The sequence below is a fragment of the Flexivirga sp. genome, from assembly GCF_035551235.1.
Taxonomy (GTDB): Bacteria; Actinomycetota; Actinomycetes; order Actinomycetales; family Dermatophilaceae; genus Flexivirga.
Genome location: NZ_DASZNO010000019.1, coordinates 285,860 through 390,784 on the forward strand (window position 1 = coordinate 285,860; position 104,925 = coordinate 390,784).

Sequence of the window (104,925 nt, forward strand, 5' to 3'; positions counted from 1 at the left end):
GGCCAGGAAGGACGAGTGGCCGGACGTGATCTCGTAGACGTCATCGGCACGTCGGCTGAGCCCGCGCTGCACGCTCACCGCTGTCGCGCGGTCGTCGGTCGTCATCACGTAGGTCGACGGTTTCCCTTGCCATCCAACGGATTTCGGCGATTGTGCAAGCACTGCGGGGTTCATGCCACGTAGGTGTTCCACCGCCGCCTCGGGGTCCGGGCAGTCGTGGAACAGCACCTCGGCAGCCCGGTCCGGCTTCATCACCATGGTCTGCTCGTCGACCATCTCGAGGTCGGTCTGCGGGTGGATGTTCGGCTCGTCCGCGGGTGGCTCGAAACCGCCGAGACTCTCGCCCACGTCGGCCATGTATGCCGACAGGTAGACGATCCGCCGCACGGCCGGATGATCGGCCGCCGCGTCGGTCGCGGGGATCCCGCCATACGAATGCGCGACCAGCACCGCGTCGTCATATCGATCGAGCGCGGAACGTATGGCGGCCGAGTCGTCATACAGGTCACCGCGTTCGGGCCGGCAGCTGGGCAGGTCGACCGTTTCGACGATCAGCCGCCGCGCCGTCAGTCGCGCCGCGACCTCGTGCCAGTGCCACGGTGCGTGCCAGGCGCCGTGGACCAGCACCACGGCAGATGCAGCAGTTTGCGTTGTCATGCGAATCACTCCCCCGCAGCAGGATTCCGACACAGAGGTTGTTGCGTCAAGGGATGCGGGCAGACTGGCCGTTATGGACGACCTGCAGATACCGCCGGGACCGGGTGCCCCGCGCGGTATGACGGTGCCGGCCGGCGAGCTCGTCGAGCAGTTCTCGCACGCCTCCGGACCGGGCGGCCAGGGCGTCAACACCGCGGACTCACGCGTGCAACTGAGCCTCGACATCGGGACCACGACGGCACTGACCGAGGCCCAACGCGCACTGGTGCTCGAGCGCCTCGCCACGCGACTGGCAGGCACGGTCCTCACGATCAGCGCCGCCGAACACCGCTCCCAACGACGCAATCGAACCGCGGCGCGGGAGCGGCTCGCCATACTGCTGCGGGAGGCTGTGGTCCCCGCGCCGACCCGACGCCCGACCCGTCCCACCCGCGGCTCGCAGCGTCGCCGGCTCGACGCGAAGCGGGAGCGCTCCGAGGTCAAGCAGAATCGCAAGCCGCCGCGCGCGGACTGACCGGCCGCGCGTCCACCAGTCGAACCGGCACTCCACCGCATTCAGGCGCAGACCAACGTCTCGAGTTCTGCTTGGAGGAGCGTAATCTGCTGTCCGGCGGCTGACAGGAGGAGCAGCATGACCACACGACACGCGTTGATCATCGGAGCGTCCCGAGGGATCGGCTTCGGCCTCGTCGAGCGGCTGCTCGAACGAAAGTGGCAGGTCACCGCCACGAGCCGACGCGTTGACGACAGCGGCCTGGCCGAATTGTCCGGGCGGTTCGAAGGACGCTTGCACCAGGAGCGGGTCGACATCGACCTCGAGGATCAGGTCGCGGCCCTGCACCAGAGGCTGACAGGGTCGGCCTTCGACCTGATTCTGGTCAACGCCGGCGTGACACACGACCGGTGGGAGACGTTGGCCGAGGTCAGCACCGAGACCTTCCAGCGGCTGATGCTCACCAACGCGCTCAGCCCGATGCGATTCATCGAACGCTTCCAGGACCGCGCAACCTCGACGGGCACCCTGGCCGTGACGTCCTCCGGACAGGGAAGCATCACCAACAACACCCGAGTGACCGGCTGGGAGGTCTACCGGGCCAGCAAGTCGGCACTGAACCAACTGATGCGCAGCTACGCCGCCCGCCACCCCCAGGACCCGCACACTCTGCTGCTGCTGGCCCCTGGCTGGGTGCGGACCGAACTCGGAGGGCCCGAGGCCAGTCTGAGTGTCGAGCAAAGCACTGCCGGTCTCGCCGACGTCATCGAGGCGCAGGCCGGACGGGGCGGCCTGCAGTTCCTCGACCACTCGGGCCAGACGGTTCCGTGGTAGATCGGATGGCGACGGGGGTCGTCAGACGTTGAAGCGGAACTCCACCACGTCGCCGTCGGCCATCACGTAGTCCTTGCCCTCCATGCGCGCCTTGCCGTGTGCACGGGCCTCGGCGACCGAACCGAGCTCGAGCAGGTCCTCGAACGAGATGACCTCGGCCTTGATGAAGCCCTTCTGGAAGTCGGTGTGTATGACGCCGGCCGCCTGCGGCGCGGTCCAGCCCCGCCGGATGGTCCACGCCCGTGACTCCTTGGGGCCGGCCGTCAGGTAGGTCTGCAGGCCGAGCGTGTTGAAGCCCTTGTGCGCCAGCTGCGCCAGACCGGACTCGGTGGCGCCGAAGCCCTGCAGCATCTCCAGAGCTTCCTCGTCGGACATCTCGGTGAGGTCCATCTCGAGCTTGGCGTTGAGGAAGATCGCCTCGGCCGGCTCGACGAGCTTCTGCAGCGAGTCCTGCAGCTCGGAATCGGTCAGCTGGTCCTCGTCCACATTGAAGACGTAGAGGAACGGTTTGCCGGTGAGCAGCCCGAGCTCCTTGATCGGAGTGACGTCAAAACCCTTGGAGAACAACGTGTCTCCGGCTTCGAGGATCGCCTGAGCCTCCTTGGCGCCATCCAGCACGGACTTGTCGGTCTTCTTGCCCTTCACCTCTTTGTCGAGGCGCGGCAGCGCCTTCTCCAGCGTCTGCATGTCGGCGAGGATCAGCTCGGTGTTGATCGTCTCCATGTCCGACTCGGGCGAGACCTTGCCGTCGACGTGCACGACGTCGTCGTCGTTGAAGACGCGGATGACCTGGCAGATCGCGTCCGCCTCGCGGATGTTGGCCAGGAACTTGTTGCCCAGGCCCTCACCCTCGGAGGCACCGCGCACGATGCCGGCGATGTCGACGAAGGACACCGTGGCCGGGACGATCTTCTCGGACTTGAAGACGCCGGCGAGCTGGTCGAGCCGCTCGTCCGGCAGCGGCACCACCCCGATGTTGGGCTCGATCGTCGCGAACGGGTAGTTCGCTGCGAGCACGTTGTTCTTGGTCAGGGCGTTGAACATGGTCGACTTGCCGACGTTGGGAAGACCGACGATTCCGATAGTGAGTGCCACGGGATCAGGAGTCTAGTGGTCGGGTGGAGTGGTTCGGTCCACGCGCGGCTCCGGGCGGGCCGAAGCGCGGCCGGCGTACGCGAATTTGTCGGCCGACCACGCCCGTGGCACCGTGGGATCGGGCCCGGATCGTGCGGCCCCCGGACGAGGGCGCCGTACCCGGACAGCGACAAGACGGCCACTCGAAGGGGTGTTTCCCATGGCATGGGCCGTTCTCGTCATCTCCGGAATGCTGGAAGCAGTCTGGGCCACGGCGCTCGACAAGTCGCAGGGGCTCTCCCGCGTCATACCGGCGACCGTCTTCCTCGCCGCGCTGGCCGCCAGCATGACCGGCCTCGCGATCGCGATGCGCAGCCTGCCCGTCGGCACCGCGTATGCCGTCTGGGTCGGCATCGGCGCCGTGCTCACCGTCGTCTACGCCATGGCCACCGGCGGGGAGTCGGTGTCAGCGCTCAAGATCGTCTTCCTGCTCGGCATCGTCGGTTGCGTGATCGGGTTGAAACTGAGCCACTGACCATGAGCACACCATGAGCCCGCCGTCCCGCTGCCCATAGAGTGCGACCCATGCTGGTGCACCTACGGCTCACCGTCCCCGAGGACCTGACCGATGACGTCGTCCGGCTGCTGGAGGCACGGTCGCGGGTGACCAACCTCGTCATACAACCGGGTGTATGCCGGGACCCGCGCGGCGATCTCGTCGAGTGCGACACCGCGCGGGAGTCGGCCGGCGAACTCGTCGACGCGCTCCGCGATCTCGGACTCGCCGACCGCGGCGGCATCGTGATCAGCCGACCGACCGGCACGCCGTTCCGTCGCGCCGGGGAGCTGGAGGACGCGGCACCGGGCGAACCCGACGACGCGGTGATCTGGGACGAAGTGCTCGCCTCCGCCGAGTCCGCGAGCACACCGACGATCTCGTACCACGTCTTCCTCGTGCTGGCGACGGTGCTCGCGGCGATCGCGGTGATCACCGACTCCTCGGTCCTCGTCGTCGGCGCGATGGTCGTCAGCCCGGACTTCGCGCCGGTCGCGGCGCTGTGCACCGGGGTCGTCTTCGGCCGTCTCGGTGTCGTATGGCGCAGCGCCATCCTGCTGGTGGCATCGTTCGTCTTCGCCATCGCCGTGGTGGCAGTGCTCGGTGTGATCGCGGACGGCACGCACTTGATCAACGCCGCCGACGTCACCCGCCCCCGCCCGCAGACCGCGTTCATCTGGCACCCGGACCATTGGTCCTTCATCGTGGCGCTCATCGCCGGTGCCGTCGGTGTCCTCGCGATGTCCACCGACAAGACCGCCGCCATGGTCGGTGTCTTCATCTCGGTGACGACAGTGCCTGCCGCCGGGAACCTCGCCCTCGGACTGGCCACCTGGCAACAATCCGAGATCACCGGATCCGCAAGCCAGCTCGGCATCAATCTGGCCGGCCTGGTGCTGGCCGGGATCGTCACGCTGGCGATTCAGCGCCTGCTCTGGCAGCACGTGACGCACGCAGCACAACTGCTCTTCGGGCGACTGCCCTAGTGGTGGAGGCCGCGGCCGGGGAAGTCAGGTCGGCATAGCGGCCAACCGTCGCGTCGAGGGCCGCGAGCGCCAGAGCCAGGTTCTCGGCGGGCGTGATGGCCTGACCCACGAGAGCCGCGAGGGTGGTTTCGCGCACCAACGCGATCCATCCGTCGAACGCCACTTCGGCGATCGGACGTGCGGCACCCGTGCAGCCCGCGGCGTCCAGCAGGACTTGGCCCATCATCCGAAAGTGATTCGAAACCGGTTCTCGGACGGCCGGATCGGCGGCGACCGAGCTCCGGTTGGCGATGAGCACGAGGTGCGGATGCACCGTGTAGAAGTCGAGGTACTCCGCCAGTTGCTCCTCGACCCACTCCCGCACGGTGCCCGCCGTGGACGGGTCCGGGGCGGCGCCGAGGTGCTCATGCGCACGCTCCCAGATCGCCGCGAAGTAGTCGGCCTTGGAGGTGTAGTAGTGGTAGAGCAGGGCCCTGGTCACGCCGGCGCGTCCGGCGATCTCGTCCATCGACAACTCTTCGAACCGGCAGTCCTCGAAGATCGCCTCACCGACGTCGAGCAATTGCGCGCGGCGCTGCTCGGGAGTCATCCGTCGGTGGGTGGGCACGGGACTCAATCGTAGTTCGGGACGTTGCGCGTGTGTGGTCATCGGCATTATTTGTGCTGCCCCTTTCCACAGCACCGCAAGGGTGTCCCTGCGGGCGGCTGTCACAGGCGACTGGTTTGCTGAACTCATGACCGGATTCGTGATCGGCGTTCTCGTCGGCATCGTGCTCGCCGCCGGGCTCACCTGGGGCCTGCTGCGTCAGTCGTATGCCGCCCGGCGCGCTTCGCTGGCCACCGAGCGCGATCTACTGCGCGAGCGGGTGATCGACCTGGAGTCGACGGTCGCCGACGACCAGCAGACGGCGGCGGTGCTCGGTCCGCTGAGCGCGACCCTGGGCCGGGTGGAGCAGCAGGTCGCAACCTTGGAGCGCGACCGCGTCGAGCAGTTCGGCGAGCTCGGCGAGCGACTGGCCGAGGTCGGTCGGGTCACCGGCGCATTGCACCAGGAGACAACGCAATTGGCGGGCGCGTTGCGGGCGACGTCGACCGGAGGCACCTGGGGCGAGGTGCAGTTGCGGCGGGTGTTGGAGCACTCCGGCATGCTCGCGCACTGCGACTTCGAGGAGCAGGTGACCGCGGTCAGCCGCCACGACGCACGCATCCGCCCGGATGTCGTGGTGCGGCTGCCCGGCGACCGGGTGCTGGTCATCGACAGCAAGGCGCCGACGCGCTCGTTCCTCGATGCGCAGGCCGAAGGCGTCACGCCGCAGGATCGCGATCGGCTGCTGGCTCAGCACGCCAAGGCCCTCGTGCGGCACGTGGATTCCCTTGCTGCCAAGGCCTATTGGAGTGCATTCGAGCAGTCGCCGCAGCTCGTCGTGTGTTTCGTGCCGGCCGACGCGATGCTTGCCGCCGCCCTCCGTCAGGACCCCTCACTCCTCGACCGCGCCATGGCGCGCAACGTCGTCCCGGCCTCCCCGAGCACCCTGCTCGCGCTGCTGCGGACCAGTGCCGCCGCCTGGCAACAGGACAGCCTGGCGCGTGGTGCCCGCGAGTTGCTGGTGCTCGGCCAGACGCTCTATGACCGGTTGGGCACGATGAGCCGGCACACGTCCCGCGTCGGCCAGTCCCTGACGAAGTCGGTCGAGGCCTACAACGCGATGGTCGGCACCCTGGAGTCGCGGGTGCTCGTCACCGCCCGGCAGATGCACGCACTCGGCCTGGCCCAGGACGCACCGCCCGCCGAGCTCAGCGTGATCGAGACTGCCGCCCGTCCGCTGACCGCCCACGAGCTCATCGACGCGCTCGACGAGGACGTGGCACGGCCGACTCTGGATCTCGAGTCGCCTTTCGCGGCCGCGTCACCTCGTGACGCGGAGTCGGGGACTCGCGACGCCGGCTGAGGTCAGTGCAGCGAGCCGGCGTCGTGCCGGACCTGCGCCGAGTCCTCCTGGCCGCGTGCCTTCAGGTCGCGGCGCAGCTCCGTCGGCAGTGCGAAGAGCAGGCTCTCCTCCGCGGCGGTGATCGTCTCGACGTCGGCATACCCGCGCTCGGCGAGGTAGGCGAGCACGTCGCGCACGAGAATCTCGGGCACCGAGGCCCCGGAGGTCACCCCGACGGTGGCCACACCGTCGAGCCAGCTGTCCTCGATCTCGTCGGCGTAGTCGACCAGGTGGCCGTCACGGGAGCCGTGCTCGAGTGCCACCTCGACCAGCCGGACCGAGTTGGACGAGTTGCGGCTGCCGACGACGAGCATCAGATCGGCACGGGCCGCCATCTGCTTGACGGCGTGCTGGCGGTTCTGGGTCGCGTAACAGATGTCGTCGGACGGCGGGTCCTCCAGATTCGGGAAGCGCTGCTTCAACCGACGCACCGTCTCCATCGTCTCGTCGACCGACAGCGTGGTCTGCGACAACCAGACCAACTTGTCCGGATGGCGCACCTCGACGGTGTCCGCATGCTCCGGGGACTGCACCAGCACGATGTTGTCGGGCGCCTCACCCGCGGTGCCGACGACCTCTTCGTGGCCCTCGTGCCCGATCAGCAGGATGTCGTATTCGTCGGACGCGAACCGGGTCGCCTCGCGGTGGACCTTGGTGACCAGCGGGCATGTGGCGTCGATGGTCTTCAGGGACAGCGCCTTGGCCTGCTCCCGCACCTCCGGCGCGATGCCGTGCGCCGAGAACACCACGGTGGCACCCTCGGGCACCTCGTCGGTCTCGTCGACGAAGATCGCTCCGCGCTTCTCCAGCGTGGCGACCACGTGCTTGTTGTGCACGATCTGCTTGCGTACGTAGACCGGCGGGCCGTAGAGGTCGAGCGACTTCTCCACCGTCACCACCGCGCGGTCGACGCCCGCGCAATAGCCCCGCGGCGCCGCGAGCAGCACGCGCTTGGTCTGCTCGCCGGCGGCCTGGTCCATGTCGGTCGCTGCTGGCGAAGTCATGTCCCCATGCTAGGTGCGCGCCCACCAGTGGACGAAACCGACCGGTAGCGGTCGGCGTCCCGGCTGAATCCTCGCGTCAGACCTTCCCGGCAAGCATGTCCATCAGCCGCTCGACCACCGAGCCGGTGCGCAGCCCGTCGTGTTCGTACTCATTGGTGACCCACGGCCGCACGTTGCCGACGCGTCGTGCGGTGTCCAGCGAGAGGTCGGCGTCGACATACATGTCGTCGAAGTAGACCGCCGCCACGACCGGGACGGTGTTGCCCGCGAGGCGTTCCTCGTCATACAGCGCCGGCCAGTCGTCGATGGCCGCGAGGATGTCGGCGGCCTCGGCGAAGGGCTGCAGCAGCGGGATCTGGTCGAACATCCAGCGGAACATCGTCTCACCGGTGAAGAGCAGCGGGTCCGCGTCGGCCGCGAACTCCGGGCGCCGTGCGAGTTCCGCGTCGGCCGCCCAGCCGGTCGGCCTGCCCGGCAGGCCGTAGCAGTACTCCTGCAGCGCGTAGATCGGCCCGTTCGCGTAGGACGTCTCGGCCATCACCGACTGCAGGAACCGGTCGGCCAGGCGGTCGCCGTCCCAGGCGGTGTCGAGCAGCCAGTGCACGTGCTCGTAGCCGTAGCTCATCCCGAAGATGCTGCCGATCAGCCGGAAGCGCTCCGGTGTGAACCGCGAACCGTCCGGTAGGAGGACCTCATGCGCGGCGAGGTGATCGGCGATGGCGCGCACCGTGACCACATCGTCCGGGTAGCGCTCGTAGTAGGCGGCGTTCTTGCGGGCGATCCGCGGGAACGTGCGTGCGTAGACCTCCGTGGCGTCCGCCTGCAGACCGGACAGCCCGCCGGTGACCATGCACCCGGCAAGTCCCTCGGGCGCCTGTGACAGGTAGGTGAGGGTGATGAACCCGCCATAGCTCTGCCCGAGCGAGGTCCAGGGCTTGCCGCCGGCGACCTGCTTCCGGAAGAGCTCGGCGTCGGCCACGATGCTGTCGGCCCGGAAGTGCCGCAGGTATGACGCGATCTCCGCCGCGGACATCCCCTCGGTCGAGCGGGCGGTCAACGGGGTGGAGCGACCGCAACCACGCTGGTCCAGCAGCAGCACCCGGTGTGTTTTGGTGACGTGACCGAGCCAGCCGTCGGCGCGCAGCGGGCGCGGGCTCTCACCGCCCGGGCCGCCCTGCAGGAAGACCAGCCAGGGCAGGTCCTGCTCGGCCTTGTCGACGGCCACCGCCTCGCGCGCGAACACCTCGATGGACGCACCGCTCGGATCGGAGTGGTCGAGCGGCACCTGGAGCGTGTGGTCGGTCAGCGCGAGACCGGGGATGCGGATCGTCATACCCCTGAGGCTAGTTCGCGCACTGCCGTTGTGGGCGGCCACGTCTAGAGTGGCCGGGGTGAGCACACCCCTGCCGGAGAAGGCCGCCGACACCACGGCCGAGCAACCATGGCCGGTGCGCAAGCTCTCGGTGAAGATCAGCGACTACGTCGACAAGATGTCGGCGCTGTGGGTCGAGGGGCAGATCGTCCAGCTCAACCGACGTCCGGGAGCGCCCACGGCATACGTGACATTGCGCGACCCCGAGGTCGACATGTCCCTATCGGTCACCGTCCACGTCAACACGCTCGACGCCATGGGCCCGGGCCTGCAGCAGGGCGCGCGTGTCGTCGTGCAGGCCAAGCCGCAGTTCTGGACCAAGCGCGGCTCGCTGCACCTGAATGCCCGGCAGATGCGCCCCGTGGGTGTCGGCGAGCTGCTCGCCCGGCTGGAGCACCTGAAGCAATTGCTGCGCAGCGAGGGCATCTTCGACGCCTCCCGCAAGAAGCCGCTGCCGTTCCTTCCGCACACCGTCGGTCTCATCTGCGGGCGTGCGAGCGCTGCCGAGAAGGACGTCGTCGAGAACGCCCGACGCCGTTGGCCGGCAACACAATTCGAGATCCGCCAGGTCGCCGTGCAGGGTCCCAACACGGTCCCTGAAGTGACCGCCGCGCTCGCCGAGCTGGACGCCGCGCCGCACGTGCAGGTCATCGTGGTCTCCCGCGGTGGCGGCGGATTCGAGGACCTGCTGCCCTTCAGCAACGAGGCCCTCGTGCGCGCCGTCTCCGCGACACGTACCCCTGTCATCAGTGCGATCGGCCATGACGAGGACACGCCCCTGCTGGATTTCGTCGCCGATGTCCGCGCCTCCACCCCCACCGACGCGGCCAAACGGGTGGTACCCGACCTGCAGGACGAGCTGCGCGGCCTGGCCCAACTGCGGGGCGCCGGCGCCCGGGCGTTGCAGCACCGGCTCGCCGCCGAACGACGCCACCTCGACCAGTTGCGCAGCCGGCCCGTCCTGGTCGCTCCGGAGACGATGGTCGCCACCCGCCGCGCCACCGTCGAGGCGCTGCGCGACCGAGCACGCGCCCGGATGACGCACCGGCTCGATCGTGCCCACGACCAGGTCGGCCACCTGCGTGGTCAGCTGCGGGCGCTCTCGCCTTTGCAGACCCTGGAGCGTGGGTATGCCGTCGTGCGGCACGCCGGCGGCGAGGTCGTCACCGACGTCGCGACGGTCGAGAGTGACGAACTGTTGCGGGTGACCGTGGCATCGGGCGATTTCGCGGTGCGCCCAGTCTCCTGAATTAGGGGAATTCAGTGCAGGCGCGGCAGGCGCTGTTCGCCATACAGCACACCGCGGAAGAGGTCTCCGTGCTCGGCGAGGCGGTCCCCGATCGTCCGGATCGTGAAGCGGTCCGGCCGCAGCTCCGGATCGTCGAGCTCGTCCCAGCTGATCGGTGCCGACACCGGCGCTCCCGCCGCCGGGCGCGGGCTGTATGGCGCAACCAGCGTCTTGTTGATCGCGTTCTGCGTGTAGTCCAGGCGAGCCCGCCCACGACGCTCGTTCTTGACCCACTTCCAGCTCACCAGCTCCGGCATGACCGCACCCACGGTCCGGGACACCTGCTCGACCCACGCGCGGGTCTGCTCGAAGCTCGGCCCACGCGCGATCGGCACCCAGATGTGGATGCCGCGGCGGCCGGTCAGCTTGGGGAACGCCGTCACGTCCAAGTGCTCGAACGCCGTCCGGTGCAGTCTCGCCAACTGGAGGACCTCCTCCCAGGACGTCTTCTCCCCCGGGTCGAGATCGAACAGCGCATAGGTCGGCCGCTCCGGCTCGTCGGTGCGCGAAGTCCACGGATGCCATTCCAGCGCACCGTAATTCGCGGCCCAGACCAGCGCGGCCGGCTCGTTCACGACGAGGTAGGTGTGCGCCTCGTCGTCCTCCGCGGCCTCGTTGTCCCACCGCGGCAACCACTTCGGCGCACGGTCCGGCACCGACTTGTGCCAGAAACCCTTGTGGTCCGCGCCGTCCGGGTAGCGGTGCATGTTGAGCGCGCGACCGGCCAGGTAGGGCAACACCGTCGGGGCGATGGTGGCGGCATACCGCAGCAGCTCGCGCTTGGTGACCGGGTCGGCCTCCTCCGTGCCGGGGAACAGGACCTTGTCCAGGTTCGTGACCTTCAGCGATCGCCCGAACACCTCCCAGGTGCCGTGGTCGCCCATCTCGTCCAGCGCCTCGAGCGCCTCCTGGTCGGGCCCGGCCACGGCATCGCTGTCCAGCTCGACCGACGCGGCGGCGGCCGGCAGATCCGAGCGCCACAGCCGATCGGGATCGGCCTTGACCTCCTCGTTGGTGCGGCCGCTGAGCACCGACAGCGGATGGTCCTCCGGGTCCCAGCCGCGCACCGCGTCGTCGTCGTGCTTGTGCAGGAGCAACCACTGCTCGCGATCGGACTGCTCGCCCCGGCGCACCAGGACGAAGCGGCCGCGCAGCTTCTCGCCATACAGGTCCGCGTGGAAGTCGCCGTCGGCGACCGCCTGGGCCGGGTCGTCGGTGGCGTGCGGCTCCCACGTGCCGCGATCCCACACGATGACGTCTCCCCCGCCATACTCACCGCGCGGTATGACGCCCTCGAAGTCCTGGTACTCCAGCGGGTGGTCCTCGACATGCACCGCCATCCGGCGCACGTCGGGGTCGAGCGTCGGGCCCTTGGGCACGGCCCAGCTCACCAGCACACCGTCGATCTCGAAGCGCAGGTCGTAGTGCAGTCGCCGGGCGCGGTGGCGCTGCACGACGAAACGGCGCTCGCCGGCCGGCCGATCGGCGGACGTCTGCTCCCCCGACGGTTCCGGGGTGCGGTCGAACTTCCGCTTCTCGCGGTATGTCGTCAACGGCTCGTCACGACGGGACCTGGTGCCCACGGTTCCACCTCCTGTGCCGCCCTACCCCGGATGCTGTGTCCTCACGCTCGCAGAACTGCAGGGGTGAGGGAGCGGTCCGGAGCGAGGAGGCCGAACCACCACGATTGACTACGCTGCCCCGTATGCCGAAGAACGCCGGACCTGACGAGACGACCGCCGACGACACGGCGGGCGCCAATGCGGACGTCGCCGAGCTCGGTTACGAGCAGGCGCGCGACGAACTCGCGTCGATCGTGAGCCGGTTGGAGGGCGGCACCGAGACGCTCGAGGAGTCGATGCGGTTGTGGGAGCGCGGTGAGGCGCTTGCCGCGCACTGCGAGCGCTGGTTGGACGGCGCGCAGCGCACCATCACGGCGATGACGGACACCGAGCGCAGCGCCGACGAGGCCGACACCGGCGAGTGAGCCGGGGTCAGGGCGTGGCGACCGTCGTCGGTCCGGCCTTGGCGAGCTGGCTCGTGCTCAGCGGTTTCAGCGACGTCGCGAACGCCTGCAGCTGATCCCAGCCCCCGGTGCCGGTCACGATGGTGGTCAGCCCGGCCAGGTCCTTGGAGCGGACCAGGCTGCGCTCTCCGCCATCGGAACGTTGCAGCTTCGACCAGCGCACACCGTGCACCGTGACCGAGCCGGCCGGCGTGCTCTCGCCGGTCTGCTCCTGCACCCACGTTGCTGCGCCGTTCTCGGTCTGCACGACTCGCGCGTAGCTGCCACCGGGTGCGTCATACCCCGCCTGCCAGGTGTCGGGCTGCTTGTCGACCGACACGAGCCGCACGTTGACCGCCTGCCAACCCTTCGGCAGCCCCACGGCCACGGCCGGGTCCCAGTGCTTGCTCAACCCGACCTCTCGCGCGATCCCGGCGACGTCAGCCGTTGGCTGCGTCGTGTTGCTGGCCCGCGGCACCCAGGCCCACCAGACGAGCACCGCCAGCATGACCAGGACCATCGAGATGATCATGCTGCGCGCCGACCCGAGGCCGCGGCGGCGCGGCACGGGCTGATCGACGGTTGCCCGACCGTCCGCCGGCGGCTGCGGCGACGTACGAGCGCCGCCGGCCGGGGTATCACTTTCACTCACGCCTCTCATCGTCCCAAACGCAAGCTGGTACGTCGCGCCCCGGCCCACACCTCGCGCCCGATAGAGTCGTGGCCGAACCCGCCCGAGTTCTCCGAGGAGATTTCATGCCGTCAGACGTTGTCCCCCCGGAAGTCCACCCGGAGGTCCCGGACCGCAACCTCGCACTCGAACTCGTGCGTGTCACCGAAGCGGCGGCGATGGCCGGTGGCCGGTGGGTCGGCCGCGGTGACAAGAACGCCGCCGACGGCGCCGCGGTCGCGGCGATGCGGCACCTGATCTCATCCGTCTCGATGAGCGGCGTCGTCGTCATCGGCGAGGGCGAGAAGGACCACGCTCCGATGCTTTTCAACGGCGAGCACGTCGGCGACGGCACCGGACCGCACGTCGATGTCGCCGTCGACCCGATCGACGGCACCACCCTGACGGCCAAGGGCATGACCAACGCGGTCTCCGTCATGGCGGTCAGTGAGCGCGGCTCCATGTACGACCCCAGTGCCGTCTTCTACATGGACAAGCTCGCGACCGGCCCGGAAGCCGCCGACGTCGTCGACATCCGCCTGCCCGTCGCCGAGAACATCCGCCGCGTCGCCAAGGCGAAGCACGGCTCGGTCTCGGACGTGACCGTCGTCCTGCTGGATCGTCCGCGCCACCAGAAGCTCGCCGAGGAGATCCGCACTGCCGGGGCACGCATCCGCTACATCTCCGACGGTGACGTCGCCGGCTCGATCATGGCGGCCCGACCCGACACCGGCATCGACCTGCTGCTCGGCATCGGCGGCACCCCGGAGGGCATCATCAGCGCGTGCGCGATGAAGTGCACCGGTGGCGTGCTGCAGGGGCGGCTGTGGCCCAAGGACGACGACGAGCGACAGCGCGCGATCGATGCCGGACACGACCTGGACGCCGTGCTGACCACCGACGAGTTGGTGACGAGCGACAACTGTTTCTTCGTCGCGACCGGCATCACCGACGGCGAGTTGCTGCGCGGCATCCGCTACCGCGGTGGCGGTTGCACCACGCACTCCCTCGTCATGCGCTCCAAGAGCGGCACGATCCGCTCCATCGAAGCCGTCCACCCCATGGCCAAGCTGGAGCAGCTCAGCGGCGGCCTCCTGAACGGCTGAGGGGCCTCGCATGGTTGACACCCTGGTCATCGGTGAAGCCCTCATCGACATCGTGCGCCCGGTCGACGGGCCGGCGCAGGAGTATGTCGGGGGCAGTCCGCTCAACGTCGCCATCGGCCTGGCGCGCCTGCAACACCCCGCGCGGTTGGCGGCATACCTCGCGGACGATGCGTACGGTCGGCAGATCCGCGACCACCTCGCGGCCGACGACGTCAGCCTCGTCGAGGGCAGCCTGAGCGCCGACCGGACGCCCACCGCCATCGCGACCCTGGACGAAACCGGTTCTGCGACATACGAGTTCGACCTCGCCTGGGACCTCCCCCATCCCTTACCGACCGACATCGGGCACCTGCACACCGGCTCGATCGCGGCCGCGCTGCAACCCGGCGCGGAGAAGGTCGCCGGGGCCATGCTCGCCGCACGTGACTACGCGACGGTGTCCTTCGACCCCAACCCGCGCCCGACACTCATCGGCGAGCCGCACGACGTGCGTGCGCAACTGGAGCAGCTGATCGGCTACTCCGACGTGGTCAAGGCCAGTGACGAGGACATCGCCTGGCTGTATGGCGAGGGCGCCGACCCCAGCGAAGTGCTCGCATTGTGGGGGAAGCTTGGCCCGTCCCTGGTGGTCATGACCCGCGGTGGGGATGGAGCGCTCTTCCATGTGACTACCACCGGTGAGACCCAATCCGTAGCCGGCAGAAGCGTTTCCGTCGCTGACACGGTCGGCGCCGGGGACTCGTTCCAGTCCGGTCTCCTGTCCGGCCTGCTCGACGCGGGCTTGCTCGGCTCGGCGGATGCCCGCGACCGGCTCCGCCGCGCCACCGCAGCCGACCTGCGACCTGCCGTCGACCGAGCGATCGCTACTTCTGCCATCACCGTCTCCCGCGCCGGCGCCAACCCGCCGACGCGCGACGAGTTGCGCTGAGGCCGTCGGCTCAGCGGGGCCGGATCGACAGGTCCTCGACCGAAGCCTCCGGCGGCGCGGTCAGTGCGAAACGCACTGCGGACGCGACGGATTCGGGGCGCAGGTAGTCGCTCTCGTCATACTCCCCGCCCTCGAAGTCGCGCAGTTCGCGCTGCATGTCAGTGGCGACCCGGCCGGGGTAGACGGTCGACACCCGCACGCCGTTGTCACGCTCCTCCTCGCGCAGCCCGTCGGCGAACGCGCGGACCGCGAACTTCGACGCCGAGTAGAGGCTGCCCTGCGCGTTGGAGCGCAGTCCGGCCCCGGAGTTTACGACCACGACGGTGCCCCGGCCGGCGCGCAGCTTCGGCAGCAACGATCGGGTCAAGTCGGCGACCGCCACCACGTTCACCTCGAGCGTATGGCGCCAGGCGTCGCGGCCGAGATCGGCGACCGCACCACTGCCCAGCACTCCCGCTGAATGGACGACGCCGGCCAGTTGCATGGTTTCATCGAGCGAATCAATCGCAGCAGCAACCGAATCAGGATCAGTGAGGTCCGCGACGAACGGCGTCGCATGCGGCAGCACACCACACACGGACCGGACCGCGGCTTCGTCACGGCCACCGATCAGGAGGTCGTGGTCATCGGCCAACGCGTCGACCACCGCACGACCGATGCCACGCGTGGCACCGGTGATCAGCACGACAGGGCGAGTCTCAACAGTCATGGACCCACCGTATGGGCTCGAGTCGCGGTCTCGATACGGTCCCTCGTTCCTCGGTCGCTACTCGACCCGCGAATGCCGAGAGGACAGCAAATGACCGAGAGGACAGGGAAATCGGGTCATTTGGACCGCGATTCCCCTGTCCTCTCGGTCAAGGGGTGTCCTCTCGGCGAGGAGGGGGCGGTGCCGCCCCCTGGCCGTCTACGCCGATTTCTCCGCCTGCTCTGCGTCGCGCTTGCGGGCACGCTCGAGCGCGGCCCTGCGCATCTTCTCCGAATCAGCCGCGATCTCGGCCGCCCTCGCGTCGTCACGCGTGAGGTTGTCGCCGCTCTGCGGATCGAAGACGTGCATCGACGCCGGGTTGAAGGCCAGCTGCGCCTCGTCTCCCTCGAGCACCCGCGAGCGCGGATCCAGGTTGACGATCATCTGCGTCCGCAGACCTTCGCCATCCAGGTCGCGGTCGAGCTCCTCGAGCTGGTCACGAACGGCGCCGTCGGCTTCGTAGGGAATGTAGGCGTACTGCTCGTTGCCCAGCCACTCGGTCTGGTCGACGACCGCGGTGAACTTCACCGAGTGCTCCGGTCCCGGCTCGACGGTCGTGTCCTTGAGGTGCTCGGGACGCAGGCCGACGATGACGATGTCCTTGCCCTTGACCTTCTCGGCGAGCGGGCCGTCGAGCGGCACGTCGACGAACGGCAGCTTCAGCGAGTTGCCCTCGACCTTCGCCGGCAGGAAGTTCATCGGCGGCGAGCCGATGAAGCCGGCGACGAAGAGATTCATCGGCTGTTCGTACAGCTCACGAGGAGACGCGACCTGCTGCAGGATGCCCCGCTTGAGCACGCAGACCCGGTCACCCAGCGTCATCGCCTCGGTCTGGTCGTGCGTGACGTAGACCGTGGTGATGCCGAGCCGGCGCTGCATGCGCGCGATCTCGGTGCGCATCTGGCCGCGCAGCTTGGCGTCGAGGTTCGACAGCGGCTCGTCGAAGAGGAAGGCGTCCGCCTCGCGGACGATCGCGCGCCCCATCGCGACGCGCTGCCGCTGGCCACCGGACAGGTTGCCCGGCTTGCGCTCCAGGTGCTCGTCCAGCTCCAGCATCGCGGAGGCGTCGCGGACCTTCTTCTCGATCTCCTCGTTGCTGTGCTTGCCCTTCTGCAACCGCAGCGGGAACGCGATGTTCTCGAAGACGGTCAGGTGCGGATAGAGCGCGTAGTTCTGGAAGACCATCGCCAGGTTGCGATCGCGCGGCGCCAGGTCGTTGACCCGCTTGCCGTCGATCTCCATCTCTCCGGAGGTGATGTCCTCCAGGCCGACGATCATCCGCAGCAGCGTGGACTTACCGCAGCCCGACGGCCCCACCAGGATGACGAACTCGCCGTCCTTGATGTCCAGGTTGACGTCATTGACGGCCGGGAAGCCGTCGCCGTACTTCTTGACAATGTGCTTGAGTTCGATGCTCGACATTGCTCTCTCCTTGGAAGGGTCTTTCAACCCTTGACTGCGCCGGACGTGAGTCCGGCAACGATCCGCTTCTGGAAGACCAGCACGAGGATCACGACGGGAATGGTGACAACGACCGCAGCGGCGCAGATGGCGCCGGTCGGTTGAACGAACTGGCTGGCTCCGGTGAAGAAGCTCAGCGCTGCAGGCACCGTCTGCGCATGTTGCGCAGTCAGGTTGGAACTGAAGACGAAGTCGTTCCAGGCGGTGAAGAAGGCGATGATCGCCGTCGTGAAGACGCCGGGTGCCGCGAGCGGCGCGACCACCTTCACGAAGGCCTGCCAGCTCGTCGCACCGTCGACCTGGGCGGCCTGTTCCATCTCCCACGGGATCTGCTGGAAGAAGGCGGACAGGATCCAGATCGACAACGGCAGCGTGAGCGCCAGGTAGGGGATGATCAGCCCGGGCAGTGTGTCGAAGAGCCCGATCTGCCGCCAGAGGTTGAACAGCGGCGTGACCATCGCGATCACCGGGAAGAACGACACGGCAAGGGCAGTCGTCAGGATCAGCTTCTTGCCCGGGAAGTCCAGCCGGGAGATCGCGTAGGCACAGAACGTCGCGAGCACGACGCTGATCACGGTCGACACCACACAGACGATGATCGAGTGCCACAACGCCGGCACGAACAGGTCGGAGGCTCCGCCGGAGAAGATCAGCTTGTAGTTGTCCCAGCTGATGTCCTTCGGCCAGAAGTTGCCGAGGATGTTCTGACTCGAATCACCCAGTGCCGCATCGGATTTCAACGATGTCGCAAGGATCCACAGCAGTGGTATGACGGTCCAGATCATGATGACGATCGAGACGACACCAAGGCCGTTCTTGGCCTTGTTACTGATATTGGTCTCCACGGCTCAACTCCTCCCGCTCGTGGTGAGATCGACCTTGAAGAGCTTGACGAAGATGAAGGCGATGATCAGCACGATCAGGAAGAGGATCACGGCGAGCGCCGAGCCCATCCCGATCTCCACCCGGCTCACCGTCTCGGTGCCGACCAGCATCGACAACGTGTTCGTCTTGTTGGCGCCACCGGTCATGACATACGGATTGTCATAGATACGAACGGCGTCCAGCGTGCGGAAGAGCAACGCCACCATCAGCGCAGCCTTCATGTTGGGCAGGATCACCTTGGTGAAGCGCTGCATCCAGGTGGCACCGTCGACCTTGGCGGCTTCCTCCTGCGCCGAGTCGACCTGTGCCAGGCCGGCCAGCAGCAGCAACGACATGAACGGCGTGGTCTTCCAGATCTCCGACAGGCAGATGATCGCCAGCGAGGACCAGCGCCCACCGAACCAGTTGTAGCTCTCACTGAACCCACCGAAGGTGATGAAGTGCAGCCAGTGGTTGAAGAAGCCGGTGTCGATCTGCGCGGCATACAGCCACGAGAAACCCGACACGACGGTGACGATCGCATACGGAATCAGCACCACGGTTCGCAGCGTGCGCCGCGGCCAGACGACCCGGTGCATGACCATTGCGATCGCCATACCGAGGATCAGCTCGAAGACGAGCGTCACGACCACGATCACCAGCGTGGTGACGAACGCCTGCCAGAAGAGCGAGTCCGACAACGCGGTGATGTAGTTCTGCAGCCACACCAGCTTCTTGCCGGCCGGGTCGGTCAACCGGTAGTTGAAGAGGGACAGGTAGACCGCGTAGGCGATCGGATACAGGGTGACCAGCAGCATGACGACGAACGCCGGCCCGGCGAGCCGCCAGCCGAGGTTGCGCTCGCCCTTGGCCCGATCGGACAGGTGCGCCTGTTCCTCGGAGGTGAGTTCGCCCTTGGAGGTTTCCGCGACGGTACTCATGACGCCACCCTCGTCCCTCGGGCGCTGTCATGCGCCCCGGTCGCAATGGTTCGCTCGCTTCGCTCGCTCATAGCAGGGCCTTCCCGTTCAAGACCTTGATGATGAAGGACTGTGTCTTGCCGGGCGTCTGCTGATTGACGGAGCTCGGCGGGCTGAACTTCTGCTGCAGCGCCGTCGAGATGTCACCCCAGTAGGGCGTCAGCGGTCGCGCCGCCGCGACATCCAGCGACTTGCGGATCTCGGCCGCGATGCCGTTCGGGAACGCTTTCTTGACCTCGGCGGTCTCGTAGGCGCCCTTGCGGCTGGCCGGGTTGCCCGATTTCGCCATGTAGTCCGCCTGGTGCTTCTGGTTGGTGATGCAGGCGGCCGCCTGATAGGCGAGCGCCGTGTGCTGGCTGTTCTTGCCGACCGCCAGCTGGATACCGCCGTATGGCGGCGCGGCCTTCTTGCCCTGCACCGTCTCCGGGTACATGGTCGCGGCCACGTCGGACTTGTCCTTGCCGGCATACGCGCCGTAGGTGTAGGGCCAGTTGACCAGGAACCCACCCTTCTTGCTGCTGAAGAGGTTGAGCGACTCGGTCTCGGTCGAGTTGCCCATCGCCGGCCCGCCGGCTCCGGTCGAGGAGACCTCGTGGATGATCCGGGCGGCGTCCTTGCCGGCCTGGGAGTCCAGGCCGAACTTGATGTTCTCGTAGGTGGCGTTGGGGTTCTTGACGATCTCCCCGCCGGCGCCCGCGACCAGTGCGTTGATCCAGACCGAGTAGCCCTCGTAGAGCTTCGCCTGGACGCCGATCTGCATCTTGGTCTTCTGGGACGCCTTGATCAGCTGGTCCCAGGTGACCGGCTTGGTCATGTCGATGCCGGCCTGCTTGGCGACCGACTTCTTGTACCAGAGCAGCTGGGTGTTGGACCAGAACGGCACCGACATCAGCTTGCCGGCGTAGGTCGACGCATCGATCGACGACTGCACCCGGTCGGCCTTGAAGTCGTCGATCATGTTCTTGGGCATGGGCGCGAAATAGCCCGCGGCGGCGAACTCGCTGACGAAGGCCGGGTCGACACTCATCAGGTCCATCGTCTTGTCACCACCGGCCAGTCGTCGCAGCAACTGGATCCGCTGGTCGCTCGCGGAGTTCGGCAGCAACTGGACCTTGATCCGGTATTTGCCGCCGGAGGCGTCCGAGCACTCCTTCGCCAGCGTGGCCTGCCCGCCCTTGCTCGCGTCGGCGTTGCCTACGTCGGGGTTGATGTACCAGGTGAGGTGGGCCGGTCCGGAACCGCTGCCGCTGCTTCCGCCGCAGGCAGCGAGGCCGGTCGTTGCCATCAGCGCCGCTGCGCCTATCGCGATGCCACGTCGAGGTGGCCTGAGCCGTTTCATATGCATCCGCTCCATCCAGGGGGTGTGAGCTACAACACGTTCCCCACGGTCTACACCTTTCCATCGCCGCTGTCTCGTGGACAGCCCATTGAGTTCGCAAACCGTTGCCAAGTCAGCACGGCGCAGCACTCCCGCGCGGTCGTGGATGGGTACCCCATTACTCTGGACGGACCGCTCATCCAGCAAGGAGATCACCAAGAGTCATGGCCGATTTCGCCTACGAAGACCTGCTGCCGCTCGGAGACGACGCGACGACATACCGCAAGTTGTCCGACACCGGCATACGCACCGTCGAAGGCCCGGGCGGGCGGACGTTCCTCGAGGTGGATCCCGAGGCGCTGCGGCTGCTGACCGAGACCGCGATGCACGACATCGCCCATTACCTGCGTCCGGCGCACCTGGCGTTCCTGCGCAGGATCCTGGACGACGACCAGGCGAGCAACAACGACAAGTTCGTCGCCATGGACCTGCTGAAGAACGCCGGCATCGCCGCGGCCGGTGTCCTGCCCATGTGCCAGGACACCGGCACCGCGATCGTCATGGGCAAGAAGGGCTCCCAGGTCCTCGTCGGCGGCGACGGCCCGGACGAGCAGTCCATCGCGCGTGGTGTGTATGACGCCTACACGCGGCTCAACCTGCGCTACTCGCAGATGGCACCGGTCACCATGTGGGAGGAGAAGAACACCGGCTCCAACCTGCCCGCCCAGATCGAGCTGTATGCCGACACGGCCGCCGGCCACGAGAACTCCTACAAGTTCCTGTTCATGGCCAAGGGCGGCGGCTCGGCCAACAAGTCCTTCCTCTACCAGGAGACGAAGGCGATCCTGAACCCCGACTCGATGATGAAGTTCCTCGACGAGAAGCTCCGGTCGCTGGGCACATCGGCCTGCCCGCCATACCACCTTGCGATCGTGATCGGCGGCACGAGCGCCGAATTCGCTCTGAAGACAGCGAAGTACGCCAGTGCGAAGTATCTCGACGAGCTGCCGACGTCCGGCGACGCGGCGACCGCGCACGGGTTCCGCGACGTTGAGCTGGAGGAGCAGGTGCTGGAGCTGACTCGCAACTTCGGCATCGGCGCGCAGTTCGGCGGCAAGTACTTCTGCCACGACGTCCGCGTGGTGCGCCTCCCCCGGCACGGCGCGTCGCTGCCGGTGGCGATCGCGGTCAGCTGCTCGGCCGACCGGCAGTGCCTGGGCAAGATCACCCCCGAGGGCGTCTTCATCGAGCAGTTGGAGACCGACCCTGCACGCTTCCTGCCGGACACCACCGACCAGGATCTCGACGCGACCGATGTCGTGCAGATCGACCTCAACCGGCCGATGGACGAGATCCGCGCCGAACTCACGAAACACCCTGTCAAGACTCGCCTTTCGCTGACCGGCCCGCTCGTCGTCGCGCGCGACATCGCGCACGCCAAGATCAAGGAGCGCCTCGACGCCGGCGAGGAGATGCCGCAGTACCTCAAGGACCACGCCGTCTACTACGCCGGCCCGGCCAAGACGCCCGACGGTTACGCGTCCGGATCGTTCGGGCCGACCACCGCCGGACGGATGGACTCGTATGTCGAGCAGTTCCAGGCTGCCGGCGGGTCGATGGTGATGCTGGCCAAGGGCAACCGCAGCAAGCAGGTGACCGACGCATGCAACGCGCACGGTGGGTTCTACCTCGGCTCCATCGGCGGTCCCGCGGCCCGGCTGGCGAAGGACTGCATCAAGCAGGTCGACGTGCTCGAGTATCCGGAGTTGGGAATGGAAGCAGTGTGGAAGATCGAGGTCGAGGACTTCCCGGCCTTCATCGTCGTCGACGACAAGGGTGAGGACTTCTTCGCGGCCACCGCCAAGCCGACCGCCTTCACCATCACCACGAGGCCCGGGCTGTGACCGCGCGACTGACCCCGCAGCAGGCGTGGGATCAACTGGTCGAGGGCAACGCACGGTTCGTCTCGGGGGCGACGCAGCACCCCAACCAGGACCTGGAACGACGGCACGTGCTCGAGTCGGGCCAGCGTCCGACGGCGGTGCTGTTCGGCTGCGGCGACAGCCGGGTCGCGTCCGAGATCATCTTCGACCAGGGTCTGGGTGACTTGTTCGTGGTGCGTACGGCCGGTCACATCATCGACGACGCCGTGCTCGGGTCGATCGAGTTCGGGGTCGAACTGCTCGACGTCCCGCTCATCGTCATCCTCGGTCACCAGTCCTGCGGTGCGGTGGCCGCTGCGATCGACGCCGCCGAGACCGGTCAGATGCCTCCCGGCTACGTCCGGGACATCGCCGTGCAGGTCATGCCCAGCGTTGCGCGGGCACAATCCACCGGCTCCGCGACGCCCGCGGAGGTCGGCGCGCTGCACGTGCGCGCCACGGCCGACCTGCTGGTGGACCGCTCACGCATCGTCCGTGACGCGGTCGACCGGGGCGACCTCGGCATCGTGGGCGCGACCTACGCCCTCAATGACGGCACGGCGTCCGTCCTGACGACGACGCCGGCGATCCGCTCCGCGAACGACTGACCATGCAGGTCGTCTCGCTGCGCATTCATCCGGTGAAAAGCACTGCAATCACGCAGGTTTCGAACGCGTATGTCGGCTTCGCCGGCCTGCGCGGCGACCGCGAATGGATGATCGTCGACGAGTCGCGGGCGATGGTCAGCGCGCGGGAGTTGCCGTCGCTTTTCGGCATACGGGCCGAGCCGGTCGGGTCGCCGGAGGGCGGCGACTCCCCCGCGGTCAGGTTGTCCGCCGGGGGTTCGTCATACATCGTGCGAGCGGGTGGTCGTGCGGTCGAGGCGACGATGTTCACGCGTCCGCCGATGCGGGTCGAGGCTGCGGCCGAGTCGGCCTCGGAGTGGCTCGAGCAGGTGACGGGGCGGGCCGGGCTGGATGTCGTGTGGTGCGCGAATCCGGCGGAACGCACGCTGAATCCGGAGTTCTCGCGGCCCGACGACCGGGCGGCGTTCCAGGACGGTTATCCGGTCACCATCGCGTCGCTGGCGTCGCTGCGGCAGTTGAACGAGTGGATCGAGGAAGCCGGCGGCGACGCGGTCACGATCGACCGCTTCCGGCCGAATGTCGTCATCGACGGCGAGATCCCGTTCGCCGAGGACGACTGGACGTCGGTGCAGATCGGCGGGGTGCGGTTCCGGGCGGCCAAGCCGGTGGACCGATGCGTGATGACGCTGGTCGAGCCGACCACTCTGGCCAAGGGCAAGGAGCCGATCCGCACCCTCAGCCGGCATCGCAAGTGGGACGGCAAGACGTGGTTCTGTCATCACCTGATCCCCGACACCGAAGGGGCGATCAGCATCGGCGACCAGGTGATCGCGACCAGCGACTGACGCCGCCCCTCTTCACCGAGAGGCCCCGCAAATACCGAGAGGACACCCGAATCCGGCCGAAAACGGCCGAATCGGGTGTCCTCTCGATGCGTTAGGTGTCCTCTCGGCGAGGGGTCAGGCGGGTTCGCCGACGACGGTGACCTCGATGTTGCCGCGGGTCGCCTTGGAGTAGGGGCAGAAGCCGTGTGCCTTGTCGGCCAGCTCCTGCGCCTTGGCGGCGTCGACGCCGGGGATCTTGGCGGTCAGCGCGACGGCGATGCCGAAGCCGGTGTCGGTCTTGCCGAACGTCACGTCAGCGGTGACCGTCGACTCGCTGGCGTCCACGCCATCCTGCTGCGCCATCGCATTGAGCGCTCCGGAGAAGCACGCGGAATAGCCTGCGGCGAAAAGGGTTTCGGGGTTCGCCTTCGGGTTGGCCTGGCTGCCGGGCTTGCCCAACGGCAGGTCGACCACGCCGTCGGCACTCTTGACGTTGCCTTCGCGGCCGCCCTTGGCCGTTGCCGCCGTCGTGTAGAGAACCTCAGTGACTTTCTCGGACATTGGTGTGTGCCTTTCTCGATTCGATGATCGCAAGGTGCTGGTGCGGCGCGCGTCGTGCTGATCAGCTCACACGCCCCGCGGTCCTTCACAGTACGACGCGCGCTGAGACGATCCCAAGGGGCGTCCACCCGTCGGCATCCCTCCGGGTCAGCCCGTCGCGAGGAAGGTCTCACCGCGCGGTATGACGCCCTGCTCGTCACCCCGGAGCGCGTCGTCGGTGAGCGGTCCCGCACCCCACACCGACGGGTCCGGCAGGTCCTGGCGCAGGCTCGGCACGACCTCGTCGGCGAAGACCTCCAGACTGCGCCGGTGGTCGGACTCCGACACCCCCTGGGCATCGGCTCCGACATGCAGCACCGTGTGCCCGAACCGGTCGTGATAGCGCTGGACCTTGTCGAGCACCTGCGCCGGGCTGCCGATCAGTGCCGAGCTGCGCTCGATGTATTCATCGAGCGTCGCGAATGCCGGCTCCACGCCGAGTCGACGCTGTGCGGCGAGGTATCCGGCGAATGCCGGCTCGAACGTCGCCCGCGCCTCCTGGGACGTTCGTGCCACGGACAGCCCGGCACTGCCGGCACCGACCGTGAGCGCCGCGGGATCGTGGCCGTAGTGGTCCCACCGCTCGCGGTAGTGGTCGATGAGTTCGGCATACGGCTCGATCGAATGAGTGACGTTCGCCGAGAAGAGCGGCTCGCCGTAGCGCGCGGCCAGGTCGACGGATGCCCGGCTGGTCGCGCTGCCGTGCCAGACACGCACCGGCTGTTGGTAGGGCCGTGGCCATGCTTCGGCGTCACGCAGCGCGGGACGGAATCGCGTGTCGGCCGTGACCTTCTCCTGGCGCCAGAGTGCTCGGAACACCTCGTAGGACTCCGCATTGCGATCCCACTGGTCCTCCTCGGTGACGGCGAACAGGTCACGTTGTGCGCTCCCGTTGCCCTTGCCGATGATGAGTTCCAGCCGCCCCTCCGACAAGTGGTCGAGGGTCGCGTAGTCCTCATACGCACGCACCGGGTCGAGCAGGCTGAGCGTGGTGACAGCGGTGAACAACCGGATGCGCCGGGTCCTCGCCGCGAGATGCGAGAGGACGACGGTCGGCGCGGAGGAGATGAACGGCCGCTCGTGGCGCTCCCCCACACCGAACCCGTCGAGACCGATCTGCTCGGCGAACTCCGCGGCGCGGACCACCTGCGCGAAGCGCTCATGGGTCGAAACCTGCTCTCCCGTCAGCGGATCGGGCGAATGCACGATCAACGAGATGGCGATGACCTTCATCCCGCAACTCGCTCCGCAGCCGCTGCATCGAGGGACGGGTCCAGCTCACCGGCCGTGACCGCGATCGGCAGGCGGTTCTCGATCGGCGGCAGCGGGCAGGTGGCGTGCGGCGTGTACGCGCACGGCAGGTTCACCGCGCGGTTGAAGTCGAGGACCACCTCACCACCCGCATCAGGAGCGCTCACGGACAGCGAGCGGACCGCGGGATACGTCGTGTCGCCGGCCGTCTCATCGGTGAACAGCACCAGCAGCTCCCCGTCGCCGTGTCCGGGGAACGCAATGAGCGACAGTGGCTCACCGTCACGCGTGAAGGTGATCTCGCCGACTGCGTCATACACGTGCTCGAGGCCCTCCACCGCTGCACCGACCGTCGTGGGTCGTGGCTTCACGAAGGGCGCGAAGAGGCCCGTGAGCACCCAGGCCGGGTCCGGGCGGTATGCCGCGGTGCCCTCGAACGACGTCCGTCGGGGGTTCGCCGGGTTACGCGGCCGGAGTATGTCGAAGCCGCCGCGCTTGGCGACCTCGATCCGGACATCGCCGCTCGCCACCGTGAGTCCGTCGCGCTCGGCGATGACGCCGAAGTCGTAGTCGCCGGAGATCGGCCGGTCGTCGAGCAGCAGGATCTCCGAGGTCTCCAGCTCGACGTGCACGCCGCGGTCGTCGCTGTGCCACACACCGGGAACGCCCGGGAAACAGGTCGGTTCGGCGTTCAGGAAGTGCAGTCCGGTGACCGCCAGAAATCCGTGCGGGGTAGCCAGCGCTCGGTCCTTCGCCTCGTGCCAGTCCTGCCAATCACGCTGGTATTGCTCGATGCTCGCGCTTGCGGGAAGTTGGATTGTCATGGTGAAACCTCTCCTGGTGTCAGAATGTCGCGGGTGGGTTGAGCTGCGACTGCTTGATGACGGACGAGGCGACCTTCCACTTGGCGAAGATCTTGCCGTAGGTGCCGTCCTTGATCAGGTCGTTGACCGCCGCCTGTATGGCGGACGCGACCGGCGACTTGCGCGCCGTCACGAAGCCGACCGGCGTTTGGGTGATCTGGCCCAGGAACCGGGTTCCCGGGATCTTCTGCGTGACGACCTTCTGACTCAGGGTCGGGCCGAAGAACACGTCGACCTTGCCGTTCTGCAGGCCGAGGTAGATCGGCGCGGTGTCGGAGAAGTACTGCACGTGATACGGCTTCTTTCCGGCGGCAGCGCACTTCGGAGCGAAGCTCGTCAGCAGCTTCTGGAAGGTCGTTCCGCTGGTCGTCGCAACCTTCAGTCCGCAGATGTCGAGCAGTGACTTCACCCGCTTGACCTGCACGTCCTTGCTGCCGACGAATGCCTGGCCGTCATTGAGGTAGGTCGCGAAGTCGACGACCTTCTCGCGCTCCTTCGTGACGCCGAAATTGCCTTGTCCCACTTGGTATTTGCCGCTCTGTACACCGGGGATGATGGTCTGGAAGGTGCCGGTCTCGACCTGCCAGCTGATGCCGAGCTTCTTCGCGACGGCCGCTCGGATGTCGAGGTCGAGTCCGGCTTCCTTGCCGTCGACGATGCCCGCGTGCGGCAGACCGGCGGTGCCGGTTACCTGTGTCGTGCCGAGAATCAGCTTGCCGGACTTCCGGACGCTCTGCGGCAGCAGCTTGCGCGCTGCCGAGTCGACCGAGATCTTGCCGGTGAAGTCGGCCGGAGCCGCCTTCGCTCCGCCGGCGCCCGCAGCTCCCCCGCCGGATGCCGCAGCGCCTCCGGATGAGCTGCCGCACGCCGCGAGGGTCGCTGCGACACCCAGCGCGGTGGCGACGCCGAGCAGCTGTCGTCGGGTGTTTCGGGTGGTTGTCGTGTCCATGATCGATGTCTCCAGGTCTGTGCTCAAAGGACCGCGGCGACGAAGCCGCGGAGTCGGTCGTTGTCGGTGTTCTCGAGGACCTCGGTGGGTGTGCCGCGCGCGACGATGCGCCCGCCGTCGAGGAAGACGAGCTGATCGGCGACCTCCCGGGCGAAGCCGATCTCGTGCGTGACGATCGCCATCGTGATGCCGGTCGTGGCGAGTTGCTTGATGACCGCGAGCACCTCCCCGACGAGTTCGGGGTCCAGCGCGCTGGTGGGTTCGTCGAAGAGGATCAGCTTGGGATCCCGGGCCATCGCACGGGCGATCGCGACACGCTGCTGCTGCCCACCGGACAGCCGGCTCGGATAGGTGTCCTCCCGGCCGGCCAGCCCGACCTGCTCCAGCAGCTCACGAGCCCGTTCGCGTGCCGCAGCCGGTGCGACCCCGGCCGCCAGCTGGCCCTCGGCGATGTTCTGGGCCGCCGTGCGGTGGCCGAAGAGATTGAACTGCTGGAAGACCATCCCGATGGCAGCGCGCTGCCGGGCCACGTCCCGCGATGAGCGTTCGCGCAGACGCCCCTTCTCCGGTCGGTAGCCGATGACTTCGCCGCCGACCTCCACGTAACCGGCGTCCGGCCGCTCCAGATGGTTGATGCACCGCAGCAGGGTCGACTTGCCGGAGCCCGATGGTCCGATGATGGCCGTGACGCTGCCGGCCGGTATGTCGAGATCGACCCCGCCGAGCACATCGTGGCCGCCGAACGACTTGTGCAGGTTACGGATTCGCACGTCGACGCTCGCACTCCGGAGGGTGGCGATGCTCATGCTGCACCACCCTTCGCGAACCCGCGGTGCGTGAAGCGCGGGAGGCCTTCCCGCCATACCTGCGACAGCGAGCGGGCCGGCCTGCTCGTGCGCTTGCCCCGTGCGAAGTGGCGTTCGAGCAGGAACTGCCCGATCGACAGGATCGTCGTCAGCACGAGGTACCAGATGGTGGCGACCAGCAGCAGCGGGATGATCTTGAAGTTGTCGTTGTAGATCAGCTCGCTCGCGCCGAGCAGGTCCTGCACGGCGATGACACTGACGAGTGAGGTCGCCTTGAGCATGCCGATGAGCATGTTGCCCGAGGCCGGAATGATCGACGGCATCGCCTGCGGCAGCACCACCCGCCGGAACGTCCGCCACCGGGACAGCCCGATCGAGGATGCCGCCTCGGTCTGCCCGTGGTCGACCGAGAGCAGGCCACCACGCACGATCTCGGAGGCGAATGCAGCCGCGTCGATCGACAGCGCGACGTATGCCGCAGCGACCGCCGAGAAGAGATGCGCGGTCTGGAAGGACACGAACTCGGGCCCGAACGGTATGCCGAGCGACAGCCGCGGATACAGCGACGCGATCTCGAACCAGAAGAGCAGCTGCACCAGCGGCGGCACCGAGCGCACCAACCAGACGAAGCCGAAGGATGCCGTCCGCAGCACCGGATTGTCCGACAGTCGCAGCGCTGCCAGCCCGATGCCGAGCACATAGCCGGTCACCATCACCGCGGCGGTCAACCACAGCGAGAGCACCAAGCCGCGCAGGATCGCGGAACTTCCGAAGTAGTCGCCCACCACCGCCCACTCGAAACGTGGATTGGTGAACAGCGTGTTGAGCAGCATCGCCGCGAGGACGAGTGCCACTGCGGCTGCCGCCCACCGTGCGGGCTTCCGTCGGGAGACCAGCTTGGCGCCGGCGAGGTCGTCGACCGTCTCGTCCGCGAGGGGCGCTTTCGGGGGTGCCGGCAACGGGTCGGCCAATACGTGCGACATATGACGAATTTCCTCACGTTGCAATCGTTTCGGTGGATCCACGTGATGGTCACCGAGCACCGGCCGGCAGTTCGTGGGAAGAGACCGCCGCGGGTCCGTGCACCGTCGCGCTTATGGGAGCCGCGAAGCCCGCGGTCCCATCGGGTGGTCACCTGGAGCACCCCGCCGCGGATGGAGGGTTGCCGGACAGCCAGCCAGGGCTTGACGCTGTCGCTCATCACCTGAACCGAAACATAATCCGACCTTCTCCGTTGGGCAAGTTTTTGTGATGCTCTATCCAATTGGTGGGATATGCGACCCGAAAGCGTGGCCGGCCGGCGGGCTATCGTGGAGCTCCCCGTCCGACCAGAGAGGTGCCCCGTGCAGATCACCGCCCGCAGTGACTACGCGGTGCGCAGTGCCCTCGAGCTCGCCGCGGCCTACCCCAGCCTGCTGACGATCGACCAGATCGTCAGCGACCAGGACATGCCGCGCAAGTTCGTGGAGGCCATCCTCAGCCAGCTCCGGCGCAGCGGTCTCGTGCAGACCCAGCGGGGCTGCGCAGGCGGCTACACACTCTCCCGGGACCCCGCGAAGATCTACGTCGGCGAGGTCATCCGCAGCGTCGACGGACCCTTGGCCGAGGTGCACGGCGTGCGCCCGCACGAGCTCGAATATGACGGCGTGGCAACGCATCTGCCCGAGCTGTGGGTTGCCCTGCGAGCCAGCATGCGGACAGTGCTGGACACCGTGAGCCTGGCCCAGCTGGTCGCCGGCCGACTGCCGGCCAAGGTCCGCCGGCTGAACGACGTCGACGACGCCTGGCTACCCCGCTGATCAAGCGGATGGCACGCGCGCACGCGTCCCTCAATTTCTACTTTTCCGGTATGCATTGGACAGAATCGGAAAGATCGGGCTAGGCTCGCCATCAGGTCACGAGAGACAGCGTGAAGCCCTGGCTGGCTGTCCGGCAACCCTCCGCCGCGGTGGGGTGCCCCAGGTGATGACCCGGCGGCACCGCCGGTGCCGCAAGCGCGAATCCCGGTCTCCTTCTTCGGAATCCCGGTGGTGACCTCTTCGCGACGCCGCATCTGACCTGAAAGTGATGCCGATGTCCAACGACTACCCGATTCACCTCGCCGTCGCCCTGGACGGCGCCGGGTGGCACCCGGCTGCCTGGCGCCTGAGCACGGCTGCTCCCGCTGATCTCTTCCGGCCGCAGTATTGGGCCGGGCTCGTCCAGGAGGCCGAACACGGCCTGCTGGACTTCGTGTCGATCGAGGACCGGTTCGCAGCAACCAGATTCCCCGACGGCGACCGGTCCGCTGTGGTCCACGGATCGCTGGACTCCGCACTGATCGCGTCCCACGTCGCACCCCTCACCGACCTGATCGGTCTGGTGCCCACGGCCGTCGCACCGCACACCGAGCCGTTCCACATCTCCAAATCGGTCGCGACACTGGACTACGTCAGCACCGGACGCGCCGGGCTACGGGTCCGCACCAGCGCAGACCCTCGCGAATTCGCGAACATCGGGCGGCGAAGCGCCCCGGAGCTGCATGCCGGGCAACCGTCCGCCGACTTCGTGACCGAGGCCTTCCGCGAGGTCTCCGACTACGTCGAGGTGGTCCGGCGGCTCTGGGACAGCTGGGAGGACGGCGCGGAGATCCGCGATATCGATACCGGTCGCTTCATCGACCGCGAACGACTGCACTACATCGACTTCGAGGGTCCCAGCTTCTCGGTGCGTGGACCGTCCATCACGCCCCGCCCCCCGCAGGGACAGCCTCCCGTCGTACTCCTGGGCCACGACGAGCGCGGGCACGCCCTGATCGGTCGCGACGCGGACATCGGGTTGATCACACCGCGCGATGCCGCCGACGTGGCGGCCACCACGACATCGATCCGCGGAACTGCGGTGTCCTCCGGCCGGGCTGCGCAGGACGTCAAGGTGCTCGCGGACCTCGTGGTCCTCCTGGACTCGACGACGGCTGCGGCCGAGGCGCGCCGCGAACGGCTCGACGGGCTTTCGGCCACCGGCTCCAGCAGCGACGCCGCAACCTTCGTCGGCACCTCCGAGGATCTGGCCGACCTGTTGCTGGAGTGGTCGGCCGCAGGCCTCGACGGCTTCCGGCTGCGGCCGGCGATCTTGCACGAGGACCTCGCGCACATCACCCGAGACCTCGTTCCAGTCCTGCAACGCCGCGAGGCGTTCCGCCCCCATTACACGACGAGCACGCTGCGCGAGCATTTCGGTCTTCCCCGGCCGACCAGCCGCTACGCCGCGGCGTGAAAGGACGACCTCCATCATGAGCAACCAGAAGCAGATTCGCCTCGGCGCCCACTTCCCGGGCGTGAACAACACCACGGTGTGGAGCGACCCCGCCGCGGGAAGTCACATCGAGTTCGAGTCCTTCCGACGTTTCGCCCGCACTGCCGAGCAGGGCAGGTTCGACTTCCTCTTCCTTGCCGAAGGACTGCGCCTGCGCGAGCAGCGCGGCCGCATCTACGACCTCGATGTGGTCGGCCGGCCGGACACGTTCGCCGTTCTCGCGGCGCTCGCGGCGGTCACCGACCATCTGGGCCTGGTCGGCACGATCAACGCCACCTTCAACGAGCCGTATGACGTGGCACGGGAGTTCGCCACCCTGGACCACCTGTCCGACGGTCGCGCCGGTTGGAACGTCGTCACATCGTCGGATGCGTTCACCGGAGAGAACTTCCGCCGGGGCGGCTTCCTGGCAAAGGAGGACCGCTACACACGGGCAGAATCGTTCGTGACCGCAGCCCGACGGCTGTGGGACTCGTGGGCGGACGACGACCTCGCGCCCGACACCTCATCGGGACGGTTCGTGACGAACGACGATTCGGGATCGTACGAATTCACCGACCGGCACTTCGACATCCGCGGACGCTTCAACGTCCCGCGGTCGCCGCAGGGCCAGCCGGTCGTCTTCCAGGCCGGCGACTCCGACGAGGGGCGGGAGTTCGCCGCCGGGAACGCGGACGCCATCTTCAGCCGGCACAGCACGTTCGACGCCGGCCGGGAGTTCTACGCCGATGTGAAACGCCGCCTGCCGCGGCACGGACGCTCGGCAGACGACCTGCTGATCCTGCCGGGAGCGACGTTCGTGGTCGGTGACACCGACCACGACGCCCAGGAACTGGCACACGTCATACGCCGACAGCAGGTGAGTGGGCAGACCGCGATCAACGTTCTCGAGCAGCTGTGGAACCGGGACCTGTCGTCATACGACCCGGACGGCGCCCTGCCCGAGATCGACCCCGTGCCAGGGGAGAACACGCTTGCCCAGGGCCGGGCGAGTGTCCGCCGGCACGAGGACGTGCTGGCGACCGCGAAGGAGTGGCGGGAGCGTGCCGCGGCGCAGCACCTGTCCATCCGTGAGCTGGTCATCGAGGTGACCGGGCGCCAGAGCTTCGTCGGCTCCCCGCTGACCGTCGCCACCCAGCTGAACCACTTCGTGCAGCACGATGCCTGTGACGGCTTCATCCTGGTTCCCCACCTGACACCCGGCGGGCTCGACCCGTTCGTGGATCGCGTGGTGCCGTTGTTGCAGGAGCTCGGCGTCTATCGCACGGAGTACGACGATTCGACGCTGCGGGACAACCTGGGCCTGCCGGGAGTACGCACCGAACGGACCTCCCGGGACGTGGCATCGTGACCGCCGTCCCGTTGTCGGTGCTGGACCTGGTGCACGTTTCATCCGGATCCAACCCACGCGAAGCGGTGCGTCACAGCGTTGACCTCGCCCGGCGTGCAGAGGAATTCGGTTATGTCCGTTACTGGTTCGCCGAGCATCACCTCAACCCAGGAGTGGCCGGGGTCTCCCCCGCACTGACGATCGCGCTGGCCGCAGCTGCGACCGACGAGATCCGGATCGGTGCCGCCGCGGTGCAGATGGGCCATCGGTCGGCGTTGTCGACGGCCGAGGAGTTCGGACTGCTGGATGCTGCACACCCGGGACGGATCGACCTCGGACTCGGGCGCTCGGGCGGTCGTCCGCCGGCAACGCAGGGACCGGCACGGGCACACACCGAGGTGCTCCCCGGTGGACTGGTCCTGCCGCCGCCGTTCTCCTTCGCGCGACTCGCGCAGTCGCCCCGGTTCGCGCTCCAGCGCGACCTGCTGCTCGGAACCGACCCCACCCCGCAGCCATATGGCGAACAGGTGGACGACCTGCTCGCGCTGCTGGACGGCTCGTACCGGCACCCCAACGGCGAGGAGGCGCACGTGACGGGTGAAGGCGCCGACCTGCAGATCTGGATCCACGGCAGCAGCGCCGGGGAGAGCGCCGCCGTCGCGGGACGTCACGGCCTGCGATTCGGCGCGAACTACCACGTGGCTCCGGCCAACGTCCTCGAGGCGATCGACGCCTACCGGACGCACTTCCGCCCCAGCGCGCGTCTCACCAGCCCGCACGTGATCGTCTCCGCCGATGTCGTGGTCGCCGAAACTGACGACGCAGCAAGGGAACTCGCGTCCGGCTACGGCCCGTGGGTCCGGAGCATCCGGACCGGCGAGGGCGCCATACCGTATCCGACACCGCAGGAGGCCCGCGCGCTTCCGTGGTCTGACTCGGACAGCTCGCTGGTGTCCGACCGGTTGGCCACCCAGTTCGTCGGCACCGCCACCCGAGTCGCCGACCAGCTACAGGTTCTCCAGGAAGCGACCGGCGCCGATGAATTGCTGGTCACGACCATCACCCACGACCACGACGACCGGGTCCGGTCGTTCCAGCTTCTGGCGAAGGAGTGGCAACAGCGATGAGCATCACCGCACCCTCGATCATCGAAAGCGCCCGGCTGCGAAGGGTTTTCGCCGCACACCCGAGCGGGGTCACCGCGCTGGCGGCAACAGTCGACGAGACACCGGTCGGCATGATCGCCAGCACCTTCACCGCAGTGTCCCTGGAACCCGCGCTCGTGTCCGTGTGCATCGCGCACTCGTCGACGACGTGGCCGACACTGCGGAAAGCGTCCCATCTCGGTCTCAGCCTGCTCTCGTCGCAGCAACAGCATGCAGGGCGAGCACTCAGCGGCCACGCGAGCGAGCGCTTCACCGCGCTCGATTGGCGCGAATCACCCACGGGCGCAATCCTGTTGGACAACGCAAGCGCGTGGTTCGAAACGACCCTGCACGACGTCTTCCGGGCCGGTGACCACGACATCGTGGTGCTGCGCGTGCGGGACCTGGACGTCGACGAGTCGACGACGCCGCTGGTCTACCACGGCAGTGCGTTCCGTCAGCTCGCGTGAACCGAGTCCGGCCGCTCGGGCGTGTGACGGGGTCAGGCGGCTGCAACGACCGACCGCACGAGCTGCTGCCATCCGGCGAGCAGGTCCTGCGCGGTGAGGTCGCGCGTGGCCGTCAGGTGATAGGTCGTCTCCGCATCCAGTGGCGCGAGCAGCGCCTCGACGATGACGTCCAGATGGTCGTGGACACCGCACTGCTGCAACAGCATGCGCACGTGCGCCGCCGACAGCTGCCGGGCCGGGACCACGAAACGGTCCGCGTCGCGAGACATGGCCATCAGTGGCCCGTGTATGGCGTAGAGGCGCAGGCGCCCCTCGCCATACGCGAGCAGCCGCTCCAGTGGGGGTGCCCCGGGACCGAGCGGTGGCGGCCCGGAGAGGAACTCCTGTTGGAAGGAGCGTTCCGACTCGTCGGTCAGCGCGGCGAACAGGCCGGAGCGGTTGCCGAACGCGCGGAAGATGGTGCCCTTGCCGACACCCGCGCGCGCGGCGAGGAGGTCCATCGTCAGGGACTCCACACCCTCACACCGGATGACGTCGCGCGCCGCCGCGAGGATCCGATCGGAGTTGGCGGCCGCGTCGCGCCGAACCCGCGGTGGCGGGGTCGCCATGGGCAGCGGTCGCGGTGTGGGCATGGCCACATTCTCACATCCCGAACGCGATAGGGTTGCACTCGGGAAGAAAACCGGACTATGGTCCGTTTAGCCAAATCGACAGATCATCCCCCAGCCTCGAGAGGCATCACATGACCACCAAGCTCGCCGTCCTCGTCGGCAGCCCCCGCTCCGCTTCGATCCACCGCCAGCTCGCCGACGTCGTCGCCGGCGTCGCGCCCGAAGGGACCGAGGTCGAGATCGTCGACTACCTCGACACCCTGCCGTTCTACAACGAGGACCATGACACCGAGGTCGCGCCGGAGGCCGTGAGCCGCCTGCGCACCCAGCTCGGCAACGCCGACGCCGCGCTCCTGCTTTCGCCGGCCAACAACGGCACGCTGTCCGCGGTGCTGAAGAACGCCATCGACTGGGCGTCGCGCCCCTACGGCCAGTCCTCACTCAGCGGCAAGCCGGTCGCCGTCTCCTCGGCCGCGCACAACACCTCGACCGTGGTCGACCACACGCACCTGGCCGTGACGATCGCCGGCGGCCAGCCGCTCACCGATGCGAGCGCCACGTTCGCGCTGGCCGAGCTGAACGACGTCGACCTCAGCACCCACGAGCCGGTCAGCGCCGCCCTGCGCGCCACCGTCGAGGCGCTGGTGCAGGCCGCGGTTCAGGCCGAAGCCGCCTGAGGCGCAACACTTCTCGTCATACGAAGAAGGGGTGTGCGGAGCGATTGCTCCGCACACCCCTTTACGTCGTATGACGCAAGGCCTCGCTCAGGCCGGGGTCAACGCCAGCTCACTCGCGACGATCGTCGCCAGGTGCTGCGCGATCTGCTGCGCGCGCTCGGCGGATGCGGCTTCGACCATCACCCGCACGACCGGCTCGGTGCCGGACTTGCGCAGCAGCACCCGACCGAGACCACCGAGGTCACGCTCGGCGTCGGCGACAGCGGCCTGCACCACCGGGTGGCCGTCGACAGCGTGCTTGTCGACGCCGGGGACGTTGACCAGGCATTGCGGCAGCCGCGTCATACAGGCCGCGAGCTGGGCCAGCGAGTTGCCGGTCGACGCAACCCGCGCAGCGAGCATCAGCCCGGTGAGCACACCGTCCCCGGTCGTGCCGTGCTCGAGCAGAATGACGTGGCCGGACTGCTCACCGCCGAGCGAGAAGCCGCCGCGACGCATCTCCGCGAGGACGTAGCGGTCGCCGACGTCGGTGCGCATGACGTTGATGCCGGCACTGGTCATCGCCTGCATCAGGCCCTCGTTGCTCATGACGGTCGCGACCAGGGTGTCGCCGGCGAGCGCGTGGCGCTCGTGCAGGTCGAGGGCCAGGATCGCCATGATCTGGTCGCCGTCGACCTCGGTGCCGGCCGAGTCGACCGCGAGGCAGCGATCGGCATCGCCATCGAACGCGAGGCCGAAGTCGGCACCGATCTGCGGGACCAGCACCTGCAGGTGTTCCAGGTGCGTCGAGCCCACGCCGTCATTGATGTTGAGGCCGTTGGGTGTGTCACCCACCAGGGTGACCCGCGCGCCGGCCTGCTCGAACGCCTTCCGCGCGATGGTGCTGGCGGCGCCGTTGGCGGTGTCGAGCACGATGTGCAGCCCGTCCAGGCGATGCGGTATGGCGCCCAGCAGGTGCTCGACATAGCGTTCGGCACCCTCGGGGAAGGGCTTGACGCGGCCGACCTGATCGCCGATCGGGCGCTCCCAGTCGCTGCGCAGTCGCGCCTCGATCGCGTCCTCGGTCGCGTCGGGCAGCTTGTGCCCGCCGTGCGAGAAGAACTTGATGCCGTTGTCGGGCATGGGGTTGTGCGACGCGGACAGCATCGCGCCCAGGTCGGCGCCGGCAGCTGCGGTCAGGAACGCGATGGCGGGTGTGGGCAGCACGCCGGCGTCGTAGACGTCCACCCCGGCCGATGCCAGGCCGGCGATGGTCGCCGCTGCGAGGAACTCACCGGACGCCCGCGGGTCCCGCCCGACGACGGCGGTGGGCCGGTGTCCGGCGAACTCGCCCTCCTCGGCCAGCACCCGCACCGCTGCCACGGACAGGTCCAGTGCCAGCTCCGCCGTGATGTCCCGATTGGCCAAGCCGCGCACACCGTCGGTGCCGAACAAGCGCCCCATGGATCACCTCAAACTCTCGAAGACTCCGGCGCGCAAGTGCACCGGCGGCCGCAGAACGACCCCCAGCAGCCTAAGCGACAGCACGTCCGGTCGGTAAATCGCTCGGTGTGCCGCGCACCCAGTCACATCAGGTATGACGCCCCACCCGCCACTTGGGTTGTATGGCGGCACGTTGCGGCGGTCCCGTTCCGGCGACCGTTGTCACTTCGGGACGCCGTTTCGCGGCACACCCGCCCCGTTCCGGCAACCGTTGTCACTTCGGGACACCATTTCGCGGCACACCCGTCCCGTTCCGGCAACCGTTGTCACTTCGGGACGCCATTTCGCGCCACACCCGTCCCGTTGTGCCGACCGTCGGCACTTCGGGACGCCTTTCGCGGCACACCCGTCCCACGCCACACGCCATACGCAGAACGGCCCCGGGCGAACACGTCGCTCGGGGCCGTTCTTGTATGGCGATAAGCCAGATCAGCGCTTGCTGTACTGAGGGGCCTTGCGGGCCTTCTTGAGACCGGCCTTCTTGCGCTCCGGGACGCGAGCGTCACGGGTCAGGAAGCCTGCCTTCTTCAGCGTCGGGCGGTTCAGCTCCTCGTCCACGCCGTTCAGCGAACGGGCGACGCCGAGGCGGACCGCGCCGGCCTGGCCGGAGGGACCGCCGCCGTGCACGCGCACGAGGACGTCATACGCGCCATCGAGCTCGAGCACCTTGAGCGGGTCGTTGACGATCTGCTGGTGCACCTTGTTCGGGAAGTACTCCTCGAGGGTGCGGCCGTTGATCTTCCACTCACCGGTGCCGGGGACGATGCGCACGCGGGCGATGGCCTGCTTGCGTCGGCCGGTGCCGGAGCCCGGTGCCGAGGCGCTGCGGCGAGCCTTGGGCTCGTCGCCGGCGACGTCCGTGGACGACTCGGAGGTGTAGTTGGTCAGCTGCGGCTCGTCGTCCTCCAGGACGTCGACCTGGGTCTGGTCGGTCATCTGTCAATTCTCCTAGGAAGTCCGGCGGGCGCTTACTGCGCGACCTGGGTGATCTCGAACGGCTGGGGCTGCTGCGCGGCGTGCGGGTGCTCCGGGCCTGCGTAGACCTTCAGCTTGCTCAGCTGCTGGCGAGCGAGCGAGTTGTGCGGCAGCATGCCGCGGATCGCCTTCTCGACGGCCTTGGCCGGGTTCTTCGCCATCAGCTCGGTGTAGGAGGTGGTCTTGAGTCCACCCGGGAAACCGGAGTGGGTGTACGCCTTCTTCTTCTGGAGCTTGGCGCCGGTGAGGGCAACCTTGTCGGCGTTGATGATGATGACGAAGTCACCGGTGTCGGCGTTCGGCGCGAAGGTCGGCTTGTGCTTCCCGCGCAGCAGGATCGCGGCCTGGGTGGCCAGGCGGCCGAGGACGACGTCGGAGGCGTCGATGACGTGCCACACGCGGTCCTGCTGGACCTGCGCCGGCTTGGGCGTGAAGGTACGCACGAGTCTGCCTTTACTTGTTGTTCGTGGACTCGGGGCAACCGGCGGTCGCCCTGGAGATCGGTGGTTGCGCGCAATGCACAACAGTCACCAATTCTACGGGGACGCCGCGGGCGCCCCAAATCGAGCGGATCCCCTTACCCGCGAAGGATTTTCACCGCCATACAGCGTATGACGAGAGGGTTTACACACCTTCTGTGCACAACTATTGTGCATGTATGCCGACCGCCCGCAGCTCCGCGTCGGACCAGCTCCGCGCCCTCGCACACCCGCTACGCTCCCGGCTGCTGGCCCAGCTGCGCGTGCACGGCGAGGCGACCGCGACCGATCTCGCGCGGGCGCTCGACACCCACACCGGCGCCACCAGCTACCACCTGCGGCGCCTCGCCGAGGCGGGGCTGATCGAGGACACCGGCACCGGCGCAGGGCGCCGACGCATGTGGGCCGCTGCCGAGCCGGCCGGTCGCACCGACCCCGAGCCACTCGACGAGGACGACCTCGCGGCCGAGCAATGGCTGCAGCGTGACTACGTCGAGCACTTCGCCGAGCGCGCCGCGGCGTGGATCGACGACACCGCCAACTGGCCGGCCACCTGGCAGGAGCACTGCGGCCTCAACGACCATGCCGTGCTGGTGACCACCGAGCAACTCACCGCACTCGCCGCCGAGATGACCGAGGTGATGGAGCGCTACCGACGTGCCGGCGCGGGAACGCCCGGCGCGCGCCGCGTCGCGGCATACACCGCCCTGCTGCCGGTGGATGCTCCGCCGAATCGCTGAGACCGGCACCGCGTGCGATCGGTGCCGCCGCGGCAACACAGGGTGACACCGCGTTATCGCGTGACGAGAATCACCTTTGTGGCGTCGGAACCGGCGCTGGTTTCCTGCTGGAGCGATCGGGCCCCCGGTCGCAAGAACCCAGCCAGCAGGGAGAACGCACATGACCAGCACCACAGACCTCGCGACCACCTCGACCGTCGAGGCGGCGAAGGCCAAGGCACCCTCGGGTCAGCGCGTGGCCGTCGTGACCGGAGCTGCCCGCGGAATCGGTGAAGCAATTGCCGAACGTCTCGGTCGTGACGGCCTGCACGTCATCGTCGCCGACCTTCCCTCGATGCGCGCGGAGTCGGACAAGACCGTCGCGACCATCACCGCAGCCGGTGGCACTGCGACGGCCGCCGAGGTCGACGTGGCGGACGAGTCGTCGGTCGAGGCATTGGTGCAGACCGCGGTCACGGCGGGCGGGCACCTCGACGTCTTCATCGCGAATGCCGGTATCGCGCAGGTCGAGGAACTGCTCGACTACGACGCTGCGGACTTCGAGAAGATCGTCTCGGTGAACCTGACCGGCGTCTTCAACAGCTATCGGCAGGCCGCCAAGCAGATGGTGGCTCAGGGGCACGGCGGCAAGATCATCGGTGCAGCGTCCATCGTCGCGTTCCGCCCGTTCGCCCTGCTGGGACCGTATTCGGCCACGAAGTGGGCGGTGCGCGGACTGACCCAGGCCGCGGCGATGGAATGGGCCGAGCACGGCATCACGGTGAACGCCTACGGCCCCGGCATCGTCGGCACCGCGATGTGGGACCTGATCGACGAGAAGCTCGCGGCGAAGAACGGCCAGCAGCAGGGTGAGGCCATCTCCGAGAACGCCCGCTCGATCCAGCTGGGTCGGGTGTCGACGCCGAATGACGTCGCCCAACTGGTGTCATACCTGTCGGGTGAGGACTCGGACTACGTCACCGGCCAGACCGTGCTCGTCGACGGTGGCATCCAGTTCAGCTGACAGTTCGCGGTGCAGCAGCAACCGTAGGGCGGGCACCGGTCACGGCGGGCGTGGGAGTGTGGTCCCGCCCGCCGTGCTCCCGGTCGAACCCAGGCAGTCAGTCCTCGAATTTGCTGAGCTGGTACTGCAATTCGCGAATGATCGCGCCGATCTCGCCCGAGGACAGCAGCCCCGGCCCCAGCGGTCCCGACCTGTCCTGACCGGCAGGCGGCAGCGACACCAGCGCGCGGCGCAGCTCTGGAGAGGTGTGCTGCAGCTGCCAGCGGATCTCCTCCTGAACGACCTCTGGCCGGTCCGGCTGAGCAAGAGCCGCGGCGCGTGCGGCATACGCGGCAGCACCGAGTGCGTGTGCGCCCATGTGACTGACGGCAACTGCTTGACCGGCAGCACGTGCGGCAGCATCGCAGCCGGGGCGCTCACGTCGCGAGCGCCCACCCCACCGGCGAACCGACCGCGGATCTCCGCCGCCGTGTCCAGCTCTCCTCGTGCGAACGCTCGGGTCCGGGCGATGAGTGCCCGCGGCCGGTCATCGCCGGGAGCCTCGGCCTCGAAGACCGCCAGAACCCGCTCGGCGCAGTCCGCTGCCCACGCGGCGGCCAGCCGGCGATCCGCTTCGCTGAGCGTTTGAGGAGAAGCCACGGACCTGACCGTACGGGTTGCCGCTTGGGAACGAAGGGTGGACGCCGTCGCGTCATCCGCCGCCGACGACACCTTGCCTTCAAGTCAACTTCAACTCATACCGTCACTCGTATGACGACGAACGACATACAACGAGTACTGGTGCTCGGAGCCTCCGGGAGCGTGGGTGGCGCCCTGGTCCGACACCTGGCGACGCGCCCTGAGGTCGAGGTGCTGGCGGCATCCCGCGACGAACACGCCGCATTGCCCCCAGGGGTGAAACGGGTGCTGGTAGACCTGGCAGATCCACGAACGCTCGAGCACGTGTTGCAGGGCGTCGATGCGGTCCATCTGATCTGGCCGTTCTTCGAGTCCGGGGCCGACACCCGGCGCAGGATCGCCCCGATAGCCCGGCTGCTCGGCGAGCGTGCGCGCCGCGTCGTCTATGTGTCGGCACTCGCTGCTGCCGACGACCCGCAGAGCTTCTGGCATGTGGTCGAGGACGCGATCAGCGACCACGTCGCCGAATGGACCATCCTGCGACCGACCGGCTTCGCAGCCAACGCGCGACAGTGGGCCGGTCAGATCCGCGACGGTGACGTCGTCCGATGGCCGTTGGGCGATCTGGCCAGACCGCTGATCCACGAGTCGGACATCGCCGCCGTGGCCGCCGCTGCGCTGACCCGAGATGGCCACCACGGACAGCGCTACGTGATCACCGGACCGTCCCTGATCACCCAGCGCGACCAGGTGTCCGCGATCGGCTCCGCGATCGGAAGGCCGCTGCGCTGGGACGAGATCAGCGTGGAACAGGCACGGGACGAGCTCGGCGTGCCGGGCTCCATGCTCGACGCCTGGGACGCCATGCGCCATACGCCCGAACCGGTCAACGATGTCGTCGAGCGCCTGACCGGCCGAGCACCGCTGACCTTCGAGGACTGGGCGCGTGCGCATGCGACGGACTTCATGACCGCCCAGCGAGAGGCGGTGTGATGCGCGAGATATTCACCGCCGAGGAGCTCGATTACCTGCGTTCCCAGCACCTTGGACGGATGGCGACCGTCCAGCCGAACGGCACGCTGCAGGTGAGCCCGGTCGGTTTCAGGGTCGCTGCCGCAACCGGGACGATCGACATACACGGCTACCGGATGGCGGCCAGCCGGAAGTTCCGCAACGTCCAGGACAACGGCAGGGTCGCGTTCGTGGTCGACGATGTCCCGTCGACCGATCCCTGGCGCGTGCGGTGCATCGAGATCCGTGGCACCGCCGAGACCATCGGCTCCGGCGACGATGCGCTGATCCGCATCCACCCACGGCGCATCATCAGCTTCGGCATCGGCGAGGGCATCGATGAGGTTCTGCCGCCCCACGAGCTGAAACCGTCCATCCGGAACGTCCAGACCACCGCCGAGTGACGGCTTCCTCGGCGAGCGAAGGTCCAATTGGGCCGTCAGTCGACGAGGAAGCCGTCATTCGGGATGGTGGGTGCCGCGTCAGCGGGCGCGCTCGACCCGCTTCTCGTCCCAGACCGGCTCGGGCGCCTCACGCACCTTGCCGTCGGCTCCGAACACCAGGAAACGGTCGAATCCCCTTGCGAACCAACGGTCGTGGGTGACGGCCACAACCGTCCCGTCGAAGGCGTCGAGACCCGCCTCCAACGCCTCGGCCGAGTGCAGGTCGAGGTTGTCGGTGGGCTCGTCGAGCAACAACAACGTCGCGCCCGACAGCTCGAGCAACAGGATCTGGAAGCGCGCCTGCTGACCGCCGGACAACGACCCGTAGGTCTGTTCGGCGGCACGCGCCAGCTCGTAGCGGTCCAGCGCGCGGGACGCCTGCTCGCGGGGCATGCCGTCCCGGTGCTCGTCGCCGCGATGCAGTATTTCCAGCAGGGTCCGCTTCTGCCACGCACCGGTGCTGCCCGCCTGCGCCGACTGCGCGAACCATCCTGGTCGCACACGCGACCCGAGGCGGGCGATTCCGCTGTGCTGCACCGGTTTCGGCGGGTTGTCCCCCACCGGCCGGTGCTCGATGTCCGGGTCGGATCCGCCGGCCGCGAGCAGCCGCAGGAAGTGCGACTTGCCCGAGCCGTTGGACCCGAGCACGGCGACGCGCTCGCCATACCAGATCTCGAGGTTGAACGGCTTCATCAGCCCGGTGAGCTCCAACCCCTCACAGATGACGGCGCGCTTGGCCGTGCGGCCGCCGGACAACCGCATGTTGACGTTCTGCTCGAACGGCACGACCTCGGGAGGGCCGGCCTCCTCGAACTTCGCCAGCCGGGTCTGCGCCGCGCGATAGCGCGCCGCCATGTCGGAGTTGTATGCCGCCTTGATCTTGTACATCTGGACGAGCTGCTTGAGCTTCAGCTGCTCCTCGTCCCAGCGCCGCCGCGACTCCTCCAGCTTGTTGATCCGGTCGATCCGTGCCTGGTGGTATGTCGTGAAGCTGCCCGGATGCACCCAGGCGTTGGCACCTGCCGCGGCCGGCTCCAGCGTCGCGATGCGGGTTGCGACGTTGGCGAGCATCTCGCGGTCGTGGCTGATGAAGAGCACGGTCTTGGGCGACGCGACGAGTTGCTCCTCGAGCCAGCGCTTGGTCGGGACGTCGAGCGAGTTGTCCGGCTCATCGAGCAGCAGCACCTCCTCGTGTCCACGCAGTAGCGACTCGAGGACGATGCGCTTCTGCTCACCACCGGAAAGCGTTGACACATCACGGAACTGGGCCTTGTCGAACGGTATGCCGATCGCCGCCACCGTGCAGACGTCGCACTGTGTCTCCCAGTCGTAGCCGCCGACCTCGGCCCAGTCCGCGAGCGCCTGCGCGTAGGCCAGTTGGGCCGGCTCGTCGTCGCGCTCCATGATCGCCAGCTCGGAGACGTCAACGGCCTTGGCAACCTTGCGGATCCGCTCCGGTGCGACGGTGAGCAGCAGGTCGCGGACGCTGAACTCCTCACCCTCCTCGCGAGCGCGACCGATGAACTGCGGCATCACCGCGAGACCGCCGGAGCGGGTGATCGCGCCCTCGTGGGCATCGAGCTCGCCGGAGATGATCCGCAGCAGAGTGGTCTTGCCCGTGCCGTTGGGACCGACCAGTCCGACCTTGGCGCCATCGCCCACCCGCAGGCTCACGCCGCCGAGCAGCGGCCGCCCGTCGGGCAGGAAGTAGTGCACACCGGCAACATCAATATGACCCACGACCGTCAAGCATCACGTATGCACCCGGGGCGCGTCACATGGGTTTCGACACGTGGCTCGTGCCTCAGCACTGCTCTACCTCAAGGTTTCGATCCGGTCTCGGGACAACCGAACGGCTCGGCAACGTGCTCTACTGACCGTCAGGGGTTTTCACCGATCCATCAGGGAGGACATCATGTTCTGGATCATCTGCCTGGTCATCTTTCTCGCACTGTGCACCGCAATGGCCCTTATCGTCCGCAGCCGCGGCGGCGGCAGCGGTTTGGGCAGCGGCGTCGACAACCACAATGCATTGCAGAACGGCACTGCGAGGGCCGAGTCGCGACGCGCCACTGGGGGATCGGGCGGCTTCCCCCCGATCAACTGACCCACGTCATCCGTACGCAGCCGGCCGGTTGGGAGACACCCTCGGCACTAGCCTGATGCCATGCGCATCGATCTGAACGCAGACCTCGGCGAGTCCTTCGGCCGGTGGCGACTCGGTGATGACGAGGCGTTGCTGCAGGTCGTGACGTCGGCGAACGTCGCGTGCGGCTTCCACGCCGGCGACCCGGCAACCCTCGTGCGGACCTGTGCGGCGGCCGCCGAGCGCGGCGTGCGGATCGGCGCACAGGTCGCCTACCGCGACCTCGCCGGATTCGGGCGCCGCTTCATCGACGTATCGGCCGAGGATCTGTATGCCGATGTGCTCTACCAGATCGGCGCACTCGACGGCATCGCGCGCAGCGTCGGCAGCCGCGTCAGCTACGTCAAGCCGCACGGCGCGCTCTACAACACCGTCGTGCACCACGAGGAGCAGGCGGCAGCCGTCGTCCGGGCGGTCGCCGCGGCGGGCGAGATTCCCATCCTGGGCCTTCCGGGTTCGGCGGTCCTCGCCGCGGCATCGTCCGCCGGAATACGTGCGGTGCCAGAGGCTTTCGCCGATCGCGCCTACACCGCGGAGGGCACCCTGGTACCTCGGACATCGCCCGGAGCAGTGCTCACCGACCCGGCTGAGATCGCGCAGCGTGCGGCGCACATGGTTCTCACCCACCAGGTGGAGACGATCGACGGGTCGATCGTGCCGACCGATGCCGAGTCGATCTGCGTGCACGGGGACTCGCCCGATGCGGTCGCGATGGCGACCGCGGTCCGTGATGCGTTGGTCGATGCGGGGATCGACCTCGCGCCCTTCGTCGATCATGACTGACACCCTCACGCTTCGGCCGTATGGCGCACGCGCGGTCCTCGTCGAGTTGCCGGATGCGATGAGCCGGCGGGCGCTGACCCGGTGGTTGGACTCCACCGATCATGCGGGGGTTTCCGTCATACCCGCGGAATTGACTGTGCTCCTTGATGTTTCGGATCTGACGATCGACGAGTCCGATGCGCAGCAGCGGCTGCGCCGCGTCACCCGGGAGCTGGCCGACCTCGACCTCTCCGCACTGCCGGCCGCGGAAGCGTCCGACACCCGGCTGCACACCATCGACGTCCGGTATGACGGACCCGACCTGGACACGGTGGCACAGCAACTCGCAATGTCCACTGACACGTTGATCCGGTGGCACACCGACGCGCCCTGGACCGTCGAATTCCTCGGTTTCATGCCGGGATTCGGCTACCTGACTCGCGACGACCACGTCCAGGAGGTGGCGCGCCGCCACTCACCGCGCTCCGCGATCCCGGCGGGTTCCGTCGGGTTCGCGGGCCGCTACAGCGCGATCTATCCGGGGTCCTCCCCCGGTGGTTGGCAGCTGGTCGGGCACACCGAGCAGAGAATGTTCGACCTCGACGCCGGTGGTGCCGCGCTGGCGCCGAATGACCGCGTCCAGTTCCGGCCGGTCCGATGAGATCCACTCCGATGACACAGTTGGAGATCGTCGGCACCGGGCCGCTCTGCCTGGTCCAGGACCTCGGGCGTCCGGGTCTCGCCGGGCAAGGGGTGACGGTGTCCGGCGCCGTCGACCGAGGCTCGCTCGTCCGGGGAAACCGCCTGCTGGGCAACACATCCCAGGCCGCCGGCCTCGAGGTGCTGCTCGGCGGACTGCGCCTGCGCCCGGACGCACCCGTGCTGATCGCGGTGACCGGCGCGTGGTGTCCGGTCACCGTCGACGGAGCGACCGCGCAGTTCGGCACACCCGTCCTCGTGCCGGCCGGCGCGACGTTGCAGCTCGGCAGAACGCACTACGGGCTGCGCAGCTACCTGACCGTGCGGGGCGGCCTGACTCCGGCAGGCGATTTCGCCGGCTCCTGGAGCACCGACACCTCCAGCGGCATCGGTCCTGCCCCGGTCACCACCGGCACCCGCCTCCCCGTCGGGCGCAACGTCGTCGGTCCGCCGCTGGTCGCCGCCATACCGCCCGCCATACAGGGCAGCGCGGTGGAACTGGGCATCACGCTCGCCCCACGCGCCGAATCCCTGACGGCGGCTGACCGGCGGGTCCTGACCGGATCGGTCGGCACCGTCTCCAGCGACAGCGACCGGATAGGCGTGCGGCTGAACGGTTTTCGGCTCTCGGCGACCGCCGGGAGTCGGCCGAGCGAGGCGATCCCGCTCGGCGCGATCCAGGCGCCGCCCAGCGGCGAGCTCGTCGTCTTCCTGGCCGACCACCCGACGACGGGCGGTTATCCGGTGATCGGAGTGGTCGACGCCGACGACCTCGACCAGTTGGCGCAATGCGCTCCGGGCACGCAGGTCCGGTTCGCCGTGCGCCCGGCACCCATCTACTGAACGCACGAACACCTCGCGATAAAAACAAACATCGCATGACCTTTACGCCTAAACTCTTGCCACGCTGACAGATACCCGCCAGGGTGTGGTGGTGCAATCACCTCGTCACAGGTTCGCTGTACCCACCCAGAAGCCCACCCGCCCCTTCCGCGCGCTGGTCGGGATCGTCACCGCAGCCCTTGTCACGGGCTCGCTGGTGGCGCCGGCCGGCACGGCCGCTGCGGCACCGGCCACAGCACCGGTCGCCGCGGCGGCGAACCACCTCTCTGCCCACGCCTCCCCCACCCGCACCGACGACCTGGTCGGGCTGGACGGCGCCGCCTCGGTCTACCTGCGGCAGCACAGCACCGCGGTCGCGCCCGGCTTGGACCTGACGTCGTTCCAGCGGATGCAGCCCGGCGGCTGGGTCACCGGCAGGGTCATGACGGCCGACCTGACCACTCCGTCCCTCTCGCTGGGGCTGTCCGACGGCGGTGCCGTCTCGGGTGCCAACGCACCGGTGAGTGAGTTCGCGGACCAGCCCGATGTGGTCGCCGCGGTCAACGGCGATTACTACGACATGAACGCGTCCGACGCGCCCGTCGGCACCGATATCGCCGACGGCCGGGTCCACAACGCCGGGTCGACGCCGCGCCAGGCGTTCACCCTGACCGACGGCAGGGCCGCCATACGCGAGCTGATGTCAGCAGCGACGCTCACCGCCGACGGCGACACCACCAAGGTGGCTGCGGTGAATTCGCCTACGTTCACAGCAGATTCGGTCGGACTCTTCACGTCGTTGTGGGGCAAGTACCCGATCGGCCGCCTCATCGGCGCGTCCGAGACGGTCCGTGTCGTCACGGTCGAGAACGGGGTCGTCACCGCCGTCAGCGACGACCGGTCCGCACTCGACAAGCCTGCCGACATACCGTCCGGCAGCTCCGTGCTCGTGGCGCGCGGCAGTGCGACGAGCGCGCTCGCATCGCTCGCAGTCGGCGACAAGGCGTCCGTCACGGTCAAGGCCAACGCGTCCGTCGATCTCGCCGTCGGCGGCAGCCAGCGCCTGCTCGCGAACGGTCAGCGGACAACCGATGACGAGGTCACCGCAGCACGCACGGCGATCGGCATCAGCAAGGACGGCAGCCGCCTGTGGGTCGTCAGTCTCGACGGTCGCCAGGGCGACAGCCACGGTATGACGATCCAGGAGCTGGCTGCGTTCATGGACGACCTCGGTGCCTGGAACGCCGTCAACCTGGACGGTGGCGGGTCGACCGACATGGTCGCCCGCCCCGCCGGGACGAAGGACCGGATCGTCGTCGGCCGTCCGTCGGACGGCTCCGAGCGTCGCGTCTCCAACGCCCTGGTCTTCCGCTCCACCGCAACAGGGCCCTCCGCCGGTGTCGCAGTACGCCCCGAGCTGCAACCCGCCGCCGGCCTCACCGCCGACGGGGCGAACGACACACTGATCGGCCTGAGCCGCACGGTGCACGGGACGCGACTCGCGGCCGACCTCGGCCCGGCCGCCGGCGGCGGTCACTTCACCGCCACCCCGGGACGTGTCCTCGAGCAGATCGCCGGCGACTCCGGGCAGACCGTCGTACGCGGCCGCGCCACCGGCTCGGCGAACGTCACCTTCCGCTCCGGTCACGACGCCGGCTCCATCCCGATGACGGTGCACGGCAAGGTATCTCGCCTCATCCCCTCCGAGTCCGTGGTGTCGATACCGTCCGCGGACGACACCGGCACGCTCACCCTGACCGCGGCCGACACCGACGGATTCAGCGTCCCGGTCGAGACGCGCGACGTCCGGGTGCGCGCCGGCGACGGCGTCACCGTCACCGCGGACGGAGTGGACGGGTTCACAGTCACTCCACGCAGCGACAAGGTCTCGACGTCGATCACGTTCACCGTCGCGGGCCACGACGTGACCGTCCCGGTCACCGTCGGGTATGACGAGAAGACACTGGCCGACTTCGCCGACGCATCATCGTGGAGGTTCGCCGCGGACCGCGCCACCGGCTCGGTGTCTCCCACCGACGGCCCGGACGGCAGCAGGGGCCTCGCCCTCGACTTCGACTTCGGCACCACCACCGCCACCCGGGGTGCGTATGCCGTGCCGCCCGCGCCGATCGCGGTCCCGGGCCAGCCGCAGGCACTCTCGCTGTGGATCAAGGGCACCGGCAAGGGCGAGTGGCCGCGCCTGATGGTCACCAAGGGCGACGGCACGACGACGAACCTGGATCCAGAGCAGGGCGGCAGCAATCCGGTCGTCACCTGGAACGGCTGGAAGCAGGTGCGCTTCCCGGTGCCGGCGGGGACGCCATACCCGCTGACGTTGACCAAGATCCGCTTCATGGAGACCCGGTCGGACGCGAGCTACACCGACCGGTTGGCAATCGCCGGCCTGACCGCGCAGGTCCCGCCCGAGACCACCCTGCCCGACGCGCCGTGGCCGGCCGACCCGGCCGTCGTCACGAACGGCACCACCGACGACAGCCCGCAACGGATCGCGGTGCTGAGCGACACGCAGTTCGTCGCGCGCGATCCGGACTCGCCGATCGTGAGGGCCGGCCGCCGCGCCCTGCGCGAGATCCTCGCCGCCAAGCCGGATCTGCTCGTCATCGACGGCGACTTCGTCGACGAGGCCTCGCCGGCCGACATCGAGTTCGCCAAGAAGGTCCTCGACGAGGAGGTCGGCACGAAACTGCCGTACATCTACGTGCCGGGCAACCACGAGGTGATGGGCGGCCCGATCAGCAACTTCGAGAAGGTCTTCGGCGCGACGTCGGGTCATCGCGATCTCGGCCGGACGAGGGTCATCACGCTCGACTCGTCGTCGGGCACGCTGCACCCGGGCGGTTCGACCACCCAGCTGCAGATGCTGGAGAAGCAGCTCGCCGACGCCGCGAAGAACCCGCTGATCACCGGCGTGCTGGTCTTCAACCACCACCCGGTCGATGACCCGCAGCCGGACAAGGCATCGCAACTCGGCGACCGCTACGAGGCGGCAGCCCTGAAGCGGACCCTCGCGCGCTTCACCGCCACGAGCGGCAAGTCGATCGCCCAGGTCAACGGCCACATCGGCATCTTCTACACCGACTCCGCCGGCGGGGTGACCCGCGTGACCAACGGCAACTCCGGCAAGACGCCGAGCGGCACACCGGAGCAGGGCGGCTTCACCGGCTGGACGATGCTCGGTATCGACCCGGCTGCCGGTGACGTCGGCACCGTGCCGGCGACGGGCGCCCGGCTGCACTGGTTGCGCGTCCAGACCCACGCCCGCGTCGACGCGCTGACCCTCTCGGCACCCGCGACGCTCGCCGTCGGCGGGACAGGGACGGCGACTGCAACCATCGACCAGGATGAGACCCGCAAGGTCCCGGTCGCCTGGCCGGTCAGTGCCGAGTGGGGCGGCGACGGTGTGCGCATCGGCACCGCGCACGGACCGGCGGTCGTGTCCTTCGACCCGTCGACCGGCACCCTGACCGGCCTACGGCGGGGCACGGCGACGCTGCGGGTCACCGTCAACGGAGTCACCCAGGACGCGACGATCCGCGTCGGGTGACCACGCCTCAGGCCGCGGTGGCCTTCTCCAGCTCAGCGAGCGAGTCCTCGAGGTGGTGGATCATCCGTTGCACCGACGGCGCGCTGCGCCGGCAGGCGGTGATGCCGAAGTCGACCTGGCCGTCATACGTGACCAGAGTGATGTTCATCGCCATACCGTCGACCGGGATCGATGCCGGGTAGGTGCCGTCAAGGTGAGCACCGTTGAAATACATCGGTTTTCGCGGTCCCGGCACATTGGAGATGATGACGTTGAACGGCGGCCGGCCGCCCATGCTGTATGTCGGCAGCATCGACAGACCGAGGCCCGCGACGTTGTAACCGGACATCAGCAGCAGCTGCAGGGGCGTGAGCTCGCCCATGGTCCGTTTCGCCGCCGTCGTCGACTCGTGGACCGCCTCGATGCGTTCCACCGGGTCCTCGAGATCGGTGCCGAGGGTTGCGATCATCGCGCCGATCTCATTGCCGCCGACCTCGCTCTTCTCATCGCGGAGATTGACCGGGCACATCGCCGTCATCGACCGGTCCGGCAGCTCGTCCAGCTCACCCATGTAGCGTCGCAGGGCACCGCCGCAGACCGCGAGCACGCAGTCGTTCAGCGACACGTCACAGGCGGAGGCCACGGCCCGGAACCGCTCGAGGTCGAACGTCTGGGCGACGAATCGACGAGCGCCGCCGATCCGGCCGTTGAGGATCGTGCGTGGTGCGTCGAACGGCGTCGTCAGCCCGGTGTCACGCAGCGAGCGGTAGGCGACCTTGAGCGAGTTGGGCCCGATGCTGGCGAGCTCTCCCGCGAAGTCGAGACCATTGCGCAGCAGGGTCACGGGGTTCGGCATACCCAGTCCCGGACTCTTGCTGGCAACGGTGCCCTCGACGTGTGCTTCGGGCAGGGCGTAGGGCGGCAGGCAGTCCCGGGCGTCGGGGTCGGGGCTGCAGGACTGTTGCATCAGGTGGAGCGCCGACACGCCGTCGACCAGCGCGTGGTGCACCTTGGTGAACACCGCGACGCGCCCGTCCTCGAGGCCCTCGATCGTGTGCACCTCCCACAACGGACGGTGCCGGTCCAGCAGCGAACCCTGCCAGCGGGAGGTCAGCTCGAAGAGCTCGCGCAGCCGCGCCGGGCCGGGCACCGCGGAGCGCCGGATGTGGTGGTCGAGGTCGAGGTTGGAGTCGACCGACCACCGGAAGTTGCCGAGCAGTCCCACGGGGTCCTTGGGCTTCAGCCGGAAGCGTGGGCTGATGCGGTCGGGGTAGATCGCCGTCAACTGATCACGCACCCAGGTCGCCGGCTCACCGTCGGGCACGGTGAAGAGCTGGAGGCCGCCCACATGCATCGGATGCTCGCGCGACTCGATCAGCAGGAAGCCCGAATCCACCGGTCCCATTCCTGGCATGCGTTCTCCGCCTCTCCGCTCGGGATCACACAGGTTACGCCAGCGTAGGCCTAGGGTAGGTCTCCGGACAGCGGCTCTTCACCTGCTGGACAACTCGGAAACGACGGAGGTTCCGCCATGACGTCCCCCGCTCGGTCCCGCTGCGCGGACACGACGGCGTTGCGCACGAAATTCCCGCGCACCAGTCGGCGTTCGGCGGCGCTCGCCGGTGGGATGCGCTCGGTGGCCAAGCCCGCACTCAACGCGTGGAGTTATGCGCCCGTGCTGTCCAAATTGTCCCGTGTCATGGATCGGACCGCCGACCGGCTGACCCTGCCCAACGGCACCACCGTCGAGACCGTCCAGCTCGGGCCCTGTGATGCGGAATGGGTGCGTGCGCCGCGGGCGCGCGACGACGGCGCGGTCCTCTACTTGCACGGTGGCGCCTTCATCGTCTGCAGTCTGGCCTCGCACCGCCGGCTGGTCGCCGCCACGTCCCGCACGTCTCGGCTGCCCGTCCTCAACGTCGATTTCCGCATGCTGCCCGAGGTCACCATCGAAGGCATGGTCGGCGACTGCCTGGCCGGTTACCGATGGCTGCTCGACCAGGGCTATGCGCACGACCGGATCAGCATCGTCGGGGACTCGGCGGGCGGTTACCTCGCCTTCGCCGTCGCGCTCGCGCTGCGCGATGAGCACCTGCCGATGCCGGCATCGATCACCGGTATGTCGCCGCTGCTCGACCTCGATGTCGAGCGCAAGAAGGCCAGCCCGCACAGCGAGAAGTGCGACCTGTTCACGGTCCGCGCCTGTCGCGCGCTGCAGCAGCTGGTCTCACACGTCGACGACCTGCACGAGGCGCAGGGCGAGCGGGTCTGCCCGATCGACGCCGACCTGCACGGGCTGCCGCCGGTCCTGATCCAGATGGGCTCCCGCGAGATCCTGCGCCCGGACGCCGAAGTGATGGCCGATCGGCTCGCCGCGGCCGGTGTGCCGACCCAACTGCAGATCTGGACCGGCCAGGTGCACGTCTTCCAGGCCGCCGCGTCGTGGGTGCCCGAAGCCGCCGCGGCCATGCGCGAGCTCGGCCGGTTCGTGCGCAGCAACCTGCCGGCCGGTCAGCCCTCGGGCAGCTCGCGGGTCGCGCGCGACTCCTCTGCCCGCGCCGCCAGCTCGTCGTCCGCCGGGTAACTGACCTCCTCCAGGCACAGCCCGTGCGGCGGCATCACTCGCACGCCGGGGTCACGCTGCCGGGCGGTCAACACCTCCGCAGGCCACTGCTCGGTATGACGCCCGAGCCCGACCGGGACCACGGCGCCGACGAGCGACCGGACCATCGAGTGACAGAAGGCATCGGCCACGACAGTGCCGATCAGAACACCATCGGCATCGCGCTCCCAGCGGTAGTCCAGCAGCGTGCGCACGGTCGTCGCGCCCTCACGCTTCTTGCAGAATGCCGCAAAGTCCTGCAGCCCCACCAGTTTTCGCGCGGCAGCATTCATCGCATCCAGGTCCAGCGGACCGCGGACGACGACGGTGTCGCGGCGGCGGACCGGATCGGCGGCGGCCGGGTCGTCGAGCAACCGGTAGCTGTAGCGACGGGACAGCGCCGAGAAGCGCGCGTCGAATCCGGGTGCGGCCGGCGCGACCCGGTGGACCACCACGTCGGCGGGCATGACCCCGCCGAGGCGGGTGACTGCCGCTTCCGCCGGGCTGCGACTCGATCTGCCGGGAAGGGCGTCATACAAGGTCTCATCGATGTCGACGTGGCAGACGGATCCGCGCGCGTGGACGCCGGCATCGGTGCGGCCGGCAACGGTCAGCTTCGGTGGGTCGCAGCGCAGGATCGTGCCGAGGGCTTCGGACAGTGTCTGCTCCACGGTGCGCCGGCCGGGTTGCGCGGCCCAGCCCGAGAAGTCGGTGCCGTCATACCCGAAGTCGATCCGCAACCGCATACGGGAAGCCTATCCGCGGCCGACATGGTCAATCGTCCAATTCGGCCCACCGGAGCGCTGCACGTGCCAGGATGCCGAACGTGAGCTACTCACCCCGCGCCGCCATCGCGGCGGCCTACTTCGCACAGGGCTGCGTCTTCCTGTCGCTGACGACACGCCTGCCGAAGTTCGAAGACCATTGGGGCATCTCACAATTGGGCCTCACCCTGATCATGTTGATGATCGTGCTGCTCGCCGGCTGCGGGTCGCTCCTCTCGGAGAAGGTCGCGCCGCGTCGCGGGAGTGCGATCGTGCTGCGCGCCGGCCTGCTCGGGATCGTCGTCGCCCTTGTCGTCAGCAGCAACGCACCGAACATCCCGGCGCTCGTCGCCGGGCTGGCGGTCTACGGCGTGTGCCTGGGCATGGTGGACGCGACGACCAACATGCAGGCCGTGTCGCTCGAGCATCAGCTCAAGCGGACCGTCCTGCCGTCGTTCCACGGCGCTTGGACCGCAGGCGGGATCGCCGGCACGCTGCTCACGCTCGCGCTGCCGCATGCGTCCATCGCGGCGCTGTCGAGCGGGCTCGCGGTGCTACCGCTCGTCGTGGGCTTCGCGCGCTTCCTGCCGGGCTCGGGCGTGGCGCCCGATCCCGCAGCGGCAGAAGGCATTCCGTGGCGCCCGATCCTGCTCGTCGGCGCGGCATGCGTGATCTTCTACACCGTCGACACGGCCTCCACCACGTGGGGATCGGTCTACTTCGACCACACCCTGCATGCACCCGACGGCTTGGTGGCGCTGGCCACGCTCCCCTACCTGGCGGCGTCGCTCGGTGCCCGGATGGCCGGTGACCGCCTCACCGACAGCATCGGCGCCACCCGCCTGCTCGGCAGTGGCGCCGCTGTCGCCATCGTCGGGCTCGTCGTCGTGGTCGCGGCGCCCTCCTGGCCGATCGGGATCATCGGCTTCCTCGTGCTGGGCGCCGGCATCGCCGTCGTCGCACCACTGTCCTACTCCGCCGCCGCGACCCTGGCCCGTGGCAACGGCACCCTCGATCCCGAGACGGCGCGGGCCCGCACGGACGCAGTCATCGCGCGGTTCAACCAGTTCAATTACGTCGGCGCCCTGGTCGGCTCGGTCCTCACCGGCGCCATCGGCACCGGGTCCTTGCGCCTCGGGTATGCCGTGCCGGTCGTCCTGCTGCTCGCGCTGTTCCCACTGGCCAAGGTCTTCGACCGGGCGCGACTGGCGGTAGCAGCGGCGGGCTGAGCTCCCGCCATACACACGAAAAAGCCCGGCGCACACCCCCCCGGCCCCTTGCCGAGAGGACACCCGATGATCGAGAGGTCACCGAATTTGGCCCCCTGAATCCCCGAATCGGGTGTCCTCTCGGTCAGAGGGTGTCCTCTCGGCGAGGGAGTGTCGCCGTCCTCCGTACGTGAAAGTGGCCCGGCCCCGCACAATGCGGGACCGGGCCACTTCGGTGTCGTATGACGAACTACTCCTGCTCGGAGCCCTCGGCGTCGGCAGCCTCGGCGTCAGCGCCGTCGACCTGCTGAGCCTTCTCGCCACCGGCCGGCTCGAAGCCTGCGGCAACAGCGGCCTCGGCCGTCGTGAACCAGACCTCGGCGACCGTCGAGTCGTACCAGCGCGAACCGGCCACGTGGTACTTCATCGAGTCCTCGTTGCCCTTCACCGTGAACTTCTCGGCGTCCGGCGACGCGCCACCCTCGAGGGGAGCAGCCGACTCGGGCCCGAACTTGCCCTCGGCTACTTCAGCGGACGCGTCCGCTGCAGCTTCTTTGACCGAACGCTTCGTGGCAGCCTCGGCCTCGGCGACGACGGCGCGCTTCGGCTTGGCGTTGACCGGCTCGCGGACGAGCTCGATGACGGCCATCGGCGCGTTGTCGCCCTTGCGGGGACCGATCTTGGTGATGCGGGTGTAGCCGCCCTGGCGGTCGGTCATGTCCGGCGCGATCTCGGTGAAGAGACGGTGCACGACGCCCTTGTCACGGATGACGGTCATCACCCGGCGACGCGCGTGCAGGTCACCGCGCTTGGCGAAGGTCACCAGACGCTCCGCGAGCGGACGCAGGCGCTTGGCCTTGGCCTCGGTCGTGGTGATCCGGTCGTGCTCGAACAGTGCCTGCGCCAGGTTGGCCAGGATCAGCCGCTCGTGCGCGGGGCCGCCACCGAGACGGGGACCCTTTGTTGGGGTAGGCATTACTTCTCCTTGGTATGTCGAATCACGTTGCGCTGCAACGAGACTGGAGCTATCTCAGCGGCTTGCTCAGTACTGCTCGTCTTCGGCGAAGCTGCCGTCGGCGTCCTCGTCGTCGTAACGGTCCGCAATGGCGCTCGCGTCGAACCCGGGAGGGCTGTCCTTGAGCTGCAGGCCCATCTCGACCAGCTTGTCCTTGACCTCGTCGATGGACTTCGCACCGAAGTTGCGGATGTCCAGCAGGTCGGCCTCGCTGCGTCCGACGAGCTCACCCACGGTGTGGATGCCCTCGCGCTTGAGGCAGTTGTAGGAGCGAACCGTCAGGTCCAGGTCCTCGATCGGCAGGGCCAGGTCGGCGGCCAGCGCGGCGTCGGTCGGGCTCGGGCCCATGTCGATGCCCTCGGCCTCGACGTTCAGCTCACGGGCCAGGCCGAACAACTCGACGAGGGTCTTACCGGCGGAGGCCATGGCGTCGCGCGGGGCGATGGCGTTCTTGGTCTCCACGTCGACGATGAGCTTGTCGAAGTCGGTGCGCTGCTCGACACGGGTCGCCTCGACCTTGTAGGTCACGGCAAGCACCGGCGAGTAGATCGAGTCGACCGGGATACGGCCGATCTCGTGGTCGGCGGACTTGTTCTGCTGCGCCGAGACGTAGCCGCGACCGCGCTCGACGGTCAGCTCCATCTCGATCTTGCCCTTGTCGTTCAGGGTCGCGATGTGCAGGTCGGGGTTGTGCACCTCGACACCGGCCGGCGGCGCGATGTCCGCGGCGGTGACAACACCGGTGCCCTGCTTGCGCAGGTACATGACGACCGGCTCGTCGTGCTCCGAGGAGACGACCAGGCCCTTGACGTTCAGGATGATCTCGGTGACGTCCTCCTTGACCCCGGGGATCGTGGAGAACTCGTGCTGCACACCGTCGATGCGCAGGCTGGTGACCGCGGCACCCGGAATGCTCGAGAGCAGGGTGCGACGAAGCGAGTTGCCGAGCGTGTAGCCGAAGCCCGGCTCCAGCGGCTCGATGACGAAACGCGAGCGGTTGTCGGAGACAACGTCTTCGCTCAGAGAGGGGCGCTGTGCGATAAGCACTTTTCATTTCCTTTCCACGGACCACCGCTATATGAGGCCCGGTGAGAACCGAGCAGCGACTCTGTATTCGCTGTTCGTTTATTCAGTTGTCGGTCTCCATGCCGACTGACGGCTTCTTCGCCGAGTGACGGCCCAATTTGACCGTCACTCGCCGAGAGAGCCGTCACTCGCGGTCAACAGCGACCGCCCAAAACCAGCTTGCCTGAACGACAAGCCGGCCGGCGCGGAGGCGACGACCAGGTCAGACAGCGGTGCACGCGAGCTTGCGAGCCGCACCGCTGCCTGACCTGCGAGGAGCCGTGGCAGAAAACTCAGTTCTTGGAGTAAAGCTCGACGATGAGCTGTTCCGTCAGCGCGATGTCGATCTGCTCACGGGTCGGCAGCGAGTGGATCAGGATCTGCAGCGTCTCCGGGGAAACGTGCATCCACGCCGGCGCCTGACGCTCACCGAAGGTCTCGCGGGCCAGCTGCACCGGGAACTTCTCCCGGGACTGCTTGCGGACGGTGATGATGTCGTACTGCTCGACGCGGTATGACGGGACGTCGACGCGCTTGCCGTTGACCTCGAAGTGACCGTGGGTCACCATCTGGCGGGCGGCGCGGCGGGTGCGAGCCAGGCCGGCGCGGTAGATGACGCTGTCCAGGCGCGACTCCAGGATGGTCAGCAGGATCTCACCGGTCTTGCCGGGACGACGAGCTGCTTCCTTGTAGTAGCGGACGAACTGCTTCTCCATCACGCCGTAGGTGAAGCGAGCCTTCTGCTTCTCCTGCAGCTGCGTCAGGTATTCCTTCTCCTGCACCCGGCCACGGCCGTGCTGGCCGGGAGGGAACGGACGCATTTCGAAGTTCTTGTCGCCACCGACGAGGTCGGTCTTGAGACGACGCGACTTCTTGGTGATCGGGCCGGTGTAACGGGCCATGAGTCAAATCTCCTAAGGGAAAGTCTGGTCGGTCGCTCAGCTGCGACGCTTGGGCTGGCGGACGCCGTTGTGGGGCTGCGGGGTGACGTCGGAGATCGCACCGACCTCGAGGCCGGCAGCGGCCAGCGAACGGATGGCGGTCTCGCGGCCCGAGCCCGGACCCTTGACGAAGACGTCGACCTTGCGCATGCCGTGGTCCATCGCACGACGCGCGGCGGCCTCAGCGGCCATCTGCGCGGCATACGGGGTCGACTTGCGCGAACCCTTGAAGCCGACCTGTCCGGCCGACGCCCAGGAGATCACCGCACCGGTCGGGTCGGTGATCGAGACGATCGTGTTGTTGAAGGTGCTGCGGATGTAGGCGTGGCCCGCAGCAACGTTCTTCTTCTCCTTGCGGCGCACCTTCTTGGCGCCGGAAGCCTGACGGCTCTTGGGAGGCATGAATTCTCCTGAAAACTAAAGACGATGTGGTGTGAGGTGTCCCGGTCGCGTGGAACGCGAGGGGATTACTTGGCCTTCTTCTTACCGGCGACCGTGCGCTTCGGACCCTTGCGGGTGCGGGCGTTGGTCTTGGTGCGCTGGCCGTGCACGGGCAGACCCCGGCGGTGGCGCAGGCCCTGGTAGGAACCGATTTCGACCTTGCGGCGAATGTCAGAGGCGATCTCACGCCGCAGGTCACCTTCGAGGCGGTAGTTGCCCTCGAGGTAGTCACGCAGCTTGACGACTTCGTCTTCGGAGAGGTCGCGGACACGAGTGTCCGGGCTGACGCCGGTGGATTCCAGCGCCGCGGCGGCGCGGGTCTTCCCGACGCCGAAAATGTAAGTGAGTGCAACCTCGACGCGCTTCTCGCGCGGCAGGTCGACACCAATCAAGCGTGCCATCAGGCAGTTCTCCTGTTGTCTCGCAGAGGTCTGGTGCGTGACCGGTCCCGCGTCAGCCGGAGTGGCTGGATTGCTGGGTCCCGGGCCTCTGCGCCCGGGGTGACGTCCAGGTCAGGGGTCTGATCTGGAGTAAGGATCACGCGAATCGAATGGATTTTCAGTTGTTCACTTCTTGCGTCCGGTTGGAAGACGCGAGTCGTGCAGGTGGTCAGCCCTGACGCTGCTTGTGGCGAGCGTTCTCACAGATCACCATGACCCGGCCGTTGCGGCGGATCACCTTGCACTTGTCGCAAATCTTCTTGACGCTCGGCTGGACCTTCATCTGCCTACTGTCTTGAAGTCGGGCCACCGCGGAGTGCGGTGACGGTGCGAACGTGCCGATGGATCAGCGGTAGCGGAAGACGATCCGGCCACGGGTCAGGTCATACGGGCTCAGCTCCACCACTACACGGTCCTCGGGGAGGATCCGGATGTAGTGCTGCCGCATCTTGCCGGAGATGTGCGCGAGCACTTTGTGACCGTTGGTCAGCTCCACCCGGAACATTGCGTTCGGGAGGGCCTCGACGATCGTGCCCTCGATCTCGATGACACCGTCCTTCTTGGCCATGCCTTCCTAACTGATTTCTCGGCGAGACACTCTCCGGTTGAGAATGTCCCTGCTGGCATCGGGTATGGCGCGCGAACTGCCCATGTCCGGACACACGCCGACCACACTCAGTGGTGGAATACCCCCGAAGCGGATGGCGGTGGACCGTGTCCTGGCAAGCAGACACTCCAGACCCGACAGGTCAGTCTACCCGTCGACCCGCAGGCCCCCAAATCGGCGCCTGGCTAGTCGATCGGGGCGTATGTCGCGCCGACCGACCCGAGCTCAGCGGCTCCCCCGTCCACTGCGGTCAGCACCCAGAGCCCGCCATCGGTCACTGCCACGGTGTGCTCCCAATGCGCAGCGCGTGCACCGTCATTCGTGACAACGGTCCATTCGTCGGCGAGTTCATGGGATTCATGGCTGCCGAGCGTCAACATCGGCTCGACCGCGACCGTCGCCCCGGCGCGGACCTGGGGACCATGCGGACGCACCCGCTCGTTGTAGACGGTCGGCTCCATGTGCATCTCGGTGCCGATGCCGTGGCCGGTGTAGCCGTCCAGGATGCCGTAGTCCCGGCCGTCGGCGCGGGCACTGCTGCGCACCGAATCCTCGATCACGCCGCCGATGTCGTAGATCCCGATGCCGGGGCGCAGTCCGGCGATGCCGGCCCACAGCGCACGCCGCGTCGCGGCGGACAGCTGCAGGTCGGCGTCGTCGGCAGCGTCGTCCCCGCCCACGACCAGCGTGATCGCCGCGTCGCCGTGCCAGCCGGCGACGATCGCACCGCAGTCGATCGACACCAGATCGCCGTCGTGCAGCACCCGGTCACCCGGGATCCCGTGCACGACCTCATCGTTGACCGAGACGCACAACGTGGCGGGGAAGCCGTAGTAGCCGAGGAAGCTCGGGGTCCCGCCCTGGCCGCGGATGAACTCCTCGGCAATGCCGTCTAGGTCACCGGTGGTCATTCCGGCACGGGTCGATCCGGCCAGCAGCTCCAGGCACTCGCCGACGACCAGACCGGCCCGTCGCATGAGCACGATCTGCTCCGGGGTCTTGACCGGCAATCTCTCCCGGCCGAAGATCACGCGGTCGCGAGTCCGTCCAGCGCGGCGGTGATCCGCGCCGTCACCTCGTCGAGCTCACCGACGCCATCGATCGGAACGACGATGTTGCGCTCGGAGTAGATGCGCACCAGCGGCGCGGTCTCCTCACGGTAGATGCGCTGCCGCTCACGGATGACGTCCTCGGTGTCGTCCGTTCGGCCGCTGGTCTCGGCACGCTTCACCAACCGGGTGACGAGCTCCTGCTCGTCGACCTGCAACTCCAGGACGGCGTCGAGCTGGTGCCCCCAGCCGGAGAGCAGCTTGTCGAGGGCCTCGACCTGCGGGACCGTGCGCGGGTAGCCGTCGAGGAGGAAACCGTGCTGCGCGTCGTCCTCGGCCAGCCGGTCGGCCACGATCTGGTTGGTGATCTCGTCCGTGACGTAACCGCCGGCGTCGAGGATTCCCTTGACCTGCTTACCGAGCGGCGTCTCCCGCCGGATGTTGTCCCGGAAGATGTCTCCGGTCGAGATGTGGGGTACGCCCCGGGACTCGGAGATCCGCTCGGCTTGCGTGCCCTTGCCCGCACCAGGCGGACCAAGAATGATGAGGCGCATTTATCTCAGGAACCCTTCGTAGTGATGCTGCTGCAGCTTGGAGTTGATCTGCTTGACGGTATCGAGACCGACACCTACGAGGATGATGATGGAGGCTCCACCGAACGGGAAGTTCTGGTTGGTCCCCACCAGGGCCAGCGCGATCAGCGGGATCAGGGCGATGATCGCCAGGTAGATCGCGCCGCCGACAGTGATGCGCGTCAGCACATAGTTGATGTACTTCGAGGTCGCCTTGCCCGCACGCACGCCCGGGATGAACGAGCCGGACTGCTTCAAGCCGTCCGCGACCTCGTCGGGCTGGTACGTGATCGACACGTAGAAGAACGTGAAGAAGAGGTTGAGCAGCGTGTAGACGATCATGTAAGACGGGTGATCGCTCTTGCCGAGGTTGTTGAAGATCCACTCGGCCCAGCCGGACGGCGCCTTCGTGCCGCCCTGCGGATTGGTGAACTGCGCGACCATCACCGGCAGCGACAGCAGCGAGCTGGCGAAGATGATCGGGATCACGTTGGCCATGTTGACCTTGAGCGGGATGTAGGTCGACGTGCCGCCATACATCCGCCGGCCGATCATCCGCTTGGCGTACTGCACCGGCAGGCGCCGGATGGAGTTCTCGACGTAGACCACGATGGTCAGGATGACCAGGCCCATCAGCACGACGACGAAGAACTTGCCCCAGCCCTGGTTGCGGATCGACCAGATCTCCGACGGCACCCGGGCCGCGACGGACACGAGGATCAGGATCGACATACCCTGGCCGACGCCCTTCTCGGTGACCTGCTCACCGAGCCACATGATCAGACCGGTGCCGGCGGTGAAGGTCAGCACCATGATGATCAGCGTCGGCATCGCGCCGTCGGTCATGATGTTCGCGCAGGACGGACCCGAGCCCAGGATCGACTGCGGGTTGTTGTGCACCGCGGTGACCAGTGTCGAGGACTGGAGGATGGCCAGTCCGATGGTCAGATAACGCGTGTACTGCGTCATCTTCGTCTGACCGGACTGTCCCTCCTTCTTCAGCTGCTCGAACTTCGGGATGACGACCGTGAGCAGCTGCACGATGATCGTCGCGGTGATGTAGGGCATGATGCCCAGCGCGAAGATCGACAGCTGCAACAGCGCGCCACCGGAGAATAGGTTGGCCAGGCCGAGCAGCGACTGCTGTCCTGCGCCCTTCTGGCAGGCCTGAACCTGGGTGTAGTTGATACCGGGTGCTGGGACGTGCGAACCCAGCCGGAACACCGCGACGATAGCCAGCGTGAACAAGATCTTGTTCCGCAGCTCGGGCGTGCGAAACGCGCGGCCGAAGACGTTGAGCAACGTGAGTCCTCCTGGGCGAACCTCCGCGGAAGAAGGTAGGCCGTGACAAGTGCCGACAGGTCCGGTGGGGACCATCGAGCCGGCCGAGCCCACACCGGTCGGTGGAGGCACGTGTTGAGCTGGCTGTGAGGTTGTTCGGGAAACACTCCTCGGTGCCAGAGATTACCTGGCGAGCTCATCGGATGAGCCGGTGGGGAGTGCAATAAGCGCTCCGCGGGAACAACGAGACGTGATGTCCCGTCGTTCCCGCGGAGCGCTTACTCGTGCGGATCAGACACTGGTCAGGGTGCCGCCCGCCGCTTCGACCTTGTCCTTGGCCGAATCGGAGAACTTCTGCACGGAGAGGTTCACCTTGACGGTGATCTCGCCGGTGCCGAGCACCTTGACGGGCTGGCCCTTGCGGACCGCGCCCTTGGCGACCAGGTCCTCGACGGTGATGTCGCCACCCTCGGGGAACAGTGCCGAGATCTTGTCCAGGTTGACAACCTGGTACGTGACCTTGAACGGGTTCTTGAAGCCCCGCATCTTCGGCAGTCGCATGTGGATCGGCGTCTGGCCACCCTCGAAGCCCTCGGGCACCTGGTAGCGCGCCTTCGTACCCTTGGTGCCGCGACCGGCGGTCTTGCCCTTGGAGCCCTCACCGCGACCCACGCGGGTCTTGGCGGTCTTGGCACCGGGAGCAGGACGCAGGTGGTGCACCTTCAGTGCGTGCGTCTTCTCTTCAGCCATCACTTCTCCTCAACGGTCACCAGGTGGGCGACCGCGCGAACCATGCCACGGAACTCCGGGCTGTCCGGCTTCTCGACCGTGTGACCGATCCGCTTCAGGCCAAGCGACCGCAAGGTCTCCCGGTGCTGCGGCTTGCCACCGATCTCCGAACGGATCTGCGTCACAACCAACGTGTTTGCCATCAGGCACCTGCCTTGTCACTCTGCGCGGCGGCGGTGGCCTCGGCCATCGCGTAACGCATCCGCGCCGGCGCGACCTGGTCCAGCGGCAACCCGCGGCGAGCGGCGACGGCCTCGGGGCGCTCCAGGCCCTTCAGCGCGGTGACGGTTGCGTGCACGATGTTGATCGCGTTGTCCGAGCCGAGCGACTTGGACAGCACGTCGTGGATGCCCGCGCACTCCAACACGGCGCGCACCGGACCACCGGCGATGACACCGGTACCGGGGCTGGCCGGACGCAGCAGGACGACGCCGGCTGCTTCCTCGCCCTGCACCGGGTGAGGAATGGTGCCGCCGATCATCGGGACGCGGAAGAAGGACTTCTTCGCCTCCTCGACACCCTTGGCGATGGCGGACGGCACTTCCTTGGCCTTGCCGTAGCCGACCCCGACACTCCCCTGGCCGTCACCGACGACCACGAGCGCGGTGAAGCTGAAGCGACGACCACCCTGCACAACCTTCGAAACACGGTTGATGGTGACGACGCGCTCCAGGTACTGGTTGCGGTCGTCGCCTCCGCGACGCCCGCCGCGGTCGTTGTCCCGACCGCCGCGACGGTTGTTGTTGTCGTTGTTATTCGAGCTGCTGCCGGCTCCGGCAGCGCCTCGACGCTGGGGTCCAGGCATCAGTGCTTCCTCATTTCGACGTTGAACGTGGTCATCAGAGAGTCAGTCCACCTTCCCGGGCACCGTCCGCGATGGCGGCGACCCGACCGGCGTACTTGTTACCGCCACGGTCGAAGACGACTGCCTCGACACCGGCTGCCTTCGCACGCTCCGCGACCAGCTCGCCGACCTTGCGGGCCTTGGCGGTCTTGTCACCGTCGAGGGCGCGCAGGTCCGCCTCCATCGTCGACGCGGACGCAACGGTCTTGCCGACGGTGTCGTCGACGACCTGCACGAACACGTGACGCGAGGAACGGTTGACAACCAGGCGCGGGCGCTGCGCCGTACCGGACACGCGCTTGCGCAGCCGGAAGTGGCGCCGAGCGCGGGCCGCAGCCTTGCTCGTGGAACGCTTCACAATCTTTGCCATGGCTTACTTACCAGCCTTTCCGACCTTGCGGCGGATGTGCTCGCCTTCGTAACGAACACCCTTTGCCTTGTACGGGTCGGGCTTGCGCAGCTTGCGGATGTTGGCGGCGACCTCACCGACCTGCTGCTTGTCGACACCGCTGACCGAGAACCGGGTGGGGTTCTCGACCGCGAAGGTGATGCCCTGGGGAGCCTTGACCAGGATCGAGTGGCTGTAGCCGAGAGCGAACTCGAGGTCCGAACCCTTGGCGGTCACGCGATAACCGGTGCCGTGGATCTCCAGCTTCTTGGTGAAGCCATCGGTCACACCGATGACCATGTTGTTGATGAGGCTGCGGGTCAGGCCGTGGCGGGACCGCGCGTCGCGCTCATCGTTGGGGCGCGATACGTCGATCACACCGTCCTCGCCCTTGGCGACGGTGATCGGCTCCGGCACAGTGAGCTCGAGCTGACCCTTGGGGCCCTTGACCGCAACGGCCTGGCCGTTGATGGTCACCTCGACACCGCTGGGCACCGGAACGGGAAGACGTCCAATACGCGACATCTGTATATCTCCTTATCTGTTCCGGGTCACCAGACGTAGGCGAGGACTTCCCCGCCAACGCCCTTGCTCGCCGCTTGCCTGTCAGTCAGCAGGCCGGACGATGTGGAAAGGATGGCAACGCCGAGACCGCCGAGAACCTTCGGCAGGTTGGTGGACTTGGCGTAGACCCGCAGGCCGGGCTTGCTCACGCGGCGGACGCCGGCGATGGAGCGCTCCCGGTTGGGGCCGTACTTCAGATCGATGGTGAGCGTCTTGTCGACGCCCTCGCCCTCGACGCGGAAACCGGAGATGTAACCCTCCGCCTGGAGGATCTCGGCGATGTGCGCCTTGAGCTTGCTGTGCGGCATGGTCGCCGCGTCGTGGTGCGCCGAGTTGGCGTTCCGCACGCGGGTCAGCATGTCCGCGATCGGGTCGGTCATGGTCATGGTGGGCACTTGCCCTTCTCACCGTGGTTTCTGCTCCGAGACCGGATGCGGACCTTCGGTGTAGTTGTTACGTGGTTTATGCAGGGTGCGCTGGAGGCGCTGGTATGGCGAAGGAGGACCCACGCCATACCGGGTTCACCAGCTGGACTTGGTGACACCGGGCAGTTCGCCGCGGTGCGCCATCTCGCGCAGGCAGATCCGGCACAGGCCGAACTTGCGGTAGACCGAGTGCGGACGTCCGCAGCGCTGGCAGCGGGTGTAACCGCGCACCGCGAACTTCGGCTTCTTGTTGGCCTTGTTGACCAGGGACTTCTTGGCCATCAGTTCTCCTTGAAGGGGAATCCGAGGTGGCGCAGCAGGGCGCGGCCCTCGTCATCGGTGCTCGCGGTGGTCACGACCGTGATGTCCATACCCCGGACGCGGTCGATCTTGTCCTGGTCGATCTCGTAGAAGACCGACTGCTCGGTCAGACCGAACGTGTAGTTGCCGTTGCCGTCGAACTGCTTCGGCGACAGGCCGCGGAAGTCGCGGATACGCGGCAGCGCGATGGACACCAGACGGTCCAGGAATTCCCACATGCGGTCGCCGCGCAGCGTGGTGTGCGCGCCGATCGGCATACCCTCGCGCAGCTTGAACTGCGCGATGGACTTGCGGGCCTTGGTCACTGCCGGCTTCTGGCCGGTGATCGCAGCCAGGTCCTTGATGGCGCCGTCGATCAGCTTGGAGTCACGGGCGGCGTCGCCGACACCCATGTTGACGACGACCTTGGTCACCGTCGGCACCTGCATCACATTGGCGAACTTGAACTCGTCCTGCAGCTTGCTCTTGATCTCGGACTGGTAGCGCTCCTTGAGACGGGGCGCCACCTTCTCGGTTGAGGTAGCAGTCATCTCAGAGGTCCTTTCCGGATCGGACCGACACGCGAGTGCGAACGGTCTTGGTCCGACCGTCGCGCTCCACCTGCTCCTCGCGGATGCGGATCCGGGTCGGCTTGTTGGTCTCGGGGTCCACAATCATCACGTTGCTCACGTGGATCGGGGCCTCGGTCACCTCGATGCCACCCGCGCCGCCGCCCGGCTGGCCGGCCTTCACGTGCTTGGTGATCCGGTTGACACCCTCGACCAGCACACGCTGGCGCTCGGGGTCGACCGAGATGACCTTGCCCTGCAGGCCCTTGTCCTTGCCGGACATGACCTGGACCAGGTCGTTCTTCTTGATCTTCATCTTCGGCTTGCCTGCCATGTTCAGAGCACCTCCGGCGCGAGCGAGATGATCTTCATGAACTTCTTGTCACGCAGCTCGCGGCCCACCGGGCCGAAGATGCGCGTGCCACGAGGATCACCGTCGGTCTTGAGGATGACGGCAGCGTTCTCGTCGAACTTGATGTAGCTGCCGTCCGGACGGCGCTTCTCCTTGCGGGTGCGCACGACAACGGCCTTGACGACATCGCCCTTTTTGACGTTGCCGCCCGGGATAGCGTCCTTGACGGTCGCCACGATGGTGTCACCGATGCCGGCGTAGCGACGTCCCGAGCCACCGAGCACACGGATGCACAAGATTTCCTTGGCACCGGTGTTGTCGGCGACGCGCAGTCGCGACTCCTGCTGGATCACGTTTCTTCTCCTGTCGTCTCACTGGTTCTCGCCCATGACGAGCCTTGCGGAACGGATGTGGTTTCAGTGCGGTGACGGTGTCACCACGGTGGTGCGCAGCGCCCGGACGAAAGTCGCCCGAGCCCCGCGAACGATTACTTGGCCTTCTCGAGGATCTCGACGACGCGCCAGCGCTTCTGCGCCGACAGCGGACGGGTCTCCATGATCAGGACACGGTCGCCGACGCCGCAGGTCTCCTGCTCGTCGTGCGCCTTGACGCGAGCGGTCTTGCGCTGGACCTTGCCGTAGAGCGCGTGCTTGACGCGGTCCTCGACCTCGACGACCACGGTCTTGGTCATCTTGTCGCTCACCACGTAACCCTGGCGGGTCTTGCGGTCGTTGCGCTCGCCCGGGGCCTTGCCGGCCTGCTCCTGCGTCACGGTTGCTTCCTTGATCTCTTCGCTCATGACCCGACCTTCTCGTCGTCGGACTCCTGCGCGGCACGACCGATGCCGAGCTCACGCTCACGCAACTCGGTGTAGATGCGAGCGATGTCCTTGCGGACGGCGCGCAACCGCGAGTTGTTCTCCAGCTGGCCGGTGGCCGACTGGAAGCGCAGGTTGAACAGCTCCTGCTTGCTCTTGCCGAGCTCGTCGGCGAGCGCCTGGTCGTCCATCTCGCGCAGCTTGGCTGCGGTCAGGTCCTTCGAACCCACTGCCATCAGAGGTCACCACCTTCACGCGCGACGAAGCGGCACTTCATCGGCAGCTTGTGCATCGCCAGGCGCAACGCCTCGCGAGCAACTTCCTCGGACACACCGGACAGTTCGAACATGATCCGACCCGGCTTGACGTTGGCGACCCACCACTCGGGCGAGCCCTTACCGGAACCCATGCGGGTCTCGGCCGGCTTCTTGGTCAGCGGACGGTCCGGATAGATGTTGATCCAGACCTTTCCGCCACGCTTCATGTAGCGAGTCATGGCAATACGAGCGGACTCGATCTGCCGGTTGGTGACGTATGCCGGCTCCAGCGCCTGGATGCCGTAGTCACCGAACGACACAGCGGTGCCACCCTTGGCGGCTCCACCGCGCTTGGGGTGGTGCTGCTTGCGGTGCTTCACACGACGGGGAATCAACATCAGGCTTGCTCTCCCTGGTTGGTCGCTTCACCCGCGGGGGCGGCAGCGACGGCGTCCTGGGCGACCGGTGCCTCCACCGGAGCGTCGGTGGAGCGAGGAGCCGCATCGCGACGGCCACCACGCGGGCCACCACCACGACGGTCGTCACGACGACCACGTGCCGGGCGGCTCGGTGCGGCAGCCTGCTCACGCGCCAACTCCTTGGCGGTCAGGTCACCCTTGTAGATCCAGACCTTCACGCCGATGCGGCCGAAGGTGGTGCGGGCCTCGTAGAAGCCGTAGTCGATGTTCGCGCGCAGCGTGTGCAGCGGCACACGACCCTCGCGGTAGAACTCGGTGCGACTCATCTCAGCGCCGTTCAGGCGGCCGGAGACCATCACTCGGATGCCCTTGGCACCCGCGCGCTCGGCCGTCTGCATGCCCTTGCGCATCGCGCGACGGAAGTTCACGCGAGCAGACAGCTGCTCGGCAATGCCCTGCGCGACGAGCTGGGCGTCGACCTCGGGGTTCTTGACCTCGAGGATGTTCAGCTGAACCTGCTTGCCGGTGAGCTTCTCCAGCGCACCGCGCAGGCGGTCGGCCTCGGCGCCGCGGCGACCGATGACGATGCCCGGGCGAGCGGTGTGGATGTCCACCCGCACGCGGTCACGGGTGCGCTCGATCTCGACCTTGCTGATGCCGGCGCGCTCCATGCCGGTCGACATCAGACCACGGATCGCGACGTCTTCCTTGACGTAGTCGCGGTAACGCTGACCCGGCTTGGCCGAGTCGGCGAACCAACGGCTCTTGTGGTCCGTCGTGATGCCGAGACGGAAACCGTTCGGGTTGACCTTCTGACCCATTACCGGCCACCGTCCTTTCGCTCGGGCTGTGCAACGTGCAACGTGATGTGGCTGGACCGCTTCAGGATCCGGCTCGCGCGACCCTGCGCACGAGGACGGAATCGCTTCATGGTCGGGCCCTCATCGACATACGCCTCGGTGACGACCAGCAGACGCTCGTCGAACGCGACCGACGCCTGGTCCGCCTTCTGGCGGGCGTTGGCGACTGCGCTGTTGAGGGTCTTGAGGACCTGCTCGCTCGCACCCTGCGGCGCGAAGGTGAGGATGTGGATCGCCTCTTGGACGTTCTTGCCACGGACCATGTCGACGACGCGACGGGCCTTCATCGGCGTGATGCGGACGAACCGCGCCTGCGCCTTGGCTCCCACGGTCGGGGTGGTGTTCTCAGTCGTGGACATATCAGCGACGCCGTCCCTTCCGGTCGTCCTTCTCGTGACCCTTGAAGGTCCGGGTCGGTGCGAACTCGCCGAGCTTGTGGCCGACCATCGCCTCGGTCACGAAGACCGGGACGTGCTTGCGACCGTCGTGCACGGCCAGCGTGTGGCCGAGCATGTCGGGAGTGATCATCGACCGGCGGGACCAGGTCTTGATGACGTTCTTGGTGCCGGCTTCGTTCTGTGCATCCACCTTCTTCTGGAGGTGGTCGTCGACGAAGGGGCCCTTCTTCAATGAACGGGGCATTTCTTACCGCTTCTTTCCAGTACGACGGCGACGCACGATGAGCTTGTCGCTCTCCTTCTTCGGGCGACGGGTGCGGCCCTCGGCCTGACCCCACGGGCTGACCGGGTGGCGACCACCGGAGGTCTTGCCCTCACCACCACCGTGCGGGTGGTCCACCGGGTTCATCGCGACACCACGCACGGTCGGGCGCTTGCCCTTCCAGCGCATGCGGCCGGCCTTACCCCAGTTGATGTTGCTCTGCTCGGAGTTGCCCACCTCGCCGACCGTTGCGCGGCAGCGCACGTCGACGTTGCGGATCTCGCCGGACGGCATACGCAGCTGGGCGTAGGGGCCGTCCTTGGCGACGAGCTGAACGCGCGCGCCGGCCGAACGGGCGATCTTCGCACCGCCACCGGGCCGCAGCTCGATGCAGTGGATGACCGTACCGGTCGGGATGTTGCGCAGCGGCAGGTTGTTGCCGGGCTTGATGTCAGCGCCCGGGCCGTTCTCGATCGCGTCACCCTGACGGAGGCGGTTCGGCGCGATGATGTAGCGCTTCTCCCCGTCGGCGTAGTGCAGCAGTGCGATGCGGGCCGTGCGGTTGGGGTCGTACTCGATGTGAGCGACCTTCGCCGGGATGCCGTCCTTGTCGAGGCGACGGAAGTCGATGACGCGGTAGGCACGCTTGTGACCGCCACCGATGTGACGAGTCGTGATGCGACCGGACGCGTTGCGGCCGCCCGTCTTGGGCAGCGGACGCACCAGCGACTTCTCGGGCGTCGAGCGGGTGACCTCAGCGAAGTCGGCCACGCTCGAGCCACGACGCCCCGGCGTCGTCGGCTTGTACTTGCGGATAGCCATTGTCTGTCCTTAGGAGTCTTGTCTTGGGGCGATCGTCTTAGGCCTGCGAGCCGAAGATGTCGATCGCGCCTTCCTTGAGCGAGACGATGGCGCGCTTGGTGTCCTTGCGCTTGCCGGTGCCGAAGCGGGTCCGGCGCGTCTTGCCCTGACGATTCAACGTGTGGACCGAGTCGACCTTGACGTCGAAGATCTCTTCGACGGCGATCTTGATCTCGGTCTTGTTCGCGCGCGGGTCGACGATGAAGGTGTACTTGCCCTCGTCGAGCAGCGCGTAGGACTTCTCCGAGACGACCGGCGCGATCAAGATGTCGCGCGGGTTCTTACCCAGTTGCGTCATGGCGAGAATCACTTGTCCTTATCGGTCTGCTGCGCGGCAGCACCACCGGCCGGGGCGAACCCAGCGGCGGCCGCGGCATCGGCAGTCTTGAACCACACCTCGGCGACCGTGGCGTCATACCAACGGGAACCGGCGACGTGGTACTTCATCGAGTCCTTGTTGCCCTTGACCGTGAAGGTCTGGGGGTCGGGCGACGCGCCGTCGGCGAGCGGGGCTGCCGAGTCGGCACCGAAGCCACCGTCGGCGACCTCGGACGTGGCGGTCTCGACCGGAGCGGCCGATTCCGTGACCGCCGCTGCCTTGACCGCGGCGGCCGGGCCGGCCAGGAAGCGCTCCAGCGCGGCCTGGGAGAAGACCACGTCGTCCGCGCACAACACGTCGTAGGTGTTGAGCTGGTCGGCGAACAGGATGTGCACGTCGGCGAGGTTGCGCACCGACAGCAGCGCCGCCTGCTCGTCGCGGCTCAGCACCACGAGGAGGTTCTTGCGCTCGGTGAGCTCACCCAGCACCGCGGCAGCCGTCTTGGTGGAGGGCGTGTTGCCCTCGACCAGGGAGGTCAGCACGTGAATGCGGTCGTGACGAGCCCGGTCGGAGAGGGCGCCACGCAGCGCGGCGGCCTTCATCTTCTTGGGGGTCCGCTGCGCGTAATCACGCGGCTTCGGGCCGTGCACGGTGCCACCACCGGCGAACTGCGGGGCGCGGGTCGAACCCTGACGGGCGCGGCCGGTGCCCTTCTGGCGGTAGGGCTTGCGACCACCACCGCGGACCTCGCCGCGGGTCTTGGTGGAGTGCGTGCCCTGACGTGCCGCCGCCAGCTGCGCCACCACGACCTGGTGGATCAGCGGGACGTTGGTCTGCACGTCGAAGATCTCGGCCGGCAGCTCGATGGTGCCCGCCTTGGCGCCAGTGGCGCTCTTGATGTCAACGGTCGTCATCTGGCTCAGGCCTCCTTGACGGACGACTTCGCCGCGGTCTTCACCAGGACGATGCCGCCGCGGGGGCCGGGAACGGCACCCTTGATCAGCAACAGACCCTTGTCGGCGTCGATCGCGTGAATCGTGAGGTTCTGGGTGGTCTGGCGCTCGCCGCCCATGCGGCCCGCCATACGCATGCCCTTGAAGACGCGGCCCGGGGTGGCGCAGCCACCGATCGAACCCGGCTTGCGGTGGTTCTTGTGTGCACCGTGCGAGGAGCTGACGCCGTGGAAGCCGTGACGCTTCATGACGCCGGCGAAGCCCTTGCCCTTGGTGGTGCCGACTGCGTCGATGACCTGGCCGGTCTCGAAGGTCTCCACGGTGACTTCCTGGCCGAGCTGGTACTCGGCAGCGTCAGCGGTGCGGATCTCTGCGAGGTGACGACGCGGCGTGACGCCGGCCTTCTCGAAGTGGCCGGTCAGCGGCTTGTTGACCTTGCGCGGGTCGATCGCGCCGAAGCCGATCTGGACCGCGTGGTAGCCCTCGCTCTCACCGCGAACAGCGGTGACGACGCAGGGGCCGGCCTGCACGACGGTGACCGGGATGAGCCGGCCGTTCTCGTCCCAGACCTGGGTCATCCCGAGCTTCTCGCCCAGGACGCCCTTCACGGAACGCTCAGTGGTGTGTGTCATATCGAGTCATTCCTCCCAGGTCAGAGCTTGATCTCGATGTTGACGTCCGCCGGCAGGTCGAGACGCATGAGCGAGTCGACGGCCTTCGGAGTCGGGTCAACGATGTCGATCAATCGCTTGTGGGTACGCATCTCGAAGTGCTCGCGGCTGTCCTTGTACTTGTGCGGTGAACGGATGACGCAGTAAACGTTCTTCTCCGTCGGGAGCGGCACAGGGCCGACCACCGTTGCACCGGCACGAGTCACCGTGTCGACAATCTTGCGCGCCGAGCTGTCGATGACTTCGTGGTCATACGACTTCAGTCGGATGCGGATCTTTTGTCCCGCCATTCGCCCGTGTCTCTCTCTCGCCGTACTTCAATTACTTACTAGGTCTGTTCGGTGCGACACGAAGGTTTCCATCCGACCCCCGCGCTCGGGTGTGTCGCGTGTGCTTCGCAGCACGGCGCAGACAACTCTGGCGTGGCAGGCCGGCGAAACCCAACGATTTCGCGCCTGTGGCTTGCGCTTCCCGACCTCACCCGCATGGTCCGCCTGCTGGTGGACTGGGCACTTTCGGGGCGGCAGCAACGTGTCTCGCCAAATCCGGATTACTCCGGATCGCTCGGCGACGCACGTGATCACTGCACGTCAAGCAACTTGAACAGTCTGCCAGAGACCTCCACGCAGTCCAAATCGAGCCGCGTGAGGTCCACCACGGCCCGGCGGCGGTTCGCCGACCTCAGCCGGTCAACTCTGCCGCCTCGATTGCGGCGAGTCGCCCACCCGGGCTTTCCATCTTCGGTGGCTTGCCGACCCACGCCCGTAGGTTCTGGACGACCATGACGTAGAAGTCGTCGACCGCGCTCTGTACCGAGTCGATCAGGCTGCCTCGGCCGGCACCCCTCTTGCTGCCCGTCGGGAGATCGAAGGAGACCTGGAAGCTGCGGAGCTCACGAGTGGGATCGTCGATCAGTGAGTTCGGGTCCTCACGCACGACACTCAGGACGCGCGAGGTGGCTGTTCGCGAGGTCGCGGTGTACGCATCGATCCGGGTGTCCGGTCGCGCATCACCCAATTGGCGCACCAACCACTTGACCCGAGTTGCCGGCCGACCCTCCCGTGGTGCGGGCAGCCGTATCGAGACGGTCACCCGTTCGGCCCGCAGATCCACGCGGACGATCAGCGGGCCGACGGTTCCGGGCACCTTCACACACCCGAAGAGCACCCCTGCACTCGCCAATTGCTCCACCTGGCTGAGGTGATCCGGCGCCTCAGCCGGTATGGCGGACTTGACCTCCACCCCGAGCAGACCTGTCAGTCGCAGGGCGATGTGGCGCATCAACTGTTCGAACTGCGCACAGACGTCGGCCACCTCGCGATCACTCGGATTGAGGGTTTGTCGACGCGCACCGTCCCTGACTTGCGTCCACGCGGGGCCCATGTCCGTGAAGCCGTGCAGACCGGACCGCGAACTGCGCATGTACCGGAGGAACTCCTCCAACACCGTCGCCTGTGTCGCATCCGGAATGGGACGGTGATCGGCGAGTAGGACGGCTGCCGTGCTGATCTCGTCCCAGGAGAGGTGGTGCAGTGCGACCTTCCGCAGCTTTCGACCATCGATGTCGACAGGGTGGCGCCCGTCGATCCCACACACTTGATTGGTGATCGTCAGGACCGCATCGATCCCCTTGCGGCGAGCGATCTCGACATACGTCTGAATCTGCTGCGCATCCAATGGATTACCGGCGGTCTTCACCTCGACCAGGCAGGTCCAGGTTCGCTGCCCGCGAGTGACTCTGAGGTATCCGTCCGGACGATATGGCTTCTCGTCCAGCGCGAACGGCACCTCCGTGAACGCCTCCAGATTGCCGGCCGGAGCCCCGAGCGGCGTCAGCAGTGCCCGACCGAACGGGCGTACCAGTGCCATCACCGCGAGCAGGGCTGAGGTGGCACGTCCCTCCTGCTCATCTCCTCCCCCGATCCCGGCGATGGGGAACAACCTGGCCGGGATCAGGTCGCCGCCCTTGGACGACGGCAGCGTCCGGTTCCAGTCGTCAGGCATTCGCGGCGGGCGGACTCGCCGTCGGACGGAAACCCGGTCCTCGTTGTCGGACGCGACGATCCGGTCCACTTCCGGGGCGGCGTCGGAAGTGCCACGAACAGCCTCGCCCTGCTCGGCATCCGCCGCTTCGTCGGCAACTTCGATCCCGTATTCGGCAGCGGCAACGTCCAGGCCGCCGGCATACCCCTGGCCGATTGCGCGGAATCGCCACATGCCCTCACGCCGATAGAACTCGCCGAACAGCAACGCCCGCTCGGTGGTCGCATCCACGATGTCGAACGTCACGAGGGCAGAGCCGTCATCGGACCGTTGGACGGTCAGGCGGAGGGCCGTGGCATCGGCGAACCCCGGGCCGATCGTCGCGTCGAGGCTCGCGACCAGCAGAACCCGCTCGACGTCGTCAGGAACCGCATCCAGATTGAGGGTCACCACCGCCGCGGAAGTGGCCTCTCGGCGGATCTTGTCGCGCAGGTGAACCGCGCCGTCCGGAGAGATGGGCTGGTTGTAGAAGACGAAGTCGTCGTTGGAACGAACGCGTCGGTCGTGGCCCAGCAGGAACACGCTGACGTCGGCATCGATGGCTTCGGCAGTCACGGTGTCGCCCGTCTCGAGTACGACCGTGACGACGCCGAGTTCGGCGTCCAGATCTCGCAACTTGACGTTTGCGCCCTTCGCCAGCCGGCGGCATTCCTGCGACGCGATACTCCCCATCACCAAGGAATGCCAGAGTTCCCCCGCGCGCGCAACCGAATCGGCCGAATCGGCACCCTCAACCGCCAGTCCCTCTCCGGCGCACTGGTCGGCGTGGGGCGCCATACACCGACCGCCGGTTAGGCTCGCGTGCATGGCAGTCGCCGCAGCTGAGGGCCTGACGATGCAGTACCCGCGGGTGCGCGCCCTCGACAACCTGACGCTCACGGTCCCGGAAGGCATCACCGGCGTCGTGGGCGTCAACGGCGCCGGCAAATCGACGCTGATCAAGATCATGCTCGGCCTGTTGCAACCGACCGGCGGCAGGGTTCGTGTGCTCGGGATGGATCCGACGGTGCAGGGGTCGAGTGTCCGCGCCCTCGTCGGCTACATGCCCGAGCACGATGTATTGCCCGGCGACGTGTCCGCCGCCGAATTCGTCATGCACATGGCGATGATGTCCGGCCTGCCGCGCAACGCCGCCCGCGAGCGCACCTCGGACGTGCTGCGCCACGTCGGGCTGGCCGAGGAGCGACACCGCGCGATGGGCGGCTACTCCACCGGCATGAAGCAACGCGCCAAGCTCGCCCAGGCGATCGTGCACAGTCCCCAGCTCGTGCTCCTCGACGAGCCCACCAACGGCCTGGACCCGCGTGCCCGCGACGACATGCTCGAGCTGATCGGGCGCATCGGCCACGACTTCGGGATCTCGGTGATGGTCACCAGCCACCTGCTCGGAGAACTCGAGCGGACCGTCGACTACGTGCTCGTGATCGACGGCGGGCGGCTGCTGCGCGCGGAGCGAACCCAGGACCTGACCCACACCACCGGGAGCGTCATGGTCGAGGTGCTCGGTCCGCCCGGCAGCGATCGGCAGGTCGGACAGGCACTGCTCGACCGCGGCGTGCAGGCCTGGCCGGTCGGTGACCGCATCGAGGTCCGGGTCGAGCGACCCGAGACCCTCGACCTGATCCGTGACGTGGTCGCCGACGCGGGACTCGGACTGGTGCGGCTGCAGGAGGTCCACCACAGCCTGGAAGAGGTCTTCGCGCAGCAAGGGGGTTCCGTATGAGCGAACAACACACGCCCGCCCGGCGCGGGGTCATCCACGACATCGGTTATCGACCCTTCACCGGCCGGCGCCAGAGCACCGGTGCCGTGGCCTGCTCCCTCTACCTCACGTCGTTGCGACACTGCTTCGGGCTCGGCCGGTCCGGCAGGTCGAAGGTCATGCCCTGGTTGATGGCGTTCCTGCTGCTCATCCCCGCGTTGGTCCTGGCCGGACTGCTCCTGCAGCTGAACAAGATGTCGCTGTCCAGTCAGGCGAACCTGTTCGCGCCGCTGGCCAACTACTTCGGCTTCCCCTACTGGACCCAGCTGCTCATCACTATCTTCGCCGCCGCGCAGGCGCCGGTCCTCTTCGCACGCGACCTGCGCTACCGCACGATCGTGCTCTATTTCGCCCGCCCGTTGTCGCGCAGCCTCTACATCCTGATGCGACTCGCGGCGCTGACGACAGCGCTGTTCGCGGTTGTCGTCATACCGCTGACCATTTGGTATGGCGCAGCGCTCAGCGCCGATGTCGACCGCGGCGAGCACACCCGGAACTACCTCGCCGCGGTCCTCGGAGTCGCGATCCTGGCGTTGCTGCTGGCGACCTTCTCCGCGATGGTCTCGGCGGTCACGACCCGGTCGGGCCTGGCGGTGACCGCGGTGATCGTCGGGCTGATGCTCAGCTCCGGCGTCGTGAAGGCGGTGCAGTCCGCGGCATACGCCGGCGACCACCGGACGATGAGCTTCGTCGGGTCGCTCTTCAATCCGTTCACGGTGGTGGCGGAGTTGATCAGCGGGCTGTTCGACCAGCCGACGCCGGACAGCACAGTCCTCCACCCCGGCGCGGGCTGGACGATCGGCTTCGTAGTCGCCGCCATCTGCTGGACACTCGGCGCCGCCGCGGTCCTGCTGCACCGCACTCGGAAGGCAGCATCCCTATGAGCGAGCTCCAGCTGACCGAGGTCTCCCGCTGGTACGGCAACGTGGTCGCGGTCAACGACGTCAACATGCACATCGGCCCCGGCATCACGGGCCTCCTCGGCCCGAACGGAGCCGGCAAGTCGACGCTGCTGTCGATGATGGCCGGCCTGTTGCCGCCGTCGGCCGGCACCGTGACCCTGGACGGGCAACCCACCCGCGGGCACGTCCAGATGTACCGGCGGATCGGACTCGTGCCGGTGCAGGAGTCGCTCTACGACTTCCTCACCGGCGAGCAGTTCGTCCGGCTCAACGCCGAGCTGCAGAAGATCCCACAACCCGAGCTCGCGGCGAAGCACGCCATCGGACTGCTGGACATGACCGAGGCGGCCGACCGCAGGATCTCGACATACAGCAAGGGCATGAAGCAGCGCATCAAGGTCGCGTCGGCGCTGGTGCACGACCCGGCGGTGCTCCTGCTGGACGAGCCGTTCAACGGCATGGACCCGATCCAGCGCCGGCACATGATGGGGCTGCTGACGCAGTTCGCCGAGCAGGGCCGCACGATCGTCTTCAGCTCGCACATTCTGGAGGAGGTCGAGCAGATCGCCCGCCACGTCGAGGTCGTCGTGGCCGGCCGACACGCTGCCAGTGGTGACTTCGCGGCCATCCGCCGCTTGATGACCGACCGCCCGAACCAGTACATCGTCCGCAGCTCCGACGACCGGAAGCTGGCTTCCCTGCTGCTCGCCGAGCCATCGGTGCGCGGCGCCCGGCTCCGCGGGGCGAACGCCTTGGAGGTGGAGGCCGATGACTTCGGCGGCTTCGCGCAGATCGTCCCGAAACTGGCGCGGGACAACGGGATTCGGATCTTCGAGCTCAACCCGACCGACGAGTCGCTCGAGAGCGTCTTCTCCTATTTGGTGAACTCATGAATAGCACCATCCTGCGCCTCGGATTGCGCTCCCTCTTCGGTCGTGCCCGCGTCTGGCTGATGATCGCGATGCCGGTGATCCTGGTGATCCTCGCGGTCGTCATCCGCGCCGCCTCGAACGGCGGCGACGACACCTACGCGGCGGAGAACTTCCTGCGCGTCTTCGGCGTCGGCATCGTCGTGCCCGTCGTCGCCCTGATCGCCACCACGACGCTGATCAACTCCGAGTTCGACGACGGCTCGATCATCTATCTGCTGACCAAGCCGATCTCCCGAGTGGCGATCATCGCCAGCAAGGCGGTCATCGTGCTCGGTGCCGGCGTGATCTTCGGGGCGTTGATGATGTTCGTCGCCGGCCTGCTGATGGTCGGTGGCAGTGACCGGGTCGCGATCGCGGCGCTGGCCGGCGGCGCCGTGTCGACCATCGCGTATGTCGGGATCTTCACCGCCCTGGCCACGACGATGAAGCGCAGCGTGGTCGGCTGCCTGCTCTTCTGGCTGATCTGGGAGTCGACGATCTCCTCGCTCTTCGCACCGGTCAAGTGGCTGTCCGCCCGCGCCTGGGGCAACGCCGTGATCCAGCACATCGCGAGCGCGCCCGACGACGGCAAGCCAGGCGTGCCACTCGCGTATGCCGTGATCGCCGCGTTCGTCGCCCTCGCCGCCGGCATCGCGCTCGCCGGGCAACGTCTCGCGTCGATGACGATCTCCGAGGAGTAGCCGGCCGGCCGGTGAGGGCAGCGGAAGACGGGACCCAGGTCTATTGCCGGTGCGCAGCGGCAGGGACAACGTGGGATGCGGGCCGCGGAGCTTGCGGGGGGCGACGGCCTGCTCCCACCTCGAAAGGACTCGATCCATGTCCATGCACCAGTGGAGGCCAGCCGTCGTCGGTGTGGCCGCTGTGTCCACCGCCCTCCTGGGCCTCACCTACGCGCCACCGGCACATGCCGACGGTGTCTCCTGCACACCCGACGCGGGCGGCTCAGGGCTCAGCGCGGCTGTGGTCGCGCAGCCACACCGGACGATCGCCGATCGGACGATCGATGCCACCGGATGCGACATCGGAATCTATGTCGGTCCGGGCGCCACGCATGTGACGATCTCCGGTGTCACCGTCGAGAACGCGAACTTCCAAGGCATCTTCGCCGAGCGGACCTCGCATCTGCGGGTCGCCGGGTCCACGCTCACCGGCAACGGTTTCCACACCACCGACCCGTCCGCTCCCCCGCTCGAGGGCAGCGGCGTCAAGTCGTATGTCGGCCAGGCATTCGCGATCAGTCTCTTCGGCGTCTCCCACTCGGCAGTCGTCGGGAACTCGGTCCACGACAACGGCCGTGGCGGTATCGGCGTGATGGACAACGGTGCCAACGATCCCGGCTGGCTGATGCAGAAGCAGAACCCCGACGCACCGCTGGTCCCGTCGACGTATGACGTGATCGCCGGCAACCACACGTGGTCCAACTACAGCGGCTGCGGGATCGTGACAGCGACGCAGAACTTCGGCGGCCGACTGAGCAATCTGCAGATCATGAACAACACCATCACCGGGACCATCGGCCAATTCACGGCGAACGGCCCGGACATCGGTGGCATCGTCGTCGCCGCGGACCCGCCCGAGTCGCGCGTCGACAACGTCAATGTGATGGGCAATTCGGTGTCGCAGTCATTCGAGGGCGGCATCATCGTCAACGCCGAGGCCTTCAACTCCTCCACCAACCGCGTCACGGTGTCGGCCAACACGGTCACCGCGAACAACTGGGGCCACCTGGAAGCACCGCAGATGGCCGGCGTCCTCGTCTACGCCAACCCGGCGCCCATCCCACCGGGCACCACCGCGCCGCGTAACGTCGCCACCACCGTGACCGGTAACACCCTCGGCGCGCAGTTCTACGGGATCTGGTCCCTCGGTGACTTCGCGCCCAAGACTGCGGGCAACACGATCTCGGTCACCCCTGGAGGCACTCCGATCTTCCACGGCTGACTCAGGGTGTATGGCGAAAGGCGTTGACACTCAGGCTGGTTCGCCACCTGGGTGTCGCGCCTCTTCCTCGGCTCCGGTCCTCGCTCGTGCCTCGCTGCGATCCTCACGTCGGTCGGCGCTCAACCGACCCACCTCATCGGGTCACCCCACCCGAGGTCCGTCACACCGTGCTTGTCCAGCGACAACGCCACCAGGGTCCGACGGTGCGCGGCGAAGGTCAGCACGTGCGCGATCATGCCGCCGTAGGTGAAGACCTCGGCCCGCTCGCCGCACGCGTCGACGAACGTGTCGTCGAGCTCGCCGTGCTGGATGGCGGCGCGGACGTTCTCGGCGAAGCGTGGTCCGTCGACCGTCAGCCGGGATCGCAGCGAGAGCACCGACTCGTGTTCCTCGACGCTCCAGTCGTATTCGCGGTTCGCCAGCACGGCGTTCCACATCCCCATCTGGCCGACCAGGCGGGACAGCAACCGGCGCAACGTCATCACGTCCGGGTCGTCGTCGAGGCCGTACTCGATGGGTTCGTCCAGTTGCTCATCGGTCAATCGCGTTGCCCGGTCGATGAATTCGCCGGTCAGCCAGATGTGATGATCGATCATTCGGGTCAGTAGATCCATGGCGGTGAAGCCTCCTCGGCCGGGCAGCCGTAGCCCTCCCGGTGGTTGAAAGTGGACGCCGTTGTTCGACGGGATCTTGAAGTCGCCCGGGTGACAACGGAAATCGCGTGGCGCCATACCGAAGAGGCGGGCGAAGGCACGCGTGAAGGCCTCGTGTGAGGCGTAGCCGGCTTCGACCCCCACGTCGAGGATCCGGCGCTCACTGGTGATGAGCCGGTATGCCGCGCGCTCCAGCAGAAGCCTCCTGCGGAGCGTCGCGGGCGGTTCACCGCCGACCGACGACACGATGCGGTCCAGGTGAAACCGTGACGTGTAGAGCCGCGCCGCCAACCGGGTCGGGGACGTCGAGTGATCGTCGAGGGTCTCGGCGAGGATCCCGACATACCGGCCGAAGGTGTCGGCGTTGCTGCTCATGTCTGCAGCATGGCGCACGTCGCTCGGTCCGGCTTGATCGTCGTTGCCCGGTCGCTCAGCCCCTGTCGGGAGTCATCTTGCCGGCCCGCGCCGCGCGCAGCGCCGCGATCCCCTGCGGTATGGCGCCACACGCGAGCACGGCCATCGCGAGCGTCCAGGACCCGCTGGTGTCATGGACGGCACCGATCAGGATCGGCCCGATCGCGGCCAGCCCGTAGCCGACGGCCTGCGCCATACCCGAGACCTGTCCGGCCTGTGCGGTGGAGTTGCTGCGCAACACCATGAAGAGCAGCGCGAGGCCGATGCCGCAGCCGGGGCCGACCATGATCATGCCGGCCCACAGCACCCACCAGCCGTGGACGGTCAGCAGGCCGACGAAGCCCAGGACGCAGATTCCCAATGCTGCCAACGTGATTGCTCGCTGGTCGGCGAAGCGGCCGGCGATGATCGGCGCCAGCAGCGAGCAGGTGAGGCCCACTGTCTGGCCGAGTGCGAGCACCCCACCGGCGGCGCCGCTCGACATACCCGCTTCGTCCATGAGGAACGTCGGCAGCCAGGCTCCGAACGTGTAGAAGATCAGCGACTGCGCGCCCATGTAGACCGTGATCGCCCACGCGGTGCGGTCGCGCCAGAGATTGCTGGACGGGCGCGTCGCCGACGCGACGTGCCGGCGCCGCAACTGCGGCAGCCACTGCACCATCGCGATGACGACGAGCAGGCCCCATGCCGCCAGGGTCAGCCGCCACCTGCCGCCGACCGCATCGTCGATCGGCACGGTCAGCCCCGCGGCGACGGCGGCACCGCCGGACAGCGTCATGGAATAGAGACCGGTCATCAGGCCCGACCGGTGTGCGAAGTCGCGCTTGATCAGTGCGGGCAGGACGACATTGCACACGCCGATCCCGATCCCGATGAGCACGGATCCGCCGAAAAGCGCTGCGGGAGAAGCGATCAGTCGCAGGGCGATGCCAGCCACCAGCACGGCGAGCGCACCGAAGATGGTCTGCTCGATGCCATAGCGATGCGCCATCCGCGGCGCGACCGGCGCGCTGAGCCCGAAGAAGAGCACCGGCAGCGCGGTCAGCAGACCGGCGGTCGAACTGCTGAACCCGAAGGAGTCGGAGATCGTGTCGAGCAGTGGCGACACCGAGACGACCGCGGGGCGCAGGTTCGCCGCGACCAGCATGATGCCGACTGCCGCCGCGATCGCGGCACGCCCACTGAGCGACGAGCCGTCGTGGGTCTCTTGGGTGTCCATCTCGGCGCAGCTCATCGGCGGGCACCCTCCTCGGCGTCGGTGAGGTAGGCGTCGACGGCGGCGCGGGCCGCGTCGGGGTCACGGTGCTCGATCGCCTCGACGAGAGCGCGGTGGCCGGGCGGGTGGACCTGTGTCGAGTGCAGTGCTCGGGTGACCTCCGCATGCGACTTGTGCATCGCTTCCACCACGCCGGCGTAGATCTGGACGAGCAGTGCGTTGCCGCAGCCGTTGACGACGCCGGCGTGGAAGGCGATGTCCGCCCGGTCGTAGGCTTCGAGTTCGCCTGTGGCAAAGGCCTTTTCGGCTGCTTCGAGGAGACGTCTCATCTGCTTTGTGGCGTCGACTGTCGCCGAGCGCGCGGCGGACGCCGCCGCCTCCGATTCGAGGGCTCGCCGCACCTGGAGCAGGTCGAACAGTTCACGGTGCTCGGTGCGGCCCAGCACCGCGGCGAACGGATTGTCGCTCTTCACGTAGGTGCCGTCACCACGGCGCGGCGCCAGCAGTCCGGCGTGCTCCAGCGCGCGGACCGCCTCCCGGATCGTGTTCCGGCCGACACCGAAGCTGCGCACCAGCTCCGGCTCAGCGGGGATGCGCTCCCCGACCGGCCACGCTCCACTGCGGATCAACTGCTCCATGCGCTCGACGACGAGCTCGCTGGTGCGTTTCGGTGATGCGATGAGGTCCGACACTCGAAACAGCCTAACGTGGGATGTTTCGTGCCCGACCCGGCATTCGTATGCCGAGACCGGCATCGCGCGGCCGCTGGGAGCGAGCCGCCCACGACGCGCAGACCTCACCGAAATGGGGAGCGGACTACGGTCCGTTTTTCCCGCCGCGCGCGTATCGTTGAACGGACAACGAGCCTCGGACACAGGAGTCACCATGAGACTGCACAACCTGCCCACCCGTCTGGCCACCGGTGCCTACATCCTTCACTCCGGCTGGGCGAAGTGGCACGGCAACGAGGAGCAGGCAACCGGCATACACGCAATGGCGTCGGGTGCGTTCCCCGTCTTCAGGTCGATGAAGGCACCGCACTTCCTCAAGATGCTCTCGGTCGGCGAGATGGCACTCGGTACGGCGCTCCTCACGCCGGTCGTGCCGCCGGCGATCGCAGGTGCCGCCCTCACCGGGTTCTCGGGCGCGCTCGTGACGATGTACCTGCGAACCGAGGGCATGCACGAGCCCGGCAGCCCGTGGCCGACACCGCAGGGGACCGCGATCTCCAAGGACATCTGGATGTTCGGCATCGGACTCGGGCTCGTGATCGACGGAGTGACCAAGCCCGCCGCGGGGTGAGATTGCCGGACCACCACGCGCCATACGACACAGGCGCCCTTCCCGTATGCCGGGAAGGGCGCCTGCGATGAATCGGGTGCGGTCAGACGGACCGGGGCAGTGTGACCGCAACCCTCCCGACCCGCCTCGATCCGGACTCCGGCTCCTGCAGGTTCTCCAGATGCTCCTTGCCGGTGCGGGGGCCGAAGACTGCGATCGTCACTGCCACGATGACCCAACACGCAGCGATGTAGACGAACACCGGGCTGTAGCCGTAACTGCCGAAGATCGAGGCCACCAGCAGCGGACCCATGATGTTTGCGAGTCGACCCACGCCATAGACGAATCCATTGCCGGAGTTGCGGTAGGCCGTCGGGAACAGCTCCGGGGTGTAGGCATAGAGCAACGCTGCGAAGGTCTGGATCAGGGCGTTGACGCAGAACCCGAAGACCACGATCGCGATCGGGTTGAAGGTGAGCCCGTACGCCAGGCCGCACGCCGCGATGGAAGCGGCGACGATGGCGATCGGCACCTTGCGCCCGAACCGGTCCGACAGCGGCCAGGCAAGCAACGCTCCGGGAACCGCACCCAGCGTGGTGAGTGCCGAGAACGTCAGGCTGTGCACCAGGTCGAAGCCGTGGGCCTGCAACAGCGTCGGCACCCAGGCGACGAAGCCGTAGAAGCCGAGGGTCTGGAAGATCCACACGACGGAGAGCATCAGGGTGCGCCGGCCGACTGCGCCCCGGAAGAGCATCACGTAGGTCCCACGCTCGGGCTGCTGCTCCGACCACACGACGATGGGCTCCGACTCCGACGAGGGTCGACCGGTCTCGCTCTCGATCGCCGCGACGACCTCATGGGCGCGGTCGCTCATCCCGTGCTGCAGCAGCCAGCGCGGACTCTCCGGCAGCCTCGCAATGAGCGGCAGCGCCAGCGCGCCGAGCGCTCCGAAGACGAAGACGAAGCGCCAGCTGTCGTGGCCCAGCGGGATGATCGCGCGTGCCGCGAACGACATGGCGGGTATGCCGACGAGGCCGATGGCCATCACCCCGGACTGCATGCGTCCCCGGTTGGCCGCAGGCATGATCTCGCACACGTAGGTCGTGCCCGCGACAGTCATCGCCGACAGCCCGGCACCGGTGAGGACCCGCGCGATACCGAGACTGACGGTGCTGGACATGAAGGCGTTCAACAGCGAGCTCGTGGAGAAGAACGTCACTGAACCGAGCAGTGCGCGCCGGCGTCCGACAGCATCCGCAAAACGCCCACCGAAGGTCGCCCCGATGAACATGCCCACGAAGGATGCCGAGGTCACGACTGCGATCGCGTGGACGCTGAGACCCAGGTTGTCCTTGAGCGCGGGCGCGACGTACGCGAACGTGTTGAGGTCGCCGAACTCGAAGAGGAAGGCCACCGCCAGCGCCAGCAGCACCCGTCGATGGAAACGCCCGATCGGCAGGCGGTCCAGTCGTTCAGCCAGGATCGTGTCAAGCATGGTCATGCTCCTTCAGCCAGCACACGCTCGGTGTGCATCATGTCGGACGTTGCTGCGAAACCCGCGCGACGGCCGAAGACCGACCCCGCGGTGAGCCCGGATCCACCCGGGTAGTTGAACCAGAACAGACCGCCGAGGGCCTCACCCGCGGCATACAGTCCGGGGATGGTCTGGCCCGCCGTATCGAGCACCCGGCCGTGCGTGTCGGTGCGAAGCCCACCGAAGGTGAACGTGATGCCGCAGGTGACGGGGTAGGCCACGAAGGGTGCCTCGTCGATCGGTTGGGCCCAGTTGGACTTCGGCGGATTGACGCTGGGGGCGCACTTGCCGTCCTTGATCGTCGGATCGAACGGATGGTCGGTGATGTCCGCATTGAAGGTGGAGACCGTCCGCGTCAGCGCGCTCGCGTCGATCCCCAGTCGTGCGGCGAGTTCCTCGAGGGTCTGCGCCTCGACGCGTGTCGCGCCGGGCGCCTGATATTCCTCCGGACGTAGCAGGTCGGCGGCCTTGGCGTCGAAGATCTGCACGGCATACCCGTCCGGCTGCTGGAGGACTGCCGCTCCGTACTTCGCATAGGTGTAGTTGCGGTAGTCGGCACCCTCGTCGACGAACCGCTCACCGTCGCTGTTGACGACGATGCCGAAGGGGTAGCCGCCCCTGGTCAGCTGATTGGTGAGCTCGCGATCGCCGGTCGGTGATGCGCCGGCGTCCCACGCGACCGAGTGACATCCGCTCCACTGGCCGTAGGGTTGCGCGCCGTGGGCCAGCGCCATGCGCAACCCGTCCCCCGTGTTGTATGGCGTGCCCCGCACCAACGCCAGATCCCATCCGGGGCCCAGGTTCTCGGCCCGCATCTGCGGGTTGGCCTCGAACCCGCCACTGGCGACGACCACGGCGGAGGCATGCACCTCGTGGACCCCGTCATCACCGCTGACGACAACGCCGGTGACTTCGCCACCCTTTTCGAGCAGATCCGTCACGTGCGCGCCGAACCGCACCTCGATGCCGGCCTGTTCCGCCGCCCGCAGGTGCTGCGCAAACATGCCCTTGCCACCGTCGACGGCGCCGAGCGACAGCCCGCCCCAGAAACGCCACTGCCCGTCGACGGCATACGCCTGGCGGTGGAACATCAGCTCGAACCGAAGGCCCTTGCCGTGCAACCAACTGATCACGTCGCGGGACTCGCCAACCAGGACTTCGGAGAGCTCGCGGTCGGTGCGACCCTTCGTGATCCGCTGCAGATCGGCCGCGAAGTCCGCCGTGGTGTAGGGGTCGAGCGTGATGCGGCCCTCCTTGTCCGCCGGCAGGGGTTCGATCACCTCGGCGAGGTCCGCCAAACCGTGGTGCGCGATCCGCATCGCACCGGCGGTGAAGTAGGTGTTGCCGCCGGCCCATTCCCGGGGTGCCTTCTCCAGCAACAGCACCTCCGCCCCCGATTCCCGGGCGGCGTGCGCGGCACAGAATCCTGCGTTTCCGCTGCCGATGACGACGACGTCGTAGATGTCGGACACGTGCGTTTCTCCTTTGTTGACGGTCATGCGCTGTGGATGTGGTCGGCCGAGCCGACCGGCGTGAGTTGCGGGCCGGGCAGGAAGAGCTCGGCGGTGGCAATGCATCGGGCCGCGCGGCTGAGCGTCACCCGGCGGGGACCGGAGTCATCGGACCGGTCGATGCGCGCCACGACCACGCCCGCCGCAGTGCCGATCCGCAGCGATCCGGTGCCCGCCAACTGCCGGCCGAACAACGCCGGCAGCGTTGCGGGGACGGTGGCTGCGCTGAGCACCGCCACAGCCGCGGTGAGGCCGATGGCGGGGTGCGGCCCGCCCATCGAGAGCATGCGGACACTGAGGTCGTAGTCCGCGGCGTCCACCGCGCTCCCGTCGGTGGTGCGGTATGCCGCAGGCGGCCCGACGATGCCGACCTTCGGAATCGCTTGCGGCAGGGGATCGTGCTCGTCGACCAGACCCATCGCGAGGGCTGCGGCGCGACGGAGTGCGACGAGTCGTTCGGCCTCCGGTCCGAGAACCCGCGGCGACTCGGTCCCGATCAGGCCCAGGTCGTCCGCGGCCACGAGCACCGACGGTGCGCCCGCGTCGGCCAACGTCGCCCGCACGGCCCCGGATCCGGACGGCAGCAGGTCCACGGGGTGTCCGGTGGGCAGCAGGGTTCCGGTGGAGCCACCGGCCGGGTCGACGAAGGTGAGATCCACCGGGACACCGGGCTGTACCACCCCGGGCACTCGCGCGGCACCGGAGATCGGCACCGCGCCCCCGGGCGTCGCGACCACCGTCTCGGCGACCGTGCCGGTATTGGTGTTGTGGATGCGAACGGTCGTCACCGGATCCATCGCGGCCACCACCCCGGTCTGCACGGCATACAGCCCGACCGCCGTGGCGCAGTTGCCGCAGTTGCTGCCCCACTCGACGCTCGGCTCGCCGATGCCGACCTGGGCGAAGGTGTAATCGACGTCGCAGTCAGCGCGGACCGACGGCCCCACGATCGCGGCCTTGGAGGTGGTGGAGGTCGCGCCGCCGACGCCGTCGAGTTGACGCCGGTCCTCGGCTCCGAACGCGATGAGCAGCGCCCGATCGCGATCGATGCCGAGTCCGTCGATCTGTGCGGCATCGAAGATCCAGCACTTGCTGGTGCCGCCGCGAACCAATGTTCCGTGCAGTTTCACGTCATTCCCTTCGTGGTTTCCGGAAACCACGATGAGACCTGAAACACATCAGCACAATCTCCAATATCAGAGATGCCATTAAGTTGAGCTAACATCAGCCCATGGCTGAACTCGACGTGCGACGGCTTGCTCTTCTGGCGGAGGTGGCCGGCGAGGGCTCGATCTCAGCGGCAGCGAAGGCAGCGGGTTACACGCCGTCGGCCGTGTCTCAGCAGATCGCCAAACTGGAGCGCGAGGCCGGCCAGCCACTCCTCGAACGACACGCCCGGGGCATCTCCCTGACGGACGGTGGCCGGGCTCTCGTTGGCCGAGCAGGCCGTATTGCCAACGAGATTCGCGCTGCTCGGGCCGAGCTGGACGAGATCGCCGGGCTTCGCTCAGGGTCGGTGCGGCTGGGGTCGTTCCCGACTGCGAGCGCGTCCCTGCTCCCACTCGCCGTCAAGGGGTTCGGGTTGCAGCATCCGGACATCACGGTGTCGGTCCGCAGCGCCCTGCGCGCGGAGTTGCTGGAGATGCTGCACGTTCGCGACGTCGAGCTCGCGCTGCTGTGGGACTACGACTGGGACCGGATCGAGGACAGCTCGCTGGAGCTCCTGCCGCTGATCGACGACCCCACAGCGCTGCTGGTCTCCGCCGGTCATCGGCTCGCCGACCGGTCCGCTGTGCCGTTGGAAGAGCTCGCGCGGGAACAATGGGTGACTCGAGCCGATGACCACCCGCTGGGCGACGTGCTGCGCCGCGTGACCGCTCGGGCCGGCGCGGAGCCCCAGATCACCTTCGAGGCACACGACTACCACGAGGTGCAGGCGATGGTCGCAGTCGGTCTCGGCGTCGCACTCGCTCCCCGAACCGCCCTCACCAACCTGCGCGAAGACGTGCGGGTGATCGATGTCTCCCCCGGCGCACCCGTCCGTCGCATCATGCTGGCGCGCTTGGCGGACCGCCGACTGACACCCGCCGAAGAAGGCATGCGAAGCGAATTCATCACTGCCGCAGCGGAACTCGCAGCCACCTTCCGATGACTCCCAGCTCCATGAGCCGAGAATGACACAGGCGCCCTTCCCGTATGCCGGGAAGGGCGCCCTGCGATGAACCGAGGCTGTCAGGCGGCTACGCGCTCGCCTCGCTGCGCTTGGCCAGCCGCAGCCAGGTCTCGACGACGGTGTCGGGGTTGAGCGACATCGACTCGATGCCCTGGTCCAGCAGCCAGTCGGCCAGGTCCGGGTGGTCCGAGGGCCCCTGCCCGCAGATGCCGACGTACTTGCCACGGGCCTTGCAGGCCTTGATCGCCATGGACAGCATCGCCTTGACGGCGGGGTTGCGCTCGTCGAAGCCGGCGGCGACCAGGCCGGAGTCGCGGTCCAGGCCCAGGGTCAGCTGCGTCATGTCGTTGGAGCCGATCGAGAAGCCGTCGAAGTGATCGAGGAACTGGTCGGCGATGACCGCGTTGCTCGGCACCTCGCACATCATGATGACCTGCAGGTCGTTCTCACCGCGCTTCAGGCCGTTCTTGGCCAGCAGGTCGATGACACCTTCGGCTTCCTCGAGAGTGCGCACGAACGGGATCATCACCTTCACATTGGTGAGCCCCATGTCCTCGCGGACGTGACGCAGCGCCTCGCACTCCATGGCGAAGCAGTCCTCGAAATCCTTTGACAGGTAACGCGATGCGCCGCGGTACCCGATCATCGGGTTCTCTTCGTCGGGCTCGAATCCCTCACCACCGAGCATGCCCGCGTATTCGTTGGACTTGAAGTCCGACATACGCACGATGACCGGCTCGGGCGCGAACGCCGCGGCCAGCATCGAGACACCCTCGGCCACCCGCTTGACGAAGAACTCGCGCGGGCTGTCGTATGCCGAGATCAGCGCCTCGATGTCCGCGCGAAGCTCCGGCTCCTGCTGGTCCAGCTCGAGCAGGGCGCGCGGGTGGATCCCGATCTGGCGGTTGATGATGAATTCGAGCCGGGCCAGGCCGATCCCCTTGTTGGGCAGCCGGCTGAACTCGAACGCCTGGTCCGGGGTGCCGACGTTCATCATGATCTTGACCGGGACCTCGGGCATCTCGTCCAGAGCGGTCTCGTTGACGTCGAAGTCGCGCGCGCCGTCATAGACGAAGCCGGTGTCGCCCTCGGCGCAGGAGACGGTGACCTCCTGGCCATCCGCCAAATCCTTTGTCGCAGAGCCGGTTCCGACGACGGCGGGAATGCCGAGCTCACGCGCGATGATCGCTGCGTGGCAGGTGCGGCCACCGCGGTTGGTGATGATCGCCGACGCGCGCTTCATGATCGGCTCCCAGTCGGGGTCGGTCATGTCCGCGACGAGCACCTCGCCGGGCTGGAACTCGTGCATCGAGTCGATCGAGCCGAGCCTGCGCACCGCGCCCGCACCGATCTTCTGGCCGATGGCGCGACCCTCGGCCACGATCGGGCCGCGCTCCTTGAGCACGAACCGCTGCAGCGTCGAGGCGTTGGCACGCGACTGCACGGTCTCGGGACGGGCCTGCAGGATGTAGAGCTTGCCGTCGACACCGTCCTTGCCCCACTCGATGTCCATCGGCCGGCCGTAGTGCTCCTCGATGGCGACCGCGTGCTTGGCCAACTCGGTGACCTCGTCGTCGGTGAGCGACAGCTTGCCCTGGTCGGCCTCGTCGACCGGCACGAAGTGGATGGTCTCCCCCACGGTCGGGTCGTCGGTGTAGACCATCTTGGTCGCCTTGGTCCCGACGCCGCGCTTGAGGATCGCGGGACGATCGGCCTTCAGCGCCGGCTTGTAGACGTAGAACTCGTCGGGGTTGACGGCGCCCTGGACGACGGCCTCGCCGAGGCCGTAGCTGGAGGTGATGAAGACCGCGTCGCGGAAGCCGGACTCGGTGTCCATCGTGAACATCACGCCGGAGGACCCGATGTCCGAGCGCACCATCCGCTGGACGCCGGCGGACAGCGCCACCAGCGAGTGGTCGTAGCCGGCGTGCACGCGGTAGGCGATGGCACGGTCGTTGTAGAGCGAGGCGAAGACCAGCTTGATCGCGTGCAGGATGTTGTCGATGCCGCTGATGTTGAGGAAGGTCTCCTGCTGGCCGGCGAACGACGCGTCCGGCAGGTCCTCGGCGGTGGCGCTGGAGCGCACCGCGAAGGTCGCGTCCTTGCCCTGCTCACCGGTGAGCTTCTCGTATGCCGAGCGAATGTCGGCCCCGAGGTCGGCCGGGAATTCCTGCCGCTCGATGTCGCCGCGGATCTTCGCACCGACCTTCGCCAGTTCCCGCACGTCGTCCACGTCGAGGCCGTCCAGCAGCCCGTCGATCTCGGCCTTCAGGCCGGTCTCTTCGAGGAACCGCCGGTAGGCGTCCGCAGTGGTCGCGAACCCGGTCGGCACGCTCACGCCGGCCTTGGACAGGTGCTGCACCATCTCACCGAGCGAGGCATTCTTGCCACCCACGGTCTCGACGTCGTTCATGCCGAGATCGGCGAACCACTCGATGTTCGTCATGTCGGGATTCCTTTCGTATGACGCGACGTTCGCGTCATCTACCTCGGGCGCCGGAAGCTCGTCCGGCACTCAATTTGCGCGTCTGCATGATCGTGGCTGCCATCTCCTCCACGGACATCCGGGCGGAGTTGATGTAAGGGATGCGGTGCGTGCGAAACATCGCCTCGGCACGCCGCAACTCGTAGGTGCACTGCGCAAGGGTCGCGTATGCCGAGCCCGGTCGCCGCTCGGACCGCACCTGACTGAGCCGTTGCGCGGTCGACAACAGGCCGTAGCACTTGTCGGCATACGGGGCGATCGGCTTCGGCAGCCCGCCGGTCTCGAAGTCCTCTTCGACGAGCGGGTAGTTCGCGACACGCAACCCGTACTGCAGGGCGAGGTACATGGTGGTCGGCGTCTTGCCGCAGCGCGAGGGCGCCGTGAGGATCAGGTCGGCCCGCTCGAGCTGCCGCAGGCTCTGACCGTCGTCGTGCTCGATCGCGAACTCGACGGCCTTCATCCGGTTGTCGTACTCGCCGACATCGCGCATGCCGTGGGCGCTGCTGGCGTTGTGTGCGGCGTTGACGTGCAGCACCCGCTCGACCATGTCCAGGTGCGAGCCGAAGAGGTCGATGAAGGCGCACTCGGTGCCGGACAGGATCTCGCGGATCTCCTCCACGGCGACCGTGGAGAAGACCAGCGGGGTCACGACGTCGGTCTTGACGGCGTCCATCTGCGCCACGGCCTCGTGCGCCTGCTCCGGGGTCTTGATGAACGGCAGCTTCTCGCGCACGAACCGCACGCTGGGAAACTGCTGCAGCATCATGTTGCCGAGCGTCTCGGCAGAGATCCCCGTCCCGCCGGCCACGAAAAAGACCGGGGTCGCAGGCGTCTCGGCCGGGAAATCCACAGGCCGAACTCTGCCATATGAACCCTCGAACAACTGACGGGGTGCCCGGGCCGCTGCTGCACTCATGAAGGACCAGTCGACCCGGGAACCCGGCGCCGTTATCCCGCGAGCTTCTCGGCGGCGGCCAGCAGCACGCAGGTCACGACGCCTTCCATGGCAGCCGTGACTTCCTCGGGCACCGGGAAGGTCGGCGCCAGGCGGATGTTGGTGTCGTCCGGGTCCGTGCCGTAGGGGTATGACGCACCGGCGGGCGTCAACGCGATGCCGGCTTCCTTCGCCAGCTGCACGACCCGGGTCGCGGTGCCCGGAAGCACGTCGAGGCTGACGAAGTAACCGCCGATCGGGTCGGTCCAGGAGGCGATGCCCTTGCCACCGAGCTTCTCGCGCAGGATGCGCTGCACCTCGGCGAACTTCGGCGCGATGATGTCGCGGTGCCCGCGCATGTGCCGGCGCACGCCCTCGGCATCGCCGAAGAACTCCGCGTGCCGCAGGTGGTTGAGCTTGTCCGGACCGATCGACCCGTTGGCGAGGTGCCCGAGCCACCACTTCACCTGCGGGGCGGAGGCCGCGAGGAAGCCGACACCGGCTCCGGCGAAGGTGATCTTGGACGTCGACGCGAAGATGATCGGCCGGTTCGGGTTGCCCGCGGCACTGGCGAGCGACAGGATGTCGGCGCTCTTGGCCTCGTCCTTGGTCAGGTGGTGGAACGCGTAGGCGTTGTCCCAGAAGATCTTGAAGTCCGGTGCCGCGGTCGGCATCGAGGCCAGCTGCGCCGCAACCTCCTGGGTGCACACGGCACCCGCCGGGTTGGAGTAGGTCGGCACGACCCAGATGCCCTTGATGGTCGGGTCGTTCGCGACGAGCTCCGCGACTGCGGCCGCGTCCGGGCCGTCCGGCGTCATCGGCACGGAGACCATCTCGATGCCGAGCGACTCCAGCAGCGTGTGGTGGCGGTCGTAACCGGGCACCGGGGTGATGAAGCGGACCTTCTCCTCCTGCGACCAGGGGCGCGGGGAGTCGACGCCGCCGAAGAGCGTCAGCCAGTAGAGGGTGTCGCGCATCATCGTCAGGCTCGAGTTGCCACCGGCGACGAGCTGCTCCGGCTCGACCCAGAGCAGCTCGGCAAAGATCTCCCGCAGCTTGGCCAGGCCCTGCAGCCCGCCGTAGTTGCGGGTGTCGACGCCGGCCTCATCGACATACGTCGTGGGCAGCTTGAGGAGGTCGTTCGACAGATCCAGCTGCTGGGCCGACGGCTTACCACGCGTGAGATCGAGCTTGAGGCCGCTGGACTTCAACGTCTCGTATGCCGTCTGCTGCTCCTGGCGGAAAGCGGCGATCTCGTCGGCGGAAAGCTCGGTCAGTGGTTGCGCGTTGGACACAGCGTGGTTCTCCTGGGGACTTCCGAAGCGGTCGCCCCAGTCTCTCAAAGGTCCCTCGCCCTCCCGCGCACCGGACCGTATGACGGACGGTCAGCGGATCGTCAGCGCTCCTGCGCCCCGGTGGTGTGCGCGACGGCCCGCGGAAGCTGCAGCAGGCAGCGCACGCCCTCCCGGGCTTGCACGGCGGCCACCCGCCACTGCTGCTGCCTGGCCTGTTGCCACGAACTGCGCCCGGCGTAGGCGACCGAGTAGAGCAACGCCCTTCTCGTGGTGGCCGACCGGCGCGCGGGCGGCACGTGGCGACCGATCATGCCGATCGCGGTCACCCGCTCCCGGATGTTGAGCCCGGTCCGCATCCGGTGCGACGAGTCGGATTCGCCGTGCTTGCGGTAGCCGGCCAGGATCTCGTCGACGAAGACGACCGGACCGGCGGCAGCCAGCCGGGTCCACATCTCCCAGTCCGCGGCGTGCGGCAGGTCGGCACGGAACCCACCGACGTCCTGGTATGCCGAGCGTCGCACCACGATGCCCGGTGTGCGCACCCGGTTGGACACGACGAACGCGTCGAACGCGCCGTCCCACACACCGGTGCCGGTCCGGTAGCGGCGACTCTCGTGCAGTCGCGCACCCGCATCGTCGATGTCGACCGTCCGGCACATCGCGGACAGTGGCGAGGCGCCCGCCCCGAAGGCCGCCTCCATCGCCCGATAGAAGCCCGCCAGCACGATGTCGTCCCCGTGCAGCAGATGCACCAGCTCCCCCTGCGCGAGCTCGACGCACCGGTTGAACGTGCCGATCGCCCCGAGGTTGTGCGGGTTTCGTTCATACCGGACCCGGCCCCTGCCGACCGCACGGACGACGGCCTCCGGGTCGTCGGTCGAAGCATCGTCCACCACGATGATCTCGGCGTCCTCCCGATCGCCCAGTTGGGTGACGACCTCCCCCAGCGTCTCGGGCAGGAAGTGCGCACAGTTGTACGCCGGAACGACCACCGACCACCGGATGGTCGTCGTCCGTTCAGGTGTTGTACTCACTGCGTTCCCCCTCTGTCTCGCCTGGTGACTAGCGTCGGAATTCCCTTGTGAAACAAGCGTATCCGGCCATTCCGGACGGGGCGAAACTCGACACGGGAGCGACAGTACATGCGGATCGGAATAGCAGGAGCGGGTTTCTCCGGAGCGGTGATGGGACGCGAGCTGGCCGAGGCCGGACACGATGTCGTTGTGCACGAGACACGTGATCACGTCGCCGGCAACTGCCACACCGAGCGCGACGCCGAGACCGGCATCATGGTGCACCGTTACGGCCCGCACATCTTCCACACCGGCGACGAGCGAGTCTGGGCCTACATCAACGGTTTCGGCGACATGCAGCCCTACAACCACCGCGTGTTGAGCACGGTCGGCAGCCGGGTCTACTCGCTGCCGGTCAACCTGCTCACGATCAACCAGTTGTTCGACACAACACTGGATCCAGCGGGCGCGGAGGCCTTCATCCGGGAGCAGTCGGACCAGTCGATCGACGAGCCGGCCAACTTCGAGGAGCAGGCGCTGAAGATGATGGGGCGCAAGCTCTACGAAGCGTTCTTCCACGGATACACCTGGAAACAATGGGGATTGGAACCGACCGAGATCCCGGCTTCAGTGCTGCGCCGCCTGCCGCTGCGGTTCAACTACGAGAGTTCCTATTTCGCGCATCCCTACCAGGCGATCCCCCGCGACGGCTACACCGCGATCATCGAGCGGATCCTGGACCATCCGGGCATCGAGGTCCGGCTGAGCACGCCATACAGCGCGGCGGACCGGGAGCATTTCGACCACTCGATCTGGACCGGCCCGCTCGATGCGTGGTTCGGTCACCGGCTCGGCCGGCTCGGCTACCGCACCCTGGACTTCGAGGAGATCCGCGCCACGGGCGACTTCCAGGGCTGCGCCGTCATGAACTACGGCGACGTCGACGTGCCGTACACCCGCATCTCCGAGCACAAGCACTTCGCGCCGTGGGAGCAGCATGAGGACACCATCTGCTTCCGCGAGTTCTCCCGCCTCGCCGGCGAGGACGACATCCCCTACTACCCGATCCGGATGGCCAAGGACAAGGTCCTGCTGGAGCAGTACCTCGACGCGGCGCGGAAGGAGCCGGGTGTGACCTTCGCCGGCCGACTGGGCACTTACCGCTACCTCGACATGGACGTCACGATCGCGGACGCGCTGGCAGCGGCCGACGCGATGAAGGAGGCGATCAGCGCGGGGCGGCCGATTCCCGCGCTGCTGCAGGGCTGATCCCGGCCCGGGCACCGTCGGACTCCAGGTGGGCGACCTGCTGCTGCAGGTCGCTCACCTGTTGCTGCAGCACCGCCAGTGCGTAGAGGAGATCCCCGTTGCTGACCTCGGTCCGCGACGAGCGTGTCGGGATCATCGACGCGAGCCGGCTGTTGTCGGCCAACTGCTGCTGCGCGTACTTCCGCGTCATCGACGCCGTACGACGCACGCCCGAGTAACGCAGGTGATGCCACCCGACGAGCACCTTGTTGTCCGTGGCGGGGCGTCCGGCGAGCGCCTTGCCCCAGGCCTGCTGGTTGCCCTTCGCGATCGCGAGCGACAGGCGCCGCGTGTGCTCGCCCTTGTTGCCCTCGTTGAGCGCCCGGATGACCAGCGGCGTCGAGTACTGCGCGAAGATCGGCCGCACGATGCCGAAGAGCGTGTCGCGCAGTTCCTCCGGCGTACGGCGGGAGATCCACTCCAGCTGCGAGATGACCCAGGTCAGCAAGGTGACCTGGTAGATCTCCAGCACGCCGCGCTGCTGCAGCCACTCGTGGATGGTGTCGTGGTGCTGGAAGATGCGGAAGAGCCGCTCGTCGGCGGTCGCCATCGTCTGCCCGGACCGGGCGACCCGGTGATACGCGAGCACGGTGGGCACGATCGCGATCGAGCGAGCGCTCACGATCGAGAACCAGTGGAACGGGTTGTCCTCGAAGAAGTGGTCCCCGACGGGGAATCGGATGCCCTCGTCCTCCAGCAGCGAACGCCGGTAGAGCTTGCGCCAGGGCACTGCGATGAACCGCAGGAACTGGTGGCGGGTCGTCGGGTCGAGGTCGTAGCTCGACTGCTCGAGTGCGGCCCAGCGGTGCGCATCGGCCGGCTCGTTGCGCGCACCGCTCGAATCCTCGACCTCGAGGTACTTGCACATGGCGAGTTCGGCGCCCGCGGCGTCGGCCGCCCGCACCAGTTGCTCGAACATCTCCGGCTCGACGAAGTCGTCGCCGTCGACGAAGCCGACCCAGTCGCCGGTGGCCCGGTCCAGACCCGCGTTCGCCGCGGTCGCGACACCGCCGGGGCTGTTCACACCGAGCAGGACGGGGATGAATCGCGAGTCGTGTGAGGCGAATTCGCGGATCTTGTCCGGCGTGGCGTCACTGGAACCGTCGTCGACGACCAGGACCTCGATGTCCTCGATCGTCTGCGCCGCGACGCTGCGCAGACACTCCTCGATGTACGCCTCGATGTTGTATGACGTGACGATGATGCTGACTGCGGGCATGAGTGATCGGCTCCAGGATCAGACGAGCGAGCGGCGGACGATGCGGTCGGCGAGGGACGGATCCCGTCGTTCCCGGATGCGCATGAAGTCGGCCAGGTTGATGCGTAGCAGGTGCTGTTGCAGCCGTTGCCGGCCGTCATCGACCACCTCGGGCGCGAGCCGATCGAGCGCCCACGCCGAGGAGCGCAGCGCGAAGTCCCAGTAGTGATGGGAGTAGCGGTTGCGCAGGTCGGGGCGCCGCTGCAGTTCGTCATACGTCTCGTCGAGCGCGTCGAAGAGCGCCAGGCGCTCCCGACCCATCCGGTGCGACAGGTTGCCGCCACCGTCGCCGACGATGTGCGTGCAGACGGGCTCGTTGAGCAGCAGGATCGAGCGCGCACCGAGCAGCGTCATCCAGTGCCCGAGAATGTCGTTGTGCACGTGAGTTGCGCTGAACCGCAACCCGGTTCGGCGGAAGTGCTCCGTGCGCAACAGCTTGTTCCAGGGGTAATTAGAGAAACCCAGCAGGCGCGGCACCTCCGACAGTCGCACCAGGCGGCGGGCGTCGTCGCCGACATACCGTTCCCAGACGATCTGGTCGAACGAGTTCATCCCCGTGTAGTCGGTGGTCCAGCCGCGCCGGTAGATGTAGGGCATCATCGCGACGTCGGTGTCGGTCGAGTCCAATGCGCCGATGGCGCGCGCCACCACGTCGGCGTCCAGCTCATCATCGGCGTCGAAGAAGATCGAGTAGCGGCCACGGGCCAGCTCGAAACCCACGTTGCGGGCATGCCCGGCACCGTGGTTGCTGCCCAGCGTGACGAGTCGGACATCCTCCTGCGCCAGCGCTCGGACCACCTCCACCGAGTCGTCGGTCGAGCCGTCGTCGACGACGATGACCTCCACCCGCTTGCCGGGCACCTGCAGGAACGAATCGACGACCTTGCCGACGGTCGCGGCCGCATTGCACATCGGGATGATTGCGGTCAGATCTGGAACGGGTGCGGGAGAAGTCACGTCCGGAATTGCTGCTTTCACATTGGTTTTCGCGGCCAGTTCGCATCGAGTCTCCGGGGAGATTACCCCACGGATTCGGCGGAAATCGCACCCGAACGGACGCCCGGGGAAGCGGACGACCACTGGTCACCCGCCGTCCACCTGCCGTCCATTTCCAGGTCGTCCGGCTCCACACATGATGGGCGGGCTGCAACCTTGCGGTGCTGTCGAGAGGTGGAGAACGTGGTCGATGAGTCAGGGACTCAGGAGCTGCTGCAGCAGATCCTGAAGCAGGTGCGCACGACCCGCGAGATCCCGTCGACGGCGCTCGGGCTGCGCCAGGCAGCGGTCCAGGACTCGGTCGATCACATCCGTTCCGACGCGCGCTTCGCCGCAGCCCAGGTGCACCAGCACAACCCCGATGCGCTGCGGCACGCCATACCGCACGTGCCGGAGTGGCCCGGGCTCGTCGCCGAGTTCGGCGTGCACACCGGGCGTGGCCTGACCCTGATCGCCGATGCCTTCCCCGACGCGACGGTGCACGGCTTCGACTCGTTCGAGGGCCTGCCCGAGGCATGGACGGGCAGCCGGGAGGACGCCGGGGCCTTCGACATCGGCGGCAAGCCGCCGAAGCTGGGCGTCACCAACACCGAGTTCCACGTCGGCTGGTTCGACGAGACGGTCCCGAAGTTCGCCGCCACCACCACCGAGCCGTTCCGCTTCGTGCACCTCGACGCCGACCTCTACAGCTCGACGAAGACGGTCTTCGACGGGCTCGGCGACCGCTTCGTCCCGGGCACCGTCATCGTCTTCGACGAGTACTTCGGCTACCACGGGTGGCGGCAGCACGAGCATCGCGCCTTCACCGAGTTCCTGCAGGCCCGGCCGGATCTGGACTTCGACGCGGTGACCATCGGGCACATGAACCTCGGCGTGAAGCTGCGCGAGGCGTAACCACCGGCCTCCTCTCGCGGGTGGTTTCAGCGCAACCGGCGGATCGACGGATTGAGCGCGAACACCGCACAGAGCAGGCTCATCGCCATACCGAAGAACGTGGTGGTCACGACCACCGACGACGCACCGACGAGGAGTCCGAAGATCGGGGTGGTCGCCGGTGTCAGCACCAGGTCGCCGAGGTTGCTGACCGAGGACACCCGGCCCAGGTGACTGGCCGCGATGATGCGCTGGAACGACCCGCTCAGCCACACCGAGGCGAGCCCGGCGGTGACGCCGACGATCGTCATACCCAGGACCAGCCCGACCCGGGTCGGCAGGCCGACCGCGGCCAGCCCGAATCCCTGCAGCACCAGCAGGCGGAAGGATCGGCGCGGCAGGTAGTCACCCTGCCAGCGCGTGCCCGCCACGGATCCGACGATCGCCCCCACCGCGAAGGTCGCCTCCGAAGCGCCCAACCAGCCTGAGCCCCAATGGGATTGGGACACCCGCAACGCGACACCGACCGACATGACCGGCGTGACGAAGACGTTCAGCGCTGCCAGCCCGAGCAGGAAGATCCGGGCGACCTCGGACCCGCGGATGTAGTCCCACCCGGACCGAAGCGACCGGGAGACCGGCTCCTCGGGTGCGCGCGGCAGCCGGTATCGGGTGCGCACCACCAGACGCAGCACGACCAGCACGCCGAGAAAGGTCAGCCCGTCCGCGATCATCGAGAAGCCGAAGCCCCAGTGGATGACGACCGCGCCCAGCGGCGCCCCGAGCAGCCGCGCGAGCCGCGAGCCGGTCTGTGCCCAACCGCTGACGGTCACCAGGTCGTCGGTGTCGACGAGTTGCCGCACCAGAGTTCTGGCCGCCGGTCCGCTCAGGCCGCTGACCGTGCCGAAGCAGATGGCAACCGCGAAAAGCACTGCGCCTGCGTGCAATCCGGCCTGCCAGCACACGGCGGCGATCCCCAGCACGACGACACGGGCGAACTCACCGAGGATCATCACGCGTCGGGTGTCGTAGCGGTCGGCGATCACGCCGCCGAAGAGTGTGCAGATGGCCTGCGGCAGCATCTCCACGCCGAGGACGAAACCGGCCAGCCCCGGGGAGAACAGGTGCACCGCGGTCCACGCGAGACCGATCGCGAAGACGGTGTCGCCGGCCGCGGAGACGATCACGGCCAGCAGGTAGACCTGCACCATCCGGTCGCGCCGGACCGGTGGAGGTGTCGCGGTGATGAGCACGGGCTGGTCGAGGGCGGGAGTCGTCATACCGCACCCGGCTCGCTGGGGAAGACACGCGCGATGAAGCGCACCGGGCGACGTTCCTCGTCGGGATGTTCCACGGCGTCGGCGCGGACCTCACGGGTCCACTCGTCGGTCAGGGCGACGATCCGGTTCTTCAGGTCGTCCATCTGCGCCGGCGTCGCCGCGACGAAATTGTCGTGGGCGAGCCCCTCACGCCACTGCCGTGGCAGTTCGTCGCGGGTGCGCATCCACTGCACCGTTGCGGCATTGAGGTATTCGAGGTTCGCCCGCTCGGCGGCGTCCGCGACCTGCCGGGCGAAGCTGCCGTCCGCGTAGTCGTCCGCGCTCCAGGAGAGCCGGCGCTTGTTGCCGCGCCACCACGACTCACGGGTGTCCCGGGCCAGCTCCGGCGCGGGTTCGATGAAGCCCACCTTGTGCATCGGCTTCAGGTGATGGCTGACCGAACCCACGGCGATGCCGAGCCGGGCGGCGAGCTGACCCACCGTGGCGGACCCGTCGTTGGTCAGGATCTCGAAGATGCGGCGTCGCACCGGGTGATGCAGTGCGAGCAGTGCATCGATCAGTGCGGCACCCTCGGGCAGTTCGGGAAGGCCGTCCGGCGGTGCGGAGTCGGTATGCCGCTCGGCGGCGATCCTGCGTGGCATGCCTCAAGGGTGGAATGCGCTCACGGCATACACAAGAGCCCTTGTATAACTCGCCGGAGATTCGTCGTCGCCCGCAACCCGACCGCTGTCATCACCAGCGACGCGCCCGCACCGGCCAGGATCGCGTTACCACGTCGCATCACTATTTTCTGTTTGCGACACGCACCTCCGCCACAACTGTCACAATATTCTCCGCACACCCTCGTGACGCCATCGCGGCCGAGGTGAGCACGCCGTTCGGCAGCCACTCCACCCGAGCCACGAGGACGTCACATGGGTATCCCTCGCCTTCTCACCGTCACGATCACCGCCGTCGCAGCCGTCGGCACCATCGCCGTTGCGCCCGCGCAGGCGGACACCGAGCCGACACCAGGAACGAGCGCGTATGCCGGGCCGACCATCCCGGGCCCGGCCGGGAATCCGGTGTGGGCGCGCCCATCGACCCAGCGCCTCGGCGCGGCACTCACCTGGGTGTCGTGCGGAGCGACCGGCACGGATGCCGCGATCGCCGTGAAGCTCGCCGGAGCCATGACCTACTCGCGGATGGGGCGGCGCCTGAGCGCCGAGCAGGCCGGCTGCGCCCGTCGCATCGTCGCGGCCTCACGTGCCAGCGGCCTGGACCGCAAGGCCGCCGAGATCGCGCTGATGACCGCGATCGTCGAGACGACGTTGCGCAACTACACCGGCGGCGACCTGGACAGTGTCGGCCTGTTCCAGCAGCGCAACTCCTGGGGCAGCTACGCCCAGCGCATCAGGCCGGAGTCCGCGACCGCGAAGTTCCTGAGCGTGATGCAGCAGTTCTATCCACGCAACGGGTGGCTGAAGGCATCCGCGGGGCAGGTCGCCGCCGACGTGCAGCGTCCGGCTGCGGCATACCGCGGCGAATATGCCCTGGCGCAGACCTCCGCCGACGCACTGTTGAACGTTCTGTGGCCGCTGCCGGTCGCCGCGCCGGCCCCGGGCCCGGCCAAGCCGCCGGCCAGCCTCGCCGGCTTCGGTGATGTCACCGGCGACCGGGTCCTGGACCGCATCGCCTACCGCAGCGACCTGCGGGGCGGCAGTATCCGGTTGTACCGCGGCTGGACCACCGGCATCACGCTCGGCTCCGGCCTGAACCAGTACCGCGCCCTGCTGCGCGGAGACTTCGACGGCAACGGGTCCGCCGAGCTCCTGGGTGTGGCCGCGGACGGGCATCTGGTCCGCTACGCCATCGGCCGGAACGGCACGCTCGGGGCCGGTACGCGGGTGGCCGGCAGCAGCGGATGGGCGGCATACAGTCAGTTCGTCGTCGTCAACGACCTGGGGCGGCGCGCGGCGCAACGCCGCGTCGGCATCACCACCAGTGGCAACGTGACCTACTTCGGCTCCCGCACGGTCACGACCCGCAACCTGATCCCGCTGACCATCTACAAGCAGCCGCTGCCGGTGCGCGACCTCAACGGCGACGGGCTGTCGGACCTCGTTGCTGTCCGCAGGGCGACCGGCCGGCTCACCGCGTTCTACGCCCACGCGAACGGCACGTACAGCAAGGGCCCCGAGTTCGGCACCGGTTTCTGGAACAGGTTCCGAGCGATCACCAGCGACGGCAACGGAGTCCTGCGTGGCATCGACGCCAAACCGCAGGTGCAGCGCGCCTATGTCGTCCGGAACGTGCGCCCGGGCGGCGTCCGCCTCCTCGGCGTGGGTCGCGGCAGTTGGGCGCCATACGCAGGCCTGCTCTAGCGACGACCGACGCCGGACAACGCGAAGCGGCCCCGGAACTCGTGGTGAGTTCCGGGGCCGCCTCAGTGCGCAGCTAGCTCAAGGTCACTTGTTGATCTTGGTGACCCGGCCGGCGCCGACGGTGCGGCCGCCCTCGCGGATGGCGAAGCGCAGGCCCTCCTCCATGGCGATCGGCTGGATGAGCTGGACGGACATCTCGGTGTTGTCACCGGGCATGACCATCTCGGTGCCCTCGGGCAGCGTCACGACACCGGTGACGTCCGTGGTGCGGAAGTAGAACTGCGGACGGTAGTTGTCGTAGAACGGCGTGTGACGGCCACCCTCGTCCTTGCCCAGGATGTAGACCTGACCCTCGAACTCGGTGTGCGGGGTGATCGAACCCGGCTTCACGACGACCTGACCGCGCTCGACGTCCTCGCGCTTGGTGCCACGGAGCAACAGGCCGACGTTCTCACCGGCGCGACCCTCGTCGAGCAGCTTGCGGAACATCTCGATGCCGGTGACGGTGGTCTTCTGCGAAGCCTCCTTGATACCGACGATCTCGACCTCTTCGTTGACGTTCAGCACGCCACGCTCGATACGACCGGTGACGACGGTGCCACGACCGGTGATCGTGAAGACGTCCTCGATCGGCATCAGGAAGGGCTTCTCGATGTCGCGGACCGGGTCCGGGATGGACTCGTCGACCGCGTCCATGAGCTCCTCGACCGACTGGGTCCACTCCGGGTCGCCCTCGAGCGCCTTCAGCGCCGAGACCTTCACGACCGGGGCGTTGTCGCCGTCGAACTCCTGGCTCGACAGCAGCTCACGGACCTCCATCTCGACGAGCTCGAGGATCTCCTCGTCGTCGACCATGTCGGCCTTGTTCAGCGCCACCAGGATGTAGGGAACGCCGACCTGACGCGCGAGCAGCACGTGCTCACGGGTCTGCGGCATCGGGCCGTCAGTGGCCGCGACGACCAGGATGGCGCCGTCCATCTGAGCAGCACCGGTGATCATGTTCTTGACGTAGTCGGCGTGACCCGGAGCGTCGACGTGCGCGTAGTGACGCTTGTCGGTCTCGTACTCCTGGTGCGAGACGTTGATGGTGATACCGCGCTGGCGCTCCTCGGGAGCGTTGTCGATGTCCGCGAACGCCGACGCCTTGTTGAGGTCGGGGAACTTGTCCGCCAGCACCTTGGTGATAGCAGCCGTCAACGTGGTCTTGCCGTGGTCGACGTGACCGATCGTTCCGATGTTGACGTGCGGCTTGGTCCGCTCGAACTTGGCCTTAGCCACTGTGGGGTCCTCCTTCAAGGACAGTTGCTGACGCCGGGGCGGCGCCTTCGGATGTGTTGTGTTTCTTTATTGACAGCCGGGCTGACGATAGGCGCTGCGGCATACCACGTTCAATTCGGTATGCCGCCGCGCCCACGCGTCACTCGCCCCGGATCTTCTTGATGATCTCGTCCGCGACGTTCCGGGGAACCTCGGCGTACGAGTCGAACTGCATCGTGTAGTTGGCACGACCCTGGGTCTTGGACCGCAGGTCACCGACATACCCGAACATCTCCGACAGCGGAACGACGGCCTTGACGACCTTGGCTCCGCTGATGTCCTCCATGGCCTGGATCTGACCGCGACGAGAGTTCAGGTCGCCGATCACATCGCCCATGTAGTCCTCCGGGGTGCGAACCTCGACGGCCATCATCGGCTCGAGCAGCGCCGGGTCGGCCTTGCGGGCCATCTCCTTCAGCGCCATCGAACCGGCGATCTTGAACGCCATCTCCGAGGAGTCGACGTCGTGGTAGGCGCCGTCCAGCAGGGTGGCCTTCACGCCGACCAGCGGGTAGCCGGCCAGGATGCCGAGCTGCATGGCCTCCTGGATGCCGTGGTCCACCGACGGGATGTACTCGCGCGGGACGCGTCCACCGGTGACCTTGTTCTCGAACTCGTAGAGCTCGCCGTCCTCGGTGTTGAGCGGCTCGAGCGTGAGCTGCACCTTCGCGAACTGACCGGATCCACCGGTCTGCTTCTTGTGGGTGTAGTCGTACTTCTCGACCGCGCGACGGATCGTCTCGCGGTAGGCCACCTGCGGCGCACCGACGTTGGCCTCGACCTTGAACTCGCGCTTCATCCGGTCGACGATGATGTCGAGGTGCAGCTCGCCCATACCGCCGATGACGGTCTGGCCGGTCTCCTCGTCCAGACGGACGGTGAAGGTCGGGTCCTCCTGCGCCAGCTTCTGGATCGCGGTGCCCAGCTTCTCCTGGTCGCTCTTGGTCTTGGGCTCGATCGCCACGTGGATGACCGGCTCCGGGAAGCTCATCGACTCCAGAACGATCTGCTCGTTCGGGTCGC

112 protein-coding genes, 1 pseudogene and 3 riboswitches (1 of these 116 running past the window's edge) are annotated in these 104,925 nt (G+C 67.6%); of the genes and pseudogenes, 39 read left to right on the forward strand and 74 right to left on the reverse strand.

Translation table 11 applies throughout. The features are described from left to right. A protein-coding gene (locus tag VG502_RS04435) for an alpha/beta fold hydrolase (RefSeq protein WP_325548820.1) crosses the window boundary here: on the reverse strand, positions 1-657 show its 5' portion. 66 nt of this gene lie to the left of the window's left edge; 657 of the gene's 723 nt are visible here — the first part of the coding sequence; its start codon is at positions 655-657; the stop codon falls past the left edge of the window. A 73-nt stretch (positions 658-730) separates the two neighbouring features. Here VG502_RS04435 and arfB point away from each other — a divergent pair, with 73 nt between their 5' ends. Together arfB and VG502_RS04445 are read left to right on the forward strand one after the other, a co-directional pair. Next, positions 731-1,171: an alternative ribosome rescue aminoacyl-tRNA hydrolase ArfB gene (arfB, locus tag VG502_RS04440; protein WP_325548821.1), complete on the forward strand. Its 441-nt coding sequence runs from the start codon at positions 731-733 to the stop codon at positions 1,169-1,171. Between the two features lie 117 nt (positions 1,172-1,288). Continuing rightward, positions 1,289-1,984 (forward strand): SDR family NAD(P)-dependent oxidoreductase, encoded by a 696-nt coding sequence (locus VG502_RS04445; protein WP_325548822.1) that lies wholly within the window; start codon positions 1,289-1,291, stop codon positions 1,982-1,984. A gap of 21 nt (positions 1,985-2,005) precedes the next feature. Here VG502_RS04445 and ychF read toward each other — a convergent pair whose 3' ends face one another. Beyond that, a complete protein-coding gene (ychF, locus tag VG502_RS04450) occupies positions 2,006-3,079 on the reverse strand; it encodes a redox-regulated ATPase YchF (RefSeq protein ID WP_325548823.1) in 1,074 nt (357 codons plus the stop codon). A gap of 117 nt (positions 3,080-3,196) precedes the next feature. Beyond that, a riboswitch (guanidine-III (ykkC-III) riboswitch) is annotated at positions 3,197-3,262 on the forward strand. A gap of 16 nt (positions 3,263-3,278) precedes the next feature. Between ychF and VG502_RS04455 the strand changes: the two genes are divergently transcribed. Further along, positions 3,279-3,593: a DMT family transporter gene (locus VG502_RS04455; RefSeq protein ID WP_325548824.1), complete on the forward strand. Its 315-nt coding sequence runs from the start codon at positions 3,279-3,281 to the stop codon at positions 3,591-3,593. A 50-nt stretch (positions 3,594-3,643) separates the two neighbouring features. Next, positions 3,644-4,600: a DUF389 domain-containing protein gene (locus tag VG502_RS04460; RefSeq protein WP_325548825.1), complete on the forward strand. Its 957-nt coding sequence runs from the start codon at positions 3,644-3,646 to the stop codon at positions 4,598-4,600. Here the strand turns inward: VG502_RS04460 and VG502_RS04465 are convergent. Beyond that, positions 4,524-5,207 carry a TetR/AcrR family transcriptional regulator gene (locus tag VG502_RS04465; protein WP_325548826.1) on the reverse strand — a complete coding sequence of 228 codons (684 nt, stop codon included), beginning with the start codon at positions 5,205-5,207 and terminating at the stop codon, positions 4,524-4,526. The two genes, VG502_RS04460 and VG502_RS04465, sit on opposite strands and share 77 nt — an antisense overlap. 127 nt (positions 5,208-5,334) lie before the next feature. Between VG502_RS04465 and VG502_RS04470 the strand changes: the two genes are divergently transcribed. Then, complete coding sequence (locus VG502_RS04470) at positions 5,335-6,549, forward strand: DNA recombination protein RmuC (protein ID WP_325548827.1); 1,215 nt, start codon at positions 5,335-5,337, stop codon at positions 6,547-6,549. 2 nt (positions 6,550-6,551) lie between these two features. Here the strand turns inward: VG502_RS04470 and VG502_RS04475 are convergent, their stop codons facing one another. Both VG502_RS04475 and VG502_RS04480 read right to left on the reverse strand, forming a co-directional pair. After that, a complete protein-coding gene (locus tag VG502_RS04475) occupies positions 6,552-7,568 on the reverse strand; it encodes a 4-hydroxy-3-methylbut-2-enyl diphosphate reductase (RefSeq protein WP_414655699.1) in 1,017 nt (338 codons plus the stop codon). A 100-nt stretch (positions 7,569-7,668) separates the two neighbouring features. After that, a complete protein-coding gene (locus tag VG502_RS04480; RefSeq protein ID WP_325548829.1) occupies positions 7,669-8,925 on the reverse strand; it encodes an alpha/beta fold hydrolase in 1,257 nt (418 codons plus the stop codon). 58 nt (positions 8,926-8,983) lie between these two features. Between VG502_RS04480 and xseA the strand changes: the two genes are divergently transcribed. After that, entirely contained in the window at positions 8,984-10,213 is a 1,230-nt protein-coding gene (gene xseA / locus VG502_RS04485) for an exodeoxyribonuclease VII large subunit (protein WP_325548830.1), read from the forward strand. A gap of 11 nt (positions 10,214-10,224) precedes the next feature. Here xseA and ligD read toward each other — a convergent pair whose 3' ends face one another. Continuing rightward, positions 10,225-11,835, reverse strand: a complete 1,611-nt coding sequence (ligD, locus tag VG502_RS04490) for a non-homologous end-joining DNA ligase (protein ID WP_325548831.1) — start codon at positions 11,833-11,835, stop codon at positions 10,225-10,227. A 122-nt stretch (positions 11,836-11,957) separates the two neighbouring features. Here ligD and VG502_RS04495 point away from each other — a divergent pair, with 122 nt between their 5' ends. Next, positions 11,958-12,239, forward strand: coding sequence for an exodeoxyribonuclease VII small subunit (locus tag VG502_RS04495; protein WP_325548832.1), 282 nt, complete (start codon positions 11,958-11,960; stop codon positions 12,237-12,239). A gap of 7 nt (positions 12,240-12,246) precedes the next feature. Here the strand turns inward: VG502_RS04495 and VG502_RS04500 are convergent, their stop codons facing one another. Continuing rightward, positions 12,247-12,909 carry a DUF4245 domain-containing protein gene (locus tag VG502_RS04500; protein WP_325548833.1) on the reverse strand — a complete coding sequence of 221 codons (663 nt, stop codon included), beginning with the start codon at positions 12,907-12,909 and terminating at the stop codon, positions 12,247-12,249. Between the two features lie 104 nt (positions 12,910-13,013). Between VG502_RS04500 and glpX the strand changes: the two genes are divergently transcribed. Next, the gene (gene glpX, locus VG502_RS04505) at positions 13,014-14,033 is read left to right on the forward strand and encodes a class II fructose-bisphosphatase (protein ID WP_325548834.1); all 1,020 of its coding nucleotides are present in this window, start codon (positions 13,014-13,016) and stop codon (positions 14,031-14,033) included. Positions 14,034-14,043: 10 nt separating this feature from the next. Continuing rightward, positions 14,044-14,961, forward strand: a complete 918-nt coding sequence (locus VG502_RS04510) for a carbohydrate kinase family protein (protein WP_325548835.1) — start codon at positions 14,044-14,046, stop codon at positions 14,959-14,961. Positions 14,962-14,971: 10 nt separating this feature from the next. Here the strand turns inward: VG502_RS04510 and VG502_RS04515 are convergent, their stop codons facing one another. From VG502_RS04515 to VG502_RS04535, 5 genes are all read right to left on the reverse strand, one after another. Then, positions 14,972-15,670 (reverse strand): SDR family oxidoreductase, encoded by a 699-nt coding sequence (locus VG502_RS04515; RefSeq protein ID WP_325548836.1) that lies wholly within the window; start codon positions 15,668-15,670, stop codon positions 14,972-14,974. Between the two features lie 198 nt (positions 15,671-15,868). Next, positions 15,869-17,131, reverse strand: a complete 1,263-nt coding sequence (locus VG502_RS04520; RefSeq protein ID WP_325548837.1) for an ABC transporter ATP-binding protein — start codon at positions 17,129-17,131, stop codon at positions 15,869-15,871. 23 nt (positions 17,132-17,154) lie between these two features. Next, complete coding sequence (locus VG502_RS04525) at positions 17,155-17,955, reverse strand: carbohydrate ABC transporter permease (RefSeq protein WP_325548924.1); 801 nt, start codon at positions 17,953-17,955, stop codon at positions 17,155-17,157. Between the two features lie 63 nt (positions 17,956-18,018). Further along, a complete protein-coding gene (locus VG502_RS04530; protein ID WP_325548838.1) occupies positions 18,019-18,975 on the reverse strand; it encodes a carbohydrate ABC transporter permease in 957 nt (318 codons plus the stop codon). Between the two features lie 67 nt (positions 18,976-19,042). Continuing rightward, the gene (locus VG502_RS04535; protein WP_325548839.1) at positions 19,043-20,299 is read right to left on the reverse strand and encodes an extracellular solute-binding protein; all 1,257 of its coding nucleotides are present in this window, start codon (positions 20,297-20,299) and stop codon (positions 19,043-19,045) included. A gap of 257 nt (positions 20,300-20,556) precedes the next feature. On the opposite strand from VG502_RS04535, the gene VG502_RS04540 reads away from it, so the two are divergent. From VG502_RS04540 to VG502_RS04550, 3 genes are read left to right on the forward strand one after another with little or no spacing between them, the layout of a single operon-like run. Continuing rightward, positions 20,557-22,236 carry a fumarate hydratase gene (locus VG502_RS04540; protein WP_325548840.1) on the forward strand — a complete coding sequence of 560 codons (1,680 nt, stop codon included), beginning with the start codon at positions 20,557-20,559 and terminating at the stop codon, positions 22,234-22,236. Beyond that, positions 22,233-22,862 (forward strand): carbonic anhydrase, encoded by a 630-nt coding sequence (locus tag VG502_RS04545; protein WP_325548841.1) that lies wholly within the window; start codon positions 22,233-22,235, stop codon positions 22,860-22,862. Before VG502_RS04540 ends, VG502_RS04545 begins: the two co-directional genes overlap by 4 nt. A gap of 2 nt (positions 22,863-22,864) precedes the next feature. After that, a complete protein-coding gene (locus tag VG502_RS04550; protein ID WP_325548842.1) occupies positions 22,865-23,686 on the forward strand; it encodes an MOSC domain-containing protein in 822 nt (273 codons plus the stop codon). A gap of 114 nt (positions 23,687-23,800) precedes the next feature. Here VG502_RS04550 and VG502_RS04555 read toward each other — a convergent pair whose 3' ends face one another. From VG502_RS04555 to VG502_RS04580, 6 genes are all read right to left on the reverse strand, one after another. Further along, on the reverse strand, positions 23,801-24,226 hold the full coding sequence (locus tag VG502_RS04555) for an organic hydroperoxide resistance protein (protein ID WP_188838961.1): 426 nt from the start codon (positions 24,224-24,226) through the stop codon (positions 23,801-23,803). A gap of 147 nt (positions 24,227-24,373) precedes the next feature. Continuing rightward, on the reverse strand, positions 24,374-25,498 hold the full coding sequence (locus tag VG502_RS04560; protein ID WP_325548843.1) for an LLM class flavin-dependent oxidoreductase: 1,125 nt from the start codon (positions 25,496-25,498) through the stop codon (positions 24,374-24,376). Continuing rightward, positions 25,495-26,340 (reverse strand): DUF1684 domain-containing protein, encoded by an 846-nt coding sequence (locus tag VG502_RS04565; protein ID WP_325548844.1) that lies wholly within the window; start codon positions 26,338-26,340, stop codon positions 25,495-25,497. Before VG502_RS04565 ends, VG502_RS04560 begins: the two co-directional genes overlap by 4 nt. A gap of 19 nt (positions 26,341-26,359) precedes the next feature. After that, entirely contained in the window at positions 26,360-27,328 is a 969-nt protein-coding gene (locus VG502_RS04570; RefSeq protein WP_325548845.1) for a transporter substrate-binding domain-containing protein, read from the reverse strand. A 23-nt stretch (positions 27,329-27,351) separates the two neighbouring features. Next, positions 27,352-28,134: an amino acid ABC transporter ATP-binding protein gene (locus VG502_RS04575; protein WP_325548846.1), complete on the reverse strand. Its 783-nt coding sequence runs from the start codon at positions 28,132-28,134 to the stop codon at positions 27,352-27,354. Next, entirely contained in the window at positions 28,131-29,117 is a 987-nt protein-coding gene (locus tag VG502_RS04580; RefSeq protein WP_325548847.1) for an amino acid ABC transporter permease, read from the reverse strand. The genes VG502_RS04575 and VG502_RS04580 overlap by 4 nt, the downstream gene beginning before the upstream one ends. 102 nt (positions 29,118-29,219) lie before the next feature. Continuing rightward, positions 29,220-29,339: riboswitch (SAM riboswitch) on the reverse strand. A 138-nt stretch (positions 29,340-29,477) separates the two neighbouring features. Here VG502_RS04580 and VG502_RS04585 point away from each other — a divergent pair. The 5 genes from VG502_RS04585 (at position 29,478) to VG502_RS04605 (ending at position 34,373) form a co-directional block, all read left to right on the forward strand. Further along, the gene (locus tag VG502_RS04585) at positions 29,478-29,933 is read left to right on the forward strand and encodes an RrF2 family transcriptional regulator (RefSeq protein WP_325548848.1); all 456 of its coding nucleotides are present in this window, start codon (positions 29,478-29,480) and stop codon (positions 29,931-29,933) included. Between the two features lie 94 nt (positions 29,934-30,027). After that, a riboswitch (SAM riboswitch) is annotated at positions 30,028-30,137 on the forward strand. Positions 30,138-30,207: 70 nt separating this feature from the next. Continuing rightward, positions 30,208-31,389, forward strand: coding sequence for an LLM class flavin-dependent oxidoreductase (locus VG502_RS04590; RefSeq protein ID WP_325548849.1), 1,182 nt, complete (start codon positions 30,208-30,210; stop codon positions 31,387-31,389). Between the two features lie 16 nt (positions 31,390-31,405). After that, positions 31,406-32,779, forward strand: coding sequence for an NtaA/DmoA family FMN-dependent monooxygenase (locus VG502_RS04595; protein WP_325548850.1), 1,374 nt, complete (start codon positions 31,406-31,408; stop codon positions 32,777-32,779). Further along, complete coding sequence (locus VG502_RS04600) at positions 32,776-33,885, forward strand: LLM class flavin-dependent oxidoreductase (RefSeq protein WP_325548851.1); 1,110 nt, start codon at positions 32,776-32,778, stop codon at positions 33,883-33,885. Before VG502_RS04595 ends, VG502_RS04600 begins: the two co-directional genes overlap by 4 nt. Then, positions 33,882-34,373 carry a flavin reductase family protein gene (locus tag VG502_RS04605; RefSeq protein WP_325548852.1) on the forward strand — a complete coding sequence of 164 codons (492 nt, stop codon included), beginning with the start codon at positions 33,882-33,884 and terminating at the stop codon, positions 34,371-34,373. Before VG502_RS04600 ends, VG502_RS04605 begins: the two co-directional genes overlap by 4 nt. A 32-nt stretch (positions 34,374-34,405) precedes the next feature. On the opposite strand, the gene VG502_RS04610 is transcribed toward VG502_RS04605, so the two are convergent. Beyond that, on the reverse strand, positions 34,406-35,005 hold the full coding sequence (locus VG502_RS04610; RefSeq protein ID WP_325548853.1) for a TetR/AcrR family transcriptional regulator: 600 nt from the start codon (positions 35,003-35,005) through the stop codon (positions 34,406-34,408). Between the two features lie 110 nt (positions 35,006-35,115). Between VG502_RS04610 and VG502_RS04615 the strand changes: the two genes are divergently transcribed. After that, positions 35,116-35,661 carry an NADPH-dependent FMN reductase gene (locus tag VG502_RS04615; protein ID WP_325548854.1) on the forward strand — a complete coding sequence of 182 codons (546 nt, stop codon included), beginning with the start codon at positions 35,116-35,118 and terminating at the stop codon, positions 35,659-35,661. Positions 35,662-35,748: 87 nt separating this feature from the next. On the opposite strand, the gene glmM is transcribed toward VG502_RS04615, so the two are convergent. The 3 genes from glmM to rplM form a co-directional block, all read right to left on the reverse strand. Beyond that, complete coding sequence (gene glmM, locus VG502_RS04620) at positions 35,749-37,104, reverse strand: phosphoglucosamine mutase (RefSeq protein ID WP_325548855.1); 1,356 nt, start codon at positions 37,102-37,104, stop codon at positions 35,749-35,751. Positions 37,105-37,572: 468 nt separating this feature from the next. After that, on the reverse strand, positions 37,573-38,079 hold the full coding sequence (rpsI, locus tag VG502_RS04625; RefSeq protein WP_325548856.1) for a 30S ribosomal protein S9: 507 nt from the start codon (positions 38,077-38,079) through the stop codon (positions 37,573-37,575). Positions 38,080-38,111: 32 nt separating this feature from the next. Beyond that, a complete protein-coding gene (rplM, locus tag VG502_RS04630; RefSeq protein WP_325548857.1) occupies positions 38,112-38,561 on the reverse strand; it encodes a 50S ribosomal protein L13 in 450 nt (149 codons plus the stop codon). A gap of 215 nt (positions 38,562-38,776) precedes the next feature. Between rplM and VG502_RS04635 the strand changes: the two genes are divergently transcribed. Both VG502_RS04635 and VG502_RS04640 read left to right on the forward strand, forming a co-directional pair. Beyond that, positions 38,777-39,337, forward strand: coding sequence for an ArsR/SmtB family transcription factor (locus tag VG502_RS04635; RefSeq protein WP_325548858.1), 561 nt, complete (start codon positions 38,777-38,779; stop codon positions 39,335-39,337). A 160-nt stretch (positions 39,338-39,497) separates the two neighbouring features. After that, positions 39,498-40,340, forward strand: a complete 843-nt coding sequence (locus VG502_RS04640) for an SDR family NAD(P)-dependent oxidoreductase (protein WP_325548859.1) — start codon at positions 39,498-39,500, stop codon at positions 40,338-40,340. Positions 40,341-40,437: 97 nt separating this feature from the next. Here VG502_RS04640 and VG502_RS21875 read toward each other — a convergent pair. Then, a pseudogene (locus VG502_RS21875) lies at positions 40,438-41,051 on the reverse strand (putative immunity protein). Between the two features lie 39 nt (positions 41,052-41,090). Here VG502_RS21875 and VG502_RS04650 point away from each other — a divergent pair. Beyond that, positions 41,091-41,951: an SDR family oxidoreductase gene (locus VG502_RS04650; protein WP_325548860.1), complete on the forward strand. Its 861-nt coding sequence runs from the start codon at positions 41,091-41,093 to the stop codon at positions 41,949-41,951. Next, positions 41,951-42,373: a PPOX class F420-dependent oxidoreductase gene (locus VG502_RS04655; RefSeq protein ID WP_325548861.1), complete on the forward strand. Its 423-nt coding sequence runs from the start codon at positions 41,951-41,953 to the stop codon at positions 42,371-42,373. Before VG502_RS04650 ends, VG502_RS04655 begins: the two co-directional genes overlap by 1 nt. Before the next feature lie 78 nt (positions 42,374-42,451). On the opposite strand, the gene VG502_RS04660 is transcribed toward VG502_RS04655, so the two are convergent. Beyond that, positions 42,452-44,152, reverse strand: a complete 1,701-nt coding sequence (locus VG502_RS04660; protein ID WP_325548862.1) for an ABC-F family ATP-binding cassette domain-containing protein — start codon at positions 44,150-44,152, stop codon at positions 42,452-42,454. Positions 44,153-44,327: 175 nt separating this feature from the next. On the opposite strand from VG502_RS04660, the gene VG502_RS04665 reads away from it, so the two are divergent. The 5 genes from VG502_RS04665 (at position 44,328) to VG502_RS04685 (ending at position 50,406) form a co-directional block, all read left to right on the forward strand. Then, a complete protein-coding gene (locus VG502_RS04665) occupies positions 44,328-44,519 on the forward strand; it encodes a hypothetical protein (protein ID WP_325548863.1) in 192 nt (63 codons plus the stop codon). 60 nt (positions 44,520-44,579) lie between these two features. After that, positions 44,580-45,341 carry a LamB/YcsF family protein gene (locus VG502_RS04670; protein WP_325548864.1) on the forward strand — a complete coding sequence of 254 codons (762 nt, stop codon included), beginning with the start codon at positions 44,580-44,582 and terminating at the stop codon, positions 45,339-45,341. Next, the gene (locus VG502_RS04675; RefSeq protein WP_325548865.1) at positions 45,334-45,981 is read left to right on the forward strand and encodes a 5-oxoprolinase subunit B family protein; all 648 of its coding nucleotides are present in this window, start codon (positions 45,334-45,336) and stop codon (positions 45,979-45,981) included. Before VG502_RS04670 ends, VG502_RS04675 begins: the two co-directional genes overlap by 8 nt. Positions 45,982-45,992: 11 nt before the next feature. Continuing rightward, on the forward strand, positions 45,993-46,862 hold the full coding sequence (locus tag VG502_RS04680; protein ID WP_325548866.1) for a 5-oxoprolinase subunit C family protein: 870 nt from the start codon (positions 45,993-45,995) through the stop codon (positions 46,860-46,862). Between the two features lie 91 nt (positions 46,863-46,953). Next, entirely contained in the window at positions 46,954-50,406 is a 3,453-nt protein-coding gene (locus VG502_RS04685) for a phosphodiester glycosidase family protein (RefSeq protein ID WP_325548867.1), read from the forward strand. Positions 50,407-50,413: 7 nt separating this feature from the next. Here the strand turns inward: VG502_RS04685 and VG502_RS04690 are convergent, their stop codons facing one another. Next, on the reverse strand, positions 50,414-51,799 hold the full coding sequence (locus VG502_RS04690; RefSeq protein ID WP_325548868.1) for a WS/DGAT/MGAT family O-acyltransferase: 1,386 nt from the start codon (positions 51,797-51,799) through the stop codon (positions 50,414-50,416). 117 nt (positions 51,800-51,916) lie between these two features. Here VG502_RS04690 and VG502_RS04695 point away from each other — a divergent pair, with 117 nt between their 5' ends. Beyond that, positions 51,917-52,969 (forward strand): alpha/beta hydrolase, encoded by a 1,053-nt coding sequence (locus VG502_RS04695; RefSeq protein WP_325548869.1) that lies wholly within the window; start codon positions 51,917-51,919, stop codon positions 52,967-52,969. On the opposite strand, the gene truA is transcribed toward VG502_RS04695, so the two are convergent. Beyond that, on the reverse strand, positions 52,897-53,733 hold the full coding sequence (truA, locus tag VG502_RS04700) for a tRNA pseudouridine(38-40) synthase TruA (protein WP_325548870.1): 837 nt from the start codon (positions 53,731-53,733) through the stop codon (positions 52,897-52,899). The genes VG502_RS04695 and truA overlap by 73 nt on opposite strands. A gap of 80 nt (positions 53,734-53,813) precedes the next feature. Between truA and VG502_RS04705 the strand changes: the two genes are divergently transcribed. Next, positions 53,814-54,980: an MFS transporter gene (locus VG502_RS04705; protein WP_325548871.1), complete on the forward strand. Its 1,167-nt coding sequence runs from the start codon at positions 53,814-53,816 to the stop codon at positions 54,978-54,980. Between the two features lie 229 nt (positions 54,981-55,209). Here VG502_RS04705 and rplQ read toward each other — a convergent pair whose 3' ends face one another. From rplQ to VG502_RS04865, 32 genes are all read right to left on the reverse strand, one after another. Then, positions 55,210-55,935: a 50S ribosomal protein L17, sunset domain variant gene (gene rplQ, locus VG502_RS04710; RefSeq protein WP_325548872.1), complete on the reverse strand. Its 726-nt coding sequence runs from the start codon at positions 55,933-55,935 to the stop codon at positions 55,210-55,212. A gap of 66 nt (positions 55,936-56,001) precedes the next feature. Next, positions 56,002-57,021, reverse strand: a complete 1,020-nt coding sequence (locus VG502_RS04715) for a DNA-directed RNA polymerase subunit alpha (RefSeq protein ID WP_325548873.1) — start codon at positions 57,019-57,021, stop codon at positions 56,002-56,004. A 311-nt stretch (positions 57,022-57,332) separates the two neighbouring features. Beyond that, positions 57,333-57,941, reverse strand: a complete 609-nt coding sequence (gene rpsD / locus VG502_RS04720; RefSeq protein ID WP_325548874.1) for a 30S ribosomal protein S4 — start codon at positions 57,939-57,941, stop codon at positions 57,333-57,335. A gap of 36 nt (positions 57,942-57,977) precedes the next feature. Then, on the reverse strand, positions 57,978-58,382 hold the full coding sequence (rpsK, locus tag VG502_RS04725; RefSeq protein ID WP_171153451.1) for a 30S ribosomal protein S11: 405 nt from the start codon (positions 58,380-58,382) through the stop codon (positions 57,978-57,980). A 65-nt stretch (positions 58,383-58,447) separates the two neighbouring features. Beyond that, positions 58,448-58,822 carry a 30S ribosomal protein S13 gene (gene rpsM, locus VG502_RS04730; RefSeq protein ID WP_325548875.1) on the reverse strand — a complete coding sequence of 125 codons (375 nt, stop codon included), beginning with the start codon at positions 58,820-58,822 and terminating at the stop codon, positions 58,448-58,450. Positions 58,823-59,030: 208 nt separating this feature from the next. After that, positions 59,031-59,144: a 50S ribosomal protein L36 gene (gene rpmJ / locus VG502_RS04735; protein WP_019286332.1), complete on the reverse strand. Its 114-nt coding sequence runs from the start codon at positions 59,142-59,144 to the stop codon at positions 59,031-59,033. A 63-nt stretch (positions 59,145-59,207) separates the two neighbouring features. Continuing rightward, entirely contained in the window at positions 59,208-59,429 is a 222-nt protein-coding gene (gene infA / locus VG502_RS04740; RefSeq protein WP_006946284.1) for a translation initiation factor IF-1, read from the reverse strand. A gap of 224 nt (positions 59,430-59,653) precedes the next feature. Beyond that, positions 59,654-60,499 carry a type I methionyl aminopeptidase gene (gene map, locus VG502_RS04745; protein ID WP_325548876.1) on the reverse strand — a complete coding sequence of 282 codons (846 nt, stop codon included), beginning with the start codon at positions 60,497-60,499 and terminating at the stop codon, positions 59,654-59,656. Next, positions 60,496-61,071 (reverse strand): adenylate kinase, encoded by a 576-nt coding sequence (locus VG502_RS04750; protein ID WP_325548877.1) that lies wholly within the window; start codon positions 61,069-61,071, stop codon positions 60,496-60,498. Before VG502_RS04750 ends, map begins: the two co-directional genes overlap by 4 nt. Beyond that, positions 61,072-62,391 carry a preprotein translocase subunit SecY gene (secY, locus tag VG502_RS04755; protein WP_325548878.1) on the reverse strand — a complete coding sequence of 440 codons (1,320 nt, stop codon included), beginning with the start codon at positions 62,389-62,391 and terminating at the stop codon, positions 61,072-61,074. It abuts the gene before it with no gap. A 270-nt stretch (positions 62,392-62,661) separates the two neighbouring features. Beyond that, positions 62,662-63,120 carry a 50S ribosomal protein L15 gene (rplO, locus tag VG502_RS04760; protein WP_325548879.1) on the reverse strand — a complete coding sequence of 153 codons (459 nt, stop codon included), beginning with the start codon at positions 63,118-63,120 and terminating at the stop codon, positions 62,662-62,664. Next, positions 63,120-63,302: a 50S ribosomal protein L30 gene (rpmD, locus tag VG502_RS04765; RefSeq protein ID WP_188839002.1), complete on the reverse strand. Its 183-nt coding sequence runs from the start codon at positions 63,300-63,302 to the stop codon at positions 63,120-63,122. Before rpmD ends, rplO begins: the two co-directional genes overlap by 1 nt. Beyond that, complete coding sequence (gene rpsE / locus VG502_RS04770) at positions 63,302-63,964, reverse strand: 30S ribosomal protein S5 (RefSeq protein WP_325548880.1); 663 nt, start codon at positions 63,962-63,964, stop codon at positions 63,302-63,304. The genes rpmD and rpsE overlap by 1 nt, the downstream gene beginning before the upstream one ends. Positions 63,965-63,998: 34 nt before the next feature. Next, positions 63,999-64,373 carry a 50S ribosomal protein L18 gene (gene rplR / locus VG502_RS04775; protein WP_188839004.1) on the reverse strand — a complete coding sequence of 125 codons (375 nt, stop codon included), beginning with the start codon at positions 64,371-64,373 and terminating at the stop codon, positions 63,999-64,001. 3 nt (positions 64,374-64,376) lie between these two features. Further along, on the reverse strand, positions 64,377-64,916 hold the full coding sequence (gene rplF, locus VG502_RS04780) for a 50S ribosomal protein L6 (protein ID WP_325548881.1): 540 nt from the start codon (positions 64,914-64,916) through the stop codon (positions 64,377-64,379). Positions 64,917-64,942: 26 nt separating this feature from the next. After that, positions 64,943-65,341: a 30S ribosomal protein S8 gene (gene rpsH, locus VG502_RS04785; protein WP_325548925.1), complete on the reverse strand. Its 399-nt coding sequence runs from the start codon at positions 65,339-65,341 to the stop codon at positions 64,943-64,945. A gap of 135 nt (positions 65,342-65,476) precedes the next feature. Then, positions 65,477-65,662 (reverse strand): type Z 30S ribosomal protein S14, encoded by a 186-nt coding sequence (locus tag VG502_RS04790; protein ID WP_325548882.1) that lies wholly within the window; start codon positions 65,660-65,662, stop codon positions 65,477-65,479. Further along, positions 65,662-66,231 (reverse strand): 50S ribosomal protein L5, encoded by a 570-nt coding sequence (gene rplE / locus VG502_RS04795; protein ID WP_325548883.1) that lies wholly within the window; start codon positions 66,229-66,231, stop codon positions 65,662-65,664. Before rplE ends, VG502_RS04790 begins: the two co-directional genes overlap by 1 nt. A 1-nt stretch (position 66,232) precedes the next feature. After that, positions 66,233-66,583 carry a 50S ribosomal protein L24 gene (gene rplX, locus VG502_RS04800; protein ID WP_325548884.1) on the reverse strand — a complete coding sequence of 117 codons (351 nt, stop codon included), beginning with the start codon at positions 66,581-66,583 and terminating at the stop codon, positions 66,233-66,235. Positions 66,584-66,585: 2 nt separating this feature from the next. Then, on the reverse strand, positions 66,586-66,954 hold the full coding sequence (rplN, locus tag VG502_RS04805) for a 50S ribosomal protein L14 (RefSeq protein ID WP_188839009.1): 369 nt from the start codon (positions 66,952-66,954) through the stop codon (positions 66,586-66,588). Between the two features lie 134 nt (positions 66,955-67,088). After that, positions 67,089-67,400: a 30S ribosomal protein S17 gene (gene rpsQ, locus VG502_RS04810; RefSeq protein WP_325548885.1), complete on the reverse strand. Its 312-nt coding sequence runs from the start codon at positions 67,398-67,400 to the stop codon at positions 67,089-67,091. Continuing rightward, positions 67,397-67,654, reverse strand: coding sequence for a 50S ribosomal protein L29 (gene rpmC / locus VG502_RS04815; protein WP_325548886.1), 258 nt, complete (start codon positions 67,652-67,654; stop codon positions 67,397-67,399). Before rpmC ends, rpsQ begins: the two co-directional genes overlap by 4 nt. After that, positions 67,654-68,073, reverse strand: a complete 420-nt coding sequence (gene rplP / locus VG502_RS04820; RefSeq protein ID WP_325548887.1) for a 50S ribosomal protein L16 — start codon at positions 68,071-68,073, stop codon at positions 67,654-67,656. The genes rpmC and rplP overlap by 1 nt, the downstream gene beginning before the upstream one ends. Further along, positions 68,073-68,915, reverse strand: a complete 843-nt coding sequence (rpsC, locus tag VG502_RS04825; RefSeq protein WP_325548888.1) for a 30S ribosomal protein S3 — start codon at positions 68,913-68,915, stop codon at positions 68,073-68,075. Before rpsC ends, rplP begins: the two co-directional genes overlap by 1 nt. Next, positions 68,915-69,313: a 50S ribosomal protein L22 gene (rplV, locus tag VG502_RS04830; RefSeq protein WP_325548889.1), complete on the reverse strand. Its 399-nt coding sequence runs from the start codon at positions 69,311-69,313 to the stop codon at positions 68,915-68,917. Before rplV ends, rpsC begins: the two co-directional genes overlap by 1 nt. A gap of 1 nt (position 69,314) precedes the next feature. Further along, positions 69,315-69,596, reverse strand: a complete 282-nt coding sequence (rpsS, locus tag VG502_RS04835) for a 30S ribosomal protein S19 (protein ID WP_188839014.1) — start codon at positions 69,594-69,596, stop codon at positions 69,315-69,317. A gap of 3 nt (positions 69,597-69,599) precedes the next feature. Further along, on the reverse strand, positions 69,600-70,436 hold the full coding sequence (gene rplB / locus VG502_RS04840; RefSeq protein WP_325548890.1) for a 50S ribosomal protein L2: 837 nt from the start codon (positions 70,434-70,436) through the stop codon (positions 69,600-69,602). Positions 70,437-70,473: 37 nt separating this feature from the next. After that, positions 70,474-70,773, reverse strand: a complete 300-nt coding sequence (gene rplW, locus VG502_RS04845; protein WP_325548891.1) for a 50S ribosomal protein L23 — start codon at positions 70,771-70,773, stop codon at positions 70,474-70,476. Between the two features lie 8 nt (positions 70,774-70,781). Further along, positions 70,782-71,717: a 50S ribosomal protein L4, sunset domain variant gene (gene rplD, locus VG502_RS04850; RefSeq protein WP_414655700.1), complete on the reverse strand. Its 936-nt coding sequence runs from the start codon at positions 71,715-71,717 to the stop codon at positions 70,782-70,784. After that, on the reverse strand, positions 71,714-72,379 hold the full coding sequence (rplC, locus tag VG502_RS04855) for a 50S ribosomal protein L3 (RefSeq protein ID WP_325548893.1): 666 nt from the start codon (positions 72,377-72,379) through the stop codon (positions 71,714-71,716). The genes rplD and rplC overlap by 4 nt, the downstream gene beginning before the upstream one ends. Positions 72,380-72,399: 20 nt before the next feature. Next, complete coding sequence (rpsJ, locus tag VG502_RS04860; protein WP_114930053.1) at positions 72,400-72,708, reverse strand: 30S ribosomal protein S10; 309 nt, start codon at positions 72,706-72,708, stop codon at positions 72,400-72,402. A gap of 391 nt (positions 72,709-73,099) precedes the next feature. Further along, entirely contained in the window at positions 73,100-75,133 is a 2,034-nt protein-coding gene (locus tag VG502_RS04865; protein WP_325548926.1) for a TerD family protein, read from the reverse strand. Positions 75,134-75,266: 133 nt separating this feature from the next. Between VG502_RS04865 and VG502_RS04870 the strand changes: the two genes are divergently transcribed. From VG502_RS04870 to VG502_RS04890, 5 genes are all read left to right on the forward strand, one after another. Beyond that, a complete protein-coding gene (locus tag VG502_RS04870; RefSeq protein ID WP_325548894.1) occupies positions 75,267-76,184 on the forward strand; it encodes an ABC transporter ATP-binding protein in 918 nt (305 codons plus the stop codon). Continuing rightward, on the forward strand, positions 76,181-77,107 hold the full coding sequence (locus VG502_RS04875) for an ABC transporter permease (protein ID WP_325548895.1): 927 nt from the start codon (positions 76,181-76,183) through the stop codon (positions 77,105-77,107). The genes VG502_RS04870 and VG502_RS04875 overlap by 4 nt, the downstream gene beginning before the upstream one ends. Next, on the forward strand, positions 77,104-78,018 hold the full coding sequence (locus VG502_RS04880) for an ABC transporter ATP-binding protein (RefSeq protein WP_325548896.1): 915 nt from the start codon (positions 77,104-77,106) through the stop codon (positions 78,016-78,018). The genes VG502_RS04875 and VG502_RS04880 overlap by 4 nt, the downstream gene beginning before the upstream one ends. Continuing rightward, the gene (locus VG502_RS04885) at positions 78,015-78,737 is read left to right on the forward strand and encodes an ABC transporter permease (protein ID WP_325548897.1); all 723 of its coding nucleotides are present in this window, start codon (positions 78,015-78,017) and stop codon (positions 78,735-78,737) included. Before VG502_RS04880 ends, VG502_RS04885 begins: the two co-directional genes overlap by 4 nt. 136 nt (positions 78,738-78,873) lie before the next feature. Continuing rightward, positions 78,874-79,998, forward strand: a complete 1,125-nt coding sequence (locus tag VG502_RS04890) for a right-handed parallel beta-helix repeat-containing protein (RefSeq protein WP_325548898.1) — start codon at positions 78,874-78,876, stop codon at positions 79,996-79,998. Between the two features lie 119 nt (positions 79,999-80,117). On the opposite strand, the gene VG502_RS04895 is transcribed toward VG502_RS04890, so the two are convergent. From VG502_RS04895 to VG502_RS04905, 3 genes are read right to left on the reverse strand one after another with little or no spacing between them, the layout of a single operon-like run. After that, complete coding sequence (locus tag VG502_RS04895) at positions 80,118-81,026, reverse strand: helix-turn-helix transcriptional regulator (RefSeq protein WP_325548899.1); 909 nt, start codon at positions 81,024-81,026, stop codon at positions 80,118-80,120. Positions 81,027-81,081: 55 nt separating this feature from the next. Beyond that, the gene (locus VG502_RS04900) at positions 81,082-82,299 is read right to left on the reverse strand and encodes a CynX/NimT family MFS transporter (protein ID WP_325548900.1); all 1,218 of its coding nucleotides are present in this window, start codon (positions 82,297-82,299) and stop codon (positions 81,082-81,084) included. Then, on the reverse strand, positions 82,296-82,973 hold the full coding sequence (locus tag VG502_RS04905) for a FadR/GntR family transcriptional regulator (protein WP_325548901.1): 678 nt from the start codon (positions 82,971-82,973) through the stop codon (positions 82,296-82,298). Before VG502_RS04905 ends, VG502_RS04900 begins: the two co-directional genes overlap by 4 nt. A 193-nt stretch (positions 82,974-83,166) precedes the next feature. Here VG502_RS04905 and VG502_RS04910 point away from each other — a divergent pair, with 193 nt between their 5' ends. Beyond that, positions 83,167-83,583, forward strand: a complete 417-nt coding sequence (locus VG502_RS04910; protein ID WP_325548902.1) for a hypothetical protein — start codon at positions 83,167-83,169, stop codon at positions 83,581-83,583. A gap of 82 nt (positions 83,584-83,665) precedes the next feature. Here the strand turns inward: VG502_RS04910 and VG502_RS04915 are convergent, their stop codons facing one another. The 3 genes from VG502_RS04915 to VG502_RS04925 are packed head-to-tail and all read right to left on the reverse strand — an operon-like array spanning position 83,666 to position 87,737. Beyond that, positions 83,666-85,057, reverse strand: a complete 1,392-nt coding sequence (locus VG502_RS04915; protein WP_325548903.1) for an MFS transporter — start codon at positions 85,055-85,057, stop codon at positions 83,666-83,668. A 2-nt stretch (positions 85,058-85,059) separates the two neighbouring features. Then, positions 85,060-86,568: an FAD-dependent tricarballylate dehydrogenase TcuA gene (gene tcuA / locus VG502_RS04920; protein WP_325548904.1), complete on the reverse strand. Its 1,509-nt coding sequence runs from the start codon at positions 86,566-86,568 to the stop codon at positions 85,060-85,062. A 23-nt stretch (positions 86,569-86,591) separates the two neighbouring features. Then, a complete protein-coding gene (locus tag VG502_RS04925) occupies positions 86,592-87,737 on the reverse strand; it encodes a PrpF domain-containing protein (RefSeq protein ID WP_325548905.1) in 1,146 nt (381 codons plus the stop codon). A gap of 101 nt (positions 87,738-87,838) precedes the next feature. On the opposite strand from VG502_RS04925, the gene VG502_RS04930 reads away from it, so the two are divergent. Continuing rightward, complete coding sequence (locus tag VG502_RS04930; protein WP_325548906.1) at positions 87,839-88,759, forward strand: LysR family transcriptional regulator; 921 nt, start codon at positions 87,839-87,841, stop codon at positions 88,757-88,759. 88 nt (positions 88,760-88,847) lie between these two features. On the opposite strand, the gene ppsA is transcribed toward VG502_RS04930, so the two are convergent. From ppsA to VG502_RS04950, 4 genes are all read right to left on the reverse strand, one after another. Further along, positions 88,848-91,226 carry a phosphoenolpyruvate synthase gene (gene ppsA / locus VG502_RS04935; RefSeq protein WP_325548907.1) on the reverse strand — a complete coding sequence of 793 codons (2,379 nt, stop codon included), beginning with the start codon at positions 91,224-91,226 and terminating at the stop codon, positions 88,848-88,850. Positions 91,227-91,260: 34 nt separating this feature from the next. Beyond that, positions 91,261-92,115 carry a pyruvate, water dikinase regulatory protein gene (locus VG502_RS04940; RefSeq protein WP_325548908.1) on the reverse strand — a complete coding sequence of 285 codons (855 nt, stop codon included), beginning with the start codon at positions 92,113-92,115 and terminating at the stop codon, positions 91,261-91,263. Positions 92,116-92,213: 98 nt separating this feature from the next. Then, entirely contained in the window at positions 92,214-93,494 is a 1,281-nt protein-coding gene (locus tag VG502_RS04945) for an aspartate aminotransferase type Ic (protein WP_325548909.1), read from the reverse strand. 101 nt (positions 93,495-93,595) lie between these two features. Next, a complete protein-coding gene (locus tag VG502_RS04950; protein WP_325548910.1) occupies positions 93,596-94,528 on the reverse strand; it encodes a glycosyltransferase family 2 protein in 933 nt (310 codons plus the stop codon). A gap of 108 nt (positions 94,529-94,636) precedes the next feature. On the opposite strand from VG502_RS04950, the gene glf reads away from it, so the two are divergent. Next, positions 94,637-95,776: a UDP-galactopyranose mutase gene (glf, locus tag VG502_RS04955; protein ID WP_325548911.1), complete on the forward strand. Its 1,140-nt coding sequence runs from the start codon at positions 94,637-94,639 to the stop codon at positions 95,774-95,776. Here glf and VG502_RS04960 read toward each other — a convergent pair. Together VG502_RS04960 and VG502_RS04965 are read right to left on the reverse strand one after the other, a co-directional pair. Beyond that, positions 95,736-97,034, reverse strand: a complete 1,299-nt coding sequence (locus VG502_RS04960) for a glycosyltransferase family 2 protein (RefSeq protein WP_325548912.1) — start codon at positions 97,032-97,034, stop codon at positions 95,736-95,738. The two genes, glf and VG502_RS04960, sit on opposite strands and share 41 nt — an antisense overlap. Positions 97,035-97,052: 18 nt before the next feature. Next, the gene (locus VG502_RS04965) at positions 97,053-98,030 is read right to left on the reverse strand and encodes a glycosyltransferase family 2 protein (protein ID WP_325548913.1); all 978 of its coding nucleotides are present in this window, start codon (positions 98,028-98,030) and stop codon (positions 97,053-97,055) included. 222 nt (positions 98,031-98,252) lie between these two features. On the opposite strand from VG502_RS04965, the gene VG502_RS04970 reads away from it, so the two are divergent. Next, on the forward strand, positions 98,253-98,963 hold the full coding sequence (locus VG502_RS04970; protein ID WP_325548914.1) for a class I SAM-dependent methyltransferase: 711 nt from the start codon (positions 98,253-98,255) through the stop codon (positions 98,961-98,963). A gap of 26 nt (positions 98,964-98,989) precedes the next feature. On the opposite strand, the gene VG502_RS04975 is transcribed toward VG502_RS04970, so the two are convergent. Together VG502_RS04975 and VG502_RS04980 are read right to left on the reverse strand one after the other, a co-directional pair. Further along, complete coding sequence (locus VG502_RS04975; protein WP_325548915.1) at positions 98,990-100,222, reverse strand: MFS transporter; 1,233 nt, start codon at positions 100,220-100,222, stop codon at positions 98,990-98,992. Beyond that, on the reverse strand, positions 100,219-100,863 hold the full coding sequence (locus tag VG502_RS04980) for a helix-turn-helix domain-containing protein (RefSeq protein ID WP_325548916.1): 645 nt from the start codon (positions 100,861-100,863) through the stop codon (positions 100,219-100,221). Before VG502_RS04980 ends, VG502_RS04975 begins: the two co-directional genes overlap by 4 nt. A 273-nt stretch (positions 100,864-101,136) precedes the next feature. Here VG502_RS04980 and VG502_RS04985 point away from each other — a divergent pair, with 273 nt between their 5' ends. Next, positions 101,137-102,585: a hypothetical protein gene (locus VG502_RS04985; RefSeq protein ID WP_325548917.1), complete on the forward strand. Its 1,449-nt coding sequence runs from the start codon at positions 101,137-101,139 to the stop codon at positions 102,583-102,585. A gap of 84 nt (positions 102,586-102,669) precedes the next feature. Here the strand turns inward: VG502_RS04985 and tuf are convergent, their stop codons facing one another. Next, positions 102,670-103,863, reverse strand: a complete 1,194-nt coding sequence (tuf, locus tag VG502_RS04990) for an elongation factor Tu (RefSeq protein WP_325548918.1) — start codon at positions 103,861-103,863, stop codon at positions 102,670-102,672. A 139-nt stretch (positions 103,864-104,002) separates the two neighbouring features. Beyond that, positions 104,003-104,925 (reverse strand): translation factor GTPase family protein (locus VG502_RS04995; RefSeq protein ID WP_473964764.1); only part of this gene is annotated, 923 nt, incomplete at its 5' end.

Excerpts from the sequence above, each read along its gene's own strand:
- arfB (WP_325548821.1), top strand. The coding sequence starts at position 731 with ATGGACGACCTGCAGATACCGCCGGGACCGGGTGCCCCGCGCGGTATG.
- VG502_RS04445 (WP_325548822.1), top strand. The coding sequence starts at position 1,289 with ATGACCACACGACACGCGTTGATCATCGGAGCGTCCCGAGGGATCGGC.
- VG502_RS04455 (WP_325548824.1), top strand. The coding sequence starts at position 3,279 with ATGGCATGGGCCGTTCTCGTCATCTCCGGAATGCTGGAAGCAGTCTGG.
- VG502_RS04460 (WP_325548825.1), top strand. The coding sequence starts at position 3,644 with ATGCTGGTGCACCTACGGCTCACCGTCCCCGAGGACCTGACCGATGAC.
- VG502_RS04470 (WP_325548827.1), top strand. The coding sequence starts at position 5,335 with ATGACCGGATTCGTGATCGGCGTTCTCGTCGGCATCGTGCTCGCCGCC.
- VG502_RS04475 (WP_414655699.1), bottom strand. The coding sequence starts at position 7,568 with ATGGACCAGGCCGCCGGCGAGCAGACCAAGCGCGTGCTGCTCGCGGCG.
- VG502_RS04480 (WP_325548829.1), bottom strand. The coding sequence starts at position 8,925 with ATGACGATCCGCATCCCCGGTCTCGCGCTGACCGACCACACGCTCCAG.
- VG502_RS04495 (WP_325548832.1), top strand. The coding sequence starts at position 11,958 with ATGCCGAAGAACGCCGGACCTGACGAGACGACCGCCGACGACACGGCG.
- glpX (WP_325548834.1), top strand. The coding sequence starts at position 13,014 with ATGCCGTCAGACGTTGTCCCCCCGGAAGTCCACCCGGAGGTCCCGGAC.
- VG502_RS04510 (WP_325548835.1), top strand. The coding sequence starts at position 14,044 with ATGGTTGACACCCTGGTCATCGGTGAAGCCCTCATCGACATCGTGCGC.
- VG502_RS04515 (WP_325548836.1), bottom strand. The coding sequence starts at position 15,670 with ATGACTGTTGAGACTCGCCCTGTCGTGCTGATCACCGGTGCCACGCGT.
- VG502_RS04520 (WP_325548837.1), bottom strand. The coding sequence starts at position 17,131 with ATGTCGAGCATCGAACTCAAGCACATTGTCAAGAAGTACGGCGACGGC.
- VG502_RS04525 (WP_325548924.1), bottom strand. The coding sequence starts at position 17,955 with ATGATCTGGACCGTCATACCACTGCTGTGGATCCTTGCGACATCGTTG.
- VG502_RS04530 (WP_325548838.1), bottom strand. The coding sequence starts at position 18,975 with ATGAGTACCGTCGCGGAAACCTCCAAGGGCGAACTCACCTCCGAGGAA.
- VG502_RS04535 (WP_325548839.1), bottom strand. The coding sequence starts at position 20,299 with ATGGCAACGACCGGCCTCGCTGCCTGCGGCGGAAGCAGCGGCAGCGGT.
- VG502_RS04540 (WP_325548840.1), top strand. The coding sequence starts at position 20,557 with ATGGCCGATTTCGCCTACGAAGACCTGCTGCCGCTCGGAGACGACGCG.
- VG502_RS04550 (WP_325548842.1), top strand. The coding sequence starts at position 22,865 with ATGCAGGTCGTCTCGCTGCGCATTCATCCGGTGAAAAGCACTGCAATC.
- VG502_RS04555 (WP_188838961.1), bottom strand. The coding sequence starts at position 24,226 with ATGTCCGAGAAAGTCACTGAGGTTCTCTACACGACGGCGGCAACGGCC.
- VG502_RS04560 (WP_325548843.1), bottom strand. The coding sequence starts at position 25,498 with ATGAAGGTCATCGCCATCTCGTTGATCGTGCATTCGCCCGATCCGCTG.
- VG502_RS04565 (WP_325548844.1), bottom strand. The coding sequence starts at position 26,340 with ATGACAATCCAACTTCCCGCAAGCGCGAGCATCGAGCAATACCAGCGT.
- VG502_RS04570 (WP_325548845.1), bottom strand. The coding sequence starts at position 27,328 with ATGGACACGACAACCACCCGAAACACCCGACGACAGCTGCTCGGCGTC.
- VG502_RS04575 (WP_325548846.1), bottom strand. The coding sequence starts at position 28,134 with ATGAGCATCGCCACCCTCCGGAGTGCGAGCGTCGACGTGCGAATCCGT.
- VG502_RS04580 (WP_325548847.1), bottom strand. The coding sequence starts at position 29,117 with ATGTCGCACGTATTGGCCGACCCGTTGCCGGCACCCCCGAAAGCGCCC.
- VG502_RS04590 (WP_325548849.1), top strand. The coding sequence starts at position 30,208 with ATGTCCAACGACTACCCGATTCACCTCGCCGTCGCCCTGGACGGCGCC.
- VG502_RS04595 (WP_325548850.1), top strand. The coding sequence starts at position 31,406 with ATGAGCAACCAGAAGCAGATTCGCCTCGGCGCCCACTTCCCGGGCGTG.
- VG502_RS04605 (WP_325548852.1), top strand. The coding sequence starts at position 33,882 with ATGAGCATCACCGCACCCTCGATCATCGAAAGCGCCCGGCTGCGAAGG.
- VG502_RS04610 (WP_325548853.1), bottom strand. The coding sequence starts at position 35,005 with ATGCCCACACCGCGACCGCTGCCCATGGCGACCCCGCCACCGCGGGTT.
- VG502_RS04615 (WP_325548854.1), top strand. The coding sequence starts at position 35,116 with ATGACCACCAAGCTCGCCGTCCTCGTCGGCAGCCCCCGCTCCGCTTCG.
- glmM (WP_325548855.1), bottom strand. The coding sequence starts at position 37,104 with ATGGGGCGCTTGTTCGGCACCGACGGTGTGCGCGGCTTGGCCAATCGG.
- rpsI (WP_325548856.1), bottom strand. The coding sequence starts at position 38,079 with ATGACCGACCAGACCCAGGTCGACGTCCTGGAGGACGACGAGCCGCAG.
- VG502_RS04635 (WP_325548858.1), top strand. The coding sequence starts at position 38,777 with ATGCCGACCGCCCGCAGCTCCGCGTCGGACCAGCTCCGCGCCCTCGCA.
- VG502_RS04640 (WP_325548859.1), top strand. The coding sequence starts at position 39,498 with ATGACCAGCACCACAGACCTCGCGACCACCTCGACCGTCGAGGCGGCG.
- VG502_RS04650 (WP_325548860.1), top strand. The coding sequence starts at position 41,091 with ATGACGACGAACGACATACAACGAGTACTGGTGCTCGGAGCCTCCGGG.
- VG502_RS04655 (WP_325548861.1), top strand. The coding sequence starts at position 41,951 with ATGCGCGAGATATTCACCGCCGAGGAGCTCGATTACCTGCGTTCCCAG.
- VG502_RS04665 (WP_325548863.1), top strand. The coding sequence starts at position 44,328 with ATGTTCTGGATCATCTGCCTGGTCATCTTTCTCGCACTGTGCACCGCA.
- VG502_RS04670 (WP_325548864.1), top strand. The coding sequence starts at position 44,580 with ATGCGCATCGATCTGAACGCAGACCTCGGCGAGTCCTTCGGCCGGTGG.
- VG502_RS04675 (WP_325548865.1), top strand. The coding sequence starts at position 45,334 with ATGACTGACACCCTCACGCTTCGGCCGTATGGCGCACGCGCGGTCCTC.
- VG502_RS04680 (WP_325548866.1), top strand. The coding sequence starts at position 45,993 with ATGACACAGTTGGAGATCGTCGGCACCGGGCCGCTCTGCCTGGTCCAG.
- VG502_RS04690 (WP_325548868.1), bottom strand. The coding sequence starts at position 51,799 with ATGCCAGGAATGGGACCGGTGGATTCGGGCTTCCTGCTGATCGAGTCG.
- VG502_RS04695 (WP_325548869.1), top strand. The coding sequence starts at position 51,917 with ATGACGTCCCCCGCTCGGTCCCGCTGCGCGGACACGACGGCGTTGCGC.
- truA (WP_325548870.1), bottom strand. The coding sequence starts at position 53,733 with ATGCGGTTGCGGATCGACTTCGGGTATGACGGCACCGACTTCTCGGGC.
- rplQ (WP_325548872.1), bottom strand. The coding sequence starts at position 55,935 with ATGCCTACCCCAACAAAGGGTCCCCGTCTCGGTGGCGGCCCCGCGCAC.
- rpsD (WP_325548874.1), bottom strand. The coding sequence starts at position 57,941 with ATGGCCCGTTACACCGGCCCGATCACCAAGAAGTCGCGTCGTCTCAAG.
- rpsK (WP_171153451.1), bottom strand. The coding sequence starts at position 58,382 with ATGCCTCCCAAGAGCCGTCAGGCTTCCGGCGCCAAGAAGGTGCGCCGC.
- rpsM (WP_325548875.1), bottom strand. The coding sequence starts at position 58,822 with ATGGCACGCTTGATTGGTGTCGACCTGCCGCGCGAGAAGCGCGTCGAG.
- rpmJ (WP_019286332.1), bottom strand. The coding sequence starts at position 59,144 with ATGAAGGTCCAGCCGAGCGTCAAGAAGATTTGCGACAAGTGCAAGGTG.
- infA (WP_006946284.1), bottom strand. The coding sequence starts at position 59,429 with ATGGCCAAGAAGGACGGTGTCATCGAGATCGAGGGCACGATCGTCGAG.
- VG502_RS04750 (WP_325548877.1), bottom strand. The coding sequence starts at position 61,071 with ATGCGCCTCATCATTCTTGGTCCGCCTGGTGCGGGCAAGGGCACGCAA.
- rplO (WP_325548879.1), bottom strand. The coding sequence starts at position 63,120 with ATGGCTGAAGAGAAGACGCACGCACTGAAGGTGCACCACCTGCGTCCT.
- rpmD (WP_188839002.1), bottom strand. The coding sequence starts at position 63,302 with ATGGCAAACACGTTGGTTGTGACGCAGATCCGTTCGGAGATCGGTGGC.
- rpsE (WP_325548880.1), bottom strand. The coding sequence starts at position 63,964 with ATGCCTGGACCCCAGCGTCGAGGCGCTGCCGGAGCCGGCAGCAGCTCG.
- rplR (WP_188839004.1), bottom strand. The coding sequence starts at position 64,373 with ATGGCAAAGATTGTGAAGCGTTCCACGAGCAAGGCTGCGGCCCGCGCT.
- rplF (WP_325548881.1), bottom strand. The coding sequence starts at position 64,916 with ATGTCGCGTATTGGACGTCTTCCCGTTCCGGTGCCCAGCGGTGTCGAG.
- rpsH (WP_325548925.1), bottom strand. The coding sequence starts at position 65,341 with ATGACCATGACCGACCCGATCGCGGACATGCTGACCCGCGTGCGGAAC.
- VG502_RS04790 (WP_325548882.1), bottom strand. The coding sequence starts at position 65,662 with ATGGCCAAGAAGTCCCTGGTCAACAAGGCCAACAAGAAGCCGAAGTTC.
- rplE (WP_325548883.1), bottom strand. The coding sequence starts at position 66,231 with ATGACTGCTACCTCAACCGAGAAGGTGGCGCCCCGTCTCAAGGAGCGC.
- rplX (WP_325548884.1), bottom strand. The coding sequence starts at position 66,583 with ATGGCAGGCAAGCCGAAGATGAAGATCAAGAAGAACGACCTGGTCCAG.
- rpsQ (WP_325548885.1), bottom strand. The coding sequence starts at position 67,400 with ATGAGCGAAGAGATCAAGGAAGCAACCGTGACGCAGGAGCAGGCCGGC.
- rpmC (WP_325548886.1), bottom strand. The coding sequence starts at position 67,654 with ATGGCAGTGGGTTCGAAGGACCTGACCGCAGCCAAGCTGCGCGAGATG.
- rplP (WP_325548887.1), bottom strand. The coding sequence starts at position 68,073 with ATGTTGATTCCCCGTCGTGTGAAGCACCGCAAGCAGCACCACCCCAAG.
- rpsC (WP_325548888.1), bottom strand. The coding sequence starts at position 68,915 with ATGGGTCAGAAGGTCAACCCGAACGGTTTCCGTCTCGGCATCACGACG.
- rplV (WP_325548889.1), bottom strand. The coding sequence starts at position 69,313 with ATGTCCACGACTGAGAACACCACCCCGACCGTGGGAGCCAAGGCGCAG.
- rpsS (WP_188839014.1), bottom strand. The coding sequence starts at position 69,596 with ATGCCCCGTTCATTGAAGAAGGGCCCCTTCGTCGACGACCACCTCCAG.
- rplB (WP_325548890.1), bottom strand. The coding sequence starts at position 70,436 with ATGGCTATCCGCAAGTACAAGCCGACGACGCCGGGGCGTCGTGGCTCG.
- rplW (WP_325548891.1), bottom strand. The coding sequence starts at position 70,773 with ATGACGCAACTGGGTAAGAACCCGCGCGACATCTTGATCGCGCCGGTC.
- rplC (WP_325548893.1), bottom strand. The coding sequence starts at position 72,379 with ATGACACACACCACTGAGCGTTCCGTGAAGGGCGTCCTGGGCGAGAAG.
- rpsJ (WP_114930053.1), bottom strand. The coding sequence starts at position 72,708 with ATGGCGGGACAAAAGATCCGCATCCGACTGAAGTCGTATGACCACGAA.
- VG502_RS04865 (WP_325548926.1), bottom strand. The coding sequence starts at position 75,133 with ATGGGGAGTATCGCGTCGCAGGAATGCCGCCGGCTGGCGAAGGGCGCA.
- VG502_RS04870 (WP_325548894.1), top strand. The coding sequence starts at position 75,267 with ATGGCAGTCGCCGCAGCTGAGGGCCTGACGATGCAGTACCCGCGGGTG.
- VG502_RS04875 (WP_325548895.1), top strand. The coding sequence starts at position 76,181 with ATGAGCGAACAACACACGCCCGCCCGGCGCGGGGTCATCCACGACATC.
- VG502_RS04880 (WP_325548896.1), top strand. The coding sequence starts at position 77,104 with ATGAGCGAGCTCCAGCTGACCGAGGTCTCCCGCTGGTACGGCAACGTG.
- VG502_RS04885 (WP_325548897.1), top strand. The coding sequence starts at position 78,015 with ATGAATAGCACCATCCTGCGCCTCGGATTGCGCTCCCTCTTCGGTCGT.
- VG502_RS04890 (WP_325548898.1), top strand. The coding sequence starts at position 78,874 with ATGTCCATGCACCAGTGGAGGCCAGCCGTCGTCGGTGTGGCCGCTGTG.
- VG502_RS04895 (WP_325548899.1), bottom strand. The coding sequence starts at position 81,026 with ATGAGCAGCAACGCCGACACCTTCGGCCGGTATGTCGGGATCCTCGCC.
- VG502_RS04900 (WP_325548900.1), bottom strand. The coding sequence starts at position 82,299 with ATGAGCTGCGCCGAGATGGACACCCAAGAGACCCACGACGGCTCGTCG.
- VG502_RS04910 (WP_325548902.1), top strand. The coding sequence starts at position 83,167 with ATGAGACTGCACAACCTGCCCACCCGTCTGGCCACCGGTGCCTACATC.
- VG502_RS04915 (WP_325548903.1), bottom strand. The coding sequence starts at position 85,057 with ATGCTTGACACGATCCTGGCTGAACGACTGGACCGCCTGCCGATCGGG.
- VG502_RS04930 (WP_325548906.1), top strand. The coding sequence starts at position 87,839 with ATGGCTGAACTCGACGTGCGACGGCTTGCTCTTCTGGCGGAGGTGGCC.
- ppsA (WP_325548907.1), bottom strand. The coding sequence starts at position 91,226 with ATGACGAACATCGAGTGGTTCGCCGATCTCGGCATGAACGACGTCGAG.
- glf (WP_325548911.1), top strand. The coding sequence starts at position 94,637 with ATGCGGATCGGAATAGCAGGAGCGGGTTTCTCCGGAGCGGTGATGGGA.
- VG502_RS04960 (WP_325548912.1), bottom strand. The coding sequence starts at position 97,034 with ATGCCCGCAGTCAGCATCATCGTCACGTCATACAACATCGAGGCGTAC.
- VG502_RS04975 (WP_325548915.1), bottom strand. The coding sequence starts at position 100,222 with ATGACGACTCCCGCCCTCGACCAGCCCGTGCTCATCACCGCGACACCT.
- VG502_RS04980 (WP_325548916.1), bottom strand. The coding sequence starts at position 100,863 with ATGCCACGCAGGATCGCCGCCGAGCGGCATACCGACTCCGCACCGCCG.
- VG502_RS04985 (WP_325548917.1), top strand. The coding sequence starts at position 101,137 with ATGGGTATCCCTCGCCTTCTCACCGTCACGATCACCGCCGTCGCAGCC.